Origin of the sequence: Paenibacillus eucommiae (genome assembly GCF_017874215.1) — a bacterium.
In the GTDB taxonomy this organism is placed as follows: Bacteria; Bacillota; Bacilli; order Paenibacillales; family NBRC-103111; genus Paenibacillus_AI; species Paenibacillus_AI eucommiae.
In genome coordinates, this window is record NZ_JAGGLB010000005.1 from 230685 (window position 1) to 346027 (window position 115343).

The 115343-nt window shown below is 45.2% G+C and carries 102 protein-coding genes and 3 pseudogenes (2 of these 105 cut by a window edge); 61 read left to right on the forward strand and 44 right to left on the reverse strand.

Features of this window, described 5'->3' with window-relative positions; genetic code table 11:
- The 10 genes from fdhD to J2Z66_RS10410 form a co-directional block, all read left to right on the forward strand.
- Positions 1-583: the 3' portion of a formate dehydrogenase accessory sulfurtransferase FdhD gene (gene fdhD / locus J2Z66_RS10370; RefSeq protein WP_209971314.1), read on the forward strand. 248 nt of this gene lie to the left of the window's left edge; 583 of the gene's 831 nt are visible here — the last part of the coding sequence; the start codon falls outside the window, past its left edge; its stop codon occupies positions 581-583.
- Between the two features lie 121 nt (positions 584-704).
- Complete coding sequence (locus J2Z66_RS10375; RefSeq protein ID WP_209971315.1) at positions 705-3185, forward strand: S1C family serine protease; 2481 nt, start codon at positions 705-707, stop codon at positions 3183-3185.
- Between the two features lie 599 nt (positions 3186-3784).
- Complete coding sequence (locus J2Z66_RS10380) at positions 3785-3982, forward strand: sporulation protein Cse60 (protein WP_209971316.1); 198 nt, start codon at positions 3785-3787, stop codon at positions 3980-3982.
- Positions 3983-4128: 146 nt separating this feature from the next.
- A complete protein-coding gene (locus tag J2Z66_RS44350) occupies positions 4129-4347 on the forward strand; it encodes a hypothetical protein (protein ID WP_245375430.1) in 219 nt (72 codons plus the stop codon).
- A gap of 3 nt (positions 4348-4350) precedes the next feature.
- Positions 4351-4554, forward strand: a complete 204-nt coding sequence (locus tag J2Z66_RS43400; protein ID WP_209971317.1) for a cold-inducible protein YdjO-related protein — start codon at positions 4351-4353, stop codon at positions 4552-4554.
- A gap of 57 nt (positions 4555-4611) precedes the next feature.
- Positions 4612-4755 (forward strand): hypothetical protein, encoded by a 144-nt coding sequence (locus tag J2Z66_RS10390; RefSeq protein ID WP_209971318.1) that lies wholly within the window; start codon positions 4612-4614, stop codon positions 4753-4755.
- 580 nt (positions 4756-5335) lie between these two features.
- Entirely contained in the window at positions 5336-5626 is a 291-nt protein-coding gene (locus tag J2Z66_RS10395) for a hypothetical protein (RefSeq protein ID WP_209971319.1), read from the forward strand.
- A gap of 110 nt (positions 5627-5736) precedes the next feature.
- A complete protein-coding gene (locus J2Z66_RS10400; protein WP_209971320.1) occupies positions 5737-7518 on the forward strand; it encodes a hypothetical protein in 1782 nt (593 codons plus the stop codon).
- 14 nt (positions 7519-7532) lie between these two features.
- Complete coding sequence (locus J2Z66_RS10405) at positions 7533-10874, forward strand: hypothetical protein (RefSeq protein WP_209971321.1); 3342 nt, start codon at positions 7533-7535, stop codon at positions 10872-10874.
- Between the two features lie 156 nt (positions 10875-11030).
- The gene (locus J2Z66_RS10410; RefSeq protein WP_209971322.1) at positions 11031-12362 is read left to right on the forward strand and encodes a hypothetical protein; all 1332 of its coding nucleotides are present in this window, start codon (positions 11031-11033) and stop codon (positions 12360-12362) included.
- 335 nt (positions 12363-12697) lie between these two features.
- Here J2Z66_RS10410 and J2Z66_RS10415 read toward each other — a convergent pair whose 3' ends face one another.
- The 5 genes from J2Z66_RS10415 to J2Z66_RS10435 form a co-directional block, all read right to left on the reverse strand.
- Positions 12698-13852: a winged helix DNA-binding domain-containing protein gene (locus J2Z66_RS10415; RefSeq protein WP_245375431.1), complete on the reverse strand. Its 1155-nt coding sequence runs from the start codon at positions 13850-13852 to the stop codon at positions 12698-12700.
- Between the two features lie 122 nt (positions 13853-13974).
- The gene (locus tag J2Z66_RS10420; protein ID WP_209971323.1) at positions 13975-14934 is read right to left on the reverse strand and encodes a hypothetical protein; all 960 of its coding nucleotides are present in this window, start codon (positions 14932-14934) and stop codon (positions 13975-13977) included.
- A 19-nt stretch (positions 14935-14953) separates the two neighbouring features.
- On the reverse strand, positions 14954-15499 hold the full coding sequence (locus J2Z66_RS10425) for a hypothetical protein (protein ID WP_209971324.1): 546 nt from the start codon (positions 15497-15499) through the stop codon (positions 14954-14956).
- A gap of 122 nt (positions 15500-15621) precedes the next feature.
- A complete protein-coding gene (locus tag J2Z66_RS10430; RefSeq protein WP_209971325.1) occupies positions 15622-16422 on the reverse strand; it encodes an inositol monophosphatase family protein in 801 nt (266 codons plus the stop codon).
- Between the two features lie 220 nt (positions 16423-16642).
- Positions 16643-16945, reverse strand: a complete 303-nt coding sequence (locus tag J2Z66_RS10435) for an antibiotic biosynthesis monooxygenase family protein (RefSeq protein ID WP_209971326.1) — start codon at positions 16943-16945, stop codon at positions 16643-16645.
- Positions 16946-17104: 159 nt separating this feature from the next.
- On the opposite strand from J2Z66_RS10435, the pseudogene J2Z66_RS10440 reads away from it, so the two are divergent.
- Positions 17105-17582: pseudogene (locus J2Z66_RS10440) on the forward strand (hypothetical protein).
- 139 nt (positions 17583-17721) lie between these two features.
- Here the strand turns inward: J2Z66_RS10440 and J2Z66_RS10445 are convergent.
- Together J2Z66_RS10445 and J2Z66_RS10450 are read right to left on the reverse strand one after the other, a co-directional pair.
- A complete protein-coding gene (locus tag J2Z66_RS10445; protein ID WP_312894483.1) occupies positions 17722-18003 on the reverse strand; it encodes an HIT family protein in 282 nt (93 codons plus the stop codon).
- A 12-nt stretch (positions 18004-18015) separates the two neighbouring features.
- Positions 18016-18636, reverse strand: coding sequence for an FMN-binding negative transcriptional regulator (locus tag J2Z66_RS10450; RefSeq protein WP_209971327.1), 621 nt, complete (start codon positions 18634-18636; stop codon positions 18016-18018).
- Positions 18637-18706: 70 nt separating this feature from the next.
- On the opposite strand from J2Z66_RS10450, the gene J2Z66_RS10455 reads away from it, so the two are divergent.
- Complete coding sequence (locus tag J2Z66_RS10455; protein WP_209971328.1) at positions 18707-19318, forward strand: SGNH/GDSL hydrolase family protein; 612 nt, start codon at positions 18707-18709, stop codon at positions 19316-19318.
- A gap of 74 nt (positions 19319-19392) precedes the next feature.
- Here J2Z66_RS10455 and J2Z66_RS10460 read toward each other — a convergent pair whose 3' ends face one another.
- Both J2Z66_RS10460 and J2Z66_RS10465 read right to left on the reverse strand, forming a co-directional pair.
- A complete protein-coding gene (locus J2Z66_RS10460) occupies positions 19393-19935 on the reverse strand; it encodes an aminoglycoside phosphotransferase family protein (RefSeq protein WP_209971329.1) in 543 nt (180 codons plus the stop codon).
- Positions 19932-20828, reverse strand: a complete 897-nt coding sequence (locus J2Z66_RS10465) for an AraC family transcriptional regulator (RefSeq protein WP_209971330.1) — start codon at positions 20826-20828, stop codon at positions 19932-19934. Before J2Z66_RS10465 ends, J2Z66_RS10460 begins: the two co-directional genes overlap by 4 nt.
- 224 nt (positions 20829-21052) lie before the next feature.
- On the opposite strand from J2Z66_RS10465, the gene J2Z66_RS10470 reads away from it, so the two are divergent.
- Positions 21053-22621 carry an FAD-dependent oxidoreductase gene (locus J2Z66_RS10470; RefSeq protein WP_209971331.1) on the forward strand — a complete coding sequence of 523 codons (1569 nt, stop codon included), beginning with the start codon at positions 21053-21055 and terminating at the stop codon, positions 22619-22621.
- A 63-nt stretch (positions 22622-22684) separates the two neighbouring features.
- Here J2Z66_RS10470 and J2Z66_RS10475 read toward each other — a convergent pair whose 3' ends face one another.
- Together J2Z66_RS10475 and J2Z66_RS10480 are read right to left on the reverse strand one after the other, a co-directional pair.
- On the reverse strand, positions 22685-23671 hold the full coding sequence (locus J2Z66_RS10475; protein WP_209971332.1) for a zinc-dependent alcohol dehydrogenase family protein: 987 nt from the start codon (positions 23669-23671) through the stop codon (positions 22685-22687).
- A 21-nt stretch (positions 23672-23692) separates the two neighbouring features.
- Complete coding sequence (locus J2Z66_RS10480) at positions 23693-24133, reverse strand: hypothetical protein (RefSeq protein WP_209971333.1); 441 nt, start codon at positions 24131-24133, stop codon at positions 23693-23695.
- Between the two features lie 139 nt (positions 24134-24272).
- On the opposite strand from J2Z66_RS10480, the gene J2Z66_RS10485 reads away from it, so the two are divergent.
- Both J2Z66_RS10485 and J2Z66_RS10490 read left to right on the forward strand, forming a co-directional pair.
- Positions 24273-24941: an HAD family hydrolase gene (locus J2Z66_RS10485; RefSeq protein WP_209971334.1), complete on the forward strand. Its 669-nt coding sequence runs from the start codon at positions 24273-24275 to the stop codon at positions 24939-24941.
- 15 nt (positions 24942-24956) lie between these two features.
- The gene (locus tag J2Z66_RS10490) at positions 24957-25388 is read left to right on the forward strand and encodes an MmcQ/YjbR family DNA-binding protein (protein WP_209971335.1); all 432 of its coding nucleotides are present in this window, start codon (positions 24957-24959) and stop codon (positions 25386-25388) included.
- Positions 25389-25494: 106 nt separating this feature from the next.
- On the opposite strand, the gene J2Z66_RS10495 is transcribed toward J2Z66_RS10490, so the two are convergent.
- The 4 genes from J2Z66_RS10495 to J2Z66_RS10510 all read right to left on the reverse strand — a co-directional run bounded on the left by J2Z66_RS10495 (position 25495) and on the right by J2Z66_RS10510 (position 27940).
- Complete coding sequence (locus J2Z66_RS10495; protein WP_209971336.1) at positions 25495-25926, reverse strand: Panacea domain-containing protein; 432 nt, start codon at positions 25924-25926, stop codon at positions 25495-25497.
- Between the two features lie 179 nt (positions 25927-26105).
- Positions 26106-26360 carry a hypothetical protein gene (locus J2Z66_RS10500; RefSeq protein WP_209971337.1) on the reverse strand — a complete coding sequence of 85 codons (255 nt, stop codon included), beginning with the start codon at positions 26358-26360 and terminating at the stop codon, positions 26106-26108.
- A gap of 435 nt (positions 26361-26795) precedes the next feature.
- Positions 26796-27344 (reverse strand): nucleotidyltransferase family protein, encoded by a 549-nt coding sequence (locus tag J2Z66_RS10505; RefSeq protein WP_245375432.1) that lies wholly within the window; start codon positions 27342-27344, stop codon positions 26796-26798.
- 80 nt (positions 27345-27424) lie between these two features.
- Positions 27425-27940 carry a DUF6886 family protein gene (locus J2Z66_RS10510; RefSeq protein ID WP_209971338.1) on the reverse strand — a complete coding sequence of 172 codons (516 nt, stop codon included), beginning with the start codon at positions 27938-27940 and terminating at the stop codon, positions 27425-27427.
- Between the two features lie 107 nt (positions 27941-28047).
- Here J2Z66_RS10510 and J2Z66_RS10515 point away from each other — a divergent pair, with 107 nt between their 5' ends.
- Together J2Z66_RS10515 and J2Z66_RS10520 are read left to right on the forward strand one after the other, a co-directional pair.
- Positions 28048-29436, forward strand: coding sequence for an ABC transporter substrate-binding protein (locus J2Z66_RS10515; protein ID WP_209971339.1), 1389 nt, complete (start codon positions 28048-28050; stop codon positions 29434-29436).
- Positions 29437-29490: 54 nt separating this feature from the next.
- Positions 29491-30849 (forward strand): ABC transporter substrate-binding protein, encoded by a 1359-nt coding sequence (locus J2Z66_RS10520; protein WP_209971340.1) that lies wholly within the window; start codon positions 29491-29493, stop codon positions 30847-30849.
- Here the strand turns inward: J2Z66_RS10520 and J2Z66_RS10525 are convergent.
- Together J2Z66_RS10525 and J2Z66_RS10530 are read right to left on the reverse strand one after the other, a co-directional pair.
- Positions 30846-31412, reverse strand: coding sequence for an NUDIX hydrolase (locus J2Z66_RS10525; RefSeq protein WP_209971341.1), 567 nt, complete (start codon positions 31410-31412; stop codon positions 30846-30848). The genes J2Z66_RS10520 and J2Z66_RS10525 overlap by 4 nt on opposite strands.
- A gap of 55 nt (positions 31413-31467) precedes the next feature.
- Positions 31468-32436, reverse strand: a complete 969-nt coding sequence (locus J2Z66_RS10530; RefSeq protein ID WP_209971434.1) for an MraY family glycosyltransferase — start codon at positions 32434-32436, stop codon at positions 31468-31470.
- Between the two features lie 172 nt (positions 32437-32608).
- Between J2Z66_RS10530 and J2Z66_RS10535 the strand changes: the two genes are divergently transcribed.
- Together J2Z66_RS10535 and J2Z66_RS10540 are read left to right on the forward strand one after the other, a co-directional pair.
- Complete coding sequence (locus tag J2Z66_RS10535; RefSeq protein ID WP_209971342.1) at positions 32609-32845, forward strand: DUF6953 family protein; 237 nt, start codon at positions 32609-32611, stop codon at positions 32843-32845.
- Between the two features lie 34 nt (positions 32846-32879).
- Positions 32880-33128, forward strand: coding sequence for a hypothetical protein (locus tag J2Z66_RS10540; protein ID WP_209971343.1), 249 nt, complete (start codon positions 32880-32882; stop codon positions 33126-33128).
- A 183-nt stretch (positions 33129-33311) separates the two neighbouring features.
- On the opposite strand, the gene J2Z66_RS44035 is transcribed toward J2Z66_RS10540, so the two are convergent.
- The 5 genes and pseudogenes from J2Z66_RS44035 to J2Z66_RS10565 form a co-directional block, all read right to left on the reverse strand.
- Positions 33312-33536 (reverse strand): helix-turn-helix domain-containing protein, encoded by a 225-nt coding sequence (locus J2Z66_RS44035; RefSeq protein ID WP_376774375.1) that lies wholly within the window; start codon positions 33534-33536, stop codon positions 33312-33314.
- Entirely contained in the window at positions 33517-33726 is a 210-nt protein-coding gene (locus J2Z66_RS44040) for a helix-turn-helix transcriptional regulator (protein ID WP_376774376.1), read from the reverse strand. Before J2Z66_RS44040 ends, J2Z66_RS44035 begins: the two co-directional genes overlap by 20 nt.
- 144 nt (positions 33727-33870) lie before the next feature.
- Positions 33871-34095: pseudogene (locus tag J2Z66_RS44045) on the reverse strand (hypothetical protein); the annotation flags it as partial.
- A 425-nt stretch (positions 34096-34520) separates the two neighbouring features.
- On the reverse strand, positions 34521-34748 hold the full coding sequence (locus tag J2Z66_RS10560; RefSeq protein WP_209971346.1) for a hypothetical protein: 228 nt from the start codon (positions 34746-34748) through the stop codon (positions 34521-34523).
- A 279-nt stretch (positions 34749-35027) separates the two neighbouring features.
- Positions 35028-36098 (reverse strand): LacI family DNA-binding transcriptional regulator, encoded by a 1071-nt coding sequence (locus J2Z66_RS10565; RefSeq protein WP_209971347.1) that lies wholly within the window; start codon positions 36096-36098, stop codon positions 35028-35030.
- Positions 36099-36362: 264 nt separating this feature from the next.
- Between J2Z66_RS10565 and J2Z66_RS10570 the strand changes: the two genes are divergently transcribed.
- The gene (locus J2Z66_RS10570; protein ID WP_209971348.1) at positions 36363-37925 is read left to right on the forward strand and encodes an FAD-dependent oxidoreductase; all 1563 of its coding nucleotides are present in this window, start codon (positions 36363-36365) and stop codon (positions 37923-37925) included.
- 279 nt (positions 37926-38204) lie between these two features.
- Here J2Z66_RS10570 and J2Z66_RS10575 read toward each other — a convergent pair whose 3' ends face one another.
- The 3 genes from J2Z66_RS10575 to J2Z66_RS10585 form a co-directional block, all read right to left on the reverse strand.
- Positions 38205-42974, reverse strand: coding sequence for an S-layer homology domain-containing protein (locus J2Z66_RS10575; RefSeq protein WP_209971349.1), 4770 nt, complete (start codon positions 42972-42974; stop codon positions 38205-38207).
- Positions 42975-43074: 100 nt separating this feature from the next.
- Positions 43075-44706 carry a DUF6273 domain-containing protein gene (locus J2Z66_RS10580; protein ID WP_209971350.1) on the reverse strand — a complete coding sequence of 544 codons (1632 nt, stop codon included), beginning with the start codon at positions 44704-44706 and terminating at the stop codon, positions 43075-43077.
- 22 nt (positions 44707-44728) lie between these two features.
- Positions 44729-49429 carry an InlB B-repeat-containing protein gene (locus J2Z66_RS10585; protein ID WP_209971351.1) on the reverse strand — a complete coding sequence of 1567 codons (4701 nt, stop codon included), beginning with the start codon at positions 49427-49429 and terminating at the stop codon, positions 44729-44731.
- Positions 49430-49675: 246 nt separating this feature from the next.
- Here J2Z66_RS10585 and J2Z66_RS10590 point away from each other — a divergent pair, with 246 nt between their 5' ends.
- The 3 genes from J2Z66_RS10590 to J2Z66_RS10600 all read left to right on the forward strand — a co-directional run bounded on the left by J2Z66_RS10590 (position 49676) and on the right by J2Z66_RS10600 (position 52806).
- Positions 49676-50530, forward strand: coding sequence for a helix-turn-helix domain-containing protein (locus J2Z66_RS10590; protein WP_209971352.1), 855 nt, complete (start codon positions 49676-49678; stop codon positions 50528-50530).
- 769 nt (positions 50531-51299) lie between these two features.
- Positions 51300-51536: a DUF6953 family protein gene (locus tag J2Z66_RS10595; protein WP_209971353.1), complete on the forward strand. Its 237-nt coding sequence runs from the start codon at positions 51300-51302 to the stop codon at positions 51534-51536.
- A 34-nt stretch (positions 51537-51570) separates the two neighbouring features.
- The gene (locus J2Z66_RS10600; RefSeq protein WP_209971354.1) at positions 51571-52806 is read left to right on the forward strand and encodes a sn-glycerol-1-phosphate dehydrogenase; all 1236 of its coding nucleotides are present in this window, start codon (positions 51571-51573) and stop codon (positions 52804-52806) included.
- 91 nt (positions 52807-52897) lie between these two features.
- Here the strand turns inward: J2Z66_RS10600 and J2Z66_RS10605 are convergent, their stop codons facing one another.
- From J2Z66_RS10605 to J2Z66_RS42560, 8 genes and pseudogenes are all read right to left on the reverse strand, one after another.
- Positions 52898-53341 (reverse strand): VOC family protein, encoded by a 444-nt coding sequence (locus tag J2Z66_RS10605; protein ID WP_209971355.1) that lies wholly within the window; start codon positions 53339-53341, stop codon positions 52898-52900.
- A 55-nt stretch (positions 53342-53396) separates the two neighbouring features.
- Positions 53397-55139 carry a GrpB family protein gene (locus tag J2Z66_RS10610; RefSeq protein ID WP_245375434.1) on the reverse strand — a complete coding sequence of 581 codons (1743 nt, stop codon included), beginning with the start codon at positions 55137-55139 and terminating at the stop codon, positions 53397-53399.
- Positions 55118-55768 (reverse strand): class I SAM-dependent methyltransferase, encoded by a 651-nt coding sequence (locus tag J2Z66_RS10620; protein WP_209971356.1) that lies wholly within the window; start codon positions 55766-55768, stop codon positions 55118-55120. Before J2Z66_RS10620 ends, J2Z66_RS10610 begins: the two co-directional genes overlap by 22 nt.
- A gap of 53 nt (positions 55769-55821) precedes the next feature.
- Positions 55822-56607 carry a DUF4184 family protein gene (locus J2Z66_RS10625; protein ID WP_245375435.1) on the reverse strand — a complete coding sequence of 262 codons (786 nt, stop codon included), beginning with the start codon at positions 56605-56607 and terminating at the stop codon, positions 55822-55824.
- 513 nt (positions 56608-57120) lie between these two features.
- A complete protein-coding gene (locus J2Z66_RS10630) occupies positions 57121-58287 on the reverse strand; it encodes a bis-aminopropyl spermidine synthase family protein (protein ID WP_209971357.1) in 1167 nt (388 codons plus the stop codon).
- Positions 58288-58702: 415 nt separating this feature from the next.
- On the reverse strand, positions 58703-59302 hold the full coding sequence (locus tag J2Z66_RS10635) for a GNAT family N-acetyltransferase (RefSeq protein WP_209971358.1): 600 nt from the start codon (positions 59300-59302) through the stop codon (positions 58703-58705).
- Positions 59303-59414: 112 nt separating this feature from the next.
- Positions 59415-60239 carry a type II pantothenate kinase gene (coaW, locus tag J2Z66_RS10640; RefSeq protein WP_209971438.1) on the reverse strand — a complete coding sequence of 275 codons (825 nt, stop codon included), beginning with the start codon at positions 60237-60239 and terminating at the stop codon, positions 59415-59417.
- A gap of 57 nt (positions 60240-60296) precedes the next feature.
- Positions 60297-60419: pseudogene (locus J2Z66_RS42560) on the reverse strand (GNAT family N-acetyltransferase); the annotation flags it as partial.
- 75 nt (positions 60420-60494) lie between these two features.
- Here J2Z66_RS42560 and J2Z66_RS10645 point away from each other — a divergent pair.
- From J2Z66_RS10645 to J2Z66_RS10655, 3 genes are all read left to right on the forward strand, one after another.
- Positions 60495-60680, forward strand: a complete 186-nt coding sequence (locus J2Z66_RS10645; protein ID WP_209971359.1) for a hypothetical protein — start codon at positions 60495-60497, stop codon at positions 60678-60680.
- 215 nt (positions 60681-60895) lie between these two features.
- The gene (locus J2Z66_RS10650; RefSeq protein ID WP_209971360.1) at positions 60896-61510 is read left to right on the forward strand and encodes a sigma-70 family RNA polymerase sigma factor; all 615 of its coding nucleotides are present in this window, start codon (positions 60896-60898) and stop codon (positions 61508-61510) included.
- Entirely contained in the window at positions 61464-62216 is a 753-nt protein-coding gene (locus J2Z66_RS10655) for a DUF4179 domain-containing protein (protein WP_209971361.1), read from the forward strand. Before J2Z66_RS10650 ends, J2Z66_RS10655 begins: the two co-directional genes overlap by 47 nt.
- A gap of 216 nt (positions 62217-62432) precedes the next feature.
- Here J2Z66_RS10655 and J2Z66_RS10660 read toward each other — a convergent pair whose 3' ends face one another.
- The 5 genes from J2Z66_RS10660 to J2Z66_RS10680 form a co-directional block, all read right to left on the reverse strand.
- Positions 62433-63332 (reverse strand): aminoglycoside phosphotransferase family protein, encoded by a 900-nt coding sequence (locus J2Z66_RS10660; RefSeq protein WP_209971362.1) that lies wholly within the window; start codon positions 63330-63332, stop codon positions 62433-62435.
- A 39-nt stretch (positions 63333-63371) separates the two neighbouring features.
- Positions 63372-64034 carry an HAD family hydrolase gene (locus J2Z66_RS10665; protein ID WP_209971363.1) on the reverse strand — a complete coding sequence of 221 codons (663 nt, stop codon included), beginning with the start codon at positions 64032-64034 and terminating at the stop codon, positions 63372-63374.
- 46 nt (positions 64035-64080) lie between these two features.
- Complete coding sequence (locus J2Z66_RS10670; RefSeq protein WP_209971364.1) at positions 64081-64452, reverse strand: hypothetical protein; 372 nt, start codon at positions 64450-64452, stop codon at positions 64081-64083.
- A 64-nt stretch (positions 64453-64516) separates the two neighbouring features.
- Complete coding sequence (locus tag J2Z66_RS10675) at positions 64517-64804, reverse strand: hypothetical protein (RefSeq protein WP_209971365.1); 288 nt, start codon at positions 64802-64804, stop codon at positions 64517-64519.
- 52 nt (positions 64805-64856) lie between these two features.
- Positions 64857-65306, reverse strand: coding sequence for an NUDIX hydrolase (locus tag J2Z66_RS10680; protein ID WP_209971366.1), 450 nt, complete (start codon positions 65304-65306; stop codon positions 64857-64859).
- 550 nt (positions 65307-65856) lie between these two features.
- On the opposite strand from J2Z66_RS10680, the gene J2Z66_RS10685 reads away from it, so the two are divergent.
- Together J2Z66_RS10685 and J2Z66_RS10690 are read left to right on the forward strand one after the other, a co-directional pair.
- Positions 65857-66846, forward strand: a complete 990-nt coding sequence (locus J2Z66_RS10685; protein ID WP_376774377.1) for an ATP-binding cassette domain-containing protein — start codon at positions 65857-65859, stop codon at positions 66844-66846.
- Entirely contained in the window at positions 66843-67694 is an 852-nt protein-coding gene (locus J2Z66_RS10690; RefSeq protein ID WP_209971368.1) for an ABC transporter permease, read from the forward strand. The genes J2Z66_RS10685 and J2Z66_RS10690 overlap by 4 nt, the downstream gene beginning before the upstream one ends.
- A 471-nt stretch (positions 67695-68165) precedes the next feature.
- Here the strand turns inward: J2Z66_RS10690 and J2Z66_RS10695 are convergent, their stop codons facing one another.
- Positions 68166-69044 carry a helix-turn-helix domain-containing protein gene (locus J2Z66_RS10695; RefSeq protein ID WP_209971369.1) on the reverse strand — a complete coding sequence of 293 codons (879 nt, stop codon included), beginning with the start codon at positions 69042-69044 and terminating at the stop codon, positions 68166-68168.
- 145 nt (positions 69045-69189) lie between these two features.
- Between J2Z66_RS10695 and J2Z66_RS10700 the strand changes: the two genes are divergently transcribed.
- Together J2Z66_RS10700 and J2Z66_RS10705 are read left to right on the forward strand one after the other, a co-directional pair.
- The gene (locus J2Z66_RS10700) at positions 69190-69978 is read left to right on the forward strand and encodes a phytanoyl-CoA dioxygenase family protein (RefSeq protein ID WP_209971370.1); all 789 of its coding nucleotides are present in this window, start codon (positions 69190-69192) and stop codon (positions 69976-69978) included.
- Positions 69979-70001: 23 nt separating this feature from the next.
- Positions 70002-71117 (forward strand): sialidase family protein, encoded by a 1116-nt coding sequence (locus J2Z66_RS10705; protein ID WP_209971371.1) that lies wholly within the window; start codon positions 70002-70004, stop codon positions 71115-71117.
- A 612-nt stretch (positions 71118-71729) separates the two neighbouring features.
- On the opposite strand, the gene J2Z66_RS10710 is transcribed toward J2Z66_RS10705, so the two are convergent.
- Positions 71730-72191 carry a DIP1984 family protein gene (locus tag J2Z66_RS10710; protein ID WP_209971372.1) on the reverse strand — a complete coding sequence of 154 codons (462 nt, stop codon included), beginning with the start codon at positions 72189-72191 and terminating at the stop codon, positions 71730-71732.
- A gap of 458 nt (positions 72192-72649) precedes the next feature.
- Between J2Z66_RS10710 and J2Z66_RS10715 the strand changes: the two genes are divergently transcribed.
- The 9 genes from J2Z66_RS10715 to J2Z66_RS10755 all read left to right on the forward strand — a co-directional run bounded on the left by J2Z66_RS10715 (position 72650) and on the right by J2Z66_RS10755 (position 86037).
- Positions 72650-73306, forward strand: coding sequence for a DedA family protein (locus tag J2Z66_RS10715; RefSeq protein WP_209971373.1), 657 nt, complete (start codon positions 72650-72652; stop codon positions 73304-73306).
- A 331-nt stretch (positions 73307-73637) separates the two neighbouring features.
- Entirely contained in the window at positions 73638-75800 is a 2163-nt protein-coding gene (locus J2Z66_RS10720; RefSeq protein ID WP_209971374.1) for an ABC transporter transmembrane domain-containing protein, read from the forward strand.
- 147 nt (positions 75801-75947) lie between these two features.
- Entirely contained in the window at positions 75948-76976 is a 1029-nt protein-coding gene (locus J2Z66_RS10725) for an agmatine deiminase family protein (protein WP_209971375.1), read from the forward strand.
- An 82-nt stretch (positions 76977-77058) separates the two neighbouring features.
- A complete protein-coding gene (aguB, locus tag J2Z66_RS10730; protein WP_209971376.1) occupies positions 77059-77934 on the forward strand; it encodes an N-carbamoylputrescine amidase in 876 nt (291 codons plus the stop codon).
- 1081 nt (positions 77935-79015) lie between these two features.
- Positions 79016-81355, forward strand: a complete 2340-nt coding sequence (locus J2Z66_RS10735; protein ID WP_209971377.1) for a helix-turn-helix domain-containing protein — start codon at positions 79016-79018, stop codon at positions 81353-81355.
- 235 nt (positions 81356-81590) lie between these two features.
- Positions 81591-82970, forward strand: coding sequence for an ABC transporter substrate-binding protein (locus J2Z66_RS10740; protein WP_209971378.1), 1380 nt, complete (start codon positions 81591-81593; stop codon positions 82968-82970).
- 209 nt (positions 82971-83179) lie between these two features.
- The gene (locus J2Z66_RS10745) at positions 83180-84127 is read left to right on the forward strand and encodes a carbohydrate ABC transporter permease (protein ID WP_209971379.1); all 948 of its coding nucleotides are present in this window, start codon (positions 83180-83182) and stop codon (positions 84125-84127) included.
- Positions 84124-84954 carry a carbohydrate ABC transporter permease gene (locus J2Z66_RS10750; RefSeq protein WP_312894486.1) on the forward strand — a complete coding sequence of 277 codons (831 nt, stop codon included), beginning with the start codon at positions 84124-84126 and terminating at the stop codon, positions 84952-84954. The genes J2Z66_RS10745 and J2Z66_RS10750 overlap by 4 nt, the downstream gene beginning before the upstream one ends.
- 81 nt (positions 84955-85035) lie before the next feature.
- The gene (locus J2Z66_RS10755; protein WP_209971380.1) at positions 85036-86037 is read left to right on the forward strand and encodes a Gfo/Idh/MocA family protein; all 1002 of its coding nucleotides are present in this window, start codon (positions 85036-85038) and stop codon (positions 86035-86037) included.
- A gap of 926 nt (positions 86038-86963) precedes the next feature.
- On the opposite strand, the gene J2Z66_RS10760 is transcribed toward J2Z66_RS10755, so the two are convergent.
- Complete coding sequence (locus J2Z66_RS10760; RefSeq protein WP_209971381.1) at positions 86964-87839, reverse strand: AraC family transcriptional regulator; 876 nt, start codon at positions 87837-87839, stop codon at positions 86964-86966.
- 142 nt (positions 87840-87981) lie between these two features.
- Here J2Z66_RS10760 and J2Z66_RS10765 point away from each other — a divergent pair, with 142 nt between their 5' ends.
- From J2Z66_RS10765 to J2Z66_RS10810, 10 genes are all read left to right on the forward strand, one after another.
- Positions 87982-89280, forward strand: a complete 1299-nt coding sequence (locus tag J2Z66_RS10765; protein WP_209971382.1) for a Gfo/Idh/MocA family protein — start codon at positions 87982-87984, stop codon at positions 89278-89280.
- 70 nt (positions 89281-89350) lie between these two features.
- Positions 89351-90760: a glucuronate isomerase gene (uxaC, locus tag J2Z66_RS10770; protein WP_209971383.1), complete on the forward strand. Its 1410-nt coding sequence runs from the start codon at positions 89351-89353 to the stop codon at positions 90758-90760.
- A 297-nt stretch (positions 90761-91057) separates the two neighbouring features.
- Positions 91058-93256 carry an ABC transporter ATP-binding protein gene (locus tag J2Z66_RS10775; RefSeq protein WP_209971384.1) on the forward strand — a complete coding sequence of 733 codons (2199 nt, stop codon included), beginning with the start codon at positions 91058-91060 and terminating at the stop codon, positions 93254-93256.
- Entirely contained in the window at positions 93246-93749 is a 504-nt protein-coding gene (locus tag J2Z66_RS10780) for a DUF1854 domain-containing protein (protein ID WP_209971385.1), read from the forward strand. Before J2Z66_RS10775 ends, J2Z66_RS10780 begins: the two co-directional genes overlap by 11 nt.
- 103 nt (positions 93750-93852) lie before the next feature.
- Complete coding sequence (gene lepB / locus J2Z66_RS10785; RefSeq protein WP_209971440.1) at positions 93853-94404, forward strand: signal peptidase I; 552 nt, start codon at positions 93853-93855, stop codon at positions 94402-94404.
- Positions 94405-94422: 18 nt separating this feature from the next.
- Entirely contained in the window at positions 94423-95301 is an 879-nt protein-coding gene (locus J2Z66_RS10790; protein ID WP_209971386.1) for a helix-turn-helix domain-containing protein, read from the forward strand.
- A gap of 95 nt (positions 95302-95396) precedes the next feature.
- Positions 95397-95885: a DinB family protein gene (locus J2Z66_RS10795; protein ID WP_209971387.1), complete on the forward strand. Its 489-nt coding sequence runs from the start codon at positions 95397-95399 to the stop codon at positions 95883-95885.
- A gap of 663 nt (positions 95886-96548) precedes the next feature.
- The gene (locus J2Z66_RS10800; RefSeq protein ID WP_209971388.1) at positions 96549-96920 is read left to right on the forward strand and encodes a GntR family transcriptional regulator; all 372 of its coding nucleotides are present in this window, start codon (positions 96549-96551) and stop codon (positions 96918-96920) included.
- On the forward strand, positions 96917-97813 hold the full coding sequence (locus tag J2Z66_RS10805; protein WP_209971389.1) for an ABC transporter ATP-binding protein: 897 nt from the start codon (positions 96917-96919) through the stop codon (positions 97811-97813). Before J2Z66_RS10800 ends, J2Z66_RS10805 begins: the two co-directional genes overlap by 4 nt.
- Positions 97810-98496 (forward strand): hypothetical protein, encoded by a 687-nt coding sequence (locus tag J2Z66_RS10810; RefSeq protein ID WP_209971390.1) that lies wholly within the window; start codon positions 97810-97812, stop codon positions 98494-98496. The genes J2Z66_RS10805 and J2Z66_RS10810 overlap by 4 nt, the downstream gene beginning before the upstream one ends.
- 727 nt (positions 98497-99223) lie before the next feature.
- Here the strand turns inward: J2Z66_RS10810 and J2Z66_RS10815 are convergent.
- Positions 99224-99544 (reverse strand): hypothetical protein, encoded by a 321-nt coding sequence (locus tag J2Z66_RS10815; protein ID WP_209971391.1) that lies wholly within the window; start codon positions 99542-99544, stop codon positions 99224-99226.
- A gap of 115 nt (positions 99545-99659) precedes the next feature.
- Positions 99660-100874: a trans-sulfuration enzyme family protein gene (locus tag J2Z66_RS10820; RefSeq protein ID WP_209971392.1), complete on the reverse strand. Its 1215-nt coding sequence runs from the start codon at positions 100872-100874 to the stop codon at positions 99660-99662.
- Between the two features lie 140 nt (positions 100875-101014).
- On the opposite strand from J2Z66_RS10820, the gene J2Z66_RS10825 reads away from it, so the two are divergent.
- The 5 genes from J2Z66_RS10825 to J2Z66_RS10845 all read left to right on the forward strand — a co-directional run bounded on the left by J2Z66_RS10825 (position 101015) and on the right by J2Z66_RS10845 (position 106049).
- Complete coding sequence (locus J2Z66_RS10825; protein ID WP_209971393.1) at positions 101015-101977, forward strand: uroporphyrinogen decarboxylase family protein; 963 nt, start codon at positions 101015-101017, stop codon at positions 101975-101977.
- Positions 101978-102046: 69 nt separating this feature from the next.
- A complete protein-coding gene (locus J2Z66_RS10830; protein ID WP_209971394.1) occupies positions 102047-103450 on the forward strand; it encodes an ABC transporter substrate-binding protein in 1404 nt (467 codons plus the stop codon).
- Positions 103451-103552: 102 nt separating this feature from the next.
- Entirely contained in the window at positions 103553-104437 is an 885-nt protein-coding gene (locus J2Z66_RS10835; protein WP_209971395.1) for a carbohydrate ABC transporter permease, read from the forward strand.
- 27 nt (positions 104438-104464) lie between these two features.
- A complete protein-coding gene (locus J2Z66_RS10840; RefSeq protein WP_209971396.1) occupies positions 104465-105307 on the forward strand; it encodes a carbohydrate ABC transporter permease in 843 nt (280 codons plus the stop codon).
- A 97-nt stretch (positions 105308-105404) separates the two neighbouring features.
- Positions 105405-106049 carry a GntR family transcriptional regulator gene (locus J2Z66_RS10845; RefSeq protein ID WP_209971397.1) on the forward strand — a complete coding sequence of 215 codons (645 nt, stop codon included), beginning with the start codon at positions 105405-105407 and terminating at the stop codon, positions 106047-106049.
- Between the two features lie 475 nt (positions 106050-106524).
- On the opposite strand, the gene J2Z66_RS10850 is transcribed toward J2Z66_RS10845, so the two are convergent.
- Positions 106525-107571 (reverse strand): helix-turn-helix transcriptional regulator, encoded by a 1047-nt coding sequence (locus tag J2Z66_RS10850; protein WP_209971398.1) that lies wholly within the window; start codon positions 107569-107571, stop codon positions 106525-106527.
- 134 nt (positions 107572-107705) lie between these two features.
- On the opposite strand from J2Z66_RS10850, the gene J2Z66_RS10855 reads away from it, so the two are divergent.
- The 7 genes from J2Z66_RS10855 to J2Z66_RS10885 form a co-directional block, all read left to right on the forward strand.
- On the forward strand, positions 107706-108593 hold the full coding sequence (locus J2Z66_RS10855; RefSeq protein ID WP_209971399.1) for an SDR family oxidoreductase: 888 nt from the start codon (positions 107706-107708) through the stop codon (positions 108591-108593).
- Between the two features lie 142 nt (positions 108594-108735).
- Positions 108736-110271 (forward strand): N-acyl-D-amino-acid deacylase family protein, encoded by a 1536-nt coding sequence (locus J2Z66_RS10860; protein ID WP_209971400.1) that lies wholly within the window; start codon positions 108736-108738, stop codon positions 110269-110271.
- Between the two features lie 313 nt (positions 110272-110584).
- Positions 110585-110773 carry a hypothetical protein gene (locus J2Z66_RS10865; RefSeq protein WP_209971401.1) on the forward strand — a complete coding sequence of 63 codons (189 nt, stop codon included), beginning with the start codon at positions 110585-110587 and terminating at the stop codon, positions 110771-110773.
- A 358-nt stretch (positions 110774-111131) separates the two neighbouring features.
- Positions 111132-113132: a methyl-accepting chemotaxis protein gene (locus J2Z66_RS10870; RefSeq protein WP_209971402.1), complete on the forward strand. Its 2001-nt coding sequence runs from the start codon at positions 111132-111134 to the stop codon at positions 113130-113132.
- Positions 113133-113454: 322 nt separating this feature from the next.
- Entirely contained in the window at positions 113455-113631 is a 177-nt protein-coding gene (locus tag J2Z66_RS10875; protein ID WP_209971403.1) for a hypothetical protein, read from the forward strand.
- A 578-nt stretch (positions 113632-114209) separates the two neighbouring features.
- On the forward strand, positions 114210-114935 hold the full coding sequence (locus J2Z66_RS10880) for a DsbA family oxidoreductase (RefSeq protein ID WP_209971404.1): 726 nt from the start codon (positions 114210-114212) through the stop codon (positions 114933-114935).
- 139 nt (positions 114936-115074) lie between these two features.
- Positions 115075-115343, forward strand: partial view of a response regulator transcription factor gene (locus J2Z66_RS10885; protein WP_209971405.1) — the beginning only. The gene runs 1273 nt beyond the window's last position; only the first 269 of its 1542 coding nucleotides appear in the window; it begins with the start codon at positions 115075-115077; its stop codon lies beyond the right edge, outside the window.

Below are 115343 nucleotides of genomic sequence, written 5' to 3' on the forward strand. Positions count from 1 at the left end.
GGAACGGGGCTTCGCTGCTGTTAAGCTGCGCAATAAGCATGAGCTCAGTGAAGCGATGGTATCGAAGCGTATTATTGGCTCCTGCTGCGGGATGAGCAGGCAGTTTTATTTTCATAATGATGCCCGTACGGCAAAAACAATTTTGACCAGTCTGCAAATTTCCGTAAATCAGTGCTTTGCTTTGATGAGGGAGCTTCAGCAGCAATCGGACGACTTCCGCCGCACAGGAGGAGTTCACAACGCAGCATTGTGTACGGTAGATGAGCTGATAGTTTCCCGTACCGATATCGGAAGGCATAATGCATTGGACAAAATATATGGACACTGCTTGCGGCAGCGTCTTTCCCTGCGCGATAAGCTGCTGGCTTTCAGCGGAAGAGTATCCTCGGAGGTGGCGCTCAAAGCAGCCAAAATCGGGGTAGGCCTGCTGTTATCCAAGTCGGCCCCGACCGACCTGGCACTGCGTTTGGCCCATGATTTGGGCATAACGATCGTCGGTTTTATCCGCGGCTCCCAGCTTAACGTTTACACGCATCCGAAGCGGATTACAGAATGGACAGACGGCACGATCACGACGCTGTGAATGCAGGGGATTGTCGAAGAATAATGTCGAAAATTTATGATTGTTCCAATTGGTAGAATGTGTTAAGTTTTACTAGTGTCAAGCTGAAGCTGCACATATATACCAAGAGAGGAAGAGCACGATGGGGAAATGGAAAGAACAGCAATTAAAGATAGGTATTGCACTCCTTATTATCATAACGATGATTTCTTGGACAGGCATTACCCCCTCCTACGCAGCAGACAGCTCCGATGTTCCCGGGGTTGTTGAGCGCACGACTGCATCCGTTGTAGCGATTATTGGAAAGCCGTCGGGCACCGATAAAGCTTCAACCAACCGTTTCAATCTGGCTCATGGCACAGGCGTAATCGTTAAATCAGACGGATTTATTATTACCAATGCGCACGTCGTCAAAGATATGAATAATATCGTAGTTGTAACCTCAGATGGCAAATCCTATACCGGTAAGATAACGAATATGGACGAAGAAAGCGATTTGGCTCTGGTCAAAATCGAAGCAACCGGGCTGACTGCAGCCAAGCTTGCCTCTTCATCCGATATCAGGGTGGGGGAGACGGTAGCAGCCATTGGCACGCCGATTTCTTTTTCACTTCGTAACTCGGTAACTTTAGGAATTGTAAGCGGTCTGGAACGCTCCATTAGTTCGGAATATCAGTTGATCCAAACCGACGCAGCCATTAATCCAGGCAACAGCGGCGGGGCTCTTGTGAATATGAAAGGCGAGGTTATCGGTATTAATACACTGAAGTACGCTGAATACGGCGTCGAGAACCTTGGCTTTGCAATAACGATAGATACAGTGAAATATGTGCTGGATCATTTTCAAAAGTATGGCAAGGTAAAGCGCTCCTATGTCGGTATTGAGCTGGAGGAGAGCTGGGAGGCTGTTGTCGGTTTGCCCTCCAAAGATGAGCTTCGGGTCGCCTATGTGGATCCGGATTCTCCGGCCGCGCTGGCGGGTGTAAAGCAGGACGATTTGCTCGTATCCGTTGGTGGAACCACAGTGAAGACGATGGTGGATTACAATCAAGCTTTGAAGAAATATTTGCCGGGTGAGAAGGTCAGCCTTTCTCTGAAGTCCGGTGGACTGGCCATAACCAAGGAGATTACACTTGGCGAGGTACAAGTCTCCGATTCCAAGTGGACGGACACTACCGATGTTACAGGCATTGATACGGATCGCGGCAAGACGCGGATCGGTGACAGTCATTATGGATGGTCAATGAAATACCCGGCAGGTCTGATCAAAGCAGATCAATCGGAAGATGGAGACCGGGTGACGTTTGTAGACGCCAAAGGTGAGTTTTATTTACAAGTAGAAACATCGAACAGTTTGAACGGGCCATTATCGCCATCAGGACTTTTAAACAAAATTTCTGAAGGTAGCGATTCCGACAACATTCTGGAACGAAGGTATATAAAAGGAGAAGGCACTGCCAATTCCTATGCTAAAATGGTTGCCAAATCGGTGGATAAAGACTACGGTCAGATCCGTGCTTATCAACGTGATGGCAAAATTTACATAGTTACCTTGTTCATCAGCAATGTAGAAGCAGAAAAGAAAAAAAGCAGGCTAAACAGCCTTGCTGATTTGCTGGACAGCTTCGAGCTCAATTTTGATGCCAATAATGAAGCTTTGAAGGACATTTCTGTATACTCGGATAAAAGTACAACGTACACGAACAACTACGGGCTTTCTGTAGATCTCCCCAAGGCCTGGAAAAAAAGCGATTACAGCAGCAGCAGCAGCTTTTTTAACGAGGATTATTCACAAGGCATAGCTGTTTATGTTACCTCCGCATCTTCCGGAGATACGCTGAAGGCTTGGGTAGACAGGGAACTGAAGGCATTCACAGATGCTTTTGCTACCAAGTACCGCAAGAACGAGAAGCCTAAGGAAGTTGAGCTCACGGATGTAACAGCGCTGCAAGCAAGCTACTCCTACAAGATGGCAGGAGAGTGGACGAATCAGTACTCTATCTACCTGATCAAGGATAAGTTTAAGTACCAGATTGATTACACCTACCCGGTAGAGGCTGATAAGGATGAAGTGAATGCAGTTATTGAGACCTTGACCGCATCGCTGCATATCGATAAAGAAGCTATGAACCCTGACGTTGGTTTCATTCAAGATATCGACGAGCTCCTTGATCCTAATGCAACAGTCAAATACAGCAATGCCAAGTATAAATATGCATTAGATATCCCGGAAATCTGGTCCAATGATATGTATGAGGATTATAAGGATAGCCCGGATGTTTCCTTCTACTTCTCAGGAGGATTCATGGAGATTAGTGCTAATGCGAGCGAAACCTTTGCTGAAACTGTAAAAAGTGAAGACAAGTACCACAAGAAAAGCAGTGAAGACGATAGTGACTACAAGTACAAAGCAACGGACATCACACTTTTCAAAGGTAACGCTAAGAAATATGTAGCTACCATTGGCGGCGAGAAAGCACCTGCTCTGGAAACTACCTATGTTTTCAGTAAAAACAACATCACTTACAGAGTCACACTAAGCATCGAGGAAGCAGTTCGCACACCAGCGAATGAAGCCCGTCTGAACAAGGCTTTCGAATCGCTGACGTTTTCCGCAAAATAATCTATGCATGAAGGCAGCACCCAGCAGGGTGCTGTTTTTATGTATGTTTTATTAGAAAGTATAGGTTTTGGGTGATGCCTGGAGAGAAAAATTCTCGATTAGGGAACCAGAAAAGAAGCTCAGATTATCCTATCGCCACCCTCCCTTTCCCTCAGGAAAGCAACTTTTACTGGCAGTCTGTTTGAGTGTGGCAGGATCGGCACTTTGAAGCTGAGAGGGAAGGTATGTGGGAGAAGAACGAGAGTAGCGGCCTAGTAACAGCTAGTAGTAGCTTATAGCAGCTTAAGTAGCAGTCCGCCCTCTGCCCTCCGCAGAAATGATCGTGTACTCCACTTAACGATGTTTTTCATCGTTAAAGCATTAGCTCCCCTCAGCTGGGCGGGCTCTGCATCTCCAGCGCACACCCATTCATACAAGGGAAGAATAATAGAATTTTATATAATACCTTCTATTTAATTCCAATATCATACAGAGTTGACAACATGACCCTGACGTGATATGTTAAGTCTATCGAGGCATTCCACTCTATTTAGGGTGGGGTGCCTCCCTGTATATGTGATTATTTTTTACATTAAATGTATAAAGTGAGGGCGCTGACTATGATTCAAATCAAAGAGTTTATTGATTCCGATATTAGCTATGCCGAGAAGAAAGCCAATGAGTTTCTGGCTTCTATTACTGAGGAGCAATTTATAGATGTATGTTACGGAACGATGGTGAAAATGAACCCAAATCAAATGGCTAGCCAGAGGAGTACGATTTTGGTAATCTACAGGACTATCAATGATGGTGGTTAGCGGGTTAGGTAGAATGTCAGGAAGATGGACTGCCTTCAAGTTTCTAAGACGGGCAGGCCTGCCATTGAAAGGGGTTGATGCAATCACGCTTGGGTGAGTCTCTTCGGAGACTATGCTTACAAAATAATCCCAAGAGGTGAGCATCAATGGCAAGTATTAGTCGGGGTAAGGCATTAAACCATTCGCCATCAAGAACGAGAGGCAGCTGTCCTGGCTGTGAAAGAACTCGGATCAAACTTATTTATGAACGCACGCAAGCTGACGGCTCTGTTCTGAAAGTATGTAAAAACTGTCGTGATAAAAAGCAGCTTAAAAGCAGCACAAGCACGCTAGACTTACAAGCGGATGGAACAACAGGGCAATAGAGGATGAGATATTTTCCTAGGCCGAAGAAGGATCCTTCTCTGAATCCGGGCGTGGAAACAACAGTTTGGGCCTGTACGAGCCGAATCTGCAGCTGTTGGATGCGGGTGGAGATGTCTTTTGAGCATGAGCCGGCTTGTCCGTTATGCGGTGAATGGATGACTGCAACCCAAAAGACAGTACCGAAAATCATAAATCCGAGATTCTAAGTAAGGATCTTAGTCAAAGGATCATAGTCGCAAATGTGTACCGCCGGAGGTGTCAAGGTGAGATACCCTTTAAAGAAGGACAGCAAAGATAAGGGCAGCAACGATCATATTTTTGAAAAGTTCTTTTTAGGACTCTCAATTGTTTCCACGGCCGTAATCGTATTGATGATTGTAGGCTATATCGTTTTTATGTTTTTGTGAATTTAGTGTATATTTAATAAGGCATTCCGTTCAAATGAGCGGAGTGTCTTTTTTTTATTCAAAAAGAAGCACAAATTTTCCCTATCGCCACTATCCCTTTCCCTCAGAAAATCTACCTCTGCTGGCAGTCCGTTTGAGCTTGTGTTCGTGCGATTGTATGCGATTGTAGCTAAAGTGGGGGATGGGCAGTAGGTGGAAGTGCGATAGCATTTGCCTTTATAGATTTGTTCCAGCCTCCTCATGCATTCCACTCAAGGGAACAAATCTTTAACAACGGCTGGAGCCCACAGCCATTTCCTCTCGTAACGCTCCCAAGTTTCAATTACGCTCCTCTCGCAACGCTCCCTTTTCTCGAACACGTTCCTCAAAGGACGCCGCAAGGCATTCTTTCTCACTTGAAATCTTGGAAAAATAATGCCCGGCAAGCAGAGCTTTTTATGTCTAAGTAAGCCAGGTCGCTCCATATAAATGATACATAGCTGCTTAATACATACTCTTGGTTCAGGTGTAGAGGCTCGGGTTTAGTGGTTCGGCTTCATACATAGTTATTTTTCAGTAAAAAGTAAGGGGGTAATCGGTAATGCTGGACATTAAAAAGAAAACGGTCATTCTGGAAATGGATCGTAATGATCTCTGGCAGCTTGCTACAGCACTGAAGGATGGAATTATTCATGAGACCAGGCTGAAATGGGTGCGGTATTTTCAAGGTAATGGAGAGCGGGATTTTATTCATTATGTGCGCAGCAATCATCATCTTATTTTTTCATATATAGAGGAAATGTACGCTTTCCTGGAGCGGGACGATATTATGGAAGGGCTGGAGCGTGATTTAATCGTTCTATTGCACAATGACCGCGGCAGCGGGAATTAACGACGATTCATCAGGCAAAGGTCTTAAATTTGATTGAAACAAAGGTTTACAGGTGCAATTTTCCAATGTAAGATATTACTATAAGTGAAATCTCTATCCAGAGGTGTGCGATGGTCGAACTTGCTCATGTTTCTACGCTTATTCCCTTTCACAGCGGGCTTCAGGTCTGTGTTTCGGACAGCAGACCGATACAGGTGCTCCAATGGCAGTGTCAAGGCGAGCCGACCGCCGATCTCGTGAGAGGTGTTTATACTACAAATCCTTTACATATAGACAAAGCAGCAGATTTTATCCGTTTGGCGAAAGAAACCTGTGCAGAGCTGGTTTTGACGCCGGAGTATTCGTTTCCATGTGAAGTGCTGGACATGATTATCGGGGACACCAAGCTTTGGCCGGACAAGGGTTCTTTGTGGTGTCTCGGCATGCAGGGATATGAGCGGCAGGAGTTTGCCGGGAAGCTGGAGTTATGGACAAGCAGCGGCAGGACGCTGGTAGTTAGAGGTGCCTTTGAACGATTGAAGCAGCGCCTCTTTATCGATACGCTAATCTACTTGTTCGTGCTGGATGATGGGCGGCTTTGCATACTTCCGCAGTTTAAAACGATCCCGATGTCGGACAAATGGAATGAATATGAAGGGAAAGGCCTTTGTACGAGTGATTTAATTTATGTTTTTGATTTATGCGGCAGAAGCGAGGATCAGAATCGGTTTTTGTCCATTCTATGCTCGGATGCGCTTGGTGTTCAAGCGCAGGAAGTGCTTGATTTCACGCAAGGCAAGCACCTTACCATTTTCCATGCCCAATTAAATCAAGAGCCTCGGCATGATGATTTTCGGGCTTTTCGCGGTTGTTTACTGGATCGCTATGCGGGTCGGGATATTCGGATTCTTACCTTAAACTGGGCAGCGGGAACGACGATCGAGCATTTACATTTCAGCAAGCCATGGTCTGCCTTTTACAAAAAGACTGCGCGGAGAGAGCTGCCAGAGCAGCGGCACAGAACGTCCAACCACGCCAAAGGCACCTATTTCGCCCTGCATAAATTTACTGAAATTTGGTACTCTCACCGGGAAGAACATTGCAAGCGTTTTGATATTAACAAAGGGTTTCAAATTGGCGCTTCCTATGCTGCAACTACGCATCCGGAGCCGATCACACAGGATTACTTCGTGTTTGATACTGAACAGCAGAGCTGGAATTCCGCTCCTTCTGGAATTCACGGACCTCATGAACCTCATGAACCTAGTGGACCTCATGGAGCTCGCGAACCTAATGGAAATGCTGAACCTTCCGGGTATTCCATGAAGGCTTTTATTGAAAGCCATGGACAGGATTATGATTATCCATTACATGCAGCGCCGCATGATTGTGATGCTTTCTTTGGGCTTTGCTTTGGCCACTTTCTGGAAGGCGAGCTTAGTGCAGCAGATGATGAGCTGGTGAGCAGGATGCTGTTTGGATCGGATGAAGAATCGGATCAGAAGCGCAATGAAAAGGCCCTCCAATATAAAACTTTGATCAAGCTTATAAAAAAACAGGATTTCCCCCTCGAAATGCAGGAGTTAACGGATAATCACGAGCTTTATTTAGACTCTCAAACGGCTGAGGACAAGCTGAAATATGGGAATGTATACCCGAAGAACCTTTCACCGGAGCAGCGGAATCCTTTTCAATCGGCGCTGTTCATGATCTCCGAGCATAAAAGCAGGGAACAGGTTGCGCAGCAGGTGGATGAATTGAGCAGAAAGCTCCACCTTAATTTCCGCAACCGGGTGGTTGTCTATTATTTTTCGGCTGAGTCCAACAAATATGAAAGATTCGATGAGCATCTGCAGCAGAAGAGAATCGATAAAGCGACCTACTCCAAATCTCTGAGTTCCATTAAGGGTTAGCTTAGGAGGAAAGCATGAAACTTAAAGAATTGATAAACAGCCTTCATTTTGCTGAAGATGTCACCAGCGAGCGATTTCGTTTTCGCGACGAGAACTACAAGGTTTTTAGAGCAAAACGCACGGAAGGAACACTTCCTGGTGTTCAATTATCTGAATATTTTTTTGTGGAAGTTTCCGAGACTGCTATGGAGCTGATGACGGGGGAGGATGACCTTTCCTATTTTAGCGATTTCCAGACCAAGCTTTTATCCAAACCGTTTTTTGCTTATAAAAATGATGTGCGCTGGAATCTCTATTTGATCCTGGTCATTGATAGCTATGAAAAGATAAAGGACAGCAGCCGGCTGCACAAAATCGAGAATGATGCTGACTATGCACGCAAATTTGTCGCAACACCCGCTGATGTTTGGAGCTGGCTCGATAAGGAATGGCTGCATACCGCAGCCGAGCAGGCGGAGCAGGCTGATCCTGTGCAGGATTGGAACGATCATTTGGAGCGAGCCCAGTTGACCGGATGCTTAACGCAAACGTTCGCCACAGAGCATGTCAAACAATATTTGCACGGAATCCCCTTTCTCTCCGATGAACCCGCTGCTGCAGGCCGCAGAGTCCACAATGCAGATCAGTATGAACAGCAAATAGAGCAAATTACATCGGTCGCCTTCGATGGGTTTCGTCAGCATTGCTTTGCAGATGTAAATCCGATTCAACCCACTCAGGTCAACCTGCTTCATGGTTCTAATGGTTCAGGTAAAACCTCTGCCATGGAAGCGATTGAGCTCGCATTTACTAATGAAATCAGGCGCAGCGCCGAGTTCGGGGACAAGGTGGAGGCAACGGCTGTGCAATCCAAGGTAGGCTGTCAAACGGAGTCGGGCGGCGAACTTATTTTTCAATCGGGAAAATCATTATCGCTGTATAAGCAATTAGCCAAATCCTGGTATGGTGTCACTTCCGGAAAGCAATCTGTGCTGAACTATTACTTTCACCGCTTTAACTACTTCGATTCTGAGGCGGCTTACCGCTTCGCGCTTAGTGAGAGCGGGCACGGAGAGCACGAGACATTCGATTACTCCGATAGCTTAAGCCAGCTAGTATTTGGCGAAGCTACTTTGGCTACACAAGCCAGATGGCAGCGGTATAAAAAAGAATTCGAGGATCAATCTAAGGTTCTGCACAAACGAAAGAGCGAAATGACTTCGGAAAAGCATACTTTGCTGGAGAAGATTGCTGATCTGAGCAGAGCGGAGCCAAGGAAGCCTATTGAAATCGGTGCTCTATTGTCCTCGATACATTTGCGAAAGCCGCCAACAGAAATTCAGCTGGAGCAGCTCGAGAACCTCAACGTAATATTGCAGTCGGTGGAGCCGCGGCGGAAAGAAATTGTGGAGTTTCCTTTTCCCGGTGTCAGCTTGACGATTGGACATATAGAAACTGAAATCAAGCAAAGTCAGCAGAAGCTAGAGCTATTGATGAAGGAAAAAAACAGCAAGCTTGCTTCCATAGAGCAGCTCAGCCTGGAGCATAACCGTATGGCTGGTGAGCTGCGCAGCGTGGATGAACGAAAGCTTTCTATCAAACAGAACATAGATGTTACCAACGAATATGTGCGGGAATGGCAGGAGCTGCGAAGGATTATTGAACAACCGTCACTAATAGTAGAGCGTCGGGCTTTGGAGCAACGATTGGATCAATTGAATCATAAGCTGGCTGTTCTGCACAAAGTTGAAGGCCGCTTCAAACGGCTCGCATCTATGACTGAGGCTGATTGGTCACTGCTTGCTCCTGAAAGCTATCAGCAGGCTCTTTTGGACCTGGAAGAAACTGAGATGCTTTTAGGACAGGCCAAATCCCGTCTTGAGGGTGCAGAGAAGCTTATGGGCGATCTGGGTACGCTGTTCTCCCGCCTTCAGCATCTAGGAACAAATTTCCTTGATCTCAAAGAGGAAGCAACGGTATGCCCGCTTTGCAAGCACGAGCATGGCAGCAATCAGGCTTTGAGTGATGCGATTCATGCAGCGATGTCTGCTAATGTGCAAGGAGAAAGCAATGCGGATGAGCTGCGGAACAATGTGGAGGCTCTGCAAGAAGAGCGGGAGCAGCTGCGAAGACGGATTGAGCAGCAGACCATCAACAGACAGAATATCGAGCAGCTTGCAGAGGTGTATGAGGAGCTGTTAGCCGATCCTGCTCTTGACCTGGATGCAGCGATGCAAATGCCAAAGGATCAATGGCTGGTCATTCAACAACTGCTTACGGAGACGATGGGCAGATGGCAGGAGCAGCAGGATATAGCACACAAGGAGCTGCAAGCTCTTGATGAAGCAGGATATGGTCAGCAGCCCATCATTCGAGCAGAGCTTTTTCAAAAGGAGAACCCGCTCTACAAGCAGGCGCAGCAAGCTGCCATATCGTTCGACGTGCATGCCGTTTCGAGGCAGCAAGCACTGCAGCAGGAAGCTACGGCCGCCGTACATGAGGAGGAGCTATTGCGCAATCAAATTGCAGACTTGAAGCAGCGCCTTCAGCAGATTTCTTTGGAGGAGCTGCGTACCTCTATAAAAGAAAACGAAACACAGCTCAGGCATTGGAACAGACTCGCAGAGAGTGTAGAGAGCCTGCTGTCTGAATTTGATCTGGACAAGCGTGTAAATTTACGTGTGTGGGCTATTCAATTGGAGAAGACCATGACACAGGTTGGTCTGCTTATAGAAAGACAGCGGAACAAACAGCAGAAGCTGGAGCTGCAAGCTCAGCTGGCTAACGTGGACCGGTCGCTGGAAGTATATCAAGGCATGGAAGCGAGATGTGAGGTGGCTTGCACTACTTTAAATCAATTAGCCGCTCTCAAGGATTATACCGAAGAATTTATTAACAAAAACATTTCAAAAATCGAGCGGTTCTTCAAAATTCTTCATACCCCCAGGGAGTTCGACGCCATTCGTCTTGAGGATGGAGGACTAATGCTGAACCGGAAGTGGGACGGCCAGTCTGTGAAGGCTTATCAAATGTCTTCGGGTCAGCGGGCATCTCTGGCGCTTTCCGTTATGTTCGCCGTGCATCTGGCGGCGCCAAATGCGCCTAAATTTATGATAATGGATGAACCTGTAGCGAATATGGATGATCTGCATTTTATGAATCTACTCGATTTGCTTCGCGATCTTGCCCTGTCAGGCAGGCAAATTTTCTTTACTACAGCCAACCCTGATGTCGCCAATCTGTTCAGGCGGAAATTCAGCTTTTTTGAACAACGATTTACCCACTTTGAATTTACAAGACATTCTGGTGAGTCCGTACAAATTCGCGCTATCAAATATGCACCAGACAAGGAAAGCCCATTATCTCAAATTAGCTAGCCTCTAAGCCTAACCGTGCAGGCAGAGCAGGCAAGGGCTGGCAAGGGCAGGCAAGGGCAGGCAAGGGCAGGCAAGGGCAGGCAAGGGCAGGCAAGGGCAGGCAAGGGCAGGCGAGAGCGGACAAGGACAGGAGAGGGAAGGGAGCTCAATAAGTATATGTCAATGGAATCAAAAACAACGATACATACGCTGTTACTGCAGCATTTCAACAGCGGGGCTGGTGCTGCAGGCTATTTAAGAGGGAAAATTCCCGGCTTATCTCAACAATTGGCCCGTTTTTTTGCCAGCCGCTCGGATATAGACAGATTGCAGCAGGCTGAGCTTTTGAGTGAACGGATTTTAGCTTTGACAGACTTTGCAGATATGATTCCCCTGCGCTCAGCGGTGGCTACACTAGAAATCAAGCGGCTGATTGCCTACAAAAAACAAACCGATCACACGGCACACACGTTGTATTTGTTTTTGCTTGGAATCTGGGTCTATGATCATGTCAGTGAAATACGCCAAGCCGTCGATGCTTCGATTCATAGCAGCAAACCGGTAAAAATGTTTCTTTTTCAATGGACCTTTGCCTCTTTGCTTCATGATGTTGGTTATTTATATTATGATTTCGAGGAAGGTCAGAACGCTTCGTCTTGGAGCTTGTATGATGAGATGCTTTCGATCAATTATTTTCAACGGTATGCTGGTGAGTTAAGTGAAGAGGCTGCAGAAGCGTTACAAGAATCCTGGAAAGTATTTGCCAAACGGTACGAGCTGCCGATACATGGGGAGCAGCAGAGCTCGGGACAGTTGATTAAAGCTTTGGATCACATACCTTGGCTGGCAGAGCTGCTTCCTTCTTATCATACGGGTTTAGAGACTATGAATGTTAGTGGCGGTTTTAGCGGCAATTCGAACAGCAGTTCAGAGAGCGATTCAAAGAGCAATACCGGTAGTCTAGGCTCAGGCTTGCCAGAGTTTGCGTATCAAATGGCTTCGTCGGGCTATGACGGTCATCCTGTCGTTGATCATGGTGTGGCAAGCGGATTGATTTTATTAAAATATACTTCAATCTGGTATTGGCTCAGCAAGCATGCTTCTGAAACGCATCCTCAGTTGCATGAAGAACTGAATGCCCGTTTCCATTACTTCCCTCATGTGCTGGAGAAGCATGTAATTCCCGCCTGCAAAGCTGTAGCCTACCATAATATGCCTGGGGTCAAGTTTCAGCTGGAGCAGGAGCCTTTGCTCTATCTGGCTGTGCTTTGTGACGAGATGCAGATTTGGGACCGCTTCTTGTCGGGATCTGAGCATATCGACAATTGGAGAACGATCAAGCCTTGTATGGCTGAGGACATCGAGGCTGAATTGATCTATGGGGAAACAGGTGCTTCGTTGCTCCATCTTATGGCCTCAGCGGCGCATTACGATAAATTGCTTGGCAATTTGGAGAAGCGGGTAGGGGATTGGAGCCGTTTTGTGCAGCTTTCAAGGCTGGATAGTTGAGAAGGAAGCTTTGTGGCGTTCCTTTGAGGAGCGTGTTCGTGACGTATGTGCGTTACGAGAGGAAATGGCTGTGGACTCCAGCCACTGTTAAAGATTTGTTCCCTTCAATAGAATGGATGAGGAGGTAGGAACGAATCTTTAAAGGCGGGCGCTCACGCTCTTCCACCCACAACCATTTCCTCTTCTCAGCTACAATCGAACGAACACCAAGCTCAAACGGGCAGCCCACAAGGATTTCTCTTAGTTGGAGGAGATTTCCTGACGGGCTCGGGCGTTGTGGATGAACGCTCAATTCGGGGGAGGCGGGCCGCCGCTGCTTGTCCTCCTCTAACCATTCACTTTATCTGGATGTCATGGGTGCTTGCATCATCAGCAGCAAAGTTCAGCAGTCGTGAGCCTTCCTCGGACAGTGCATGGATCTCCTGTTGGGACAAAGGCTCGAAAGGCTCGATGATGAGCGTGGCGCTGCTGCGTTGCCGCTCGATTCTCCAGATTCCTCGGACAAAGCCGTCGACGAGGATGGTCGCCCGGATGATGCCATTTATGGTGAAGACCAGCGGGCGGTAAGCTTCGGCGATGATGCGGGTACGGTCAGCGTATGACAGCAGCATGTTGTCGAATTCGGACAGAAAGCGCGGCGGCGCCGGAGTGTCGGGGTCAGGCAGCGGTGCGTCCGGTAGGTCGAACAGCTCGCTGCCCTGCTCGTCACGGAAGGTGCGCAGGCGCGACCGGAGCCTCTCGGTGACTTCACGCAATCTGGTCAGGCCTGACCAGACCTGCATGTCCTTGACGGTAGCCGGGCCGAACGCGGCCAGATAGCGCAAGATCATCTCATCCGGCGATGAGTCGGATGAGATGGGCTTGCCGAGCCAAGCCTCGGCTGAGGTGTGGCTTGCTTGCCCGCTGCAGCCCCAGAGGCCGCGCGGAGGCACTTGAATGAGCGGTACGAGAGTGCGTACCGCGCCCGCAAGGGCCGCCGGTTCACGGTCGGGCCATTGCTCGCGCAGCAGATTGCCGAGCTCGCTGAACGTGAGCGGCTGCTCCTCCACTAACGCACGGCCAGCGGCTGCGAGTGCCTCTGTGTCTACTTCGGCGAGGCTTTTGCCGAAGCTGCTCTTCAGTCCGCGGTCCAGAACGGACTGAAGGATGGGCCGAAGCGCCAGACTGTCACTGGCGGTGACCAGGTGGATGGTTGAGCGCATTAAGGCGATGCGTACTACCTGCCGGTCTTTGATTAGCTGAGCCAAATCATCATGGTGGAAGCCAGCCAGGCGTGTCCATAAGCCGATATAGGGAGGCGTAGGGGCTTGGGCTTGAAGGCCAACAAGATGGTCGATGGCATTGAGAACTGACATGTTTGAACGGCTAAGCAAAAGCTGCCGCTCTAGTAAAGCGCGTCCCAGAGCTCTAGGTCCAAGCACAATGTCCTTCTGGCCGCAAGCTCCCGCAGAGGTGTCTCCTGAAGGTATCGGTACTCCCATATTGGACATGTTGCAACAGCCTCCTTTTTATAGTTCTTTAACGAAATACACACCGCACTCAGTCCGAGAGCACAGTGCGACGTTGATGTAATACTTGATGTGTAGCATACCCAAGCGGCAGGAAAGCTCGCTTACTGCTTCTTTTGCTTTTTCAAATGGTCGATCTGCCAGGTCAATTCTTTTTTGATGGAGTTGTTTTTGATCGCTTTTTTGCATTTGGTTACAAGCTCGATATCCTGGCAGGCCAGTCCGATATCCAGCAATAATCCGTCCCGCATACGGCAGTCGCCCCACTTGATGGATGGATCGGTCTGGTCGGCCAAATCGAACACTTCCTGGAAAAACAAGGGGTCCCATTTCCGACGCATCTGATGGCAAAAAGCAGCCACGCATAGCTGGGTTCTCACAGGATTTTTTTCTGTCTCCAGATGAGGCTGGTCCAGGAACAACTGCTTCATATCTTCATAGTTCCAGGTTTCAGCTACGGGTAAAAGGGCTGCAATTGTATACTTTTCTCCTATTTTCTTATGTTTACATAAGGTTAAGGCTGCTTCCCAACCGTGCTTTTTGCTCGTTTCGCTGACTAATATTGTTTTGCAGTTCTCAATCTCGTATCTTTCTTTAATAGGTTCTGATTTTTTCAAAATTTCAAGGAAATGTCCGGTATCTGCTTGTTCTGCGTAGTATTTCAATAATACCCGATATCCAGTATATCTGTTGTCTTCTTCTTTGAAAATATGCAGTACCTTTAGCTGCTCGATGTACGCATAGCTTGCCTCTATTTGCTGCTGGGAGATCAATTTCTCAATGACGTAAAGCGCCAAATGATTAAAGATAATGTCGTCTTCGACCTGCTTGACAAGCGGCCAGATGTCGTCCACGGAAGAGGATTCAAACAGCTCGATCAACTTTCTTTCCCAGCTCAAAGAGCTTTCATACTGGTTCTTGGAAATTTTGGATCGATCCTGTGGCATAAAGATGCTTGCGTAAAGTGCTTCTAATCTTCCAATAGCTTGGGGTGATTTGTCGTAGTAACCTTCTTTATGGCAGAGATTGATAGCTTCTATACAGCCAGATAGTTGAGTGTGCATAAGCGAGAAGTCTCCATTTCTAACGGTTTGTATAGACGACTGTACCTGCTCCGGAATAACCTGTTATATCTACTCCTGGCACTGTGCCATGATACTCATTTGAAATTACGTACCAAATCCGATATCCCAGCCCTGTATCCAGAATCGTGGCATTACCGTCCAAATTCCAGTTATTTTTATAGGTGATATAGATTTTTTCGATATCTTGCTGGTTGATGACTCCCCAAAACATATGATAGCCTTTGCCCTCAACACGCATCTTATCCAGATTAACCCAATTGTAGGTTACAGGTTCATCAGCCATTTGTTGCAGCGAAGAACCCGTGATCCATTGCCATCTATCTTTCTTTTCGCGTATGAATCCAGTTCCTATGGGCATGTTCGGATCTTCCGTTAAATAGAAGGTCAAGGCGGCATTTGGAAGTTCAACTTTGGTTAATAACCCCTTGAAGCTGACTCCGGAGTTGTTCAAAGCTTCCTCTGGCGAGCTGTATCCTTCCTTTTTGGCGCAGCCTGTGATGACTATCAGCATGATCAATAATATAAATATAAGTTTGTTTTTCATTGCTGTGTGCTCCTAACGATTGATTCCAATAATTTCTTTCAATTGCTGAGTGGTAGATTCGTTTATTGTATATACGGTGCTGGTACGTCCGGGTTTCATGAGCGTGCTCTTGGAAAAAGTGTTTAGTTTAATCCTTCCTGGACCAAATTCAAGAAATAATCCTTACGGTCAGGATGACAAGCGATCATATAGGGCTCTGAACTCATTCCAGTGAAGGGTCTTCCTTCATAATCTATAACTAGGCCACCGGCTTCCTTAACCATCAGCATTCCGGAGTATAAATCTTCACCTTCAGAGTTATATAAAATAATACCATCCAGATCGCCTTTTGCAAGCATGCACCACTGCAGGGTAGGCGCCCATAAGCGCATCATTCTTTTAGTGTTTAAATCGATATGCTGCCTCAACTTTACTGCGCGTGCTTCATTCTGCACTTTGTGTCCTTGAATCCAGGCCACCGTAGCTTTTTTGAAGTTACGGTTTTTTTCCATGACTATAGGCTTTAGATTGCAGATCGTCCCGGCGTTCAAGCTTGAAACAAACAGGCGATCCACCATTGGTTCGTATATAGCGGCTAATACGGGTTCATTCCTATGCATCAGTGTAACGGAGCAAGAAAAAGCTGGGAATCCAATCGCGAAATTGTTGGTGCCGTCGAGTGGATCTACTAACCAGAGCCAGTCGCTCTGCAGCTGGTTATCTCCCGCTTCTTCAGATCTAATCTGATGGCTGGGGAAGATATGCTTTATTTTATTTAAAATGATTTGTTCCGCCAGATGATCTACCTCTGTGACAATATCACCATAGTCATCTTTCTCTTCATAACTGTCGAGATTATCGAACCGTCCGCGTATGAACCTTCCTGCTTCTAATACGGCTACAATGGAAATTTCCTTAGCTGTTTGGATAACTTTTTCTTCCAAGCGGATGCCCCTTTCCGTAGTTATTTTTCTTAATGTTCAGGGTGAAAAAGCACTAGCAGCAGCCCGCCTTCCCCGAATTGAATGGTTTGCTTCACTTTAACGATGTTTTTCATCGTTAAAAGTGGATAAATGGCCTCTCGAAGAGGTTAGAAGGGGTTTTTAACGATGAAAAACATCGCTAAAGCAGCAGCTCTTCATTCCCAGCGCTTCGCCGCTCTTCTTATATCTGGCTTAGGTTAATATCAATATAATGCTCCACTACAGGGAAGGGGTCATAAAAATGGTGCAGAAGCGCCTTCCACTCCTGGTACTCAGGGGCATTTCTAAACCCGACCAAATGATCTGTGATGGACTGCCATTTCACAAGCAAGAGATATTTGTTTTCTTCTTCCACACACTTTTTTAATTCGTGGCTGATATAGCCCTTCATCTTGATCAGAAGCTTCGAGGCTTGCCGAAAATTGCTTTCAAAATCATTAATGAGACCGGGTTTGATTTGCAAAGTGGCCACTTCAAGGATCATACAGGAGAGCCCCCATTTCTGTTGGTACATATCCTACAGTTTACACTACTTACCAACATTAGGGAATATAATCGATTGCTGCTATAGTGAAAATAAGGTTCGGGGTAAGGTAGTTGAAGAAGCTTCGTAGTAAGGAGGGGAGAAAGGTTGGAAAATGATATTTTTCAATCCTTGTTAGGAGAAATCGTTGAGGAAGTGCACGCACTTGATCCAGGATATTCAGGTCATGCAAGTGACGTTTGGCTTGTGAAGACATCTGCGAACGAAGTGATAGTCCGGTCTTCTAGACTTAAGGAGGAGCCTGATAATGACTTCTGGTGGGGCTGTAAGTTTTTATTTGGAGTAGATCCCAGGAGTGCTATTTACATCGAAAAAGCATCTGGGCTGCTAAATAAGATAGCGACCATACCTGCTCACTGAGGCTTATGTGCTGGCTCCACCAGAATTCGATTTTATTGGACTTGAATATGTTCTTGACGCAGAGTCATCCAAACCATTTATTGAGGGGTATAAAACGGTGCTGACCGTTCCTGATTTATCCTGCGTGAGAAGATCCTATAGATTTTTGTACAGAATTATGGGCGTGCAAGGATCCGTTGATTTAGCGAAGTGGTTTGCTCAGCCTGTGTTATTTTAGGCCTGCTTTCGTATATAATCTAGGGAATTTTTCAAATGGTCACAGGTTTCTTTTAGTAGTGTGCCTGCATCATTTAGGGGTTCTACCCAGCCAAAACCATCATCCTTATATCTGGGGAAAACATGCATGTGATAATGGGTCAAATCATTAAACACACCGCCATTTTGAATGATGCTAATCCCATCGGGTTTAATGCTGATTTCAAGGCTTTACTAAGAAGTACAGACGCTTTGAAAATAGCAGACAAGGTTTCTTCGTCGATTTCTTCCAAGTCCAGATAATGCTGTTTAGGAAGGATAAGCGTGTGCCCCGAGTTAAAAGGTTGTATGTCTAAGACACAGGCGACGTGCTCATCTTCATAAATTAAATGTGCTGCCTCCAACTGATGGGCTATCCTGCAGCCAAGACAATCTATATGCATATAGTCCCTCCGTTATTCATTTGGATTCCTTATCGTATGACTCATAAGTCTGGCTATTTCTTTAGCATCTTGATTTTCTTGTTGATTCAACTGGTCTATCACTTTTTGGCGTCTTTCGATTGGGTGGTGTTGATTTAATTTCCATGCCCCTTCCATTCTGGTAATCTTTATTTCGAAGGCCACGATATGGTTAATGAGGGACTGGTTAAAGGAAGAATTCATAGGGCTTGTCCAAGGCTCGCTGCGGTCTGCTTCATAGTAATCGACAGTTTGCGCCAAGATGTCCTCTATTTCTTCCTGGTTCTCTATCATATTAATTTCTCCGTACACATGCACACTGACATAATTCCAGGTAGGGACTGTGTTTGGCTCCTCGTACCAAGACGGAGAGATATAAGCATGAGGACCGGGGAAAATAACCAATACACGGTTTTGATCAAGTCCATTCCATTGATTGTTGACCTTAGCCATATGGCCTACTAAGCGGTTTGATTGTTCATCATATAAAAAGGGAAGGTGTGTAGCAACAGGTTCGCTATTGTTTATGGAGACCAGCATGCCGAAGCTGTTGCTTTTGATGAAGTCATCCAGCTTTTTTTGATCATCGACTCTAAATTGTTTAGGTATATACAAGTGTTCACGTCCTTTTTCGTTATGGTAAAATAGAGCTTGTTCGACTAACTAACGTTGGAGGTCAAAGTTCATGAGAAGTGTTTTTGTGATAGGAGATAGTATCTCTATTCATTATGGACCCTATCTGCAGCAAGCCATAGCCCCTCAGTTGTCTTACGATCGAAAAAGAGGAACAGAGGACGCGCTAAAAGACTTGAACAACCCAATTGGAGCCAATGGTGGAGACAGCGGCATGGTGCTCGCTTATTTGCAGCAGCAAGAACAAGAGCATATACACTACGATATATTGCTTGTTAACTGTGGGTTGCATGATATTAAAACCGATCCCGCGACCAGGACGAAACAAGTGACACCTGAGCAATATGAAGCTAATTTGCAGCAAATATGCCAGTTGGGTATTTCCATGGCCCGTTCATTTGTGTGGGTCCGCACTACGCCTCTTGTGGACGAAATACATAACCAACTTGCATCCATTTATCGGTTTCACGAGGATCTATTGCAGTATAATTCGATTGCGGACAAAGTTATGGAGCAGAACGATATTCCTGTCATTGATTTATATACGGCCACTCTCGGTATGGGAAAAGATGAAGATGTATATTGTGATCATGTCCATTTCAAAGATGATGTCAGACAGCGGCAGGCTGCATTTATTGCGAAGCAGTTGTTAAGTATTGCTTAACTGCCGTCTACGGCCTATACCAGCTTGGCTTTACCAGCTCAAAATAGTTATGGTCCTCCAAAACAGAATAAAGCTTATCCAACTTGACCTGACTTCATATATTCGTCTACGTATCTCAGATGCTTAGGCGTTTTTCTGTCGTTCCACGGCGCTACATTTGGAGGCGCTTTATATTGATGCATCTTTAGCAGCTCTTTGCCGGCTTCCGCACCTATCTCATGCTGAACGTCTGCTGAATAAGCAGGCAGCTCCTCAGAAGCGTCGTTTCCTTCTATATATGTTACTAGCATATACCCTTTGTCTGAATCGGCATGCACCGTGTTCTTAAGCCCTTTATTGAAAAGCTCCTTGTCCGTAAGTTTTCCGACATCTAAAGGCTTTGAACAGTTAACGCCAAGATCGTCCATGCTTTTTAAGATGTCAAACTCAGCCTGTTTGGATGCATATTGATCCAGATCAAAGGTTCTGAGGAGAAGCTTTCCCTGATTGGAGCTATGCACGATATACTTGGCGTCGGTTGAATACCCTTTATTTATCTTATCGATCCCTACTGCACTTTTGATAAAGGGGATGGATGCTTTTAAGGATTCAAGGTCGATATCAGGGAAAGATGTCATTGCGATTCAACACCTTCTTTCCATATTTGGCTCCGAAACTGACTGGGGACCAGGCTGGTTGAGCGTTTGAACACCCTGCCGAATTGTGCAGCAGAAGAGAAGCCTGCTGCATAAGCGATGTCAGTTAAGGTCATTTCGGGGCTGTCTCGCAGCATACGCTTGCTCTCCAATACTCGCTGCTCCAGGACGTACTGGTAGAACGATAAACCTTTTTCCTGTTTGAATTGTCTGGTCAGGTGTTCCGGACTGATATGGAACATGCGGGCTGTGTTTTGCAGAGAAAGATCTTCGTGCAGATGTTTGCTGATATAGTCGGAGCAGAGTGTAATCGGACTGGTATCGGGCTTGGCTTCAGCATCCTCCATACTACGGCGGATCATCGCTGCCAGGCAGATAAATTGGGAACCTGCGATCTGTCTCCATTCTGACTTCTGCTCCTGTATTTCCTCGGATATACGCGAGAAGATCCACTTGATGTTGGCGAACATAGCCGATTGTAAGCGGATTTGCCAGAAGGCTTGGGTGGATACCTCACGAAAGTTAGGAATAGGCATGAAAGAACATCCCATTTCTTTGTTCCATCCGGTTTCGTCGAAACAAATGACTGTTCTTTTATATTGACAGAGCGGATCGATGTAAACTTGGTGGGGCACGTGTCCAGAGAAGATCAGCAGATGGCCCGGAGACTGCATATAGACTTGTTTATCGATAACGTAAGCGGCTTTCCCTTCCAAAGTTAAATTTATTTCTATTCCCGGTTGGACATGCAGCTTTTGATTGTGAGCCGGAATAAATTCCTGCCTTGCATAGACGGGGAAATTTTTGAATCCATTTTCGACAATGGGGTTAGGGGTAGGTGGTTCATTTATAAGGGTGCGATCTAGTTTCATCATAGACGCTCCTTTCAACGTACAGGCATGAGTTATTAATGGATACCAGTATAGTATAGCTCAAGCACATCCAAAGGAGAATCAATTATTGACCATAAAACAGTCAATAATCTGGAAGACGGTTGAAAAGAAAGTCGTTTACAATGGATTCATGCAAGGAGTGAAGTTCAAGCTATCGAGTTAAATCGCGGATGTGTAAAAATAATAAACTGGAGGGAGCAGATAACATGATCAAGGAACGAGCAGCGGAAGTCGCCATTATAGGTGGTGGCATGGGAGGCTGTGCAGCAGCATTGGCCGCCGCGAGAATGGGAAAAAGCGTTATTATGACGGAAGAAACGGATTGGATCGGTGGCCAGTTGACGAGTCAGGCCGTACCTCCCGACGAGCACCACTGGATTGAGCAATTTGGATGTACGCAGAGCTATCGCCAATTTCGCAATGGCGTGCGAGACTACTATCGGCAATATTTTCCGCTGACTGCTGAGTCGCGAGCAACCGCCAACCTAAACCCAGGCAGCGCGAGCGTCAGCCGGATCGCCCACGAACCGAGAACAGCCCTGGCTGTTCTCCAGCAAATGCTTGCCCCGTATATCCACAGCGGTAAAGTCGTTTTGCTGCTGCGGTGCGTTCCCGAGAAGACAGAAACAGAAGGTGACGACATCCGCTCCGTCACGATACGCAGTCTGGATACCGGGCTGCGTACGGTCATTACAGCTCCCTATTTTCTGGATGCCACTGAATGCGGAGATTTGCTGCCGCTCGCTGGGGTAGAGTATGTCACGGGTTCAGAGTCCAGAGCCGATACAGGGGAAGATCATGCGTTGGAGGGTGAAGCGCAGCCGATGGACATGCAGGCGTTCACCTGCGTCTTTGCCGTTGATTATCTCGAAGGGGAGAATCACACGATCACTAAACCGCAAGACTACTCGTTCTGGCGGGCGTACAAGCCTGATTTTTGGCCGGATCAAATGCTGAGTTGGTCGGGTGTCCACCCAGCTACATTGAAACCGCGGGTTTACGATTTCTTTCGGGAGGACGAGGGATTTAATCTATGGGGTTATCGGCGAATAATCGATAAGAAGCATTTTTCTCCGGGCTCTTTTAATAGTGATATCACCATTGTGAATTGGCCGCAAAACGACTATTTTCTCGGTCCGATTATTGATGTAAGTGAAGAAGAAAAGACGCAGCATTTATGGAACGCCAAGCAGCTTAGCCTTTCCTTTCTGTATTGGATGCAGACGGAAGCGCCACGATCGGATGGCAAGCTTGGTTATCCCGGACTTCGTCTGCGCCATGATGTTGTTGGCACCGAGGATGGCTTGGCCAAGTATCCATATATTCGGGAATCCCGACGGATACGTGCAGAATTTACGATTCTCGAACAGCATGTCAGCAAATCGCGCCAGAGCAGCGGGGTGGGTGAAGTGTTTCCCGATTCGGTTGGTATCGGATATTATCATATCGATTTGCACCCGAGCACTGGAAACCGGCATTATATCGACTTCGCCAGTGTACCGTTTCAAATTCCGTTGGGCAGCTTCATTCCGATTCGCGTAAACAATGTACTGCCAGCAAATAAAAATATCGGGACAACTCACATTACGAACGGCTGTTACCGACTTCATCCCATCGAATGGAGCATTGGAGAAGCCGCTGGATTGCTGGCTGCCTTTTGTGTGGAAAAGCAGGTCACTCCCCGTGCAGTTCATGGTGATCAAGCCTTGCTGGTTGAGTTCCAGCAGCTATTGGTGCAGCAGGGAATTGAACTGATGTGGCCTTTCAAGGTATGAGGTGAGGAAGACTTCCTTGCTTACTTTCAGATAAAATAAATCAGGGAAGAGAAGTGAAATGCGTCAAAATGTAAGCAGTACTTTGCCAGAATTAACAGGCTTTTCGGCAGTTAGTATTGCTTGTTGGATATGCTCTAAATCAAAGTAATGGGCTGCGCTCATAAGCTGTAAGCGGCCGGAGCTTATTTCGTCGAATAGACGATCAAAGGTCTGATGCCACGTATACAGAGGAGCCGTCTGATTCCAGTGCCTAAGATAAAACAACCTCATATGAACCTGATGGAAGGCGGACAGCTTTCCCCAATCGACAGGGATGCCTGAAAGAAGGCCAATACTGACTAACTGCCCATTCACTTTAACGCATTTCATCAATTCTTCTCCAGCAGTGCCCCCTATAGAATCGATAGCCGCGGATGCTCCTAGTCCTCGTGTGAGTTCCATTACAGATTCATGTAATGGTTCTTTTGATGTGTCAATGACTTGTGAAGCTCCAGCTTTATACAAATCTTGCGTATGAATAGAATTTCGAATGACGGCAATGACTTGGGCACCACGCTGGCTCGCTATTTGGGTAATGATCCGCCCGATGGAGGAGCCGCAAGCATTTACCACTACAACAGATTCTGCATGGATGTTCATTATTTCGGTAAGCAGCACCCAGGCAGTGACGGGGTTGATATACATTTGGCTGGCCGCATCATCATCTATGAAGTCAGGTACTCGCACCAGAAAGTCGGAAGAGGCAAGGACAAGCTCCTGCCATGTGCCTTCTCCCCTTAGAGGCAGGACCCTTTTGCTAATAAGATCTGAAGGGGCTTCAGGACCGATTTCTTCAACGATGCCAACTCCCTCATAGCCGGGGATGCCGGGTAACACGGTTCTGTGCTTGTATGCTCCGCGAATTGGAATAAGATCGGAAGGGTTAATGGGAGTTTTTATCATTCGAATGCGGGCTTCTTTGGCTTCCAGCTTGGATTTTTGGCGACTTTGGATTGTAATTACGTCATTCGGTTCACCGAACTGAGAGTAGGATAGGGACTTGTAGTTCAATAGGTTCACTCTTCTCCAGTATTAAAATTCTTTTTCCTGTTCATGCTGGTTAAACTGTTTGATTTGGTTTCTTAATTTGGCTATCGTGACCCCAACGATGGTGCCAAGAGCCAAGCTTAATAAGGAAGCAGGCATACCTATTGTGATCAACGCGAATCCTGCTGCCTTGTTATCATCAACTTCACGGTTTGGATCACCTACTACACTTAAAATCAAGAAATACAGAATAAATAACATTATAAAAGAAACTGCCGAGAAAGGAATTTGTCTCCACTGCCCCTTGGAAAAAATGGAGTTAGTAATAGCATTCGTTATGATTAGTACGACAAATCCAGGGATAATTCTAGATTCTAGAAAATCTAAATTAGAAGCAAGTAAGTAATCCAAGTATAGTACGGTTAGTAGCACATGCACAAATGAGGGGATGGATCTGAGTATGGTTTGTTTCATCAAATTTTTCATGGAATTCCTTTCTAAGACTAAATCTAGTTGATAATCAAGGCAATCATGGTATAGTTATACTATCATATAATAGGAAATAAATGTTAGAATTTAATGTGAATGAGTAGGCAAATGATCCAGCATATATGGGGGGCTACCTATGTATAAAGCCATATTTCTCGATTTCTACGGAACTGTGGTTCATGAAGATGATGATATTATTCCTGTCATATGCCAAGAAATAATGAATAGCACGGAAATTACATGTACGCCTGAGGATGTCGGCAGCTATTGGTGGAAGGCCTTTTTGAGCAGATTTCAAAATAGCTTTGGAGCGACCTATGAGACACAACGAGTTTTAGGGATAAAATCATTGTCTGATACGATTAACTACTTTAAATCAACATGTGAGGCGAGCCAAATAATTCAAAAGCAATTTGAATTTTGGAAGAAGCCCGCCATATTCGCTGACTCGTTATCATTTCTAGAGGAAGTGAAGATGCCCATTTACATCCTGTCTAATATTGATAGTGATGACCTGGCAGCTGCAATGAAGCATCATCATATTCAAGCAGCAGGAATCATTACAAGTGAGGATGTTCAGGCTTACAAACCGAGGCCAGAGATGTTCAAGGAAACGATGAAGAGATTTCATTTAACTAATGATGAAGTCGTACATATAGGAGACTCATTAATAAGTGATGTTCAGGGGGCTCAGGGCGCAGGAATCAAAGCGGTATGGCTGAACAGAAAAAAGAAAGCTGCTCCTGAGCATATAAAGCCTGACTATGTTTTTGGTAATTTGCTTGAAGTGAAAGCCATACTTTGAGGAGGTAGATTGAAAATGAATAGGGAGGAAGAATTGAGGGAGGATTCGCTGATTCATCAAGAACTTTTGGAGCGGATCAGGAGATTATGTCTGTCCTTTCCTGGGACCAGCGAACGTTTGAGTCACGGTGCTCCCACTTTTTTCATCAATGAAAAGAAGTCGTTTGTGCAGCATCATACGAATCATCACGGCGATGGAAAAATCGCCATCTGGTTTGCCGCGCCATCAGGCCTTCAATCCATGCTAGTTGAGTCTGATCCCGAAATTTATTTCGCGCCTGCCTATGTGGCGCATTTGGGCTGGGTAGGCATGCGCCTGGATCGTAACGCTGAATGGGAAGAAATTGCAGGTGTGATTGGTGATGCCTACCTCGCCCGGGCACCTAAGAAGTATAGGGAGATTTTGATGAATACATTTCGCGTAGTTCTTCAGCGTAACGATAACTAATAAGCTGCAAATCTTCTGTTTCTTTCCACCCTAATTCTTCATGGGCATATTGACTGATTCTCTCTGAACCATATTCGATAAAGTAATGTTCAATTTCCTCGAGTGTTTAAATTTCGTCTTCTGTAAACAATGTAGAATCAAAAGGCTCTTTTGCAATAACCGTCATTGTAATCCTATCGTCATATAAGGTTTCATCAACCTCAATGATATTCATGTGCTGTAAGTGTGCCAATGTCATATCATGATCTTTAGGTACAGGACCAAACTTACGTCTGCAATAAGTGGCACCACTTATAGATACTGATTGGCGTTTGAAATACAAGAAATCAGAATACCATAGTAATTTCATAAGTTTGGTTTTTTGCACTCCACGCCTTGTAAAGTAAAGAATCATATGCAGAAATTTATCTAGAGAAAACTCCGAATAACCAGCCATTTCAGTAAAGTCGTGAGGTCGATAGATCGCCTCAATGATTTCTTCATCGCTTTGGTACTTAGAGTCTCCTGCCATCCAGGATTCAATTGCTTTTTTAACCATCGAGTCTTCCCTACTGGTCAATAAATGTACATTTCGTTTGTAGTATTCATAAATCTTTTGAGGTTGCTCTTGGAGTTGTCTGTAGATTTCTAAGTGACTGGCCTGGGGTAGCGTCCCAGACTCATAACGGGTGACGCTTGCTGGTCCAATATTGAGCAGTTTGGCAAAAGGTCTAACTCCTAGTTCGAATTGTTTTCTAACAGCGCGAATTTGTCGACAGTTAGCCCGTATTTCTCAGCATACACGCGAGCTACTGTAACCATCGTCTCGCTGTCTAGCTCATCATCGTAAACTTTGGATTCGCATTCAGTACAAATAACCATCCTTTGGGAGATCTCGATTTTTTGTCCCCTAAATTCATATATAGCTGGTTTCTCAACTATTCTACAAGTCTGCTCTATTCGACATTCTTCGCAATATCGCTTTACACTCACTCATCTTCCCCCCTTAAAGTAGTTATTAAAAACAAAACATAAAACCTCCTGTATAGTGAAAGGAATTAACGTTCCGTTATGTATCATTCTCAGTAACTCAACTTGTATAATAATCGGGGTGGAACGAAATAACGATACAAAGCTGTTCATTAATCGTTAGCTTAATATAAGCGATCTGATCATTAATCTCTTTTTTAAAAAAGTAAACCAGTTTGTTTGAACCATTTCGGTCTAATTCAGGTGGTTTGTCCTCGTCAGATGTTTTAAGCATAAGAATTTCACGCCAAGCTGCTTGTTTGCTCTCTATTCTTAAATCAAACAATGCTTGAATGTAGTTATAGTCTTTCCGAGGTGTAAAGTATGTTCGACGTTGTTGAATAAGCTGTTTGGCTTCCTTTAAAAATTGCGATTTTTAAAGACAAGGTAAACAAGAATTCACATGATTTCGAGTTGAGGCCAAAGCTTTTTCCAATTTTTCTTACTCACTCTAGCTTGATAATAAGCCTCTTTTATAAATAAGGGGCTTCTTCTTACCCGAAACTCGAATAAATCCTCCAGACCATATGGACTGATTAGTGAGATGCTATCATCCTCCTCCAACCTAATCCCTATAGCGGTAACCGTTTCTGGCCAATGACTTATTGCATCTTCAATAGATGTATAGGGTTGATCTCCATTGTTAAGATGCATTCTTGCCTGATTTTTTACTGACCATAATGTGCTTCCAGTTAACTGCTGTAATTGTTGGTCATATTTCTTTTCGACCTCTTCATCTATTTCCTCAGTGTTGTAATAAATAACATCAATATCATTTAATGGTGTTCTGGTTGAATAATGATGCAAAGAATCCCAAATATAATTGCGAACATAACCGGCAGCAATGTACCAATCGGGCAGATGTAGTTCTCTGATGGTTGATAGATCAGCCATAATTTCTTTGTTAGATCTTATCAGTTCGAAAAAAGTATCCTTATAGTCAGTCAAAAAATTGCCTCCTTATTGGTACCGAAGAATATAAATTCCGCGGCTAAGAATCTATTAGACGAAATTGTCTAACAGATTAACTATAGGCTTTTTGCCTGATTAAATCTATGGATTCCAAAATCATTTACAGTTGAGTTCAATATGGCTTCTCTTAACGGGTGTAAGTTCGGGGTGAATCTCACATCTATATTCATATCCATGAGGCGCTCGAGATGGTCGGTAATAGGATCCATTTGCAGGGGTTCAACGGTCTGATAGGAAATATAGTATCCTGCTGTCTCGTCAAATACTTCAAATGTTGTAGAAGGAAGTGTGTACCTATAAAGCGTTGCTTCTTTAATGGCTTCATACCAATTAGTCTCGACGGTAATGACAATATCTGATATAGTAAGTCCAAAAAATTTTTGATAATCCTGCTCATTGATCTCATCTGATTTTTTGTACACAATTCGGGGGCAATTCCTTGGAAAATAAAAGGTGAATGCATGCTCTTGATCAATCGCCCAGACGACAGGAGGCATATCCGTGCGGCTATGTTTCACTCTTGGATGAAATACTTCGATGGTTGGGTCTTCGCTGAAATGGTATAGATGCATAGGGGACCTCCATTATTTTTTGGTTAACAAAAGAAAATATTTAATTATATAGGAAATATTGTATAATAATAGATACCATTATTTTGCGTTAGGATTTGGAGGTAGGGATGAACAAAATAACGATTTTTCTCATTTCATTCATGATCGCCATTATTTTTTCAGGCTGTGAATTCAAATCGGATACCAATGAAGTTCCCAAGCCACTCTCCAAAGATGAGCAGGTGACCTTGAAAATGGCGGTTAATTTCGAATTTCTGGCTCTACAGGATTATATGAATTACTTTTCAACCAAATTTCCTAATCTGGAAATCAAAGTTGTTAGTTGGAAAAATGTCCTTGCGCCTGGGCCTGCATATAACGAGGAGCTCGATGCGTTTATTCGAACGGAACAACCAGATATCATATTATTTGACAATAACACTACCTTTGGGAGATGGGCAAGTGAAGGTTACTTATTTGAACTAGATCCCTTAATTAAAGCCGATAAATTCGACATTGAGAATATGAATTCCAAAGTTATTGATTATATCAAGATCAAGGGCGGTGGAAAGCTTTTTGGGCTTGCCCCGACATTTTCCAGTGAAGCGCTTTTTTATAACAAAGATTTATTTGATACTTACAACATTGAATACCCCCACAATCAAATGAGCTGGGAAGAGGTCATGCAATTAGCCGCCCATTTTCCTACCGAGGGGGATGAGAAATCAAGAATATATGGGTTTGCCCGCAATTCGGATTTCAATGGATTCAGCATGCCTTTTTATATGGTTAAAATGATGGGTGAAGATAGTGGTTTATCTTTTTTTGATTCTACCTATACGAATATGACTATAGATACTCAAGGTTGGAAAAATATATTTGAATTGCTATTGAATGGTGTGAAAAGTGGGTTCATATACGATGAGAATAATTTGAAAGCAACTAATGATACCATACAATATCCGGATGTAATGAGACGAAATATGTTTGCTGTAGGCAGAGCCGCCATGACGGTTGATGATTTTTCTTTTGTTAATGATCGGCTGGAGTATGCTAAGCAACTGGATGGAATTTCTTTCCCTAACTGGGATGTAGTGTCTTCTCCGGTTCAGCCTGCGCTTCCAAACGAAACTAAGCATTTTATTGTAAACGAGCTGTTCGGAATTAGTGCTCAATCAGGAAATTTACGCGCGGCATGGGAATTTATTAAATTTGTGAACAGTGAAGAAGCTGCCAAGCTCCAATCTAAATCGGGTTACAGCCGGAACAGATTACAAACACGAACGGAGTACAGCAAGGAGAGAGATGGACGTGACTTATCTCCCTTCTATATGTTAGAACCATCTTCTACCGATGCTGCCATTATGCCCCCAAAATTGTATATGCCATTGAACCGCTTAATATCGGAAGAAGTGAATTCGTTATTAATAGGGGAAAAAACACTGGATGAAGCTTTAAATGTGTTGCAGCAAAAAGGACAAGAAGAGCTGATCAAAGCAACATTGGCTTCGGAATAAAGAAAGATGCAAGGTACTTTGTAAACCATTACGTCAAGTTCGGGAGGTTGAAGCATGCGGCATATTCGTTATTTGTACTTTGTGTTTTTCCTATTTTCGCTCATCCTTAGCGGATGTGAATCTGTCCCAAAAGGGGGTGGAGACGTTCTTAAACCTTTGGGTAAAAATGAAGAGGGCATCATCAAGGCAGTTGTCTGGAACGAGCAAATGTTCAATCAACGATATGGCAACTTATTTACCATACAATATCCGCAGATCGAGCTCCAGCTTGTATCGGCGGCTGCACTTGGAAGGACAGGGAAGAATTTCAACGAAGAATTCAGCGAACTGATCGATACGGAACAACCTGATATCATCTTGTTTCCTAATGCTGATTTATTCGAAATATGGGCAAGCGAAGGCAAGCTTCAGGAACTTGATCCGCTCATTCAAGCAAGCAAATTTGATGTGGACAGTATGGACCCAAATGCGCTGGATTACTTAAAAGCCAGAGGCAATGGCAGGTTATTTGGGCTTTCTCCTACTTTTAATAGCAAAGTATTGTATTATAATAAAGATTTATTTCAAAAGTACAGTATTGATTTTCCGCGAAATGGAATGAGTTGGGAAGAGGTCATGCAATTGGCCGCCCGTTTTCCAGTCGAGGGGGATGAGCAGACGAGGATTTACGGCTACTATCCTGCTTTGAATTCCGCCTTTGTTGATATGATCAGCAGCGATCAATTGGCTTATCTGGATGCCGAGGGTGTCAACGCAACATTTAACACACCAGAATTGAAGCGCATGTCCGAAATGATTCTTGACGGCTACAGGAACGGTTACCTATACCAGAAGAGTGAAACGTCTGATTCTGCTGGAAGGAGCAGCGGGGATATCTATACAAGCAACCTGTTTACGATGGGTAGGGCTGCCATGAGTATTAGGGATGCCGGCTATATAAACGAGATGAATAGTGCGGGGCAAGTTGCAAAGATAGAGGTGCCGAATTGGGACATTGTTACAATGCCGGTTTCTCCTGCGGCTCCGGAAGAAACGGATGAGTTCATGGTCAATGATGTTTTGACCATCTATGCCGCATCTACGAATCAGCGCGCCGCTTGGCAGTTCATGCAATACATCAACAGTGATGAGGCCGCCAAATCTATTTCTAAATTGGATGAAGGCCTGCTTATGCTTCGTGCCGAGTACAGTCAGGAGCGGGATGGACGGAGTTTGGAGCCTTTTTATATGCTAAAGCCTGCAGCAACAAATTTGTCTAACATTCCCTATACCGTGTACTTGCAGCTTGTTCAGCTAATGGAAAGCGAAATGAATGAGGTGTTAAAAGGCGGTCAGACCTTGGAGCAGGCGCTGGAGCACTTGCAGCAAAAGGGGCAGACGGAGCTTGAAAGACAAGTGCCGTCTAGCACCTAACGATTGAGGAATGCTTGCTCTGATCCCATATTAAATTTAAAATACCGGCTCAAATAATCATCCCTCAAGTTTTCATCATATTCAATCCGCGAATCAACCTTTGTTGAGATTTGAGTGGTCATTTTGCCATTTTCAAATATACTATGATGGTCGTAGTGCTGATCCTCATTTAGTATTTTCTCCAGACAGCTTGGGATATTTGTTGCGATTCCTTGATTTTTGGGGTTCATAATCCATTCAAGTTCTTTCCAATCGAGTATGCCTTCGTTAGTTTTGATTGGAGTCGGATACACCTGCTGCTCCGGAATTTCAGCCAAATAGATGTACATTCCCCCCAGATTAGCTCCATCTGAGCTCCAGGTGATAAGACCTTTAAATGAGATTACATCAGGTTGAAGATTTGTTTCCTCAGCTATTTCCCGGAGCATGGAGGCACGGGGCTGCTCGCCTTGTTCTATTTTTCCGCCAACGCCATTCCAACAGCCCATCCACGCGGGGAACTCCCTATTTAACAGAAGTATTCTTGTCCCTTGTCTAATTAAACAAAAAGTATATGTAATCACATTGAATCTCCTTGGTTTATTATGCTCCGGGATGGGTTCTTGGTTACTCTTCGGGTCAGGTTTGAACTAATAATAAAATGATGGATGATAAGCACAAGCACGTACTAATTAAACATAGAAACAGAACGACTTGTTTATGATTCAGGCCTGCACGAAGCAGCCGGTAATGGACTTGGCTGGCATCTGCCTGATAAATGGATTTACCTTGCAGGAAGCGCCTGACGACTACGAATATATTATCGAAAATAGGCACACCCAGCGCTAGGATAGGGATAAAAAGCGACAATACTGTAGCTTGCTTGAAAGCGCCATCCAGAGCAATCACAGCCAGTATAAATCCTAGAAAGGTTGCACCGGCATCCCCCATGAAAATTTTGGCGGGAGGTTTGTTGTATCGTAAATAGGCTACGGTAACGCCGACGAGAATGATGGCCATGATCGCCGAATTGGACTGTCCTTTTGCAAGTGCGACAACAAATAAGGTAATCCCTGATATTGCAGAAATTCCGCCTGCGAGTCCATCCATGCCGTCTGTGAAATTAATGACCGTAGTGACACCAAAAATCCATAGGATCGTTAGCAGGAATTGAAGAAAAACCGGAAGAAGCACGTATTCTCCAGAGAACGGATTATAAAATCCGGTGAAAGCAATCCCTGAAGCATAGACCAGGATAGCTGCTGACACTTGTACGATCAGTTTGGGGAGGGCCGGAAAGTCTTTACCCTTCGTTTTATACCAGTCGTCCAGGGTGCCAATAATTAATAATAAGACACCACCTGCAAAAATAGCCCCGGTCTGTAAGCTGAGGTCTCTCGTAACTAGTAAATAAGTGATGAAAAAACCAATGAAGATTACATAGCTTGCAGTTAGTGGAATGGGTTCCCTATGTATTTTCCGCTCAACGTCTTTGCGGGGCTTGTCCACAAAATCAAATCGGAAGGCCAACTTACCAAATGGAGGAATCAATAAATAAACAAGCACAAAGGATATTAGAAATGAAAACGCGTATAAAATGATCGTCACCACCGATTTTTATTGTCATAAGAATTATACATCCTAATTGAAATAATGTCGATTAATGGCAGCAGCTTCTACTATTTTTGCCGGTTGCTTTAGCATTGCTTGGTATTAAAATGAAGGGAAATATGCTATATTCAGTTTCATACAAATACGAGCAGGCAAGGAGCGTCTTGAATTGGATCTTACAGCGAATGAAGTTGCAGAATGGATGTTTAATGAAGTAAAGTCAGCCGGGATTTTATATCAAAAGGATGCAGTCAGCTATATTACAGCAAACTTCGGCGAGGCTTTTATTTATATAAGTGAGAATGGCAACCAGACGATCTCCAAAGAAGTGAAGAAAGTGTTCAAAAAACTGCATGGTGGAAGGGCTGCCTGGGAACGAGACGGCTTTTTCTGGGGCTGGCATTAGCAGGTAGTCCCGACTAAGAAGGGATGGGGTCATAATGATGGTTAATAAAGCGTTTGAGGCGGGGGAAGCAGCGTCTTCCGGACTTGTCGTCATTGAAGCTGGCGCACTTCGTAAAGCAGTCTTGTATGTGGAGGAGAAAGGCTATACACGTGTAACGGTTGCAGTTGATGCCAATACTTTCAAGGCTGGAGCCGAGGCTTTCGGCGATGCGTTGACGAAGACAGGCATAGGGGTTCATTATGCAGTAATTACGCCGGATGCTTCTGGAACGAAGCTTGCGTGAAACTCATCGGGTTCGGATGAACAGATATACACTGCTTAGATTCTTAGATTTTATAACGAAACGAATGCTAAGCTTCTTTAAAGAGGCTCTTCTAATTAATAAGGCAGCAACCCACCTTCAGCGGCAATTAAGCTTGGGGTGGGTTTTTACTTTCTGTAACGGCCTTATGCGTGAAGGAGGCCGTTATAGATGGTATAAATACCAATATATGTTAAAAAAGATACTATGCTGCTTAAACCTCGTTGGAGTAAAACCGGTTACTTCCTTGAAATTCCGGCTAAAGTAGTGGATGCTAGTATATCCTAACCGTTCCGCAACCTTCTCGACGGAATCCGCTTCAAGGAGATACAGCTTTGCCTTTCGAATTCGTTCCAAAATTAAATAACGATTAATTAGGGGAATGACCAATTGTTTTTTTGAATATAGCGGTAAAATAAGAAGGATGATATCCGCACAATCTCGCTAGGTCAGCAATTGTCCAAGCTAGATGCGGTTGCCTCCTGATCGCTTCCAAGGCTGGGGCTATTTTTCTCCAATCTGCAGATGAATAATATCCGTTAATTTGATGTCGGACAATAGCTACGATCATTTGTATCATTAAACCTCTGAGACTAGTCGCGTACCCATTCTCTTCAAAGCGGTACTCTCTAAGAACTTAAATAAAATAGCTTTCCAGATTGGTGATCACAAAGTGGTTGGGAAATACAATATCTCCATAGCCATCAACGTCAATTGTATAGGTTTATGCTGGTAAGGTGAGATCATTATCGCTGCAGGTCATTATGTTTTCTATCGGAGAGGCAGGATCCAGGGATTCCTTGTCCCAACTAAAGTGAATACTTGTCAAAGTGCAGGGGTCAATCTCTGAAGAGATAAGCTTATGAGGAGAATTTGAACCATAAAATACACATTCTCCGGCAGCAAGTTGTATTTGTTGATTTCCAAGGGTAAGAATGGCCGAACCTGCTACGACAAAAAGTAATTAACTGTCAGGAATCGTGCGTGGCCCCCATTGCTGTCCAGGAAAAGAAACCGAGTGGTTTGCAAAATTAACAGTTGGTTTCATCTTGATAGAACCCCTGCATGGATTTGGTTCTGATCCATATACTTATCTTTCCCCCTTGTCCCAAAATGATTTCCAGTTAAAAACAAAGGATTTATGATGCGAATAACAGAAATGGAGGTAGAACTGCTTCGAGATTGGTTATGTCTGGGAAGTCGGTTAAAAAGCCTGTTCTTAATCGAAATATGCTGGCAGGCGATTCTGAATATGGAGTATCCATGAATAAAACAAAACGGTTATACAGATTGTGAATATATGGATGGCGAGCGAAGCATATTTAAATCATGCGGCCAATTTGAAAGTTTGCAGTGAAGTGGCAAAATTAAGGCCTATTTATTCAGCCGGCTGATCTCGTCAGCGCTTGGATAGCCCTTGACCCCATGTAACCTCACATTGAAGTGAAACCAGCTTGCCGGATCCAGCTTGCCAATACAGATGCGGTCGCTAGTTGGCTGTCCGTTGCTGTTCCGATATGTTTTTGTACTGGTATGCCCCGCTTTTACGAGGATAATGCCTGATTGGGGTATCCCGACCTTGATCTTGGAATTCAGCGCCATGACATCCTCCTATTGTATGTGTCTATATTAGCACATACAATAGGAGGAAGGTATTTCTGATTCACTTTCAAAAAACACCCCCACGAACATGAAAAATTGGCGCTTTCGAAGGAGAAACAGACGTAAATACAGCTGTTGGTGTATGTGCCTAAAACGACAGGGAATTTAGGATATAATTACGTAAGCCATATCGAACAGACGGCTCGTCATCAACCACCAGAAGCTTATACATGTTGTCAAGACCCCCTTCCAAATTGTGAGAGAAATATGCTTGAATCATTATTTATGGTGTACAGAGCAAGACTTCGGAAGTGACCGAGGCAATACAGTATCTCCATCAAAAAAAGGGCCCTGAAGCAGTGTGCTTTCATACGGTTGTAAAGGATTGGCCAGACGCCACAGCATACGTTCTGCAGCACGGATCCCCGAATCATAGATTAGCAGGATCGGCCTTGTCAAGCTTGGAGCAAGCTCGTTACGCTCGTCTTGAAGACCAATAAGCGAGCAATCTTCCGGGATTCGCAAGCCCGCAGCACTGCAAGCATAATAAATCCACGCCAAATCAAACGGGACTGCAGCTAGAATAGCCGACGGTTTTGTTCTCCTTAGCTTGTCAATGACTTCAGCCCTCCACTTTTCTTTTCCTGATATCTTGCCGATAACATGCTCATCGGGGTCTACTTCCAGACCTGCTTCTGCCATCGCTCCTTGGAATGCTCGCCATCGGATCCCAAAACCTCGGTAGGTGACCGTATCCCCGATATATAAAATGAAACGATGATTCATCGACATCAGGTATCGAACAGATTGGTAGATAGAGCTCTCTACATCCCAGATGACACTATCCACCTTCTCACTCGGTGGTGGAAAGTTAATCATGATTCGGGGGACTTGGAGGGCAAGGAGTCTTCGCTCAAGCTTTTCGTCGATGGCGGGCGGGATGAATATCCCATCCGAGTAGACTACGTTATTTTCCTCCAACCAATCTCCGAATGTCAGAGTATCAATTACATCTGGCAGGATCAGAGTTTCCACGCAATGCCCAAACTCCCCCATCTTGTCCTGCAGGCCCTTCTGAATCAATTGATGCAGAACCGAATATCGCATTTTTTCGATCACGATAAATCGAAATGTCCGTGGCTTTGTAGTAAACTGTGGAATGAGCTCGACAGCTAGGCTCCGCTCTTGCTCTTTGGTCCTATACCCCATGCTTCGGGCCAAATTGAAGACTTCTTTCCTCGTCTCCTCCGACATACCTGGCAAGCCTCTTAACGCCTTTGAAACCGTGTGAACGGACAAATTCAATTGTGATGCAAGATGCTGCAGAGTCACTTTTTTCCTAATTGGCATTTCCTAACCCCCAAGCTTTCATAGCAGAATACAAGTGTAAAACGCCTAGCGCCGTCCTTTGGCTGCGCAAGTTCGTTTTGTTCCGTCTTTCTGAAACTACGCATAGAGTATACCATCGAAAAACGGTATACGGTGAAATATAGGTGAATATAAGGGTGAAATTATAAAATCCTGTATTTTTAAATGAAACAAAAATGTAACTAACAAAATAGCTTCTCTTTAACTATAATTAATGTGATTATACAACACAAAGAGGTGCTGCAAATGATAAATTTTAGTAAAATCAACTACTACAAAGAACCAACTGCATCAAATTCCCCCCCCTCATCCACTCGCTCAGATTTATGCATTTATGGCGCAAGCTCAGCCGGAATGGCAGCAGCCGTTCAGGCCATCCGCATGGGCTTAAAAGTGGTCGTCGCGGAGTTCGGCCAACGTGTGGGCGGTCTTACTACAGGAGGACTGGGAGCTACTGATATCGGGAACAAAGCAGCAATCGGTGGCATCTCTCGTGAGTTTTATAAGGCGATTGGCCAGCATTACGGTATGACTGAGGGAGACGGAACCCAGTGGACATTCGAGCCGCATGTTGCGGAAGCCGTATATCTAGACTGGGTAGAAGAGTACGGCATTGAGATTCATTTTGGACAAAAATTACATTGTGTTGAGAAGAAAAACGGAAAAATTACGAGCCTTGTCATGGAGAATGGAAATGTTTACGAGGCTGACATGTTCATCGATGCAACGTACGAAGGAGATTTACTGGCCGCTGCTGGGGTTTCTTATCACGTCGGCCGAGAAGGGAATTCCGTTTATAGGGAAACATTGAACGGGATACAATTCGGGAGTCCTCATCATCGTTTCAACGCGTTTATCGATCCTTTCATCGTGCCTGGGAAGCCTGACAGTGGCTTGCTCTATGGCGTTTCCGATGCTGCTCCCGGAGTACAAGGGGAAGGGGATCGTTCCGTGCAGGCATACAACTTCAGAATTTGTTTGACAAATGTTCCGGAGAACAGGATTCCGTTTCCAGCACCGCCTAATTATGACCCGGGGAAATTCACTCTTCTAGCGCGCTATATCCAAGCGGGCGTTTGGGATGCGCTTCGACTGCACATAAAAATGCCTAATGGCAAAACTGATCTAAATAATTTCGGAGGATTTTCTACTGATCATATCGGAATGAATTATGATTGGGCAGAAGGAAGCTATGCACGGCGTGAGGAGATATTTCAGGATCACTTGCACTACAATCTGGGCATGCTTTATTTTCTATGTAATGATGATCGTGTACCTGAAGCGATTCGAGAAGAGGTGCGTCAGTGGGGATTGCCTGCAGACGAATACGAGGACTTCGGACATTGGACGCCACAACTCTATATCCGCGAAGCGAGACGAATGGTATCGGATATCGTCATGAACGAGAATCATTGTCGCGGACTTAGCTGCATTTCCGATTCGATCGGACTCGCTGCTTATACGATCGATTCTCACAACTGTCGGCGAATCGTCTTGGGAGGGCAATGCGTGAATGAAGGGAATGTAGAAATCCCACCTACCCGACCATTTCCGATTTCCTACCGCTCCATCGTGCCGAAGGAAGAAGAGTGCGTCAATCTCATTGTGCCCATCTGTCTCTCTTCCTCCCACATCGCTTTTGGTTCAATTCGGATGGAGCCCGTATTTATGATACTGGGTCAATCCGCAGCAACAGCAGCCGCATTAGCGCTCAAAGCTAATGTGTCTGTGCAGAACGTCGATTACGACCAACTCCGCAAACGATTGGTTGAGGACAATCAGATAATGGAATGGTTTGATCTATTGTAAATAACAAGAAGCACCTCCTTCAGTCTGCAGATGATGGAGATAAGAAGGAGGTGCTTTAGGAATATTAGGACAAGTAGTGTGTTCTCAATAAAACGTCAACTAAACTGCCAACAGCTCAAGCTCATACCAGTGGATAAACTCTTTCTTTTCCAGAGCACAAGGGGATAAGTTTGTCCAAATTCCGTCTTACCCACAATCATTGTGATTGCTCACCCTTCATTCATTTTATCAGGAGTAGCATTAAAAGCCTCTTAAGCATTTGACACTCCCCCTCCAACATCACTTATTATACTTCTCTGCAAATTTCTGCATTATTAATGCTATTTCCGCTCTAGTAGCGGTACCCTCCGGATCAAGAATGTTATTGCCTTTTCCGATCAACGTTCCCGAACCAACCATCCACTTCATGGCTTCACTTGCCCAGCCTGAAACCAACCCGGTGTCTGTGAACCTTTCCAATGACGCGGTTTCAAACAGATCATAACCTTTATGCTTGGCATAGTTAAAGAATATAACTGCCATTTGTTCGCGGGTTATATTATTATTCGGTCCAAACCTTTCATTACCATAGCCGTTTACGATTTTATTCTCTGCAGCCCATGCAATAGCATCTGTGTACCATTTCCCGACTTCAACATCCTTAAAGGTGTTTACCGCTGCCTTCGGTCGTTCCTCTAGGGTATACAAAATAGTTACAATCATTCCCCTGCTGGCTTTCTCCAACGGATTGAATTTGTCGATTGAAACACCGTTCATCAGTCCATGATTGTAGACATACTTGACACTATCATAGAACCAGTGACTATTGTTCACATCAGTAAAAGGATTCTCATCATCCGATTTGTTTGGTTTCTCCGATTCTTTCGGCTTTTCCGGTGTTGGTGTCGGGGCTGGCGTCGACTTCGGTATCGGCGTTGGTTCCAACAGTGTTTCCGGCGGTGGAGGCTCCGGATTTGCTGCCTCCAATTCCAAGCCTGTCACAGTAACGATTGCAGCAACCTCACGGTCAAGCGGATTTATCGTAATGGAGTTTGTCGTTTGTCCGCTTGTACCTGTGCCGCTCCATTCGTAGGTATAGAAGTCGGAGCCTTTGCCCACCACGGTGATGACCATTTCCTTGCCTGCGAGAACCACATCACCGCTAGCAATATCGTTTCCGTCATATGTTGCGCTGATGGTAGAACCGTCGAGAGTTTCCCTCTCCAACAAAGCAGTTACGAAAATAATTGAATCTGCAACTTCTTTTCTCCACTTTCCCGCTTCTTGGACGATGTTTGCTTGCTCAATATAATCAGTTATAGACATAGGAAATTCAAGAAGGTTTTTTGCCTTTATAACCTCCTCTTTGTTTTCATTTTCCGGCATTTCCTGCTCTACCCGCTGTAACAATTCCCAAAGCATAAAGCTATAATCATAGTCTTCTATGCCATCCCTAATAACCTCCCAACGAATGGAATTCACCGGACCGTTCTCACTCGGGTAAATTTGAGATTCGGTTCCATTTCTTGATATGAACGGGCCGGTTTCCTCCCACGGATTAGAGCCAACCCAGGTAGACCACGAATAAAGGAAGCCCGTATAGCCTTTCGTTAAAAATCCTTGCCAACTTTGCCAGAATGTCGCTCTCACATCCACTGCAGGCATATCAATTAAGAAATTGGCGTTCGGATGCGGAGGGTCTGTATGATACCACCACAGCTCTTCGCCTCGTTGCAAAACATTTTCTGCCTCTTGAGGATCATCCCGCATGCCAGGCACACTCCATATGTCAACCGTATTTACCAGCGCTTGTGTTGGATAAGTGGTAATCATTATTTTCACATCCGGCACAATGCTTTTCCATTCCTCTGCCATCTGTATCCATGTGGGAAAAGTCTCTTCCGTAGGCTCATCAGTCAAATAAACATAGGTCATATCCAGCCAACCCTTTTCCCTCAAGTGTGCAAAAAGCTTTTGGGCTATATCTGGAGCTAGGTAATTATCTCTATGAACCATAAGAGTATTCAAGCCTTTTTCCAAAAGGCTCTCCATTTTGGCATCGAAATGGATAAAATCAGGGTCCTCCCTTATGCTTTGAGCCGTAACGTAACCCAATGCACTTCTGGGCGTAATCCTATGCTCGAGGAAATTGTCTATATATAAATCAACCTGCTCAGCAGGTACCCCTTTAAAATCCAAAGCGGTTTTAAGCTTAGGCGTTGCAGGCAACGAAAAAGGCCACACATTAATGCTCATCGGGATCGTAATCATTTCCTCAGTGCCGCTTTTTATGATTACATTGCCTTCATAAATACCCGACTCAACCTCGGGCTCAGCGTAAACGGTAATCCAGATTGGCGTATTCTGTCCTCCTTCCACATCAAAATATTCGGTTTCCAATAAGGGATCAGGCCAATAGCCTGTACGTATATTAGAATCGTAACGAGAACCTGATTTAGTGAAAACATAACCAACAGGATTGTACTTCAAACTTCCTTCAGGCAGAATGCTGCCATTTTCATTAATAAATTCACTAAAATAAATAGAAGCATTTAAGTAATCATTACCATCCTTAGGTGAAAGCACGATTTGGACGGCCTCTCGTTCTCTTTTTGCTAAATCAACAGTAAGAGCCGAACTATTTTCACTATTTTCCAAATCTACGATATCATCCAAAAATATTTTTTCTAAACTGGGTACACTCCAAATAACTAGATCTGTTTCTTGTGATAGTATAGCGCCGGAAATTTTCCTTTGCGCGAACTTGCCTCCACCGCTATCTCTAGGCCACGCAGGGAACAAGATTGTATCTTCAGCATATTTGCCTACCACTAGTGGAACCTCAATATCCGGAGTTGGATTTTGCAGAGACTCTCCTAAAGGTTGTTTTATCCCGTCTTTATAAAGACTTGCTTTCAGAAGATAAGTGCCTTCCGAAGGAGGAGTCCACGTCCAATTAATTTTAGCCGGTTCTTCGTTGCTGAGATTCACATTAAATGTATTCGGAGCAGTGAACCTATAATCATCGGACCCTATGATTTCGATTTCTATTTCTGCGTCACCCAGGGCAACAACAGAGCTTAGCTCCATTTCAAGGCTGTTTTCTATCCCCACCTCTAATTCCCGCCATTTCTTTATACCGCCGGTAACCTCCGGAGCTGCATAAGCAAGGGTATATTCGTCATGCAATGGCACGATATTAGTAAAATAAGTGGTGCTCCAGCTTTCACCGGGCTCTAATACTATCGATTCATAGGCCCATTCCAGCGTATTAAAGTGGGGACCTTCCCATTGATAGTCCATTGAAATTTTATTGTAATCCATGATAAAAGAGATACTCACATCTTTTATTATATCTATTGCTCCGACCCAATTACGGCTGGGCTCAATACCTGGAGGCGACTCTGCGGTTATTTTATGCAAGCCTAGATTTTCGGTCGGCATATAATAATTGGCTGTGCGATCCGGGAGAACGTTATTCCAAACCCAGGGCGTGGTACCGATACTTTCATTCCCATTATTGATAATTTCCCAATTGGTCTCTATTGAAGACCTTCCTTTGCGTAAAGTGTAGTATTTCTTTACCTCTACCCCTTGGCTCTGTACGGAAGGGATTAATTGAACCAAAGCCGTAACCCTGTCCTCCGTATTTTCGATTATTTCCGCTTCGTACTCTAGTTCATTCCATAAATCTGCAATCCCCGGGATCCGATCGCGGAATAATCCTCCTTTTTTGTCCGCTCCTACCGAACCTGTTAAGTCAAGCCCATCTGGCTTATAAATAACACTTGAAACAGCTCCGCCCTTGTTACCGGCGGAATCAATTGAAAGCTTCAGATATTCATTCTCCATGAATAGTACACCATCCTCCGGTGCATGCGTTGGAGTTGGAGTTGGAGTTGGTGTTTCTACTGCCATTTTTATTACAACAGGCGCACTGGCATAGTCCGTTTTCTTATCACCGTTGTGCTCCTCGTTGAACAGCTTGATGGTGTAACTGCCGTCCGCCAGATCGCTTGGCACTGTAAAAACAGCTATGCCGCTTGCCGTTTGGGACAGCTTGCCGTAGTGGGTAACTACCCCATAATTGCTCCCGACATTATTGTCCACAATCACGCTGGAAACATATTTGCCCGTACCGATTATTGCATCGCTGTAGGAAATTTCTACCGTACTGCCAGGGGCATAGGTTCTCCCTTCGATTCCATCGATGATTGACTGTGGCACTGTTAGGTTCAGATTGTCTGTATTGCTGTCCACCACCGTCAATTTGACTGCGCCGATCGGCGCCGTTGCAGTTGACAGCTGCTGTCCTATGGATGCCGCTTTACCCCCTTCGGCAGCAGATGCGAAGATGACGGATGCAAGATCCAAGTTAAAAGCAGGACGAATATCAAACTCACTGTATACGACATTGCCGTCCGTTGCTCTGATGCCGCCAATCGTGTTGACGGTCGCCGCATTGTAACCGGGGTTTCCCGGCGAACGGAGCCACCAGTAGGCACCGGTTTTACGCAAATCGGAATTCAACAAATTGGCTTCACGAACGCTCAGCGCCCATAATTGATCCTTTGGCCATTCACCAGTCACCTCATCCAGCGTACGGCTGACCATCACCGACCTCTCTCTTGCATCAATCCCAGTGAATCGCACCCCGTTTGTCAGCTCAGCCCTCAATTGGCTGTGAATGTATTGGCTCCCGTCTTTCACCTCAGGGTTGAAATAATCCTTCGCTCCAATCCCGCCGACGGAAAGAAGTGTCATTGTGCCGGGAACGGACGCAACGCCGCCGCCATTATAACCAACCGTATACCACTTATTGTCCGCAAAATGGACTACAGTGGTATTGGTTTTCGTGCCGTTCACTTTCACCCAAGACCAAGCGTTGGACATGGATGACCAACCGTAGGGGACGACTTGTGTAAGGGCGGTGTTCCCGTCGCCCTCATAGGCAGCGCTGCTTTCCGGCACCGCCGCAACCGGCACCGCCGCAACCGGCACCGCCGCAACCGGCATCAACAATAGTGACAATGCCAATGCCACTATCCGACGTGTTCGTTTTTGTCTCATACACACATTCCCTCACTTCCTCTAAATAATAATTCCTGGCCGGGACACCGACCGTCAGCCAGTCACTTCGACCAGGAATAGTAACCTTGATTTTTATAGCCTACTCTGCATCTATAACTGTGAACTTGACGGTATAATAGTTCAGCGTCTCTGTGCCACCTGTATTGTCAACTGTGAGATTCACCCCGGTGTAGGCTGAGCCTTCGTATATCTTCCATGTGCCGAATGGAACAACTGCCGTTACCGTTCCGCCCGCGCCGATCATGTCTGTTGTTATTGCTTCATCTGTGCTCAGCTTCAGCGTGAACATCTTGCCATGGTCGCTCCATGTTGTGTCGTCCTTCTGGATATTGAGTGTAGCAGTAGCAATGTCGTTCAGCTCGATACCTGTCACCGTGACGGTTTGGTCTTCCGTAATATTGCTGATGGTATACACGCCGTCGATATCAGGTGTAACAGTCGTGTCGTTAGTCTTTACTTCAATCGTTGACTTGCTGTATGCTTCATCCAACTCCACCTTGAAGCTGTAGCCGCCGCCGTGGTTCACAGGGCTGGAACTGCCGTTCTGCGCAATAACAGTGTACCCAGTACCAGCGGGCAGGCTTACCGTGTAGGTTGTTACTACGTTCATGTTGATTTCAACGGGCTCGCTGGCATAGTCAGTGTTCCTATCACCGTTATCCTCCTCGTTGAACAGCTTGATGGTATAACTGCCGTTCGCAAGAGCAGGTACGGTAAACACAGCTGTGCCGCTTTCCGCCCCGGTCAGCTTACCATAATGGATAACGTTACCGTTGTTGTCCGTAATTACGGAGGACACATACTTGTTTGCGGCGATTTTTGCATCGCTGTAGGCAATTGCCACCGTGTCACCGGGAGCATAGGTTATCTCTTCAATCCCATCGATGATTGGCTGTGCCACTGTTAAGCTTAGGTTGTCTATATTGCTGTCGATCACTGTCAATTTCGCCTTTTGAGCCGGTGATGTCACAGCCGACAGAGCTTGCCCTGCGGTTGTCACTTTACCGCCTTCAGCGGCGGATGCGAAGACTACTGATGCCAAATCCAAATGAAATGCGGGACGAACCGCAAAGAGAGACGTTATATAATTGCCGGCCACATTGATGCCGCCCGCAGTGTTGACGGTCGCAGCTTTGTTATTGGCATCTCCCGGCAATCGAAGCCACCAGTAGGCACCGGTTTTGCCCAAGTCAACGTTCAAAGCGTTGGCTTCATCAATACTTAGCGCCCACAATTGATCTTCGGGCGAAGGAATTCCCGCATCCTCTAAGCTGCGGCTGACCATCACCGACCTCTCTCGGGAATCAATCTCGGTGAATCGCACCTCTGTTGTCAGCTCTTTCCTCAAATCACTGTCGATGTAGCTGTTCCCAGCAGCGCCCAGCTTGTTAAATTGAGCCGTTGCTCCAATCCCGCCGACTGAAAACAGTGTCATCGTACCGGGGATGGATGCAACACCTCCAGCGTTGCCGTTATATCCAACCGCGTACCATTCGCTTCCTGCAAAGTGGAACACAGTGGTACTGGCTTTAAGGTCATTCACGGTCATCCAAGACCAATCGTTCTCAATCGCAGAGCCGGAGATTGTCGCTGCAGACCTGCCCGCCAGCGGTCCAGCCGTATTTTGCTCCGCTGAAGCCAGCAGCATGCCCAACAGCAAAAATAGGGATAGCGACAGTACCGATATCCGAAGTGCTAGTTTTTGTTTCATATACCCGTTTCCTCCATTTCTTTTATTTCATAATATTGTACAAAATCTGCACAAATTGTGTTCTGCTTGCAGAATCCTCCGGCAATATATGACCATTGCTTCCGGAGATAATATCGGCATTAACAAACTGTTCAACTGCCTTATTGGCATAATCTGCAACCTTACCTGCATCCTTAAAGCCTGACAGGTCTTTTCCTACGGTTGCGGTTGGTAATTCATCCATGTTATTTAGGGTATTGTATACCAATACAAACAAGTCCTGTCTTGTCACTTGTCTCTCGGGTGCAAACCTATTGTCGCCAACGCCGCTAGTGATTCCAAGCTTCTTTGCCGCTGCAAGGTATCCGGTATAATAGGTATTTCCTGCATCGCTGAAGTTGTTTTCTGCATTATCTTCGGAGCTGACGCCAAATGCCCTCATGATCATGACCAGGGCTTGGGCTCTGGTTACGTCGTCAACCGGACCGAATCTTCCGTTTCCTGTTCCTTCGGTTATTCCCCTTGCTGCCGCAAAGGTTACTGCATTGCTGTACCATGCATTATCCCTCACATCCGCAAAGTCAACCTTGTTATATCCGACGGCATACTTTGAGAAATGCGGTGTCTTGAAGGTTATCTGTTTTGTAGAGGGATCATATTTCCCGTTGGTTACGACTTTGAGCTCACCTTTACTATTAATATAGTAAGCTACTATCGCGTTCGGATCCTCACCCTCTTTTATTTGATAGGGTATGGTTACTGTAGCATTCCTACCAAACTGTGTGACTTCTTTGTCCAAACCGACGATGTCAAAGCTTACGATAGGCCTGTCCCCGACCTTCTCCCGGATTTCCGGTGTCATATCCTCAACCTTTGTCGCAGTTATCGTAACAGTCCCTTCTACCTGCAAAGAGATAGCTGCAACTGCTTCTTTGTCAAAGGTCATGGTTCCGAATGATGTTTGTATCGTCAGAACATCCGCTTTGCCTTCCGAGAATTTCTTTAAAGCCTCCGCTGTTAAATCTACGCCGATTGCCTTGGCATCTGTTGTCGTACTTACTTCAATGTTAACCGTTATCCCTGCCTTTGTTTCCTGCTTTTCCGCTTCGGCAGTAGCCTTAGCGATGGAATCCGCCAGCAGTGTCTCGGATATTGTCGCTACAGCCCTTCCGTTTCCATCCGTAACGGGCTTTACAGTTATGCTCGTTGTTACCTGTCCATCCCCAACCTTTATTTCGGGCACTGGGGTTGGTTCCGGACTTGGTTCCGGACTTGGTCCTGTACTTGGTGCAGGTGATGGCTCCGGTCCTGGTGTTGGTATTGTCTTCCGTGTCCATTTCGCATACAGCGTTATATCAGAAGTTACTTTGTCTGTTACGAAATCCCATGCATGTACGAGCTCTGCGTCCTTGTACCAGCCGTCAAATGTGTACCCTGACTTGATTGGTGCTGCAGGCATTACGATTGCATTGCCGCTTGGAACACTAATAGCAGCTGTATCACTGCCTCCGATGCTGTTAAAAGTGACTTTGTATGTCTCGGTTTCTAATTCCGTCACCGTACAGGTTGCATCAACCATGCGATCAAGAGGATTGATCGTAATGGAATCCGACGTTTGCCCGCTTGTACCTGCACCGCTCCATGCGCAGGTATGGGAGTCTATGTCTATACCCGCAACGGTGATTACCAGCTCTTTGCCTGAGAGAACCACCGCGCCGCTGGCAATACTCACGCCGTCATACGTTGCACTGATGGTAGCACCGACGGGAGCCTCTCCCTCAATCCATTTTGCATATAAAATCATACTACCCGTTACTTTATCTGTTTCAAAATTCCATTTCGTTAACAGTTCGGCTTCCTTGTACCATCCATCAAATATATATCCTGCTTTGGTTGGTGTTTCCGGTGCTGTGATCGCGCTGCCGCCCATAGCATTGGCAGTATTTACAGCGCTGCCTCCGATGCTGTCGAAGGTAACCGCATAGGTATCCCCGTCCAACAAAGCAATAACGAAAATGATTGACTCTGCAACTTCTTTTCTCCACTTTTCCGTTACTTCAACGATGTTTGCTTGCCCTACATAATCAGTTAACGGCGCAGGAAATTCTATTAGATTTTTTGCATATACTACTTCCTTTTGATTTACACTTCCCGGCATTTCCTTCTCTACTCTTTGCAGCAATTCCCATAGCATATAACTATAATCATAGTCTTCTATGCCATCCCTCATAACTTCCCAGCGAATCGAATTCACCGGACCGTCGGAACTTGGGTAAATCTGAGATTCGAGTCCGTTTCTTGACAAGAACGGCCCGGTTTCTGTCCACGGATCGGCACCGGTCCATGTCGACCACGCATAAAGAAATCCCGTATAGCCTTTATCTAAAAAGGCTTGCCAGCTTTGCCAAAATGTCGCTCTAGCATCCACTGCCGGCATATCAATTAAGAAATTAGCACTCGGATGCGGCGGATCTGTATGATACCACCACAGCTCTTCTCCTCGCTCCAAAGCGTTTTTTGCCTCTTGAGGATCATCCCTCATTCCAGGTACAGTCCATATGTCAACCGTACTTACCAGCTTTTCCGTTGGATAAGTTGTAATCATTATCTTTACATCCGGTACAAGCTTTCTCCATTCATCTGCCATTTCAATCCATTTCGGATAGGTCTCTTCAGTAGGTTCATCCGTCAAATAAACATACGCCATATCATCCCAGCCCTTTTCATTGAGATGAGCAAAAATCTTTTTGGCTATGTCCGGAGCTAAATAGGTGTCCCTATGAATAGCAAAGCTCGTCAAGCCTTGCTCTAATAATTTCTCCATGTTGGCATCGAACTTAATAAAATCGGGATCTTGCCTTACGCTTTGGGCCGTAACGTAACCCATTGCCCCTCTGGGAGACATTCTATGCTCGAGAAAATTGTCTATATATAAATCAGCTTGTTTAGGGTCTACATTGCCGCCCGTCCTAAAATCAAGAGCTGTTTTAAGCTTAGACGCTACAGGCAACGAAAAAGGCCACACATTAATGCTCATGGGAATCGTAATAACTTCCTCAGTGCCGCTCTTTATGATCACATTTCCTTTATAAATACCCGACTCAACATTAGGCTCAGCATAAGCCGTAATCCAAATGGGTGTATTCTGTCCCCCTATTGCATCAAAATTTTTGGTTTCCAATAAGGGATCAGGCCAATAGCCTGTACGAATATTTGGGTCAAAACGAGAACCATTTTTCGTGAAAACATAACCTACCGGATTGTATTTCAGACTTCCTTCCGGTAGAGTCTCACCGTCTTCATTCTTAAATTTGCCAAATTCAACCGAGCTATTTAGGATATCTTTACCTTCTCCAGGAGAAAGCACGATCTGAACGGCTTCTCGCTCCCTCTTAGCCAGCTCGATAGTTAAACCCCTTTGTGCCGTGCTATTTTCCAAATCTACGATATCATCCATAAATATTTTTTCTAAGCTGGGTACGCTCCAAACAACCATATCTGCATTATTCGATAAGATGCCGCCGGAAATTTTTCTTTGCTCGAACTCGCCACCGCCATCATCCTTTTGGGGCCATGCAGGGAATATGGTTTCAGTTTCATCATAAGTACCTGCCACCAATGGAATCTCAATATCTGAGGATGGATTTTGCAGCGACTTACCTAACTCTTGCTTTATTCCGTCTTTATATAGACTGGCTTTCAGAAGGTAAGCTCCTTCCGTAGGAGGCGTCCAATCCCACTTAATCTCAGCCTGCTTTGTTATGTTAAGCTTCGCCTTCAATGGCTGTGGCGCAGTGTAAACATAATCATTGGGACCCGTTATTTCGATTATAATTTCCACATCACCTAGGGCCTCAACTGCATTTATTTCCATTGCAAGACTGTTTTTTTCTCCAGCCTTTAAATTCTTCCATTGATTGATGCTGACACTAATTTCAGGTGACGCATAGGCAAGGGTATTGGTTCCCTTCAAAGGCACTACGTTAGTAAAATAGGTAGTGCTCCAAGTTTCACCGGTTGCCAGATTAAACCCATTATAAATCCATTCCAGCGTATTAAAGCCGATTCCTCTCCACTGATATTGCATGGCAAGCTCATTGTAATCCATGATAAAGGATATACTCACATTTTTTGTTTCATCTATTGCTCCAATCCAATTGCGGCTGGGCTCAATACTTGGAGGTGAAGCGTCTGTGATTTTATGCAAGCCCAGATTTTCAGACGGCATATAACTATTCATCACACGTTCCGGGATCACGTTATTCCAGGGAAAATAAAATGTAGAGAGGTTTTCATTTCCATTATTGGTAATTTCCCATTTCGTCTCTATAGAGGAGCTTCCTTTGCGTAAGGTGATGTATTTCTTTATCTCCACATCTTTATTCATTGTAGAAGGTACTAATCTAACCAACGCAGTAACCTTCTCATCCGTATTTTCAAATAGTTCCACTTCACTCTTCGGCTCTTTCCAGAGCTCTACAATTCCTGGCACCCGATCCCGAAATAACCCTCCGCCGGTTGATACGGTCTCACCAGTTAAATCAAGCCATTGAGGCTTATAAATAAGACTTGAAATAGTGCCACCCATGCTGCCATCATCAATTCTAAGTTTTAGATATTCATTCTCCAAAAATATTGTACGATTTTCAGAAGCTGTTGCAGCGAACGCCATTTGTGGTATACAAACCACAAATATTACTAAGCACAGAAATAACGATAGTCTTTTAACAAGTGTTCTTTGCATAACTTTACCTCCTCATATAATAAATAGCCTCTCGGCATTACCTTTTCTCCTTCCTTTTCGTTAGCGTTTTCAAATTAAATAATAATGGAAAGTGGGAGGGAATACCATGCAGGGAATGGACATTATTTGTACATTATTTCACTCATCTATGATAGAATAGCATTAAGAATATTGATAAGGCATTGCGACAAAATAACTACAAATGAGCTTTTATCACAAGCTCTAAGTCTTTGGAGGGGAAACTCAGTGAGTGATTTGGTTGGTCCTTTGGAGTACCCGCTTTACTTATTCGGAAATATGGAGTATTGGGAAGCGAAGAGGAAATTTAAATTTCCCAGCAGCGATTTTTCCGTATGGTCCATGATTGCCGTCAAACAAGGCCGTTTTTCATTTACTGTCGGTTCTGTGTGTGGAGAAGCTGTCAAAGGTGACATCGTACTTATTCCACCGAATATCGAGTTCACACGCAACATTATCGATCCCCTTTCATTTTTTTTGATTTGCTTTACGTATCGTGAAGTCGTAAGTCCTGATGAGGCACACATTATCCGTTTACTGCACGATTGGTTCGGCTATATATTCCGAACTCCAGAACAGGACCGAATACTAAACAACTACCGTCAGTTGCTTAACTTATACGAGCAAAACGACAAGCGCAGCCAGCGATGGGTCACCCATTACGTTTGCGATATTTGGTTATTGTTTTGCAAAGAAGCCGAAATGAGGGATCACGGCGGGAAAGACTCACAAGATTCGTTAATACAGGCGGTGAAAGACTGGATTGATCGAGAGGCTGAAAGCGATATAAAGCTGCAAGATATGGCCCAACATTTTAACTTGCATCCAGTACAACTGACGCGTCGTTTTCAAAAAAACTTCGGCATTTCACCTTCCCGTTATTTATATACCATTCGGATCGAGAAAGCTAAATCCCTCTTGATTGAAACTGATTATACGATTGACCACATCGGGCAATTATGCGGGTATCACAATGGCTTCTATTTCAGCCGAATTTTCACCCAATATACCAAAATGAACCCTTCTGCTTTTCGAAAGATTTACTCTTCTTTTTACGAACAGCATAGACACTCTGGACAGTGAAAAGTTCTCGTCAACAAATCGTCACATAGTAAAATAACCCAATCATGCGAAACCGTGATATCCTAGGGTGGACTAGAAAAACTTATTTTACCATTCCTTTACATATTCTATATATTCCATATATTTACATAATTAGAAACTCTGGAAAGGTGTAAGAAATGTTAGATGATTTCAACATACTTGGTTATCACGGTACGTTTTCTCAAACCGCAGAGAAGATTGTAGAAGAAGGATTTGGCTATGTTCATAGAGATAACTTGAAACAGGTTTTAGTGTTACTCTGAGAGATAATTTATCCGTTGACTCTGCGGATTTTCTTGTTGCATAAATCACTATGGGGTGAGACTCACATGATAGAAGGTGTAATTAGATTCATAGGTTTTAAAGTTGAAAAAATCATTTAAGGGAAGTAGAAGATATAGTTAAGGGTAACTGTGTTTCTCCAGAGTTTATGATATATCTTGTACAGAAATCTGATACAATAGAAGAAGAGAGTTTTTTTAATATCGTATTTGGTGTGCGAATTGGTTTTGACACTGACGAATCTACTCCTTTTTCTTCTGAGGTTGTCTTGCGAGGCTTTTATAAATTCGATCCCAAGTTAGTTAGTGATACTAAATAAAGTGGTGCCATCAGAGCTAATCTCTGGGAGCATCATTTTTTTGTACAAAGAGTTTCTTTCGCTACTCCCAAATGGTAGATTGGTTTTTTTATTTTTATTAGAGGACTTTATGTTATAATTTGGGGAATTCGGGAGGAGCGTCTTGAATTGGATTTTACAGCGAATGAAGTTGCAGAATGGATGTTTAATGAAGTAAAGTCAGCCGGGATTTTATATCAAAAGGATGCGGTCAGCTATATTACAGCAAACTTCGGCGAGGCTTTTATTTATATAAGTGAGAATGGCAACCAGACGATCTCCAAAGAAGTGAAGAAAGTGTTCAAAAAACTGCATGGTGGAAGGGCTGCCTGGGAACGAGACGGCTTTTTCTGGGGCTGGCATTAGCAGGTAGTCCCGACTAAGAAGGGATGGGGTCATAATGATGGTTAACAAAGCGTTTGAGGCGGGGGAAGCAGCGTCTTCCGGACTTGTCGTCATTGAAGCTGGTGCACTTCGTAAAGCAGTCTTGTATGTGGAGGAGAAAGGCTATACACGTGTAACGGTCGCAGTTGATGCCAATACTTTCAAGGCTGGAGCCGAGGCTTTCGGCGATGCATTGACGAAGACAGGCATACGGGTTCATTATGCAGTAATTACGCCGGACGGCCAAGGGGATGTGATCGCAGACGAAGCTTCGGTCATTCAGCTTTTGCTGGAGGCCCAGCATGCTGACGCGGAAGCGATCGTTGCATTTGGTGCAGGGACGCTTCATGATATCGTGAGGTATTCCGCCTATACGCTCGGTATTCCATTCATTTCCGTACCCACAGCGGCATCCGTTGACGGCTTTACTTCGACAGGGGCTCCGCTTATTCTTAGAGGCCATAAACAAACGATACATGCGATTGGACCGGCAGCGATCTTTGCCGATCTTGATGTGTTAATGAAGGCTCCTAAACCGATGGTGGCTGCCGGATTCGGGGATATGCTCGGGAAATATACGTCGCTATTCGATTGGAAATTTGCCCATCTGGCTGCCGGGGAGCCTTATATGCAAGAGGCTGCCGATTTGACAAATCATGCGCTGCAGCGGTGTGTTGACCATGTAGAGGCGATAGCAAGAATGGACGAAGAGGGCATGGCTATTCTGATTCAAGCCTTGATCGAATCAGGGAACGCTATCCAGCTATTCGGACAATCCCATCCGGCTTCGGGATCAGAGCATCATCTGTCCCATTATTGGGAAATGGAGTATCTTCGTCTAGGCCGCAAACAACTGCTGCATGGCGCTAAGGTTGGAGTAGCCTGTATCGAAATATCAAGACTTTACCATCGGCTTGAGAGCGAAGCTTCTATATTAACGGAGCGACCATCTGCAGCGACAGAGGGCTTGAAAGAGGGCTTGAAGGAAGCGGACTCCGTGCAAGCAGCGAGTGCAGCTGTGCTAGAGACCGTTAGCGGGAACTGGACGGAGATATCCGCAGAGATACGGCAAATACCAGATGAGCGAATGCTTACAGATCTGCTGAAACAGGTAGGTGGTCCTACAACTCCAGCCGAGCTGAGGATCGAACCCGATCTTCTGGAACGAAGCTTGCGTGAAGCCCATCAGGTTCGGATGAACAGATATACACTGCTTAGATTTTATAACGAAACGAATGCTAAGCTTCTTTAAAGAGGCCTTAATAAGTCAGCAACCCACCTTCAGCGGCAATTACGCTTGGGGTGGGTTTTTACTTTGTGTTGTAATGCAACTGTCCAGTCAGCTAACTTAAAAACTCATCTTTGATTTCGTCCTGTGGATCCCAGATAGACCAAGCGCCTTCTAACAGATTGCCTTGATTATCTCTGAAGTAAAAATATCTAGCTTCTCCTGCACCAAGTGATGTTAATTCTTTGACGATGTCTACACCGTTATCTTTCAATTTATTGTAGCTATAATCAATATCGGGGCAGTTCATCGCCATAATTGGAAATGCGGCTCCATTGCGATTAATTTCAAGTGGTTTATATTCATTTGTTTCTATAAGCAGAAGAGCGGTCGCATGACTATGGGGATACTGCAGCACAGCAAGTAAAGATCCCCGATCTTCAAATTTGTCGATTAGACGCAGTTCCAAATTTTCCACATACCAGTTAATGGATTCATGGATGTTTGTTGTAGGGACATACGAATAGCCTACTCTTGTAAATAAAAAAGGTTTGCTCATACTTAAAACTCCTTTTGTAGTCAATTGGGACCTATCTAATCTCAAATGGATTTATCTATCCGTGATTTATCAGGCTGTGGATCTGCTGAAAGATCAAGTCATAATATTTAGGGTCGTGCGGGACTATATCCGTTAAAACAACTTCTCTAGTATCTTCATGGATTTTTTCTTGCAGCTCGTCCATGACGACTCCTTTTGCAAGCACGGAATCCCTGCCGCCGCTAATCAGCTGCTTGAAATCATTTAAATCGATCAAAAATAGTCCAGATATTTCGCTAAGCTGAAACTTGTATGCGTGTAAGGGTTGATTGCATTCATAAAGGAACACATGGCAAAATTCCCGGTCCACTAGTTCCTGAGAAATAATATTCTCTTCGGCAACAACTCCGCATGAAAACAGTTCATTATAAGCAACATCGATGCCGAGCTCTTCCTGTAATTCGCGAATCCCATCTTCGGCATTTTCATTTGTTGACAGATGGCCGGCACAAGAAATATCGAGCAGGTTTGGGAAGGTGTCTTTATCCTTTTGACGTAATTGGAAGAGTAGGCTCAAGTCCCCGGTTGATGATGTGTGTATTATCCAGCAATGAAACGTTTGATGCCAAAGACCTTGAGCATGTGCCTCCTGGCGGCTCGCCGTTCCTATCTTTTGCATGTTAGTATTGAAAATATCGAATATTTCGGTGGATGGTAGGGTCATAGAGCTCGATTGATATCGAATAATATGCGCCAGCCTATATAATTCAGCTATATCATATCTGCCGGCTGCTTCAAGGATGCCAACAGCTTCAGTGATATCCACGACTTTCACGACTGCGATCTGCTCGCCATGATCGGGGGTTAGCGGAGGTCTGACCAGCCGCACTTCTCCATAGCCTGCCACCCTAATAAATCTGGGATGTGGAATATGGGCTCGGAATGGTTGTTCGGCGCTGGATTCGCAGTAGAACTGGCCAAAAACTTGATAAGAGAGCAGCTCGCCGCCCAGCTCTTCCATCACCTCGCGCCGCAGCGCATTCCGATAATGCTCCCCAGGCTCCAGGGTGCCTCCAGGCAGCTCCCACATCCCATTCGCCGCTTGGATCACCACATAGTTATCTCCAATACAAGGGACTATACTCACATTACTTACTAGCGCTTCTTCGGTAACTTGATCCGTAAGCTTAAACACAGCTTGCACAGGACCCCAATCTACGGGATAGAATAAAGCGGGAAAATCTTGGCCATTCCATATTTCCCCATTGCTTAGATGGATCTGGTGGCGGCTCGCTTCATGACGATAAATAGTTTTATTCAGAATCGCTGTGACAAACTCAGTTTTATGATCACAATATTGGTCAATATCATGGCGAAACTGGCTGGCTAAATGTAATTTTAATGCGCTGTATGCATCCCGGTCTGCAGGGTGCCCGCGCAGGTAATCCCGGAAGGCGATATGCTCCAAATACCCTTTCCCATCTTTAGGGCAAACATAGAGGTGATATTTCATAAAACCATCATCAAAGGTTCTATTGAAAGCTTCACGCCCCTCGACGCCGAGGTTGCCCTGATATTCATAGCCTGCTTCCTCTAAACGTTCAATAATGCTTGGCAGCAGATCGTAGGAATCCATAACCACATCAAGGTCTATAATCGGTTTGGCACATAATCCTTCAACAGATGTGCTTCCGACATGCTCAATAGTCAGGATCAGGTCACCTATGCAACTGTCTATCTTAGCCTTGATTTTTTCAAATTCCGTTTTCCAGGCAGGGTCATAGGGGACTACTTCAATTACTCTTGTTCCTTCTGCCATTTTGCGCCTCCATCTCCAGCTTTCCTTAAAACAAGTGATTGATAGTCCGTACTCATGCCTTCCATAGGCAAGCTTTCGAAATGAACAAGTTCAAATTCGCTGCTTACAGCTTTCTTCAATTCTTCATCCTCATAAAAGGAGAAAAATCTGTTAGGCGAGTATGGATCATCTTCCCAAATCCCTTCAAAATCGTAACCGCCATAAACCCCTAGGTAAAAGTATCCTCCAGGTTTCAGGAAAGCCTTTATATTACGCAGCACAAGCTCCAGACTACTTTTGGGAACATGGAGCAAACAATTCATTGACCACACAGCATCAAATACTCTTTCCCCGAAATCTAGCGCATAAAGATCCATGACATAGGCTTCCAGTCCTTTTTCTTTACACGCATTCACCATATTAGGAGAAATATCTACACATGCTGCATTCAGTCCTTTTTGTTTGAAATACATGCTGTGCTGTCCCGGTCCTGAGCCTATGTCTAGAAGATTTAAGTGATCCGTTGGCTCTAAGTAGGATAGGAATTTATCCATCTCATTGATTTTCCATAAAGCTAGCTCATCCCTGTCTCTTAATCTGGAGTTGTTGTCATAGCTTTCTACTAAAATGGCTTTAATATGCTTATCCACCTCGGCTGAATCCTCCAATCTATTATCTATTATTGATCATAATGTTTTTTCGTTTAACGGGCTATGCGTCTTTCACTTGTCATTCTATAAATAAAGGATGCGAGGATGATCCCAACAAAAAATCCAGAGATAGGAGAGACCACTAAAATTCCGATAACATTTGTACTGTCAGAAAGCACTATTTTCGAGATAGTGATAGCTGCAGTGATGACTAATACGATAAACCAGTATAATGCCTTTTCTTTGCTTTTAACTTTAACATAATTTCCTTTTAATTGAATATTTTTTAGCATGAAGATAAGAAATAGGGCCTCAAGAGTTAATCCGAGCATAGAAGAGGTGTGCTGGAGCCATTTGTATATCGGGATACCGAGGACATAATCTTGCAAAAGTGCAGATCTGGCAGCAAAAAATCCTGACTTATGTGTGAATGCATCTATAAAAATATGCGAGTAAAATCCGAGAGTTACGGAAGCAAGGAATATTACCCATTGTTGTATGCTGTCTAATTTCCATGGTTGTATCAAGCTTTGGGCTCGTTCATTTAGGCTCAGGTTAAGTAAAGAGGGCAGATTTTGGGCTAAAGGTGCTTTAACTAGTGAGTGGAACAAATACGCGATTAGTATACATAAAGGTATGGCGAGTAAAAACAGCCCTTTCGTTGTATGGCCAATATATTGATAAGGCTCAAGCGCAATAAAATACTCAAAATCAGGAGCCATACTTCCAAGAATAAGGCCTGTTAAGCTTAGATATTTCGGGTTGATAAATTTTAGGGGTGCAGCAAACAAGGGATGAGCAAAAGTAAAGGGCAAGCCGCGCACCATCTTTCTATTCATTTTTTAAATGCCTTATAACTTTAATTCCACAAACAATAAAATATCCCTGCGTCTGTAAAAAAGAGACAGCACTCGTTGAGTAACTGTCCAGTTGGTTTGTTTGATTTAGTTCAATAAAGCACTCCAGTATTACAACGTTATAGCGGTATAGCTTTACCGTATTTGGGAAATAGGGCCATAGGTGAATCTAAGATTTCATTATGATCACTATCCCCTTGACTCAGAAACCCTTAACAAAGCGGCTTTGCCCGCTAGGAAGTTTCCTCCAAACCAACAGAGAAAACCCTTGCTGGCTGTCCGTTTGAGCTTGGTGTTCGTGCGATTGTAGCTAAAGAGAGGTAAGGGGTGTGGGAGGAAGAGCGATAGCGTCCGCCTTTAAAGATTTGTTCCAACCTCTACATCCATTCCATTCAAGGGAACAAATCTTTAACAGCGGCTGGAGCCCACACCCCTTACCTCCCAAGCACTGGCGTCACGAACGTGCTCATCAAAGGACGCCGCAAGGCGTCTTCCTTATATTGTTTTCTTATCAATCAGATCAAACGTATCATTACCGCACAAGGGGCAGCCCTGATTTTTAAGTGCTTCTATAGTGGGGAGAGTCGCTTCAAAACCAACAATAGCAGTCTCGTCGCACTGTTTGCAGCAGTAAGTACGAACGGTTCGTTTCACCTCGCCGGTATAAAGCGCATCTTCGAAGATGGAGGTAATATCCGGAGCTGTTGATTCCGTCGTCCTAAGGATGATCATCTGGCTTCTGTTGCCGATCATTTCGGCACCTTCATACTCATTAAAACGTGGAATTACTTCTCTTGCCATCAGACCCATCCGCACGAACTCGCGCTGCATGGCCAAGGTGAAGTCAGGCGATTTATGGGCAAAAGACAAGAAGATGGGCAATCCCTTTATAGCCTTTAAAGCGCTAATTCCACGCGAGATAAAAAGGCTCATTCCCTGCAAAGTATATGGTGGATCAGTGAAAAAACAATCGTATTGACCATGCATCTTTGCTGGAAGCGGCTGACGAAGATCCAGGCTGTGGCACTCGATTGGCAGCCCTTCCTGATGTGCGATTTCACTAATGCAGTTTAAGAACCTGTCATCGATATCGACAACCTCAATCTTTGTTTTAGGGTGGCTTGCATTCGGGAACAATCGTTTGAGAAGAAAGCCAAGAGACACACTAACTAAGTCATCATCACCAACACATAAGATATGCTTGCCGATTAGGGAATGATCTCTCAAACAAAGAATGGCCCGGGCCAGACTGGTCTCTGCTGTGCATTTGGATTGATCGATCTGTACATTAACTTGCGGACGGGATTGGAATACATCTTCAAGTAATAACAAGATATCTGCCAGCTCGGTTTTCCAAGCCGTTTCATGTCCCATAAGTTTTTGAAATAAAGTCGTATCTAATCCGTCATATCCGCAGTCTTGCTGGATGTATGCATTGCCTTCTTCAGTGCATCGAACGCCACAATTTTGGACTAAAGCGCCTGCTTTAATGAGCTCCTTCTTGATTGCGGTCGCAACGGGAACAGGTAGAAGCGTATTGCGTGCCAGCTCCTTTGTAGATATGCCAGGTCTTAAATAACATTCGATCAAAAGCTGTTCGATCACTCGAGGCCCTTCTTGAAGATTTACATGTGCGCTGGCTTTTTCTATATATGTTTTCAATGTTATCACTCTCTCTAGGATTATTTTTTCCAAATAAAAAAGGGCAGAAAATGAACATAGAGTCCATCTTCTACCCTTTTGGGGGAAATTGACTGACGAGTACCTATCCAGGGATTCAACGGATGTCAAAAAGAAACGAATCCCGGATAAATAAATAAAACCGTGCTTAAGAGCACGGCTTTTTCGCAGTCAAATAGATATACTGGATGGCCTGTCCTTAACTAATATCGGTCACCCCACTCATGTATGAACAAATAAACCACCTAAAAGTGGAATTTTCGTTACAAGTAGAATTGACCTATACAATTGATTAGTTAAGAACGAACGCGGACATCAAGACATCCCCAATCTGTTAAATTATTTTAAGTATACCCAAAAAAAAGTGGGGAATCAAGGGCTATCAGTTGGAGTTGCATCAGAAAAGATCGAGCTCCCACGACAGAGCACCCTTTATTCCATCCCATTCCGCGGCAATAATGCTGTAGTAGATATCATCTCTGCTTTGTCCATCTGCATCCAAATAATTACTTCGAAATAGGCCCTCTTGTTTGGCACCTAAGTTCAGCACTGCCTTTTGGGATCTGATGTTTTCAGCATCTACGCTAAATTGAACCCGCTTAAACTTCATGACTTCAAAAGCATATTTTAGGAGTTCGAATTTACAAGCCTTATTAATCCCTGTCCCTCTAAATGACCTGCCGTACCAAGTCCATCCAATTTCTAATCTCTTATTTTCAAATCCGATATTCCCATATCGCGTTGAACCCGCAACTTCGCCTGTATGCTTGTCAATAACAATAAAGGGGTATGACTGGTTAAGTTGTTTGCTCACTAATACTTTATCGAAATACTGGTTGAAATCAGCCTCGCTTTTAATATGGTTCTTAGTGAACTGAGTGATTTCCTCATCAAAAATAATGCTGCGGAGTCCTTCTTTACTGCTTTCACTGAAAGGAATCAATTGTACCCTTGCGTTTTCGAGAACGATAGGAGTATTGAAAAAATCATTATACATTTCTTTTCCTCCATTCCATTGGTGCACTATGCTTCAAGATTAACTTGAAACATCGTTAGATAGAATGGATTTATACGAAGATTGTTTGTAATATAAGCAATATCTAGATGTTTTACACAGCAGATAATGACATTAAGGCACCAACAGCTCCGCTAAATTCACCATTTTGAACAAATATAGGATTGGCTCCTCTAAAAATAGTATAGGTCGCTACAACCTTCTTAAGAATTTCATTATGGATAAAAGAGGAGCCAATATAAACTACATTAGTGATGGCATGTTGTCCAGCAGCAAGCACGCTTGTAGTTGCCACGGTTTCACCCACTAGCCCCATAACAGACAGCAGCAAATCTTCCTTTTTCCCGGCTGACGATCTCAATTTATGTATATTGCCAAAGTTACTAGCCGTTAAGTTCCCGGAAATTGGCGACTCAGAGCCTTCGTATATATGGCTTACTTTGAGATCAATAGTATTTCTTTCGCCATGCCCGGCCATATGGACAATTTGATCATATTCATCAATGTCTGCTAGCAGTAGCGATAGCCCCATCATAGTACCCCCGCCCACACCAGTTCCTCCAATACGGGAATGTCTGTCTGAGTCTATAAAATGGATTGAAGTACCTGTCCCCACATTGGTCAGTACAAACGAATCCAAATCTACACCCTCTATATTTAAAAGAAACTTTATCCCCTGACAAGTGGCCTCGAATTCAACAAGCGTACAAGCTTTATGCTTAAGCAAGGGTTGTAGAAGAGTGGCTTTACCGCCAGTAACGCAAATAGTAGCATCATAAAAACATTCATTAATCCACGCCGCCGCGGCTTCTATCTGTCGAGAATCAAATTTTCGGAATTGTAGTGTATCCTGGTCATCCATGTAGGCTACTTTAATTAAAGTGCCCCCGGCATCTATACCTATTTTTGTTACATTCAGGGCGTCCCACTCCTATGCGTTTATCCAATATGTGCGAATATGTGCAAAATCTCAAATTCATAATTCTTTTTTATAATAATAATGTTTAAAGCCTCTGGGTGCATCATCAATGACTCCGAATACTTCATATCCATATTTTAAATAAAAGTCGGGAGCTTGAAAACTATCATTTGAACATTGTTAGCCGGCAAAAACCTAATTAAGCAAATGTTGGTATTATTATACTACAGAGAACATTTGAACGGAGTATTTCGTTTGAAATATAAGAATGGTTGTGTGCGCTGGCGGACCGTTCTTCATTCCCAAGCGCCTGCGCCCGCGAGGAAATCTCTTTTAACCAAGAGAAAAACCCTTGCTGGAAGTCCGTTTGAGCTTGTTGTTCGTGTGATTCGTGCGATTGTAGCTGAGAAGAGGGAATGGCTGTGGGTGGAAGAGCGTTAGCGTCCGCCTTTAAAGATTTGTTCCTACCTCCTCATCGATTCCATTCAGGGAACAAATCTTTAACAGCGGCTGGAGCCCACAGCCATTCCCTCCTTCCTTGCACCAACGTCACGAACACGCACATCAAAGGACGCCGAAAGTTTTTCTCAAACGTAGTGAACCTTTTTCATCTATCGGACCAATACATGGTGTATACGAGTTCAGGGGGCCCTCAAATGACAGATGAAGAGTTGAATAAGTGGATCGATCAATTGATCTTGGGGGATCAGTCTGCTTTTGAAGTAATCTATGGTATGACCAGGAAAAAAATATATGGTACTGTAGCTGCGATGGTGGCTAATAAGGAAGATGTCAATGAAATTGTGAACGAGGTTTACTATCAGCTGTGGAGAGCGCTGCCGAGCTATGATCGCAAGCGGCCGTTTCTCTTTTGGTTAAATGGAATAGTCATGAAGCAAGTGAACAATTGGCGCAGACAAATCTGGAGAAGATTTCGATTGCAGGAGAAAAAGACCCGTCTAAGTGAAGAGCCGCAGGTGGAAACGCCAGATGAGCGGATGTTGGAAAGTGAGTCGCACGGGGAAATGAAAGAGCTGATCAATCAAATGCCTTTTAAGCTGCGGATCGTGATTGTATATCGGTTTTACTACGAATTTTCGCATGAAGAGATTGCTGAACTGCTGCAAATTCCTGTGGGTACTGTGAAATCCAGAATGCATCTGGCGTTCAAACACTTACGTAAAAGGCTTGGGACTGAACTTGATGGGGAGGTATTTTCCGATTATGTCTATATCAAAAAAAATGAATCAGGCATTAACCGAACAGTTTGAAGATATTCAGATTCCGGAGGAAGTAGATGAGCGTGTCCGGCAATCCTTTGCGCAATTTCACACAAAAAAGGAGAACAGTAAAATGAAGAAAAAAATAATCGCTTTTTCTATAGCAGCAGCCGTTCTTATACCAACCAGTGCATGGGCACTGAATACATCCTATTTTGCGAAAAATGTGAACCTCAACGGCTTAGTTGACTCTAGTGTCAAACAGGCAGTGTCCAAGGGATTAACGATCCCTATGGATGAAAAAATAACAGATCAAGGCATTACGATCCATTTCAAAGAAATGGTTGTGGAAGAAACCAAAATACTTATTCACTATCGAATCGAAAATCAGGAGGGAGCGCTGGTCCCTTATGAATTTGACACGACGGGTTTGAATATAGTGGGGGATGGAGTGAACAATGGCAAGCAGACAGAAAATCCTACCTATCAGGAAGCAGGCGTAGAGGGCATTAATGTTTTGAGCTTTATTGGAACATCGGAACCAGATTCACTTCCTTTCTATTTGACAGATGCAGCGGGGAATAAAGTAGAAACGGGCATAGCGGAGAAAGATCAGCCAGAAGGGATCATTGCCTTTGTAACCGACGGCTCCCGGCTTCCCCAAGCCATTAACATGAACATTAGTGTTGACCGTATCGGGAAAACGGCGGGAACTTGGAAGGGACAAATTCCTATTGATCAGAGTAAATTGAAGTAACCTGCTGTCTTTCCGTTTGAGCTGTGTGTTCGTGCGATTGTAGCTGGGAGAAGGAAGGACTGTGGGTGGAATAGTGATAGTGTCCGCATTTAAAGATTTGTTCCAACATCCTCATCCATTCCATTCAAGGGAACAAATCTTTAACAGCGGTTGGAGCCTACAGTCCTTCCCTCCCCATGTGCACCCAAGTAAGGAATATGCTCCTCGAAACTCAGACTAAATCTCAATGTTTTGCTCATTCAAATGTACGTTGTTTTTAATGATGTGCTTCACTCGTTTAGCTGTATCAGGTCTTTTAGCTAGCTCGACGGTTCTATCAAGCAGTATCCACCTGATACAAGCTAATGCCTCAAACACTTCTAATTCTTCACTGCTGTAAGGGTTTTCTGATAAATATGCGGCGAGGAATAAGGATGATATTCTTTCAGTAACATAGATATTTAATAAAAAACATGACCAAGCCAGATCATATCTTGGATCCCCTAATTGTCCGTTTGTCCAATCTATTACTGCATACTGGCCGTTATTTTCTAATATGTTCATTAAATTAAAATCGCCATGAATCAGATGGTCTTGTTGTATAGGGGTGATTTTAAGCAGGTGGGTAATGGCTTGATTTAAATCTGGATATGCATGAATTTCAGGGAAAAAGTAGCTGTTAAAATCATGAAGCCGAATCTGCTGATGTTCCAATTTTTCGAGCGGAAGCTTATGTATGTTAGATAAAATGATGGCGATCTCTGCGATTTTTTTTGGATTGACTTTAAGCAGGGGAGTGCCCGCAAAGCTTGTAAGCAGGACGGAATGGGAATCATCATTTACTCCCCAGCCCAATGGCTTCGACACGGGTAATCCGCTATTACTAAGAGCTTGCAGTAGATGAAATTGATAGTTGATGTCGGGTTTAGAGCTTTTGCTCCAGGTTTTTAATACAAAGAATTTGTCGTCTGGACCAGCTAACTCTATACCTATCTCTGTACCAATCTTCAAAACTTCTGCCTCAAGTCCAGACTCCAATGGAAAAGTGAGCAGCGAGCTGCCTAGTTCGGACAAATGGTCTATACTATCGCTTTTTTCCATCCAATTAATTTGGCTTATTAGGTTAGGGGCATCCATGATTACTTTCCTTTCTCGACAAACATAAAATAAGTCAAGTTAATTCCACTGAAGAAGCATGTCTTCTAATTCTAGCAGCTCTCTAATGACACCATCACATTCAAAATTCTGTTCATAGTAAGTGTCTTCTTTCCAAATTCCTTTCATACCCGCATGCTTGCTCGCTAATACATCGTTAGTTGGATGATCGCCTACATAAACACATTGCTCCACACTTGAATTTAACATCTCGGCTGCCCTAAGAAATATGGCTGGATCTGGTTTGCGAAGCTTTTCAAATTCAGAAATTAGAATAACCTCAAAGTAGTCTGCAATTCCTAATGCTGCTATATTACTCGCTTGAAAATCCCCAAATCCATTTGTAATCATGCCAAGTTTGTATCCTTGTTGTTGAAGTATTTCCAGCAATTCAATCGTATTAGGAAAGGGAGTCGCAAAGGAAGAGAAGCCGCTTTTATAGTCCGATAATAAATCATTCCAATCTAATTGCAACTGAAATTCCTCTATAAGTGCCTGGTATACCTTATCTTTCCAGACGTAGCCGCGGCAATCCAGTTCAATAAATCTATGAAGGTATTGCTCTTTATTCACATGCCCGAACTCTTGGATAAGCCTCTCATATTGATCAGTGATAAATTGGATTAATGACTTATTTCGGTCTAATAATGTGCCGTCCAGATCAAAGATTACGGAACGAATCATAGAAAAAGCCCCCTCATCTAGTCGTGCTCCATGCATAGCACTTTCTTTATACCAAGTGGTTTTCTCTATATTTTTGGCAGCCCTTTTCAGTTAACTGCTTAAGCTCTTCAATCAATTCCTCATTTACTTCTTTGAAATTAAAACATGATTTTCCTTGCATACGCTTTTTTAAAGTTTCTGATATATCCTCTAATAATTCTGGAAACACGTAAACTGGCATTAAATGATAGCTTACATAGTTCTTTTTAATCTGCGCTGCAGCAAAGAATATGGGGAGTTTATTTTTAGGATTAATCTTGTGTGTATTTAGATAATAATGATCAGGGGTATCCGTTATTAATTTCTTTTCAGGCTCATAGATTTTCAAGATGCTTTTTAGTTGATTAAACACCTCAAGAAATTTGTCTGCGCTGGACATGGAGTCACTCCTCTGAAAATAATAAATGAAAGCAATATCGCATCGTTATCTGAAGTCCAGTAATCTATACAATAAATTTCAATATCAATAATTTAATAAGCAGCAGCACTATTCCCATCAATGCTCCTACAAATAATAAAAATAGGAATACAGTAACGAGTTTTTTTAAAAAACCTTTTATTGGCTCATCAATTAAAAATGTTAAAACTATTGTAAGAGAGAGAAGTATGGCTGCTTTCAAAATATTTGAAAACCCTGACGCAATAGAAATAGCGTAGATCAAGGATCCCGGGTACATTAGATTTCTTGTCTTTCTTGTCATTTCATTCTTTTTACTGCTTTTGGTTTTCATGATTTGCATGATTTCTCCTACAACAAGAGTTAATAAAGCTTATGGAGCAAGTTTATGTTATGTAATTACTTTTTGATAGTATTTTTCTGGCCATTTCGTTCAGGTTATCGATGGGGGCATCCAATTGGAAAAATTTCAGCTCCAAGCCTTCGTCATCATTGATGCAGGGCTCGCCGGTATAGTCTCTTGTTTCGTAGACAGCAACGACGTTATAGATTTCATCCCCGTGCGGGTACTTATAATACATGTCTGCCCCAGATAAAAGGCAAATGAATTTCAAGTCGTCTGTTTGTAAGCCAGCTTCTTCGTAAAGCTCCCTCACAGCTGCCTGCTCCAGGGATTCTCCTAGCTCTAAAGCGCCCCCGATTACACCCCAATCCCCAGAATCGCTTCTTTTTTGTAAAAGGATCTCATTTTGTTCGTTCAACACAATGATGCTGACGCCGGCCATAATGATCGGTCTGGTTCCTACCAGTTTTCTTATATCCTGAATATAGCCCATTAGATACTCCTTTATTTTATTAGTTTTATATGAATATTACCAAATTTTCATTCCAACATCTATTGTAACAGAATTAAGCTTGGCGTAGCTGCCCGGGTAATGTGCTCTTCTCTGGGGTCTATAATGTAACCGGGCACCGTAGATTAGGGGTGTCAAATGGCTTTTTCTAATCACAAAAGAACCTGTTTCGTCATGCGAAAAGAATTGGATTAGAAATTCAGCGCGTACAACCTGACTACGTCAATCATTGAACTAATGTTTGCATGGATTAAACTTCGCAAAAATAGCAATCGAGAAGAAATGTACTTAATTGTATTATGTTACTATGAACATACTTAATTGTATTATGTTACTATGAACAAACTATTATTGCGCAACCGAGTCTCAACTTTCGAAAAAGTGTCGATAAATATGAAGTAATGACAATGTTTATTGGAAACAAATCCATAATTTCAAGTAATAATTGAATAAACCTTGCAATTTGCATTAATGTTGTAAAATATAAATTGTAAATTCAAAATTCAAAATTCAAAATGAAGGGATGGAAATAATGAATCAATCTGCAAAAGGCAATTCCAATCTTGCCATCGAGGCGTCGGGTCTAGTCAAGACGTTTGGCAAAAACCGAGCCGTAGACGGCGTCAACCTAGCAGTGCCCGCCGGAACGGTCTACGGCTTTCTCGGGCCGAACGGCGCCGGCAAAACGACGACGATCCGCATGCTCGCCACGCTGATCCGACCGGATTCCGGTTCTGCCCGCGTGCTTGGGCACGACATCGTGCGCGAAGCCGACGCGGTGCGCAGCCGCGTAAGCTTGACTGGCCAGTTCGCCTCAGTTGACGAGGAACTGACCGGACTGGAAAACCTGATTATGATCGGCAGGCTGCTGGGCTTTTCCTGGAAAGAGGCAAAATCGCGGGCGAACGAGCTGCTCGACGCCTTCGGCCTCATCGAAGCGGCCAATCGTCAGGTGAAGAAGTTTTCCGGCGGCATGCGGCGCCGCATCGATATTGCCGCGAGCATCGTCGTCACGCCGAACTTGCTGTTCCTCGACGAGCCGACGACCGGCCTCGATCCGCGCAGCCGCAACCAGGTGTGGGACATCGTCCGGGCGCTCGTCGCCGAAGGCACGACGGTGCTGCTCACGACGCAGTACCTTGAGGAAGCCGACCAGTTGGCCGACCGGATTGCCGTCATCGACCACGGCAAAGTAATCGCCGAAGGAACAAGTGGCGAACTGAAGGCTTCGGTTGGATCAGGCTCGTTGAACGTACAGCTCCAAAGCCCCGAAGATCGGCTGGAAGCCGAGCGGATTCTATCGCTGTCGCTTAGCGTGCCCATCCAGCTCGAGTCCGACCCTTCGGCGCTGACGGCCCGAGTTACCGACGCGGGCCTTGTCGCGCAAGCGCTCGGCGAGCTTCATCGGGCCGGCATCGCCGTCTCCGGCTTCTCGCTCGGCCAACCGAGCCTTGACGAAGTATTCCTTGCCCTGACCGGCCACCCGGCCGAAGAAAACACCGCAGAGGAGGTTGCTGTATGAACACTTCCACCGCTACAACCGCTCGCACCCAGTCCGAAGCCGCCAGCCAGAAGCTGCGAGCGACGATTTCCGCCCGTACCCGACCTTCGCGCCCGAGCGCCCTGTCCGCTTCACTTACGTTCGGATGGCGGGCGCTGCTGAAAATCAAACACGTCCCTGAGCAGCTGTTTGACGTGACGATGTTTCCGATCATGTTTACGCTGATGTTCACCTACTTGTTCGGCGGCGCGCTAGCTGGATCGACCGGCGAATATTTGCAATTTCTGCTTCCGGGCATTTTGGTTCAAACGATCGTGATGATTACGATGTATACAGGACTCGCGCTCAACAACGATGTTAGCAAAGGCATTTTCGACCGCTTTCGGACATTGCCGATTTGGCAGCCGTCCGCCATTCTCGGAGCGCTGCTTGGCGACGCCGCGCGTTATACGATGGCATCGACGGTTGTCATCGTGCTCGGCCTCGTGCTCGGCTTCCGCCCCGACGGCGGCGTGGTCGGCGTGCTGCTGGCCGTGCTGCTCCTGATCGTGTTCTCGATCAGCCTGACGTGGATTTGGACCGTGCTCGGATTGATTGCACGGACGCCGAACTCGGTCATGGGCATCAGCATGATGGTGCTGTTCCCGCTCACGTTCGGCAGCAACATCTTCGTCAACCCGGAAACGATGCCGAAGTGGCTGCAGACGCTCGTTGACATCAATCCGATCACCCACCTGGTAAGCGCGGTACGGGGTCTGATGCACGATACGGTGAAAACGGAGCAAATCGTCTGGGTGCTGATCGCCTCCGCCGTGCTGGTTGTCGTATTCGCGCCAATCACGATGTATTTGTATCGCAATAAGCGTTAATTTATAACGCAAAATACCCGGGGCCCGGCTGCGGAGAAACTCTGCCACCAAACAGGTGGTTAGAGAGTCCTTCCATAGCCGGGTCCCGGCGCTTTTAACGCCAAAAAGAGGCTGGAACGCAGCCCTTAAAAGGCGCCATAATCTAGTGTAACGTTTCGTGAATAACGGAACTACCTGACCATACTGAAGCGGATAAGCTGAGTCCTCTAATCGGCATTCCCCATAACCTGCCGTGACAATCAAAAGCGCTGACGTATCGCATATAAGCTCAACCTCGATTGGCTGATTGGGCAAGACCGTCACTTCCTGCACGTCCGCTAACGCATAAATGACCGGCGACATGCAGTCTTTCCTCTACAAGCCCCATGTGCCGCTTTTCCCCTGATCCATCGGTTCTCCTCCCATTCAAAAAAATGAGAATAATTATCATTGTAACGAATACAGGGCATAGCTTACAAGTAGCTTCTTGATTCAAGTACTCATCTTCCTAAATTCAGAAGGAGCGAGAAGGGTCATTTTTTTATAAAATTTGCTGAAGGACTGGCTGCTTTCGAATCCTAGCTCAAGTGCAATTTCCAAAACATTCAGGCTGCTGGTGCTGAGCAGTTTTTTTGCTTTTTCCACCTTGATCATTTGATGGTAGCGGAAGATAGGGTATCCCGTAGCGCCCTTGAAAATTCTGTTGAGATATCGGGGATTGAGCATGTACCTGCTGCCGAGCTCCTGAAGGTCAATATTGACCTCGGTATGTTCCTGGAGGTAAACGATAATATCGGTCACGACTTCGGAGTACTTATTATATTGGTAGGGCGTAATGTTGGAAGCGGAGGACTGGATAACCAGGCAGACCCGGGCGACTTCAATAAAGAGCTGTATCGCGAAAAATTTCAGGTTTAATTCGTAGCCGTAAGGCTTTAAAGATATATCCTTGATGATCTCGGTGTACCTTCTTATCATTCTACCGTGAATTTCTAATTTGATTTTGATCGGCAGCCTTCGAAAAATCTCTTGTATAGTTTCATAGAGTGCTTTCCCGGCAGTAGTTTCCTTCTGTACTGTAAAGCTGAAACTAAAGAGCGTGAAGTTCCCATGTTCACAGCGGTGCCCCTTGTGGTTGTCTACAAAGAACAGATCTCCCGGAATTCCAATGCTTGAATCGCCTGCCAGCTGCAAATTCGTCTGACCTCTCACTACATATTTGATTTCAAAATCCGTTCGTGCGCCTGGCGGCACATTCCATCCGATATCCGTCCACCTAAAAGCGCTGTTGATTTCTATGAGATCCAGATTGCTTTTAAAAGCATGAATCAGGGATTCTATATGGTTTGTAATTTTTTCAAATCTATCCAAAGTATCTCCCCCTATGCTGACTATTTATATCATAAGAAAAATAAATTAACAAGTTACTTTTGAACACTTAATAACTCTGAAAAACGAAATAGAATGGAACTTTCTTTATATTCAAGGAGAGTCAAACAATAAGGAGTGAGAAACCATGACAAGGCAAAGACTTACCCGGGAGCAGCAGGAGTTTTATGAAACGAACGGCTATTTGATTGGTATGCCAGCTATTTTTGATGAACAAGAAGTAGAGCAATTAAATGCAGGTTTCAATAAAACGGTCGGGATGCTGAATGAGGGCGAAGTTCCTTCCGATATCATGGGATGGCATCAGACGAGCCGCTGGCAGTATAATATTTGTGCAAATCCGCAGATTTTGGACTATGTTGAAGGCTTGCTCGGTCCAGATTTTTATCTGTGGGGCAGTGAGTTTATTACAAAAGCTCCGAAAAGTGAAAAAGTTGTCCCTTGGCATCAGGATTCGTATTACTGGCCATTGACTCCACATAATTCTGTAACAGTATGGCTTGCTTTTACCGATGTTGATGAAGGAAATGCAGCGATGAAGGTAATTCCCGGTACCCATAAGGGAGGCTTGGTCCAGCATAAAATCGCCGATGAAGAATCGATTCTCTCTTTTCAACTGTCGGATGGTACATTCCGTGAGGATAGTGCCGTTACGCTATCGATCCCTGCAGGGGGAGTATCTTTGCATGATGATGCCATTGTTCATGGTTCACCTGCAAATGAGTCGGACCGTTGGAGAATAGGGTTTGTCATTCGATATTCCAGTACGGATGTGAAATGCGATCTGGAGAAGAATCCTAATTTCAAAGCGTACCTGATGCGTGGAGAGGATCGTTATCAGCATAATCCTCAGGGAGAAATCCCGACTGTGGACTTTGCCCGTCCTGAATCTTCGAAACGCATACGGAAACGTTAAAAAATGATAAAAGCAGGTGGGAGATGCGTAGAGGGATTGTATATAAAGGGGAACAGCATTCAGAGCAGCAAAGCTGCGCATTCCCTGGCATTTGTGTGCTTCCTAGCGGGCGCTGGATATGCAGCTTTAGGGCTGCACCACAGAAGCTGCAAACCAGGGGACAGCATGTTTTGATTACCTGGTCAGACGATCAAGGAACCACTTGGAGCGAACCTATCAAGCCGTTCGAGCCTCCAGTCCTGGAAGGAAAGCCTGGTTTATTTCGCAGTGCCTATCTGACTTCCTTGGGGGACAATACTTGCATAGCTGCTTTGTGCTGGGTTGATCACACTGACCCGGAGCTTCCTTTTTTCAATGAAGCGACAGAAGGGCTGCTCGACACGAAAATATTTCTGGCCAGATCGGACGATGGAGGAGAGCATTGGACAGCGGCCGAACGGATGGACACCTCGCCTTTTCATATGCCCACGCCGCTTACGGGTCCTATTTTACATTTAACGAATGGGGAATTGGCCTGTCAGTTCGAGCTGAATAAGCATTATGAGGATCCGGAAGTATGGAAGCATTCTTCGGTGCTGATGTTTTCCAAGGATGAAGGTCAAAGCTGGCAGGAGCATGTAATTACAAGCAATGATCCTGCGAATCGTGTGTTTTATTGGGATCAGCGTCCTAATACATTGCTTGATGGAACATTGCTCAACTTCTTCTGGACGTATGATAATGTTTCGGCGGACTATCTTAACATTCATTCGCGTAGCTCTAATAATTATGGACGTACATGGTCTGCATATCGGGATATCGGTGTGCCTGGTCAACCCGCGCCTCCGGTGCTGCTGACAAATGGAAGGATAGCTTTGGTCTATGTGGACCGCACTTCAGCTCCCACGATTAAGCTGCGGATCAGCGGAGACGGGGGTCATACATGGCCGGAACCTACCGAAATCATATTGTACAAGCCAGAGCTTCAGCAGCAGAGCGTAGATAAAATGTCGATGCAGGATGCGTGGTCTGAGATGGGGAATTTTTCGGTGGGACTCCCGACAACCGCACGTTTGGCTGACGGAAGTGTGCTCGTCGTTTATTATGCGGGATCACAAACGGACCATACGGCGATCGAGTGGGTTTGCATTCCTCAGTAAGGTAGGGTGAAAGTTACTTTTGGACATACCATGACTAGTCAGGTAGGAGGCATCCTTAAAGTCTATTGAACTATAGGCTTAGGATGCTTTTTTTATTATTAATAAGAAAATTCAATGCTTTACAGCGATGTAGCGTCAGGGCTTTAAAGTGTATTGAAAAAAGGGACATATTTGAAGCAAAGATCTTTGTATGTTCACTATCCCTTTGCCTCAGGAGGGGGAAAAACCCCGGGAAAAACCCCGGGAAAAACCCCGGGAAAAACCCTTGTTGGCTTATAAATCAGAACAAAGGGTTCCTCTAGATGCATTCCCGTAAGGAATTCCTACATTATAGGCACTTGTAGGGTGTCTCTTTTACTTTTTTTAAGATTACACGCAAGTCCCCTTACCCACCCTCACCCTAATCAATAAATCAACACGTGGTAGTTACATTGAGCTATACTCCCTAATTACATGCTAACGCGCAATCTTGTCACAGTACTGGGCTAATTGATGAGTGTATCAGACATGGCCCTGCATCTGACCTAGGAGGTCCAACATTCCCGCTGGCGGGTTGTGCTCGCTTTTATTGATTAAAGTTACCAACTTGGTCAATCCTCTATAAAATCACTATTAGTCCTCAAGTAATTCAATAGTCCAATTCTTTTCTTGAATTTTAAAATCAAGTTCTCGATATTTTTTAGATAGATCATCTACCTGTCTCTGGATTTCATTGACTTCGATTGTTCTATAGAACTTAACTTCAGACCGGCTGAATCTATCCTGTTTAATCGACGCTGTTTCAAGTAAATCGCTTAAAATATTTCTTGTCTGCATGATTTTATCGCGTTCGGCAAGAGCATCCGAAATACTCATATTTGCATCAAAAGGGGTGAATGAGTTTGTATGATTAATCTTTTTAATCCAGCTAGTCAGCTCTTCCAATGTTCTATTCAATTCTGTAAAGAGCATTGCTGGTTCTTCTGCAGGCTGTTCGCCCTCTTGAACTTTAATGACTCTTTCCAGCCTTTGTTTCAGTTGAGCAACCTTCCGTTGGCAATCTGCCCTTAGAACCAATGCTTCTGCTAGTTTCATAGATTTCCTCCAATTCCGCTTGAACACATAAATATGCTTGTTAGCCCAGCTTCCTGTCCATTGTAACAAATATGCAAGAATTTGGATATGGAGAAAGAGTATAGGCTTTCCGAGATAGACAGTTTTAAATACTTTTCCGTGTGTTTTTCTTGTAAACAGGAAGGGAATTTGCGTCTTGCATGCAGATAAGGTATATATAATTAGAGGCTGTTTGAATTTGTCTATTCAGCTTCTATCATACAGATAAAAGCCCGCTAAGCAACTGGACTATGGTCTAATAAGAACTCGACTTTGGTTTATTTAGAAAAGATGACTCTTCTTGTATGATAAATGGGCACAGGTAAGGGAATGAAAAAGAAGTGCAGAGCAGAGCAAAACAGTGCAGTGCAGGGCAAAGCGAAGCGAAGCAAAGCAATTTCGGGTTGATGAAGCTGTTGGATAATTGAGGAGAGCGTTCCATGAATGTTATGGCATTTATTGAGAGTTTATTTGAACAATATGGATACCTGGTTCTGTTAATTGGGCTGCCTCTGGATTTTATTGCATTACCGATACCAGGACAAACGACATTAACGTATACGGGTTATTTATCTTATAAAGGTGTACTTGAATGGCTGCCTGCGGTGGGGGTGGCTTTTTCAGGTTCGATTATTGGGATTACTACAACTTATTTGATAGGAAGCAAGCTTGGCATGCCGTTTATTGAGCGTTATGGGAAGTGGCTGTTTTTGAAGCCGGCTTACTTGGATAAGACAAGGCATTGGTATGGGAAATATGGAAACAGGATGCTTTTTATCAGTTTTTTTATTCCGGGAGTCAGACAATTTTTTGGCTATTTTGTAGGCATCATTCGGGTTCCTTTTCGCACTTTTGCCTTGTATGCTTACACAGGCGCTGCTTTTTGGGTGCTTGTGTTTGTTGGAATAGGGTATGTCTTTGGTGAGCAGTGGCAGTTTGTTTTTGGACTGGTGGAAGAGTATATAAAGTATATTTTTATTGGCTTGGGCTGTGTACTGGTTACGTTCTTTTTCCTGAGATGGCGAAATCGGTCGAAAATGCGGATATTGAGACTGAGCAAAGAATTGGACAAACGAAAGGAGAAACAGTCAAGCTAAGAGGCGGGAAGCTAAAGTGACGGATGCTAAAGGGAGGAGGCGAAAAGCAGGCAATTGCTCCGACTATTTCTCGGGAAATAATTTGGGGGAAAATGTCATAATTTCAAAGTTGAATACATGAATGCACAGATGAATGCACTAAAACTATGAATACTGTAAACAACTTCAGTTTCTCATGAGATCATGATATACTTTTGCCACACATGCAAGGAATGGTAAACGCTTACACGGATAGCGCGGATAGCAGGGATAGCGCTGATAGAAATGTCCATATCCAACCAAGCGGAACGTCTAAGCGTAATACTTTTAATATTAAAAGGAGTTTATTACGATGGTTCTTACTGTCATCAGGCATTTGCTTAGCTATATGCGGGCATACAAGCCGCTGGCTGCATTCTTTTTTCTGGCTTTACTTCTGGATCTCGCTTTTTTGTCACTTGCTCCTTTAAGCTTTAAAGTGCTCATAGATAAGGCTATTATTCCTCAGGATATCGATTATTTTGTTCTTATTTTATTGGTGGTGGGCATCAGCGGCTTGATTTGTATGAGCGCTGGAGTGGCGAGTGATTATGCGCTTGCCAAGCTGACTGCACGTGTACAGAAGGATTTGCGTCAGCGGCTTTTTGAGCATATGCAGCATGTCAATATCGGTTTTTTTCAGAAAACCCGCTCGAGTGAGCTCCTTTCCTATTTTTCCGTCGACTTGCCGTCCATTGAGAGGGCGATGAACTCGATCCTGACTATCGGCATTCAATCGGTAACCGTCGTAGTTATCAGCACAGCCGTACTATTTTATTTGCAATGGAGCATGGCTGTGGCGATCCTGTTAGGAGCCGTCCTAATTTTCTTGGGGCCCTACCTGCTTGGCCGCCGGGCACAGGCGATGAATGTTTTACATAAAGAACAGCTTGAAATCATGATCGGTGATTTACAGGAGAATATCAAAGCACAGAAGGTAATCAAAGGATTTAATCTGCAGCATGCAATGACCAACAAATTCACTTCCAGGCTGCAAACGATGTTTCTGATCCACTATCGAAAAAATGTAATCAATGCCCAGCTGGAACGCCTTCCAATGGTCAGCCTGCTGCTTGTCAACCTCACTATTATTGGGCTTGGCTCCTATTTGGCTCTCCGCGGCCATATCACGCTGGGAGCTCTGGTCGCCTTTTTCACGATGTATACTTCAATGGGGAATTCAGTATTTAACCTGACTTTCACCATAACTGCCTTTACCGATGTTTCGGTTAGCATCGAACGCATGCAAAAGCTGATGCAAGCACCGCTGGAAGCAGCTGACGGCTCTTATATGGAGCACTTGCAGGAGCAGCTGCCGGAAATCCGTTTTGCCGATGTGTCGTTTAAATATACAGAGGATAGGGATGTTTTGAAAAAAATTGATTTGCATATTCCTCCAGGTTCGACAGCTGCATTTGTAGGTTCAAGTGGTTCGGGAAAAAGTACACTGGTTCAGTTAATACTTGGCTTCTATGAGCCTGGTGAAGGGCATATCGAGATTAATCGGCATCGGCTGGAGACATTGAATCGGGGTTACTTCCGTGAACAGATTGGCGTCGTATTTCAGGAAAATTTCCTGTTTAACGGAACGATCCTGGACAATATCCGTATCAGTAAACCGGAAGCAAGCACGGAGGAAGTCATCGAGGCAGCCAAAAAAGCAGAAATTCACGACTACATCACTAGCCTGCCGGCGCGTTATGAGACAGTAGTGCTAGATGAGGGAGCGAACTTCTCTGGCGGACAGCGTCAGCGGCTGGCAATTGCCCGTGCGATTTTGAGGAATCCCCCTATTTTACTGTTGGATGAAGCTACTTCTGCATTGGACCCTATCTCTGAAGCTTCCATCAATCGCACATTCGAGGAATTATCGAAAAACCGCACGGTCGTCACAGTTACACATCGCTTGTCTTCGATTACTGGAGCGGACAGCATCTTTGTTTTCGATCAAGGCCGGCTGGTAGATAGTGGAACGCATCAGGAAATGCTCCATAATGGTGGTTATTATAAGGAACTGTGGGACAAGCAGAATGGCCTGTCCGTTTCTCTTAGTGGTCAGGAAGCGGAGATTGACGGGGAACGGCTTGCGCGTCTTCCTTTTTTCCGTGGCATTGATATGGACGTGCTTAAAGAAATAAAAGGTCTGTTTAACACCGAGACATTCGCCGCGGGACAACCGGTTATCCATGCAGGTGAACAAGGTGAGAAATTTTACTTAATTGCCCGTGGAAGGGTGGAGATTACTAAACATGATCCTGCTGCTGAAGAAGGGAAGGTCCGGCTCGCTATTCTGGAGGATGGGGACCACTTTGGGGAAATTGCCTTATTGGAAAATATTCCACGCACAGCAGACGTTACAACGATCACACCTTGTGTCTTTCTCACCCTGCAGCGTAAGGTTCTGTATTACGTCCTCTCCAAATACCCGGAGATCGATACCCGTGTTAGGCAGACGTTAAAGGAACGTAAGAATTAATGACTTTAGAACCTTCGTAAAAGTAGAGCAACCGTCGTCCAATTGGGGCAGCGGTTGTTTTTTATTTTGAGTAAAGTTCTATAATATTGTATGATGGATGAGGGCGCTTTTGGCGTTCAAATTCTATGAATAAGGTGAGTCGATCGGATGAATCCAAGAGATCTTCAATATAAAATGCCAGCGGAGTGGGAGGCGCACGAACGCACATTTCTGTCCTGGCCCGTGCAGGATTCCATGTGTTTTCCGCAGGATTATGATACCGTTTGTGCAGGATACGCTGAGTTAATCCGAGCTATTGCCGAGTTCGAGCCCGTGACTGTAGTTGTGAATCCAGCAGATTTGGAGCAGATAAGTGCATTGTTTAACGAGGATAACGTGGAATGTTTGCCGATTCCTCATAATGATGCCTGGCTCAGAGATAATGGGCCGACATTTGTAGTGAATGAGCAGGGTGAGCGGGCAGGAATCAACTGGCGGTTTAATGCTTGGGGCGGCAAGTATGAGCCTTGGGACCTGGATGATGCAGTGGCGCCTAGTATTTTGCAGCAGCTTGAGATGCGCCGGTTCGATGCACCGCTTGTGATGGAAGGCGGCTCGCTGCATGTGGATGGCGAAGGCACGCTCATTACGACAGAGGAATGCCTCTTGAACAAGAACCGCAATCCTGAGCTTGACCGGGAACAGATCGAAGAACTTGTGAAACAGTATGTGAACGTCGAAAACATCATTTGGCTAAAGCGTGGACTGGCTGGCGATGAAACGGACGGGCATGTTGATAATATAGCTTGTTTTGCAGCTCCGGGAACGATAATTGTACAGGTATGCGAGGATCCTGAGGATGAAAATTATGCCATAACCCAGGACAACCTGCGTACGCTGAGTGAGGCCGTTGATGCCCGCGGGAGAAAGCTGGAGCTTATCTTGATTCAACAGCCGCCTGCGGCATTCCATGAAGGAAATCGTCTCACGCTGAGCTATTTGAACTTTTATTTTGTTAACAACGGCATTATTCTGCCAGTGTTTGGCGGAGCGGCCGAGCATACGGACCTGCTTGCTGAGCAGGCGTTGAGCCGGGCTTTCCCCGACCGCCGCGTTCGCACCATCAACGGGATGGCGATTATTCGCGAAGGTGGGAATGTGCACTGCACAACCCAGCAACTGCCAGCAGGGAAGTAGGAAGTAAGCGTTGTTGTTTAAAGCTAACGAAATTAGTGAAAGTTATTGAAGGTTTACAAAAGCTGAGGGAGGTATCGGTATTATGAGAAATGTTAAAGTGGCAGCAACTCAAATGAGCTGCTCTTGGGATATAGATGATAATATTCGTAAAGCCGACGCATTAGTGCGAAAGGCAGCGGCTGAGGGAGCGCAGATCATTTTACTGCAGGAGCTGTTCGAGACCCCTTACTTCTGTCAGAAGGAAAAGTCGGATTACTATCAATATGCAACAGAATTGGAGCATAATAAGGCGGTTAATCACTTCCGCGAGCTGGCTAAAGAGCTCAAGGTTGTGCTGCCAATCAGCTTCTATGAGAAAAAGAACTACGCACGGTATAATTCGCTGGCGGTCATTGATGCGGACGGCGAGGTATTGGGACGCTACCGGAAAAGCCACATTCCTGACGGACCAGGCTATGAAGAAAAGTTTTACTTCAATCCAGGTGACACAGGCTTCAAGGTATGGAACACGCGTTATGCCAAAATTGGCGTCGGCATTTGCTGGGACCAATGGTATCCTGAAGCCGCCCGGTGCATGACACTTATGGGGGCAGAGATTTTATTCTACCCGACAGCCATTGGCTCTGAGCCCCAGGATGGCTCCATCGACTCCAAGGACCACTGGCAGGTCTGCATGCTTGGCCACGCGGGAGCAAACCTGATTCCCGTCGTTGCTTCGAACCGGATCGGCAAGGAAGAGGATGAAGATTCATCCATCTCTTTCTACGGTTCATCGTTTATTGCCGGCCCGCAGGGAAATAAGGTGCAGGAAGCGAATCGCACTGACGAGGGAATACTGGTCGCCGAGTTTGACCTTGATCAGCTGGAGACACAGCGAATCGAATGGGGCATATTCAGGGACCGCCGTCCCGAGCTTTATAAAATCATTGCAACCTACGACGGAGAACAACCCGTTTAGATTCTCAGTAAAGCCTGCTTGAGTGTTTTCTCTTAAGCAGGCTTTTTGTTGTATATACGGATTTTTCTGAGTGGCGTCGGCATTGGTGCTGCTAATTATGACGATGACGATGACGATGGCAGTGGTAGTGTTAGTGGTAGTGATGGTGATGGTGATGGTGATGGTGATGGTGGTGGTGGGTGGACTTGGACTTAACTAGCGGAAAATTTTTTTCTGAGCTATGTGCAATTATCGATTTGACGGGAGCTGCATGATGCCTTGATGGTCGTGGGGTATGATGGGCATGAGTATGGGGGATGGGTATGAGACATAGTAGGAGACTTGGAGTATGGAGTATAAGTATGGGGCATGGGTAGGAGACTTGGAGTATGGAGTATGGAGTATGAGTATGAATATGGAGTATGGAAAAGGGTACGGAGAGTAGAAATGATGCAAGGGATGTATGGGGGAAGTCGTTTTGTATGTAAATCAGAAAAGTGTAAATAGATAGATGAAAAGTGGTTGTGTGATAAATGTATAATATGTTAATTTATGTAAATTAAAAGATTTGCGGCGCTAAAATATAAACGGGGTTACGTTGTTTTTTGGAGAAGAACAATCCTGTTGCGGACCACCTCACCCTACTTGAGCGTGTGTTCAATTAACGATGAAAATCATCGTTAAAGTAAGTGCTTCGAGGTCAACAGTCACTTTAACGATGAATTTCATCGCTAAAAGAGGACGGATGCCCTCTTTGGGTGGCAAAAGGGGACTTTAACGATGTTTTTCATTGTTAAAGTAGGATGTGGGGCCGAGTTGGTGCTTTTAGCGATGAAAAACATCGCTAAAGTAGCAGACCCTCTCCGTTCTTTATCCGAGCGCCTGATAGAGGAATCGTTTGGGCGCAGAGTTACTAGCATAGCACTTGCTGGCGCATTGCGTTGGCATTGTAGTGGCGCTTTGTACTAACATGGAACTGGAACTGGCATTGAACTAGTGTTGCACGAGCATTTGCATTGGCATTGTTGTAGCATCTGATGTCTGATAAAATAAATGACAATCTAACGGGTCGGATTTACGCCGCAGAAATGGGGACTGTTACTTGAACAAGTCATGGTTTTACCGCACACTTTTGTCCTATATTCCTGTATTTTTTATTGTTACGGCTTTTTTGTTTTTTATATTTTTCTATACGTTGAATGACCAGAATAAAAAACAGACCTATCAAGCTAATCAATTTGTTGCTCAGCAGGCGATTCGATTTATTGATACTTCTTTGAAGTCGATTGATGAAAAGCTGACGCTGGAGATTATGCGTAATCAGGACTTTTTGCAGTTTTTTTCTGCTGATCAGGGCTCTGACTTGAACCTCGACGTTAAGGTCATGAATTCGATGCGGGACTTGAAAATTACAAATCCTTTGATCGATTCGATTTATTTGGTGCGGTATAAGGATCAGGTTGTTTTGAGCAACAGCACTTCCTATTCGTTTGAACAGTTTGCTGACTATGCCTTTATTCAAAGTCTTGCTGAGTCGCCGAATCGGAGCTGGTCGGATCAAAGAGCTTTTAGCGAGTTTTCCTCTGAAACCAGCAGGCAGGTAATCACACTCTCCAGGGGTGTGCCTATTTTTGATCCTCAAAAAGGTATTGTTGTTATCAATGTGAAAACAGATTCGTTACAGAATCAGGTCAGTCAGCTGTACAATCCGAAGGTTAGCTTTATGCACTTGTTCGACAGGCAGGGTAAAAATCTGTTTCATGGCGTTGATCAGGATCAAGGGTATGACCAGAACCCGGATCAGGGTCAGGAGCAGGGACTGGGTCTGAGCCAGGATCAGGATCAGAGTCTGGGTCTGGGCCAGACAGAGGCGGAGAGGGAAACGGCTGCAGCCAGCAAGGGGGCTGTCTCGACATATGTGTCGGATTATACGGGATGGACAATTGAGAGTGGAATCAGGCAGACGGGTATTATTGGCTTTATTTTGAGCTTATATAATATTTGGATTGCTGTTGGCATTATTGTGGTGATCGCGGCGATTATATGGATGATTATAGTGACGAAGCGGAATTATAAGCCAATTGAGCTTATTGTTTCGAAGCTGCAGCTACATTCCAAGGACAGGGCCGAGATACCGGCGGATGTGAAGGATTGGAATGAAATGACTTTCATTGAATCAACTTTGGTCAATATGATCAAGGAATCAAATGAATGGGAGCGGCAGTTTGCGGAGGATCTGCATGTGAAAAGAAATTATTTCATGTATGAGCTTCTAGAGGGAACCCGCCAAATTGGGCTGGAGGAGTGGGAACGGCAAGCCCCCAAGTTTGAGCTGCCAGGAACGTTTGGTTTGCAGATGATTTTTATTATGGAGATTGACCGTTATATGGAGTTTTGTGAAGAGTATAATCAGGCTGACCAAAAGCTGTTGAAATTCGTTGTAAGCACGGTGATTAAGGAATCAGCAGCTGCAAATAAGTATAATGTATGGACGCTGTGGACCTCTGCGAATCAATTAACTGGAGTTATCCAGATTCCGCTTAACTCTTCATCTGATCCTTCGCTGGAGCCTTTGGTTAAGCCTTTACAGGTGCTTGAAGAGATAAGGGCATGGATGGAACAAAATTTACATTTCACTGGGACCATTGGCGTGGGTGAAATCGTTGAGCATCCTATGAATGTTCGTGATTCTTTTAAGGAGGCACTGGAAGCCCTTCAGTACAAAATGGTGTATGGGGCGAATCGGGTGATTTCGCATCAAGAGGTTCAAGCCGCGACGGATGTGCATGAGCATTTGCAACTCATTCATACTATCGCCGGGGCTTATCGTGCATCGCAAGGGAAATGGGAAGTGGAGCTGGAACATTTTTTCGAGAAAATCAGCAGTAGTGTGCTAATAAGGGATGATATTATCAGCTTGCTGAATTCTCTGACCTTTTATTTAAATCGCTCCATAGGCAGCTTGGGCAATGAATTTCTTGATTTGTGGAAAGCGTCTGCGCTTCCGAAGCTTCATGATATTTTGGAAACCTTTGAGACCTTGGAGGAAATCCATAAGCAATACCCGATTGTGTTGGAGCAATTTGCGAAGCAAATGGGAGAGCTGCGGGAATCGCGGAATCATCATATGCTGATCAATGAGGTTAAGGGGCATATTCAGAATCATTTTACGAATCCGAACCTGTCGTTGGATTATTTAAGCGATCAATTTGGTATGAATGGTAAGTATTTGAGCAAACTATTCAAGGAAGAGTTCGGCACGAAATTTGTCGATTTCCTGATTGATTTACGGATGCAGCATGCTAAACAATTGCTTACAGAAACCACGCTAACGGTTCAGGAAATTGCGGAAAAGGTCGGGTATGCCAGTCCTATTTCGTTTATTCGTACCTTCAAGAAAGCAACCGGCGTGCCGCCTGGCGACTATCGCAAGGAAAGGTGAAAATTGTTCATCTCAGAAAAAAGTTTATCCATACAAAAGCCGGGATCCCGGTAGGTGATTGCCTTATCAATCGCTTATCGCTGCCGGTCTTTTGCCGCTTTTTCAAAGGTTCCTGACAATAAGTTTATGCGTGAAAATGGTTCATTGAGTAGAAGGGGTCAGCCTGTTTACAATGAGTTCATGGTCACCCGGACGGGGCGATCAAATATAATTTCAATGGGGGCATTAAACGTCTATGGGTACAACTATGAAAAAGAGAATGACCGGATTGATCGCATTCGGCTTAATCGCCAGCACAATTCTGGCAGGCTGCTCAAGCTCCAAAGAGGGCGATACAGGCACGGGTACAGATGGCAAGAAGGAAGAGCAAATTACATTATCTTTTGAAACTTCACTTTACGCAGAAGCACCTCACAAGAAAGCCATCGATTCCTTGATCAGCAAATATAATGAGAAAAATCCCAATGTGAAAATAACGGTTCATGGAGCCGATTATGAGAACTTCTGGGATAAGCTGACCACAGAGGTTATTGCAGGAACGCAAGGAGATATCGTGCAAGTGTATCCGGAGAATATCGCTACCTATAATGCTTTGGTAGATGGCGGGGCTTTTCTTAATCTAGATACTTATCTTAAAGGTAAGGAGCTTGAGACTAAATTAGTTGGTCAAGAGCTTAGCAAGGTGGACGACTCCTATTATGCAGTATCCAATTACGCATGGGGAACCACTGGTATTTTCTACAGGAAGTCACTGTTTGAAAAAGCGAATATCGACCCGGCCACTGTAAAAACGCTGGACGATTTCAAAGCCGCTGCAGCTAAACTGGGCGTAGATACTAATGGCGATGGCAAGCTTGATCAATACGGCTTCGCCAGCGTAGTTGGTTCACACCCTTTCGTAGCATCTGAGTGGTACAGGCTGATTGCCAGACCGGTTTCAGGCGGTATTTATTTCCCTGATGGCGAAGCTGGACCTTATACTGCAGACCGCATTAACGTAAACTCTGACGCGAACGTCTGGGCAGCCAAATGGTGGCAGGATTTCATTAACGATCCGAAAATTACGCCTCCAGGAACAAGAGATAAGAAAGTCGGCCGGGAAATGTTCTGGAATGGCCAAGCGGCTATGAACATGGATGGTCCGTGGTTTATTGGTATGACACAAGAGCGGGATCAGGCGCTTATGGATGATCTGGGATTGCTTCCACAGCCGGCTATTACGTATGAAGGCAAAGAATATAAGCCGAACCCGCATAACAACCCTTCGGTTGCGATGATTTCCAAGAAGAGCAAAAATGCGGATGAAGCCTGGAAATTCCTGGAGTGGATGACGACTCCTGAGGCACAGCAAATTATTGGCGGATCCGGTATGATTCCGAGCAATAAAGATTATGTAGCTACAGAAGAGTACAAGAACAACAATCCATTGGCTGTCCAATTCTTCGAGTTCCAAGAGAATCTTTACGCACCTGCTGTAATGGATCCTCCGATTCCGGAGCAAGGCACGCTGTCACAAATCATGGTCAACACTGCACAGGAAATGTTTATTGGCAAAAAAGACGCCAAGACATCAATGGATGATGCAGCAGGTAAAATGAAGGACGCAATAAAATAAGATCGATGGTTAACATCATAGTGAACATCATAGTGAACGTGATGGGAACATGATAGTGAATGTAATGGTGAACGTGATGGTTAACGTGATGGTGAACACGGTCTGATAGTTGAAGGCAAACGCACCCGTCCTGAAGGTGATGGATCCTGAATGTCCCTGAAGGGCGGGGCTGCGCTTACTGAATTTCCCGATGAAACCAAGGAGGGCACATGAAGCAAGCAGAAGCAAAACCAGTCTACCAAGAACCTTCCTTTTTCAAAAAGGAGTTAAAAAGGCTGAAGGAAAACCGCATCGCGTATTTATTTGTAGCGCCGCTGGTCATCTCTGTCGCATTGGTTTTGTTGTATCCCATCCTCAAAGCTGCGCTGATGAGCTTTCAATATTGGTATGTAGCGAAGCCGATTGCAGGGGGCAAGCATCCTTTCGTCGGAATGGAAAATTACCAGGAGGTAATTGGATCCGATTATTTTTTCAAGTCACTTGGCATCACATTTTTGTACATTGTTGTTACTGTGGCCGCCAGGTATATTCTGGGGTTAGGAACAGCGGTTTTGCTCAATATTAAATTCAAGGGAAGAGCATTTGTCCGGGCTCTGGTTATTATTCCATGGGCAGTGCCTGAGGTTGTAGCCTGTCTCGTCTTTATTTTGATGTATGACTACCAATATGGAGTTATTAATGATGTACTTATCAAAATGCATATTCTCTCCAACCCAATCGCATTTCTCGGAGATTCCAATACCGCACTAGGGGCAGCTATGTTTGTGAATATATGGAAAGGATTTCCATTCGCTGCTATTATGCTTTTAGCCGGTTTGCAAAGTATTCCGAAGGATCTATATGAGGCTGCGACAGTCGATGGAGCTTCTGTATGGCGTCAATTCCGGAGCATAACGCTTCCTATGCTGAAGCCTGTTTCCGTCGTTGTATTTTTGCTGCTAGTTGTATGGACAATCAAAGATTTCGGTATTGTTTACGTACTTACGGGCGGAGGTCCGAGTCGTGTCACAGAAATTTTGACCATCTTCATTTATCGCGCAGGCTTCAAATCGTTTAATTTCGGTATGGCCGCAGCAGGCGGTATGATCCTCCTGGTTATCTCGGTTATTTTCACCATGCTGTATTTAAAAGCGACGAAAGCGGGGGAAAACACGTGAAAAAACAACCACTAGTTTATATATGTGCCGTGCTGATCTCGCTTTTCGCCGTGTCTCCTTTTTTGTGGATGATCATTACATCATTAAAGTCGCAAACCGAAATATATAGCAACCCGGTCAGCTATTTTCCGAAGCAAATAAATTTGGAAGGCTACAAAGGAATGCTGAATCCGAATGCCGACAGCAATTTGAACTTTATGAAATGGTTCTATAATACAACGATTGTTTCCTTGCTAACGACGGTTTTCTCTATCGTTATTTCTGCACTTGGCGGCTATTCGATGTCGAGATTCCGCTATAGGGGCAGGATGGCCATTGGCTATTTGATTCTGATCACACAGATGCTTCCAGGATCTCTCTTGATCATTCCGCTTTACATTATTATGAAGGATTATAATTTGTTGAACTCACATTTTGGCCTGGTTATCGCTTATTCTACGATTGCCATTCCGTTCTGTACCTGGATGCTGAAAGGTTATTTCGACAGTATTTCCTACTCGATTGATGAGGCGGCTATGGTCGATGGAGCCAGCAGATGGATGACGTTTGTGCGGATTTTGCTTCCGCTCACACTGCCAGGGCTTATGGTAACGTCGATTTTCTCGTTTCTCACGAGCTGGAATGAGTTCTTGTTCGCTCAAACCTTCCTCAGCGATTACGATAAATGGACTTTATCCGTAGGGATTGCCAGCTTCCAAGGACAGTATGTAGTCAACTGGGATTATCTGATGGCGGGTTCTGTGATTACGACATTGCCAATCGTCATTGCCTTCTGGGCGCTGCAGAAATATTTGGTCAGTGGCATGACAGCTGGTGCGGTCAAATAGTGTGGTCATATAGTGTAATTTAACCAAGCTGCTTTTATTTTCTCACCCATCATCATCTTACTTATAAGGAGCCAATTATCCATGATTAAATTCGGAATCGTAGGCATGGGAATCAGAGGCAGTCTGTTTGCCGATACCATCGTCCAAAACCCTTACGCAGAAATTACTGCCATTAGCGACTCTTATGAAGAAACTTTGAAGAAAAATATGGAGAAATACGATGTGCCGGGTTATATCAACGTCGAAGATATGATTGAGCGGGAACAGTTGGATGCCATCGTCATCGCTACGCCCGATTTCTTGCATATGCAGCCTGTTATGCTCGCAGCGCGCAAAGGTATTCATATTATGGTCGAAAAACCCTTCTCCACCTTGGTTGAGGAAGCCGAGGAGATGTTTGCCGAGGTTAAAAAAGCGGGAATCAAATGCCTCGTAGCATTCGAAAACCGCTGGAATGCCCCCTTCGTCGCGGTTAAAGAAGCTGTAGATAATGGTGAAATCGGCAAAATCATTACCGTGAATTCACGGCTAAACGACACCATTTTTGTCCCGACCAAAATGCTGAAATGGTCCAAAGGCTCTACCCCAGGCTGGTTTTTATTGCCGCATGCTACTGATATTGCCCTATGGCTTAAAGACAGCAAGCCGATTAAGGTATACGCTGTTGGCACCAAGAAAAAGCTAGTATCCATGGGACTGGACACTTATGATTCCATTCAGGCAGTCGTCACTTTCGATGATGATACACATGCGACCTTTACGACAAGCTGGATACTGCCTGAATCGATGCCGCTTATTTATGATTTCAAATATGAAATTATTGGCGAGCACGGTGCTTTATATGTCGACCTGGCGGATCAAATGGTACGCAGAGCGGGTACGGACTACAAGCATCTGCATACGCTGGGAACACCAATTAACGGAATGCTGACCTCTTCGCCCAGCTATATGCTGAATTCCTTTATCGATAATATTCGACTGGATACCGAGCCAACTAGCGATGCTGCTGCAGGACTCTTGAACACGAGACTGGTGCATGCGATTCACAGATCTATGGAGTCTGGCGCGGTTGAAATGATTTAATTTTTAGGAGTAAAGGAAGCCTGGCTGTTTGTGCGAATATGATTCGCCGACTGCCGGGCTTTTTCTCGTTGAAATGAGCTTGAACAGCAGAACTGATAGAAAGCCGGTGGCCTTTGCCACAGGAAATTTAACTTTTTATCGTATTAGAACGACTCGATACTTTGCAGCGATAAAGCGACTTAGCGTTATGGTGGTAAAATGTTGAGGTGAGGAATTCTATGTGAGGCGCAGATTTGTATATGTTCACTATCCCTTTGGCTCAGGAGGGGAGAAAAAGCTTGGTGGCTGTTGGGTTTCAGTCAGGAGAAAAAGACCTTGCTAGCTCTCCATTTGAGCGTGGCAGGTTCGGAAGTTTGAAGCTGAGAGGGAAGGAATGTGAGAGGAAGAACGATAGTAAGCAGGCCATCTCCCTCGAATTGAAGCGTGTGCTTCACTTAACGATGTTTTTCATCGTTAAAGCAAGGGTTTTCAGATCAATCAACCACTTAATGATGATTTTCATCGCTAAAGTGGAAGGATGGCCTCTTCTAGGGGATAAACGGGATTTTAACGATGTTTTTCATTGTTAAAGTAAGGTTGTGGAGCGGCCCTTATGCTTTTAACGATGAAAATCATCGTTAAAGTAGCAGGGTCTTCTCGGCTGCGAGCGTTCTTCAGTCCCAGCGCCTTTGCCCGCCAGGAAATCTCAGCCAGCAAGTGAATACATCTTGCTGGCTGTTCGTTTGAGCTTGGTGTTCGTACGATTGTAGCTGAGAGAGGGAAGGGCTGTGGGTGGAGGAGCGATAGCGTCCGCATTTAAAGATGTGTTTCTACCTGCATAGTCCAATCAAGGAAACACATCTTTAACAGCGGTTGGAGCCCACAGCCATTCCCTCCCCGAACCACCAACGCCACGTAAATGCACCTCAAAGGACGCCACAAGGCAGTCACTGTGATTTCATCTGCTTGCGATATTGAAGCGGGGAACGGCCGCAAAGTGATTTGAACACGCGTCCGAAATGTGTGCTGCTATCGAAGCCGCTTTCCTCGGCAATTGTGCTTACGGACAGGCGGGTGTTCTTGAGCAGCTTTTGCGCTTCGCGGATTCTGATTTGTTGCACGTATTCTACCAGGGTAAAGCCGGTCACCTTTTTGAAAATATGGCACAAATAGTAGGGGCTGATATGGAAATGCTCAGCGATGGAGGGCAGCCGCAGTTTTTCGCGGTGATGCTCATTAATATGCTTGACGATGTCCGAAACGTTCCGGTGAAGCTCGGTTGGATGCTCCCGTCCAGGATCACGTTCGGAGGTCTTCTGCACCTCCCTATGCATCCATAGCAGGAGCTCGGCCAGCAGCAGCTTGAGATAGCCGTCGGCTCCGGGCTCTTTTCTATGCTGTTCAGTTAGCAGCTTTTCGAAGATTGCCTCCAAGGCCGGGTTCCCTTTGATGTGAGGTCTTATGACCGGGAAGCCTTCGAATGCGGCAAACAGATCGACCCCAATCTGAGCCTGCATGGGAGCAACAAAGCCCGCCTGAAAGTTTATCAGCACACGCTCATGGTTGGGGGAGCTAGCCTCGGTCGTCTTATGCAGCACAAGCGGAGGGATCAGCACCAAATCACCTTGAACGACATGATAGGAGCGATCTTTTATAAAATAAAACCGTTCCCCTGCGCGCATATAATAAATTTCGTAAGTTTCATGAGCATGATTTTGATCCATATTAAAGGATTGTGTCCGAATGGCATGATGGATATAAAAAGGAGCTTCATCTTCCGGCAAAGGCTGGTTCGAGCGCCGGGTAATTTTCGTATCTGTCATCGAAGCTGTCTCCTTTCTACAATAAAAACAGAAAAAAAGAACAATATATATCGAAAAAATAAAAATTAAGCAATTTATGTGCTTTTTTTAAAATTATATTGCTATATACTGCAACTATATCATAGTTTTAGGAGGAGCGACAATGGAGCTTTATGGACCACAACGTACGCGTTATGCATTAGTGGGAACAGGAGGAAGGGCTGTCTTCTTTTATCAGGCGATCGTGAAGGATTTTCGCGAGACATCAGAGCTGGCAGCTTTCTGCGACGTTAATCAAACCCGTATGAATGTAGCGAATAAACGGCTCGCCGCCGAGGGTGTAGGGCCTCTGCCAACCTATAAAGCGGAAGCTTTTGATCAGATGATTCAGGAGGTGAAGCCTGATGTGGTCATTGTAACTTCAGTGGATCGGACGCATCACACCTATATTATCCGTGCAATGGAGTTGGGCTGTGACGTGATTACGGAAAAGCCGATGACGGTTGACGCTGAGAAGTGCCAGGAAATTCTGGATGCAGTAAAGCGCACCGGTAAAAACCTGCGTGTAGCCTTCAATTACCGTTACTCGCCACACAATACAAAAATCCGCGAATTAATTATGGAAGGCACGATTGGGGATGTGCATTCTGTTCATTTCGAATGGCTGCTCAATACGCAGCATGGGGCGGATTATTTCCGCCGGTGGCACCGGGATAAGCGCAATAGCGGGGGGCTGCTCGTGCATAAGTCGACGCATCACTTTGATCTTGTGAATTTTTGGCTCGGGTCGAAGCCGAAAACGGTTTTTGCGATGGGGGATCTACTGTTTTATGGGCGTGAGAATGCTGAGAGGCGCGGTGTGACGGAGTTTTATTCGCGTGCTTATGGCAGTGAAGCGGCAAAGAATGATCCGTTCGCTCTGCACATGGAGGAGCACGAAGGTCTGAAAGAGATGTATCTGGATGCCGAGCATGAGGATGGATATATGCGTGATCAAAGTGTTTTTGGAGATGGAATTAGCATTGAGGATACGATGGGGGTTATGGTTCGCTATGAGAACAGGGCGGTGCTGACTTATTCACTCTACGCCTACTCCCCTTGGGAAGGCTTTCGTGTCTGCTTTAACGGCAGCAAGGGCCGGATCGAGATGAATGTGGTGGAAGCCTCCTATGTGAACTCGGGTGGTGAGCAGGCACTTGAAGGTGCGGTAATTGGCAAAAAAATTATCGTGCACCCGATGTTTGCTTCGCCATATGAAGCTGCGGTAGAGGAAGGAAAGGGCGGTCATGGCGGGGGAGACCCGGTGCTGCTTAACGATTTGTTCGGTACACCTGAGCCGGACCGTTTCAAGAGGGCCGCCTCTCATGAGGACGGGGCGATGTCGATTCTTACGGGTATCGCAGGCAACCGTTCGATGGCGACTGGGCTGCCAGTGGCGATCGCGGACCTGGTGAAATTCTAATTTAGCGGATTTCTAATCTGCTAAGCAAATAAAGGGGTCTTAGCGGGGACATGAGGGGAGTAACGGACCTATGAAATCGTTCATGGATGAGCAGTTTCTGCTTGAAAATCAAACGGCTGTTAAGCTGTATGAGCAATTTGCAAGGGAAATGCCGATCATAGATTACCACTGTCACTTAAGTCCAAAGGAGATTTATGAGAATAAATCGTTCAAGACGATCACGGAAGCTTGGCTGTACGGCGATCATTACAAATGGCGGGTGATGAGAGCTAATGGCGTGGCAGAAAAATATGTGACCGGGGGCGAAGACGTCAGTGATTATGAGCGCTTCCTGGCGTGGGCCAGAACGGTGCCGATGACGATCGGCAATCCGCTTTATCACTGGTCCCATTTGGAGCTGCAGCGATTTTTTGGGGTTTATGATACGATTCATGAGAAGACTGCTCCGTTAATCTGGAAGAAAGTCAATGCTCAGCTGAATAGTGAAGGCTATGGGGCGAGGGATTTTATCGTCAAATCTAATGTGAAAGTCATTTGTACGACGGATGACCCCACAGACACCCTGGAGTATCATTTGAAAATAAAAACGCTTGAAAATTTCGATACCGCGGTGCTTCCTAGCTTTAGACCTGACAAAGGGCTGGAGATCAATCGCCGTGGTTTTGTGGATTGGGTAGCCAAGCTTGAGCAGGTATATGGTCATAAAATTGAAGACTATGATCAGCTATTGGCTGCTCTTGAAGCGCGTGTGCGGTTTTTCCATGCTGTCGGAGGGCGAGTATCGGACCATGCTCTGGATGAGCTGGGTTATGTGGAGTCTACGAAAGAGGAAGCTGCGGCTATTTTTGCAAAGGCCCTAAAGGGCGGTATGATCAGCATAGAAGAAGAGTATGCCTACAAAACATTCACACTCACTTTTCTCGGCAAGCTTTATTCCGAGCTAGGGTGGGTCATGCAGCTGCATATTCACGCTCACAGAAACAATAATTCCCGGATGTTTGGCAAGATTGGTGCAGACACAGGCTATGATTCCATTCAAGACGGTTCCATTGCTAGTCCACTGGTCAGGCTGTTGGATGGATTGGATAGCAGTGGTGAACTGCCCAAAACGATTTTATATTCACTTAATTCGAAGGATAATGAGGTTCTGGGCTCAATTATCGGAAGCTTTCAGGGCGATGGCATTGCTGGTAAAATTCAATTTGGCTCGGCATGGTGGTTTAATGATACGAAGGAAGGCATGCTCGACCAGTTAAAGACACTGGCGAATCTAGGTCTTCTTAGCCGGTTTGTCGGTATGCTCACAGATTCCCGCAGCTTTCTGTCGTACACGAGACATGAGTACTTTAGGAGAATCCTATGCAGCTTGATCGGTGAGTGGGTCGAAAATGGAGAGGCCCCCAATGATATGGAGCTCATGGGAGCGATCGTTCAAGCCATATGTTATGGCAATGCCAAAGCGTATTTCGGATTTAAATGAAAAACGTCAGTTAGAGGGGAAGCCACCATGTTGGTTTCCCCTCATGCACTTCGACCTCTCGCTCACCCCACCTTCCCATTCACGCTCACGCCACCCACGATTTCACCTTCACCGTTAAGGCTTCCTTCGCGCTCTCCTAGGTGTTGTAATGTACTATTACTCAATGTTAAAAAAGTACTTGTTATTAGAAGCGAGAATGATTATAGTTGAAAATTATATGGAATAAATTGCCTCAAATTCATTATGATAGTGTATAGAATTTAGTGTATAGAACTTACCGTCAGGGGGAGAGCCAGGTTGTCTATTTTTGATCGACTTCCAGTGCATCTGCAGGAAACGCTTTCAGAGGAACCGTTATTTACTGCTAAATCTGATCTGCAGGAGGATGGTAAATTTGGCGAGCTGTGGCTGGCTATTACAGAGAAGAAGGTTCTGGTATGGTCGGCAGAGGGCTCGCCGCTGTGTACATTAACCATGGAGGATGTGGTTGATGCCAGGGCAGTAGGCGCTATTGGGGGCGGTTCATTTATCGCTGATACGAAGGCTGGACCCGTTGTGCTTGCGAGATATACGGCAGCACTTTCAGCAATGTTCAGCTTTGCAGCGAAGCTGCTGGCAGCCATAGCGAAGGGGGAGGAACGACCGGCTGCAACGGAAAAAGAGTTTCCACGTTTTTGTCCTTCCTGCAGCATGCAGCTTGCCGAAGGCACACAGTCATGCCCTGTATGCAAGCCCAAAGGTAAAATTATTATCCGGATGCTGAGCTATGCCAAGCCTTACAAGCTGCAGATGGTGGGAGCGGCGCTTATGCTTATAGTCGCCACCTTGATTGAATTGATTCCTCCGTATCTTACGAAGGTTATCGTGGATGAGGTGCTCCAGCCCAAAAATATGGGCGAGTCCCTGATGTGGCTTGTGCTTGGTCTCGCAGCAACTGCGGTCGTACTCTCGATGATGCAAACCATACGCGGTTATATCGGCGTATGGATCGGAGCGAAATTAATGAGTGATATCCGCCGCGACATTTACAATAAGCTAATGGGCTTGTCGCTGGCTTTCTTCGACCGCAGGCAGACCTCGCAGTTTATCGGTCGTGTGAACAGTGATTCGGAATCGATGCGGCAGTTTCTAACTGACGGGATCATTTGGATCACCGGTGAGGTGTTAAAGCTGGTCGCCATTATGATCGTAATGGCTAACATGAATTGGAAGCTGACGCTTCTGGCCATGGTGCCAGTGCCCTTTATGCTCATCCTGTCGATGACCATCTGGCCGATCATCCGTGCACGCTGGTACCGGCAGTGGCGTTCGATTTTTCGCATAAATGTATTAGTGGGTGATTCCTTATCTGGCATTAGGGTCGTCAAAGCGTTCGGTCAGGAATCTTCAGAGAAAAACCGATACTCCGAAGCTAATAAAGAGGTCATGAAGCAGAACATCCGTGTCGACGGTATGTGGCAGGGGATTTTCCCCGTGTTCTCCCTTATTGCTGGAGTAAGCATTTTGTTAGTTTGGTTTTATGGTGGTCAGTCTGTGCTTCAAGGAACGATGACGCTCGGCGTCCTGATGGCACTTATTGCTTATCTGGGTATGTTTCTTGGGCCGCTGCAGTGGTTCAGCCAAGCGATCAACTGGGCTAACAGTGCGCTGTCTTCGGCAGATCGCGTGTTTGAGATTATCGATACCCGGTCGGAAGTGCCGGATTCGCCGAATCCTGTAGAGCTGCCAAGTATTAAAGGTGATGTCGTTTTCGACCAGGTTACTTATGGATATGAGAAGCATCAGCCCGTTCTTAAGAATGTGAACCTTACCGTAGCCGCAGGGGAAATGATCGGTCTGGTCGGGCATTCTGGAGCAGGGAAGTCTACTTTTATTAATATGCTTTGCCGCTTTTATGATCCGAATGAAGGAAGCATTTCGATTGATGGGATCGACTTGCGCAGCATCAGTCAGGAGGATCTTCGCAGTCAGATTGGCGTTGTTCTGCAGGAAACCTTCCTGTTTGATGGGACTGTGGCTGAGAACATTGCATATTCCAAGCCGGATGCGACGCCTCTTGAAATTATGCGTGCGGCGAAAATTGCGAATGCGCATGATTTTATCGTCAGCATGGCGGACGGCTACGATACACGCGTTGGTGAACGTGGTCATCGGCTGTCTGGAGGGGAGAAGCAGCGGATTTCTATTGCACGGGCGATTATCCACGATCCCAGAATTCTAATTCTCGATGAGGCCACTGCCTCAGTCGATACAGAGACAGAGCGGCAAATCCAGGAGGCGATATCGCGTCTTGTCAAAGGGCGCACGACGTTCGCCATAGCCCATAGGCTTTCGACTTTACGCAATGCCGCCCGGCTTATCGTGCTGGAGCGGGGAAAAATCATGGAGATGGGGACACACGAAGAGTTGCTCGGCAAAGAAGGAATCTACTTCAAGCTGGTGGAAGCCCAGAAGCAGCTTTCCGAAATTAGGGGGATACAGGGAAATGAGTGTTAATGATCCGTATGAAATTAATGTCCTGAGTCCAGACCATGTATCGTTTTGCCGGGGAGCGGGAGGCGTCTTTAAAGGAGTTATTGGCAGTACAGCTTACGAGGAGCTGGTCGTCTGCAGGGCGTTCCCTTATACCTATTTGACGAAGTATATTTCTGTGCGGAACTTGAAAGGCGAGGAGTTGGGCGTCATTGTCGAGCAGGAGCAGCTGGATGAAGAAAGCCGCAGCGAGCTGGAGAAGGAGCTGAGCATGCGATATTTTGCCCCGCAGGTTACCCGGGTAGATAGTGTTAAGCAGAAATCCGAGATGTGGGTATGGGAGTTACAGACGAATCTCGGTCCTACCCGGCTAACGATGCGCAATCTTCATGAGCATATGCTTTTTCCTGGTGACAGTCGTGTCATCCTGACGGATATGAACGGGAAGCGCTGCGAGATTCCAAACGTTCGCGCCTTGGATGCTCACAGCCGCAAGCAGCTGAAGGATATCATATAGGCAAGTGGTTGCTGACCCTGGTCAGAAGTTTTAAGTAGGGTTTCGTTTGTGGTACAATTTCATTGTGGAGCTAAAATTTCGAATGTGAGAGGTAACAGCCATGATGAAAACATTTAAAGGAGTAGGAGGCTGGGTGGGTTCGTTTGGAATCGCCTTTGCTATTGCTCTGTTTATTGGGATTTTTATATTCCAGCCCTATAAGGTGGACGGTCACTCTATGGATCCTACCCTGCATGACGAGGAAAGAGTCTATGTGTCGAAGCTTTCGCATACCTTTTCTTATTTGCCGGACTATGGTGATATCGTAATCGTGGACAGTCGTGTTGACAGAGAGCGTACTTTTAAAGACGATTTTATGGAGCATCCCTTATTCCAAATTTTCAAAGATACTAAAGAAGACCGTACTTTTTATGTGAAAAGGGTTATAGGAAAGCCAGGAGATGTTCTGGAGATCAAGGAGCATACGGTTTACCGCAATGGTGAGGCTCTAGAGGAGCCGTATATCAATGAACCTATGCGTGCTGGGCAGGATAACAAATGGACGGTACCCGATAATCATATTTTCGTAATGGGGGATAACCGTAATCATAGCGAGGATAGCCGAGTAATTGGTTTTATTCCGCTTAATCATATTATGGGTAAAAAAATTCTTTAGTTATACCTGGAGGCGCCTATGGATGCGAGATTGAATTCGCTGTTTCGTCCAACACAGGCAAATGGAAGGGTGGCATCTCACAGTTATGCGGAATGGATGCCCACTCCTTTGCTGAAGCCGTATGTCTCCTGCTATTGGACTTCTGAGCCGCGGCATGCTTCTGAGGTCCTTTTCTTTAATGACCATAAGCCGATAGATCGGGTTTTGCCGGATGGATGCAGTGATATTATTTTTGAGCATGATATCATTGCGGATAGGTATCAAGTTCGCTATTGTGGCATGTTTGATCAGCCATTTGCTATAGCTTATGATGAGCAGCGTCCGATTCGCAGGTTTGCTGTCCGGTTTTTCCCAGGTGGAGCTTACTTCTTTCTGCAAACAGCTCTTATCGAATTTACGAACCAGCATCTTGACCTGGAACTGGTTTGGCCGGGAATCGCAGGAGAACTCGGAGAGCAAATTTTCGAAACGAAATCGGTGAGCAGCAAAATTCAAAGCCTGGAGTATTTCTTGCTTTCTATGCTGGATTCGAGCCGGCAGGTCAATGATGATCTGATGAAAAATTTGCTTTACCCGATATTTATGTCGGGTGGAACGTTGAGCGTGCATGAGTTGGCTAAGTCTGAAGGGATTAGCCCCCGTCATATGAATCGGAAGTTTGATCAATGGATTGGTAAGAGTCCCAAGAAGTTTAGTGAAATTGTTCGTTTCCAGACTGCGCTTAGCCAGATTCACTTACGTTTGAGCCAGAAGCTGAATTGGCAGACGCTTGCTCTGGATTGCGGCTTTTTTGACCAAGCCCATTTCATTCGTGAATTTAAAAGGTACTATGGAGATTCACCCCTAGTGGCGGTGGCAGAATATCAGGGGATGTCCGATTTATACAATCCTTTGTAGGATGGAATAAGTTATAATGAAAGCAGCTTAGGCGATAAGGTGAAGGATCATGGTGAAAAGTTCATGGGAAATATGATGAAAAAAGAGGTGGATGTATGAGTGGTGTAATGCAAATTAGGGATCATTTATTGGACGAGCTTGAGCTGGCTGCCCGTACGAGCGGGGCTTTAATAAGCCGGATACAGGCAGCAGAGTGGAACTATCAGCCGCAGGAGGGCATGCGGACTTTGCTGCAGCTGGTTCATCATCTAATTGCGATTCCTGCTTCGGATTTGGCGATTATGCAGGAGAAAACACAGCCTGAGGTCGAACAGGTTGAAAACAGTGCGCAGCATCTAACAGATCCAGAGCAGCTGGTACAGCGGCTTAGGGAAAATGTTGACGCGTTAAAGCAGTATATCCTATCGCTGGATGAAGATGAGCTGCTGAATAAGTCAACAAAGGCGTTCTACCTGGAGCATGGCATGGTGCAAATCAAGTGGCTGATTGAAATCGTCACGCATTCGTTCCATCATCGCTCCCAGCTTTATAATTACATGAAGCAGTTAGGACATGACGTTAACTTCTTTATGCTTTATGGATAAGAGCAACATACATTAAATTATGACTCTCGCCCGTCTTCATTGGGCGGGTTTTTTGTTGTTTTGTTTTGTGTTGTAGGATCTGGAAAGAGGGTAAAAATGTGTGGAGGAAAATGTTAGGATACTTTATTGTGGTAACGCTGCGATGTGATGTTATATTTTGAAAATTCGAATAATGAAGCCTGTAAGGAGGCCCAAATTTTCATTATAGCCACTATCCCTTTTGCTCAGGAACCAATCGGCTGCTACTGATGCTTGCTGGCTATCCGTTTGAGCTTGGTGTTCGTGCGATTGTAGCTAAAGAGAGGGAAGGGATGTGGGAGGAAGAGTGATAGCGTCCGCCTTTAAAGATTTGTTCCAACCTCCACATCCATTCCATTCAGGGAACAAATCTTTAACAGCGGCTGGAGCCCACAGCCATTCCCTCCGTAATGCACCAATGACATGAACACGCACCTCAAAGGACGCCGCAAGGGACTGTTGACAAAAGCCAATTTTACGAAAAAGGACTTTTAGATTCCCAGTGTTTATGCGGGCTCTCAAACGTCAATTTCGTCAAAAAGGTAATTTGTCAACAGTCCCGCAAGGCATTTTTCTTATTGACAAAAATCATCGGAGCTTATATAGTTAGTTACATGAGTAATTAACCAGTTTGGTGGTGAGGTAATGGGGTTCTTGATAGATGACAGTCGTCCGATTTTCTTGCAGATTGCTGAAAGAATAGAAGAGGATATTATGGAAGGCGGACTGCCTGAGGAATCGCAGGTCCCTTCGACAAACCAGTTCGCGGCCTTTTACAAGATCAATCCGGCGACGGCGGCTAAAGGCGTGAACCTGCTTGTAGATCAAGGTATTTTATATAAAAAGCGAGGGATTGGCATGTTTGTGGCTGCAGGAGCGCGTGCGCAATTGGTGGAAAAGCGGAGAGAGCAATTTTTCGAACAGTATGTTGTGACTATGATTCAAGAGGCAGCAAAGCTTGGGATCACAGCTGATCAGTTGACGGATATGATTCGGAGAGGGGATAAATCGAGATGAGCAAAGTCGTAGAAGTCAGTCGGTTGACGAAGTCTTACGGAAACGTAACGGCGATTCATGAGGTAACTTTTTCACTGGAAGCGGACAAAATTTACGGACTTCTTGGAAGAAACGGGGCAGGTAAAACGACAATCATGCACATACTCACGGCACAGCTGTTTGCGACAAGTGGGGAGATGAAGGTGTTCGGCGAAGAGCCCTATGAAAACAACCGTGTGCTGAGTCAAATATGCTTTATCAAGGAAAGCCAGAAGTATCCGGATAATTATCGGATTATTGATGTGCTGAAGGTGGCCGCGATGCTCTTCCCCAATTGGGATGCTGGTTTTGCCAATCTGCTGTTGGAGGATTTCAGGCTCCCGTTGAAGCGGAAAGTAAAAAAGTTATCCAGAGGGATGCTTTCAGCTGTGGGCATTGTTGTCGGCTTAGCTAGTAGAGCTCCGCTTACGATTTTTGATGAGCCTTATTTGGGTCTAGATGCTGTGGCCAGAGGGCTGTTCTACGACCGGTTAATTGAAGATTATGCACTGCATCCACGAACAGTCCTTCTATCTACACACCTTATTGATGAGGTGAGCCGTATTCTGGAGCATGTAATGGTCATCGATAACGGAAAGCTGATTATCAATGAGGATGCTGAGGTGCTGAGGGGCCGGGCATTTACGGTAGTGGGCTTATCGTCTGCAGTTGAGGCTTTTACAGAAGGAAGAACAGTTATTGATCGCGAGTCTTTTGGAGGATTAGTGTCTATAACGGTTATGGGACATTTAGACGCCCGGGACAAGAAGGAAGCTCAGGAGCTCGGATTGGAAATCGCTCCCGTATCCTTGCAGCAGTTAATTGTCCATCTGACAAATGGGAAAGCGGATAGAAAGGCGGTAGATGCCAGATGAACCGTACGATGAGTGTAGTAAGAATGCACACGATAGATAAGTTTAATTGGATGATTCTCCCATGGATCATTATGTTTTCAAGTTTCACTGTGAATTTAATTATAGGGTACTTTCTTGGTGGAGAACAACCGATGTATACCGGAGGGATAATCTCGTTATTTATATTTTTGATGGTTATAGGTATCATTACGCCTGTTCAAATGTTTCCATTTGCTCTCGGGTTTAGTGTGAGGAGAAAGGATTTCTTTTTTGGAGTTACTTTAATTGCCGTCTTGTTTAGCGCGTTTTCGGCGATTGCACTTCTGCTGCTTTCACTTGTGGAAGGATGGACGGGAAGGTGGGGCGTGAATTTACACTTTTTTAGCTTGCCTTATGTGAATGATGGCTCCCGAATTGAGCAGTTTATCCTGTACTTTGCACTTATGCTGTGTTTCTTTTTCACTGGATTTATCATATCAAGCATGTACCGGAGGTTTGGAAAGAGCGGCGTCTTTACTTTCTTCATAGCTATCTTCCTGCTATTAACCATCATTGGGTTTGTTGGTAATTTCTATGGCTGGTGGCTGGAGCTCTTCAATTTTGTTAGCAAGCAGACAGCGTTCCAGCTCTCCTTATGTACGATTCCGGTCACAATTGTATGTGCACTATTGTCTTACTTAATGCTGCGTAAATCGACTATCTAGATGCAAAACCGGTAGGCTTGGAAGTATTCTGATGTTAAACGGTGCGGATCTTTACGGATCTTTACGGACATCAGATCCGTTATTTTAGAAATACAGAGGTTTTTGCGGAGCTTACGGACATGAAAGCCGTTATTAATGCTGAAACCGCACCAAAATCATAGATTTAGAGCAAATAACGGAACCTATGTCCGTAACTCTCGCTAAAAAGAGATAAATGGTAAAATAGCGGAACTCATGTCCGTAACCTTTACGTCCATAAGTGTGCTGGCCCGCATACTGGGCTCCAGCGATGTTATCTAAATGTAACGATGACTAGGAAGGGGAAGACGAAAAACGTAGCGTCCGCCTTCAAGGAACAAGTCTTTGACAACGGCCCTGCTGCACAGTCCTTCATTCACTCCTTCACTCCTTCTATCCATCTATCTATCCATTCCTGCGCCCACGTATGAACAGCACTCAAGCCACGAAACATGCATCTCAAATGACGCCCGCAAGGCGTCTATTTTTTTGTGAAAGTCTAAGTTATTTCCCTCAGGAAAGCCGTTTCTGCTGAGATTCCGTTTGTGTGTGGCATGTTCGTGCGATTGTTGCTGAGAGGGAAAGGTGTGGGATGAGGAACGATAGGAGCAGCTTGTCTACCCCGAATTGAGCGTGCACTTAACGATGTTTTTGATCATTAAAGGAGCGTTTCCAGGGCAAACTGTCACGTTAGTGATGATTTTCATCGTTAAAAGATGACGGATGGCCTCTGTGGGTGGTAAAAAGGTATTTTAACGATGTTTTTCATGGTTAAAGTAAGGTTGTGGAAAAGAGCATGTGCTTTAGCGATGTTTTTCATCGCAAAAGCACATGCTCCTTTCATCTCTTTATCCTTAGCACCTTTGGCCGCTAGAAAATCTCCTCCAATCAGAGAAAACTTTTGTTGGCTGTTCGTTTGAGCTTGGATTTCATGCGACTGGTTTTCGTGCGATTGTAGCTGAGAGAGGGAAGGGCTGTGGGAGGAAGAGCGGTAGCGTCCGCCTTTAAAGATTTGTTCCCACCCCCACATCTAATCCATTCAAGGGAACAAATCTTTAACAGCGGCGGGAGCCCACAGCCTTTCCCTCTGCCACGCACCTAAGCCACGAACATACGCCTCAAAGGAAGCCCCCAAAGGCGTCTTTTTATATGACTCTTGTCTCATTAAGCATTTGCGGTGTAATTGCGCTCAAGCCCTGCGCTAAATCACGAATAATATCGGCAGGGTCTTCAAGCCCTACGGAGAGGCGGATTAATCCGTCGCTAATGCCGAACTTCAGTCTCTCTCCTGCAGGAATGGAAGAATGCGTCATCGAGGCGGGGTGCTGCACCAGCGTTTCGGGATCACCCAGGCTGAACGATATCATGGCCAGCTTCAGCGAGTTGATAAATTGTTTGCCCGCCATGAGCCCGCCTTCGACCTCGAAAGAAACTATGCCGCCCATCGCTTTCATTTGCTTTTTGGCCAGGCTGTGTTGCGGATGAGAAGGAAGCCCCGGATAGTTCACCCGTCGAATAGAGGGCTGGGCATCCAGAAACTCGGCAATTTGCTGCGCACTGCTGCAATGTCTTTGGACGCGGAGCCCCATTGTTTTGAGGCCTCTCAAAATCAGGAATGATTCCCACGCATTCAAGTTTTGGCCCAGATCACCCATTATTTTTTTGCGCATAAAGTCTATTTGATGTTTTTTACCGACTATGATTCCTGCAACCACGTCGCCGTGACCGTTAAGGTATTTGGTAGCGCTATGTACAACTACATCAGCTCCGAGTAGAAGAGGCTGCTGCAAATAAGGCGTCATAAATGTGTTATCAACAATCATGGGTATTTGAAATTGCTTACATATCGTACTGAGCTGTTGAATGTCCAAAACTGTAAGGCATGGATTCGACGGTGTCTCAATATATAGCGCTTTTGTGTTCGCTTTTACGGAAAGCTTTACTTCCTCTAAGTTTGTGCAATCTACAAAATCAAATTCTATGCCAAACCTTGGTGCAAGCGATGTCAGGAAACTGTAGGTTCCCCCATAAACATCCTTGGTCACCAAAACATGATCCCCATGCTTCAAAAACGCTAACAAGGCTATGGATATAGCGGCCATCCCGCTGCTGACTCCCAAAGCATCTTCGCCGCCCTCAAGTTCAGCGACTTTCTGCTCTAATACCCTTAAAGTCGGATTTCCATATCGGCCATAATAGATGCCTTCTTGATCTCCCGCGACCACAGCTGCGGCTGTTTCAGCATTGGGGAACGCATAGGCTACTGCAGGAATTAATGCTTCAGAAATGGCTCCAGTCAAGGGATCGGGTGATTGTGACGAATGAATAATGCGGGTATCCATGCTCCAGTCCGTTCGCATAATCGGTGTCCTTCTTTCCTATTAAATAGCAATGATGACATTCGGATTGTAGATGATCGTATCTGAAGAAAACATATTGACAGGCTGATAATACTACTGATATCATCAACTTGTCAATCATTCGATTCGGGGGTGCTGTTTTGAATAAAAAGGAACGAGTTTTTGCTGCAATAAGAGGAGAGCAAGTGGATCGGGTACCAGTGGGATTCTGGCTGCATTTTCCTAAAGACAGTCATAACGGAGACCAGTCTGTTCAAGCACATGTAGATTTTTTCAAGCAAACGAATACAGACATCGTGAAAATAATGAATGAAAATCTGGTCCCTTGCACACATCAGATTAACAAAGCAACGGATTGGCAATATGTGCGTCCGATTAACATGAAGGACAAATTTGTGCTCGACCAATTGGATATCATCAAGAGAATTATGGATAAGCTTGGCGATGAGGCTGTTGTGATTACGACGATTCACGGGACTGTCGCTTCCGCATTTCATGCAAGGGGAGGCGGAGATGGATACGAAACGCTGCGTACTATGTTGTCCACTCATCTTAGAGAGGAAACGCAGATTGTTTCCGATGCTTTCCGTCATGTATCTGAGGGAGTCGCTGAATTTACCAAAGCTTGTCTGGATGCAGGAGCTCAAGGGATTTATTATGCTGCTCTTGGCGGGGAATCGAGCTTATTTACGGATGAGGAATTCGAAGCGCATATTAAGCCAAACGACCTGATGATTCTAGAAGCTGCACAAAGTGCAAGCGCATTTAATGTATTACATATGTGTAAAGAGCAAATAAATTTCCAAAGATACAAGGATTATAAGCCGGATGTAGTCAACTGGGCCGTGCATGATAATAACCTGACACTGCTAGAAGGTAAAAAGCTGTTTCCAGACAGCGCAGTAATCGGTGGATTGGATGACAGAAGCGGTGTTCTGGTTAATGGAACGGATGAGGAAATCGAACAGGCTGTCTACTCCATCCTCGATCAAATGGGCTCAAAGAAATTTATTTTGGGTGCTGATTGCACGCTGCCAACTGAAATATCTTACGCTAAAATAAAAACTGCTGTGGAAGCTGTAGAAAAATATAATAAAAAATAACATTAATACCGATATATAGGAAGTACGAAACAGTGAACCTGTTTTGATAAAAAAAGGGGAGTGAAATGAATGAGGAAAAAGACGTTATTTATGCTCGGTGTTTGCGCGTTAGCTATGGCCATTCTGATGACAGGCTGTGGCAGTGGAGACAAGAAAACGACCGAGACACCGGCAGGATCACCAGCCGCCGGCGCAACTGATAATGCCAACAAGGCTTTTCCCGCTGGCAAGCTGGTCATTTATGGTTATGGACAGCCGCAATTTCTAGGTGAGTTCTATAACAACTGGCTGGAGCGCAACAAGGAAATTGCCCCGGACGTGAAAATCGAAATTATCCAAACTGAAGGCGAGGCTGATGCCCGTCAGAAGGTAGTAACATCCTATGCTTCAGGTGCTTATGATGATATGCCTGACGTGATTCAAACGGCTCCAGTAAGCATGATCGATATGGCTGAAGGCGGCATTTTGATGGACTTGACCGAATTCCTGCAGCCGCTTGAGGACAAGCTGGTTGATGGGGCTTTGAATCAACTGAAATACAAAGGCAAAATCTACGGATTGCCAGATGCAGTAAGACCGCAGCTTATGTTCTACAACAAAGAAATATTCGATAAATATAACATTGATCCAGCTGAAATGGACACGGTTGAAGGTTATTTGGAAGTTGGACGCAAGCTTAAGGAAGCTAGCGGCGGCAAAGTGTTCCTTACTTATATTGATCCAGGTGCCAACACATGGAGATATTTTGGACGTAGAGGCTTTATGCCTCAAGCTAACGCCAAGATTTGGGACGATGCGGGGAATGTCGTAATCGATACAGACCCGGGTGCCAAGATGGCATTCCAGACCATTGAAACACTGGTTAAAGAGAATCTGGTTCTGAAGAGTGCCATTATGCAGCCGCCACTTTATGATGCAACCCGTAACGGTGAAGTTGCGACCTATGGTATTGGCGCATTCTGGGATGAATTCTTAAGAAAGAATGTATCCGATATGTCAGGAAACTGGAGAGTTATGCCTGCACCTGCTTATAAAGAAATTGGCAAGCGTGGAGCTCCGGTAACTAGCATGTTCAGCTTGATCAATAAGCCGGATGCTAAATATGCCGAGCTGTTCAAGAAGATCTGGTATGATTTCCATTTTGATGCTAAAGAAAGGCAAACATGGACAGAATCCATGGAATCACAGAACGCTCCATATGCAAATCCGATTACAAAGGATCTGCTTGCTGATGCATTCTGGAAACAGCCTTCTCCATTCTATGGCGGTCAATCGTTCAGAGAAATGGAAGGAGCAGGTCTTGCCAATGGCGCGGAAAACCTCCGCATCACGACTTCCGATGCTGAAGCGGACAAGATTATTTCCTCCGAAATCGAGAAATTCGTTGCTGGTGCACAAACGATGGACGAAGCCATCGCCAGTATGGGGAAAAACCTGAAAGCGAAAATCGGAAAAGCGACTCCGAATCAATAATGCAGTAAAACCAAATAAGCTTTGTATGGATGTTTCGATCTGTACAAGGCTTATTGGTTATAGTACGGTTAATGGAATACTTTTGAGTAAGGGTGGGGTATGATGACGGCCAATAAATTCATGAGGGCATTCAAAAAGTATCGGAATCCGTATCTGTTTATATCGCCATTTTTTTTACTATTTATTGTATTTCAGCTGTTTCCGATGGTTTGGTCCTTTTTTATTAGCTTTACGGAATGGAACGGGATGGGAGAAGCCAAGCAGGTCGGAATGAAGAACTACGTTACTTTGTACCATGACTACATGTTTTGGGATGCTGTAAAAAATACGTTTATTTATTGGGTTTCCGCTATCTTGCTGATCATTCCCCTGGCGCTTCTGATTTCTGTACTCTTAAATTATAGAAAGCTGCGGGCCAAAACCTTCTTTAAAAGTGTGACCTTTTTCCCTTATGTATGTGCGGCTGTTGCCATGGGCCTGATTTTCAAAATGATGTTTGATTATAATGCCGGCATTATCAATGAGCTGTTTGGTTTTTTTGGAGCGGCGCCTGTGGAATGGATGACAAGCATATCTTTATCCAAAATTCCGGTCATTGTGCTCAACGTTTGGCGCAACACACCCTGGTTTACGATGATTATTTTATCCGGTCTTCTGAGTATCCCTGAAGATTACTATGAATCTGCAAGAATAGATGGAGCGAATAGCTTGCAGCAGTTTTTCAAAATAACATTGCCGTCTCTCGGCAGCATCTTATTTTTCTGCTTTATCATATTGACGGTAGATTCCTGGAACATTTTCACAGAGCCCTTTATTTTAAAAGGTCCAAGTACTTCCAACATCTCCATGTTTCAATATATGTATGAAAATAGTTTTATTCTTTTTAAATTCGGATACGCCGCTGCAATTGGTTATGTACTGACGATGATCTTGTTCGTACTGTCGATCCTGCAGTTCGTTCTTATGAGAAAACAGGGTGAGGTCTAATACATGTTGACCAGGGGGCGGATGCCAATGATACAAGCCAAACCAAAAATGAAAATCTCCAGTTTATTTGTTTATATAGGGTTAATTGTGATCGCTGTCTTTTCCATTTTTCCGGTTATCTGGATGATGGGTATTTCCTTGAAGCCCGTCACTGAAAGCGTAGCCGGCTTCGGTGCGATGTATACTTCCCATCCAACTTGGCAAAATTTTGCGAGCATTTTCAAGCTTATGCCTTTTTGGCATAATGCCTGGAATAGTGTTTTCACCACATTGGTCGGTATGGTAAGCACGCTGTTCTTCTGTTCGCTTGCCGGCTTTGCTTTTGCTAAATTTCAGTTTCCTGGCAGGAATGTTTTGTTTTACGTAGTTATTGCCACCATGCTAATCCCTTTGGAGGTTGGGATCGTTCCTCTTTTTATCATTATGCGCAAGCTGGAGCTGATCAACAGCCTTTGGTCTCTTATTATTCCTAAAGCGGCCACGGCAGTAGGTATTTTCTATATGAGACAGTACATTATGGCTGTACCGACAGAGATTCTGGAATCTGCGAAGATGGATGGCTGTTCTGATTTCAGGACGTACCGCAGCATCATTTTACCGATTATTAAACCGGCTCTCGCTTCCTGGGCAGCCCTTACGGTGATTGCCAGATGGAATGATTTCTTTTGGCCGCTGATTTTTTTACGCACGAAGGAAAAGTTTACTTTAATGGTTTCGATATCCCTTCTGCCTGTAAGTGAGGGCTTGTCTACACCGTGGCCTGTGATTATGGCTGGTACTTCCATGGCAGTTATTCCTATTATGCTGCTGTATTTCATTTTTCAAAGATATCAGGTTGCAGGACTCTCAAGCGGTGCTGTAAAAGGTTAAGGCATTGATGATGATGTTATAGTATAATGGGGCAAAGCGTTCTTTAATACTCGTATTGAAGCCGAATTACACAAAATAATATAGTGCAGAGGTTATCATGAAAGCAAAAACGTCATTAAAGGATGAAATCCGTAGCAAAATCATTACGGAAATTACAGCAGGGAACTTCTCAGTTGACAGTGTACTTACGGAAAAAAAATTGATCGAAATGTTTAATGTGAGCAAATCGCCGGTTCGAGAGGCTTTGGTGGAGCTTTGTAATGAAAAAGTGCTGGAAAGCATGCCAAGATACGGCTATCGGATCGTGCAGCTGGATGCCAAAAGTATACTGGATGCGATTGAAGTCAGACAATTACTGGAGCTGTCGGCATTTGAGAAGACGATACCACATTTGAACGAAGAGAAAATTGATATCCTTAGAAGACATAACGAGGAGCACGACCGAAGCCGGATATCGGTGGATGTATGGACCCATTGGAACTACAACAATAAATTTCACCTTCTGTTGATCAGCTTTGCCGATAATCCATTGATGTACGAAATGCTTGAGAAAATACTGGGTATGCTATCCAGAGCGTATGCGCAATATTACTGGAATCGTTGGAAAACCATTATTTCCAGCATGGATATTGAGTCCCACTCCTCCATATTAAAAGCTTTGGAGCAGAAAGACTATGCTCTCGCGGCGGAAAAGCTGAAGGCGGACATTTTATTTGTGGGCGAGCAGCTGCGCATCAAATAAGAGTGCAGAGATAAGAGTGCTGCTACACTGAAGATTTTTAAGAAAGCAAGTTGTTGTTACGCTAGGCTGGGCACCCGATGGGTGCTTTTTTTGTTTGAAGTTACTGGAAAGCTATAAAGAAGTCCAAATTTTCATTATTGTCACTATCCCTTTCCCTCAGAAACCAGAGGTCTGGTGGCTGTCTCATCGGACTCCTCCGTTTGGTAGTGTTTGCTTCACTTAACGAAATTTTCATCGTTAAGTTAGTGTTTCCAGGTCAATATGTCACGTTAATGATGTTTTTCATCGCTAAATGAGGATTGAGGGCCTCTCTGGACGGTAAAAAGAGATTTTAACGATGTTTTTCATTGTTAAAATAAGTATTTGGTGCGCCCCCGGAGAGTTAGCGATGAAAAACATCGTTAAAGTTGACGGAAATACGCCTCAATTCCCTTCAACTCTTCACTTGGACAAAAGTGTCAATCTGATAAGAGGCTCAGTTCTCTTTACGATACAAAGCCATAATAGCCCTGGCTTCAGATATAACCCGGTCCCGCAGCTCTGCAGGTGCCAGCGCTTCTGCAAGCGGGCCAAAGCCCAGCAGCATTTCGCAGGCAGATTCCAGCGTATGGAATTCAACTTCGGCTTCAATGAGTCCGTTTTCCGCAGGATAAGTGTGCAGCACCCGGATATAGCGCTCTTGGGCTATGCGCGGCAGAAGCTTCTCACTTAGCCGCAGGTGGGCTGGATAGCGCGGCAGCTTAGATTTGAATTGCTCCGTGGATTGCCCCCAATACTGGGCCAGATCGAAATCAGCAGGAGGGGTGAATGTTTCCTCCAGCATTTGGGCATCAAGCAGACGGGAGATCCGATAGGTGCGCATTTCCTCAATCCCCTCGATCTCCACAACCCCCACAATCCCCTCAATCTTCGCGATTTCTCCGCTTTCCGCGATTTCTCCAATTTCACGGATTTTCCCGTAAACAGCTGCCACTAAATACCAGACGCTGCGTTTGGCCACTAGGCCCAAAGGATGGACAATGCGCTGCACAACAGCTCCATCCCGCTTGTAATGTATGGATAATTTACGCTGCTCCCAGACGGCTTCCTGCACGGCTGCCAAGTGGGGCAGCGATTCGTTTGACTGATGCCAGCCTGCGCCATCGACATGAAGGCGCTGCCTGACATATTCGGCGTCCTTCTGCACGGTGGCAGGCGATGCTGCGAGCAGCTTCTGAAAGGCGGCCTCGAAGTCGGCACCCATGCCCAGATCGCTGAGCAGGCTGGAGGAGCGAATGAGCAGAAGGGCTTGAATTTCTCCGGCCTTCATCCCCGTCAAATCGGTGCGGTAGCCTTCTGTCAAAGCCCAGCCTCCATTTGAGCCGCGCTCGGCATACACCGGAATGCCAGAAGCGCTTAGCGCTTCCATATCTCGATGAATGGTCCTCTCGGAAACCTCTAATTTCTCTGCAAGCTGCCTGGATGACAGGCGCCCGTGATTTTGCAGCAGCAATAATATAGACAGTAAGCGGTCTGCCCGCAAAGGCGATCCCTCCTTGAAGCTGGATTTGAAATGGATGCTTTTAGTTTATCACACTAATATGTCATTAGCTGTCATATATGTTGGGGTAAACTAATATAGACTCATAAATTAATGCTGATAGGAGCGGATATATAATGAAACCATTAGAAGGTAAGGTGGCGTTAGTAGCTGGAGCGACTCGTGGAGCGGGACGGGGAATTGCGGTCATGCTGGGGGAAGCAGGAGCAACCGTATATTGCACAGGCCGCAGCGTGCGTGGCAATCCTTCGAGCATGAACCGGTCAGAGACGATTGATGAGACAGCCGAGATGGTGACAGCGCGTGGCGGCAAGGGGATCTCCATCAGGGTAGATCATAGTGTGGAGGAAGAAGTGAAGGCTTTATTCGAGCGTGTGAAGGAAGAGCAGAACGGGCAACTGGATATTCTCGTCAATGATATATGGGGCGGGGAGTCTCTGACGGAATTCGATAAGCCATTCTGGGAGCATTCACTGGCGAACGGATTGCTGATGCAGGAACGGGCAGTTCATACACATATGATTACTAGTTACTACGGAGCACCGTTGATGGTAGCCCGCAATGAGGGGTTGATCATTGAAATTACCGACGGCTTTGATTATCGCTACCGCGGTTCCCTCTATTATAGTCTTGCCAAAATATCGGTTATTCATCTCGCGGCCGCGATGGCTGCAGATCTTAAACCGCATCGGGTTACAGCGCTGGCTGTGTCCCCCGGGTTCCTGCGCTCTGAGGAGATGCTTGATCATTTTAAGGTGACGGAGGCGAATTGGCGGGATGCGGTTCAAACTGAGCCTCATTATATCGAATCGGAAACGCCATATTTTATAGGGCGGGGTATAGCAGCGTTAGCTGCAGATACGAAGGTGGCGGAGAAATCGGGAAAAACCTTAACAAGCTGGGGATTATCCGACGATTACGGCATTCAGGATGTGGACGGAAGAAAACCACACTGGGGAAATTATGCGGCTCAACATGGTTTCTATGAGGACAAAGAGGAGTGACGGGGCGTTAATTAATCCCCGTTTTCTGCTAAAAAGCTTATAGCGTTCAACTGCCCTATCGTGTACAATTTATAGTGGATAAGAGCTATTCCAATAGCTGGAAGAAACGAAAAATTGCTAGCATCAGAGGAGGGTGGCCTGAATGATGTTTGATATTTTGATTAAAAGCGGATTTGTGATAGATGGAACAGGAGCACCTGGCAGCGTCCAGGATGTGGGTATCATTGGGGACCGGATTGAAGCGATTGGCGACCTGGCGGGAGCGGAAGCCAAGCAAACGATTTTTGCTGCGGGAAAAGTGGTTTGTCCCGGATTCATTGATGTGCACGTCCATTCCGAGCTGACCATGCTTGGGGGCATAGACCGGTTCGCGCCGCTGCAAATGGGAGTGACCACACAGCTCGCCAGTCCGGACGGATTCTCTTGGGCTCCAATGACCGAAGCGAAATTAAAGGAGCAAGCGGCATATCTTCATGTTTTTTATGAGGATGAGGGGATTGAGACGGACGGAGATATGTCTATTGAGAAGCTGCTTTCCCGATACCGCGGCCAGCTGCCGTCGAACTTGGCACTTCAGGTTCCGCATGGCTCGATCCGCGTTGAGGTGATGGGCTGGGAGAACAGAGAAGCAAGTGAGGACGAGCTCGGTCGTATGGAGCTTATGGTCAGGGAATGGATGGAAGCGGGCGCGCTTGCCTTCTGTACCGGACTGGAATACGAGCCGATGCGGCGGGCAAATCTGCATGAGCTTGTACGTCTGTCCAAGGTAACAGCTGAGTATGGCGGTATCTATGTAGCCCATCAGCGGGGTTATGCGGAGAAAGTGGAAATAGGTTGCAGTGAGACGTTTGCGATTGCCGAGCAAGCGAATATTCCAGTACATATTTCCCATTTCACAGTCGATGATGCTGCCGCGGCACAGATCGATTCGGCGCTTACCCGCGACATTCGGGTCACCTTCGATATGTATCCATACCCTGCAGGCTGCACCCACCTGCTTATGGGCTTGCCAGAGGTTTTGCAGTTGGGCTCACCGCAGCATGTCATGGAGCAAATTCGCAAGAAGAGCGTTCGCGAGGCATACGCGGATCAACTGCAGAAGGCTTTTCCTGCTGACCGTGTCCGCTTTGCTGCTGTAGGCTCTGCAGAGCCTACGGGCTGGGAGGGCAAGAGCCTGGCACAAGTTGCAGAAGAAATGAATCTGGACTTGCCTAATGCGATTTGTGAAATATTGCTGCAAACCAACATGCAAGCGCTTATGATTTACCACTGGCCGGAAGAGCGTTATAAATTTGTGGAACAAACATTTAAGCATCCGCTTCACATGATCAGTACGGATGGCATTTACGTCGGCCGCCGCCCGCATCCACGCGGGTATGGCACCTATCCCAAGGTGCTTGGAGAGTTTGTACGCGATAATAAGTGGCTCAGCCTGGAGCAGGCGATTTACAAGATGAGCGGCTTCCCGGCAGCAGCGTTTCATATTAAGGACCGCGGTGTACTGGCTAAAGAAAAGTTTGCTGACATCGTCATTTTTGACCCTGCTGTGGTAGATAGCCCTTCTACTTTTGTGAATCCCCGGCAGGAGCCTGTCGGCATTGACTGTGTGCTGGTTAACGGCCATATTGTGATCCGTGAGGGAGCCGTGCAGCCAGGTCTTCATGGGAGAGTTATATAAAAAAGCAGGCCTGATAAAAAAGGAAAGCATCTTCTCCTCTTTTTTTGTTATCTTTCTTCACTATACAGCAAATTAATTAGACCTAAAAGCCAACATGGTTTTTAGGTCTTTTGTTCTGAACTTACTGGAAAGTATAAGTTTACTTTCAGAAAGGAAGCACAGTTTTTCCCTATCGTCGCTATCCCTTCTTTACTCAGGAAAGCAACCTCTGCTGACTTAACGATGTTTTTGATCGTTAAAAGGAGTGTTTCCAGGTCAATCGGCACGTTAATGATGATTTTCATCGTTAAAAGAGGAGGGATGGCCTCTTTGGGTGGTAAAAGGGGATGCAGAACCTCTTGGTTGTGCCCGCTGGCGGGGCCGATCTTCAGTCCCAGCGGCTTGGTCCGCGGGGAAATCTCCTTCCATCCAGAGAAAAACCCTTGCTGGCTGTCCGTTTGAGCATGGTGTTCGTGCGATTGTAGCTAAAGAGAGGGAATGGCTGTGGGCGGAAGAGCGTTAGCGTCCGCCTTTAAAGATTTGTTCCTACATCTTCATCGATACCATTCAAGGGAACAAATCTTTAACAGCGGCTGGAGCCCACAGCCATTCCCTCTGCAACGCACCCAAGTCACGAATACGCACCTCAAAGGGCGCCGCAAGGTGTTTTTCCTTTAACAGCGGCTGGAGCCCACAGCCATTCCCTCTGCAACGCACCCAAGTCACGAACACGCTCATCAAAGGACGCCATAAGACTTAATATATTTGTTTGAAAATAGGTATTTATACCGATTTTTTTCGCTGATTAGAAGAGGACTTTGGCAGAATATGTCGAAATTTTAGAAGTCAGATTATGATCAGAATTGGAGTGTTCCGTACTTATGCTCTCTCAGTCGATAAAATACAAAATCATTTGGCCTATGGTGGTTACCTTTATCCTGGTTACGGTCGGTATGGCGGCCATTATTTACGATACAGCAGCCCATAGCATCTATAATAAAGGCTACACAACGATGGAAATTGCCAAGCTGGGCATTGAGAACACGATGATTGCCAAACGAACAGCGGAAGAGGTTATGGAGAAGGAAATGTACGGGCAGGCTGTGCTCGTTTCCTATCTCGTTGAGCAGGGCATGAATTACGATATGATCAAAGAGATTGCCGCCAAAGCAGAAATTGATGAAATATGGGTTACGGATGGCAAAGGGAAAGTTGCGCTTACGAATACAGCTCCCCACGTGGATTTTAATTTCAGTGCCGATCTGCAGGGACAAGCTTATGAATTTATGAGCTTGATCGACAAGGCGAAGGACCGGGTAGCGCAGCCAGCAACAGAACGGACGATCGATGGCAAAATATTTAAATATGTCGGAGTCGGCGGCTGGTCATCCTCGCGTATTGTGCAGGTTGGACGGGAAGGACAACGCTTGTCGGAGTTAGAGCAGACCATTGGCTCGGAGTCATTGATTGCAGAGTTAAAAACAAATCTCAGCACGGATGTTCTTTTCTCAGGTGTAACGGACAAGGAAGGCAATCTACTGTATGCCAGCGATGCGTCGATACCTAATCTGAATGCCCAGATTCCAGATATCACTCAGTACCTGCAGCAGGAAAAAACAGCGAGGCTAACCTCTTCGTTCCAAGGGAAAAAAGTGAATTACTACATATCCACCTTATCCAATGGACAAGGCTTTGTCATGGCTCTTTCCACAGATGTATTGAATCGGATCCGCACGATAAGTGTGGTTTCCACAGTATGTGGATTGCTGCTTGTCGGGCTCGTCTTATTTGCAGTAGTTAACCGCCAGTTTAAACGGCTTGCGGGCTTGCACCATGCCATGACTTCAATCAGTGAAGGCAATGGTGATTTGACGCACCGGCTTCCGGCGGGCTCGCAGGATGAAATTGGGCGGCTTTCCTCTGCGGCTAACCGTTTTATTGAGAAAATTCATTCTATCGTTATAGATGTGAAGCGAGCGACAGAATCCAGCAGCAAGGATGCCGGGGAGATCAAAGATACGACGGACCGCACACTTGAGCTGGCCAAAGAGATCAACACAACGGTTCATGAGATGACAATGCTTTCCATCAAGCAGTCGGAAGAGGTAGAGCAGGGGATGGAAGCGGTCCAGAAGCTGGCCTCTTATATTGATGAATCCAAGCAACATACACAGATGCTGTACGATTATAATCATGCCGGACAAGCGAAGCAGGAGCAGGGTCTTGCAGCAATGGAGTCGCTGGCCGATTCTATGAAGCAGAACGTGCAGGTTGTGCAGAACGTCATGGATAGCCTGAACAATCTGAAAACAGATATAGATGCTATTAGTGAAATGGCTGAGGCGATAACCGGTATCTCGAGGCAGACCAGGCTGCTTGCTTTGAACGCTTCTATTGAAGCGGCCAGGGCGGGAGAGCATGGTAAAGGATTTTCGGTAGTCGCCGCCGAGGTAGGCAAGCTGTCTGAGCAGGCGAGTCAGGCTTCGGAGCGAATTCAGGATTTGGTCGAAAATGTACAGGATTCAGCAGAAAGCACATTAAGCTCAATGAACGACGCGGCAGCCATTATCCGGCATCAGGAGTCCTCGGTGGAGCTGACTTCTGAGGCTTCTATAACGATGAAAGAAACGCTAGCTTCAACCCGTGAGCTGATCGCTAGGATTACGGAGTCGATGGAAACTGTAGGCAGCAGCAAAAATCACATTCTGGCTTTTATGGAGTCGACCTCAGCTATGTCTGAGCAAGCGGCTGCCAGTTCGCAGGAGGTTTTGGCTGGTGTTGAATCGCAGGTTGGCATGTTTGCGAATGTTCATTCGCTGGCACAAAGCTTAAACCAATTGATGGTGGAGCTTCAAACGGTTGTTGACCGCTTTAAAGTATAGGGACCTTATTGGGAGGATACGGAAGGAAGTTTCCGAATACCCTGTGCTGAGCTGGCCTCATCCTTTCTTAGCCCCGCTGAGCATGGATGAGGCTTTCTTAGCCAATTGTTCATTAAAAATGATCTTTGTTATACTTAAAAAGTCCCATTCGGAAGCAAAATGGATCGGAAAATGAATGGGGAGCGGATAGGAAACGGATAGAACGGATAGGTAGCGGATAGGTAATTGACAGGAATTGCACAGGAATTGGATAGATAATGGAACTGGAATTGGAACTGGAACAAAAATAACTCGGAATCGAAGTAAGCAGGAGGTTATTAACTTGACTTATGTAAAATTACTAGGACGCCGGAGTGAAATTCTCAAACGTAACATCGGAAATCTGATTAGTAAAGATAATCAGTACGGCTTGAGTGACCAGGAAAATATGTTTTTTAAAAATATGATTAAAGAGCTTCATCAAAATGAATATGAGCTTAATTCCAGTAGAAGAGATTAATTATTGGGAATAATTGTATAATTTGTTTGAATGAGGGACCGCTGCGTGCAGAATGAATCACGCAGCGGTTTTTTTGTGAACTTATTAGAAAGTATAAGTTTTTTGGGTGATGCCTGGAGTGAAAAATTCCCGAATACACAGTGTAGCTTTACAGTGGGAAAGTGGACGGTGTGACTCTTCATCCTGCGAGGGAGTCAGAAAGGAAGCTCAGATTATCCTATCGCCACTATCCCACTCCCTCAGGAAAGTAACTTCTACTGATAGTCCGTTATCCGTTTGATCGTAGTAGTAGCAGCCCACCCTCGCTGAAATGAGCGTGTACGGGTGTGGGAGGAAGAACGATATCGTCCGCCTTTAAAGATTTGTTCCTACCTCCTCATCCATTTCATTCAAGGGAACAAATCTTTAACAGCGGCTGGAGCCCACACCACTTACCTCCGCAACGTTCCTACGTTACGAACATGCACCTCAAAGGACGCCGCAAAGGTGTTTTTCTTATGATACGATAACCGTTGCTCTTGCTTAAAAAGAGAAATAGGCATACAATTTGCTTTAATGATCTGACAGGAGGTTCATATATGAAAGTTGAAATTTGGTCCGATTTTTTATGTCCGTTCTGCTATATTGGCAAGCGGCGCTTTGAGGCAGCGTTAGAGCAATTTGCCCATCGGGATAAAGTTGAGGTTGTTTTTCGGAGCTTTGAGCTCGATCCGAATGCTGACCGGGATCTTAAGGAAGATGTGCACAGCATGCTGTCAGCCAAATACGGTATGAGCCGGGAGCAGGCCAAAGCTGCTAATGATGACTTAACCAAACAGGCAGCAGCCGTGGGCCTCACCTATCATTTTGACACGATGATTCTAACGAACTCGTTTGATGCTCACCGCTTAACGCATTGGGCTGCAACGCATAGCAAGAGAAGTGAAATGACAGAACGTCTGCTTAAAGCCTATTTCACCGATTCCAAGCATATTGGCGACCATGAGACGCTGGCTGCACTGGCAGCAGAAGTAGGTCTTGATCAAGCGGAAGCCGCCGCGGTGCTGGCCAGCAGTCAATTTACGAATGAGGTACGTTCCGATGAGGAAGAGGGCAGCCGGCTTGGAATCCGCGGCGTTCCATTTTTCGTCATTAATCGCAAATATGGGATTTCTGGTGCTCAGCCAAGTCAAGTCTTTATGGAAACTATGCAGAAAGCCTGGGATGAAGACAACACTTTAACGATGGTAGATAACTCAGCCGGCAGTGAAGGGGCAGACGCCCCCAATTGTGAGGGCGGAGCTTGTGACGTCCCATCAAATTGATCCGAGTTCACCTTATTTTATGCACTAACATGTTCTTAAGAGAGCCGCTCTAATCCTGAGTCAGGCTCTTTTATTCTGGTCATTGACAACATTTTGGGGTTTGTTTAAGGTAGGATTACGGATAAGGAGGGGTGAGGCGTTGTATTCAGTTATGCTGGTAGATGATGAGCACGTGCTTAGAGAAGGGATGCGGAAGTTCGTTCCCTGGGAGCCGTATAAAGTGACCACCATTTTTGAAGCATCCTGTGTGTCCGAGGCGTTGGAGGTTCTCAGTCACAATGCGGTCGACTTGATATTTCTGGATATTAAAATGCCCGGTGAATCCGGCCTGGATTTGCTGAAGCATTTGTATGAGCACAAAAGTGAAGCTCACGTTGTGATGATAAGCGGGTATGATACTTTTGATTA

Excerpts from the sequence above, each read along its gene's own strand:
- J2Z66_RS10375 (WP_209971315.1), top strand. The coding sequence starts at position 705 with ATGGGGAAATGGAAAGAACAGCAATTAAAGATAGGTATTGCACTCCTT.
- J2Z66_RS10380 (WP_209971316.1), top strand. The coding sequence starts at position 3,785 with ATGATTCAAATCAAAGAGTTTATTGATTCCGATATTAGCTATGCCGAG.
- J2Z66_RS44350 (WP_245375430.1), top strand. The coding sequence starts at position 4,129 with ATGGCAAGTATTAGTCGGGGTAAGGCATTAAACCATTCGCCATCAAGA.
- J2Z66_RS43400 (WP_209971317.1), top strand. The coding sequence starts at position 4,351 with ATGAGATATTTTCCTAGGCCGAAGAAGGATCCTTCTCTGAATCCGGGC.
- J2Z66_RS10395 (WP_209971319.1), top strand. The coding sequence starts at position 5,336 with ATGCTGGACATTAAAAAGAAAACGGTCATTCTGGAAATGGATCGTAAT.
- J2Z66_RS10400 (WP_209971320.1), top strand. The coding sequence starts at position 5,737 with ATGGTCGAACTTGCTCATGTTTCTACGCTTATTCCCTTTCACAGCGGG.
- J2Z66_RS10405 (WP_209971321.1), top strand. The coding sequence starts at position 7,533 with ATGAAACTTAAAGAATTGATAAACAGCCTTCATTTTGCTGAAGATGTC.
- J2Z66_RS10410 (WP_209971322.1), top strand. The coding sequence starts at position 11,031 with ATGTCAATGGAATCAAAAACAACGATACATACGCTGTTACTGCAGCAT.
- J2Z66_RS10415 (WP_245375431.1), bottom strand. The coding sequence starts at position 13,852 with ATGTCCAATATGGGAGTACCGATACCTTCAGGAGACACCTCTGCGGGA.
- J2Z66_RS10420 (WP_209971323.1), bottom strand. The coding sequence starts at position 14,934 with ATGCACACTCAACTATCTGGCTGTATAGAAGCTATCAATCTCTGCCAT.
- J2Z66_RS10425 (WP_209971324.1), bottom strand. The coding sequence starts at position 15,499 with ATGAAAAACAAACTTATATTTATATTATTGATCATGCTGATAGTCATC.
- J2Z66_RS10435 (WP_209971326.1), bottom strand. The coding sequence starts at position 16,945 with ATGATCCTTGAAGTGGCCACTTTGCAAATCAAACCCGGTCTCATTAAT.
- J2Z66_RS10445 (WP_312894483.1), bottom strand. The coding sequence starts at position 18,003 with ATGCATATAGATTGTCTTGGCTGCAGGATAGCCCATCAGTTGGAGGCA.
- J2Z66_RS10455 (WP_209971328.1), top strand. The coding sequence starts at position 18,707 with ATGAGAAGTGTTTTTGTGATAGGAGATAGTATCTCTATTCATTATGGA.
- J2Z66_RS10460 (WP_209971329.1), bottom strand. The coding sequence starts at position 19,935 with ATGACATCTTTCCCTGATATCGACCTTGAATCCTTAAAAGCATCCATC.
- J2Z66_RS10465 (WP_209971330.1), bottom strand. The coding sequence starts at position 20,828 with ATGATGAAACTAGATCGCACCCTTATAAATGAACCACCTACCCCTAAC.
- J2Z66_RS10470 (WP_209971331.1), top strand. The coding sequence starts at position 21,053 with ATGATCAAGGAACGAGCAGCGGAAGTCGCCATTATAGGTGGTGGCATG.
- J2Z66_RS10480 (WP_209971333.1), bottom strand. The coding sequence starts at position 24,133 with ATGAAAAATTTGATGAAACAAACCATACTCAGATCCATCCCCTCATTT.
- J2Z66_RS10485 (WP_209971334.1), top strand. The coding sequence starts at position 24,273 with ATGTATAAAGCCATATTTCTCGATTTCTACGGAACTGTGGTTCATGAA.
- J2Z66_RS10490 (WP_209971335.1), top strand. The coding sequence starts at position 24,957 with ATGAATAGGGAGGAAGAATTGAGGGAGGATTCGCTGATTCATCAAGAA.
- J2Z66_RS10495 (WP_209971336.1), bottom strand. The coding sequence starts at position 25,926 with ATGGTTAAAAAAGCAATTGAATCCTGGATGGCAGGAGACTCTAAGTAC.
- J2Z66_RS10510 (WP_209971338.1), bottom strand. The coding sequence starts at position 27,940 with ATGCATCTATACCATTTCAGCGAAGACCCAACCATCGAAGTATTTCAT.
- J2Z66_RS10515 (WP_209971339.1), top strand. The coding sequence starts at position 28,048 with ATGAACAAAATAACGATTTTTCTCATTTCATTCATGATCGCCATTATT.
- J2Z66_RS10520 (WP_209971340.1), top strand. The coding sequence starts at position 29,491 with ATGCGGCATATTCGTTATTTGTACTTTGTGTTTTTCCTATTTTCGCTC.
- J2Z66_RS10540 (WP_209971343.1), top strand. The coding sequence starts at position 32,880 with ATGATGGTTAATAAAGCGTTTGAGGCGGGGGAAGCAGCGTCTTCCGGA.
- J2Z66_RS44040 (WP_376774376.1), bottom strand. The coding sequence starts at position 33,726 with ATGATACAAATGATCGTAGCTATTGTCCGACATCAAATTAACGGATAT.
- J2Z66_RS10560 (WP_209971346.1), bottom strand. The coding sequence starts at position 34,748 with ATGGCGCTGAATTCCAAGATCAAGGTCGGGATACCCCAATCAGGCATT.
- J2Z66_RS10565 (WP_209971347.1), bottom strand. The coding sequence starts at position 36,098 with ATGCCAATTAGGAAAAAAGTGACTCTGCAGCATCTTGCATCACAATTG.
- J2Z66_RS10570 (WP_209971348.1), top strand. The coding sequence starts at position 36,363 with ATGATAAATTTTAGTAAAATCAACTACTACAAAGAACCAACTGCATCA.
- J2Z66_RS10575 (WP_209971349.1), bottom strand. The coding sequence starts at position 42,974 with ATGAGACAAAAACGAACACGTCGGATAGTGGCATTGGCATTGTCACTA.
- J2Z66_RS10580 (WP_209971350.1), bottom strand. The coding sequence starts at position 44,706 with ATGAAACAAAAACTAGCACTTCGGATATCGGTACTGTCGCTATCCCTA.
- J2Z66_RS10585 (WP_209971351.1), bottom strand. The coding sequence starts at position 49,429 with ATGCAAAGAACACTTGTTAAAAGACTATCGTTATTTCTGTGCTTAGTA.
- J2Z66_RS10600 (WP_209971354.1), top strand. The coding sequence starts at position 51,571 with ATGATGGTTAACAAAGCGTTTGAGGCGGGGGAAGCAGCGTCTTCCGGA.
- J2Z66_RS10605 (WP_209971355.1), bottom strand. The coding sequence starts at position 53,341 with ATGAGCAAACCTTTTTTATTTACAAGAGTAGGCTATTCGTATGTCCCT.
- J2Z66_RS10610 (WP_245375434.1), bottom strand. The coding sequence starts at position 55,139 with ATGGCAGAAGGAACAAGAGTAATTGAAGTAGTCCCCTATGACCCTGCC.
- J2Z66_RS10625 (WP_245375435.1), bottom strand. The coding sequence starts at position 56,607 with ATGAATAGAAAGATGGTGCGCGGCTTGCCCTTTACTTTTGCTCATCCC.
- J2Z66_RS10635 (WP_209971358.1), bottom strand. The coding sequence starts at position 59,302 with ATGTATAATGATTTTTTCAATACTCCTATCGTTCTCGAAAACGCAAGG.
- J2Z66_RS10650 (WP_209971360.1), top strand. The coding sequence starts at position 60,896 with ATGACAGATGAAGAGTTGAATAAGTGGATCGATCAATTGATCTTGGGG.
- J2Z66_RS10655 (WP_209971361.1), top strand. The coding sequence starts at position 61,464 with ATGTCTATATCAAAAAAAATGAATCAGGCATTAACCGAACAGTTTGAA.
- J2Z66_RS10660 (WP_209971362.1), bottom strand. The coding sequence starts at position 63,332 with ATGGATGCCCCTAACCTAATAAGCCAAATTAATTGGATGGAAAAAAGC.
- J2Z66_RS10665 (WP_209971363.1), bottom strand. The coding sequence starts at position 64,034 with ATGATTCGTTCCGTAATCTTTGATCTGGACGGCACATTATTAGACCGA.
- J2Z66_RS10670 (WP_209971364.1), bottom strand. The coding sequence starts at position 64,452 with ATGTCCAGCGCAGACAAATTTCTTGAGGTGTTTAATCAACTAAAAAGC.
- J2Z66_RS10675 (WP_209971365.1), bottom strand. The coding sequence starts at position 64,804 with ATGAAAACCAAAAGCAGTAAAAAGAATGAAATGACAAGAAAGACAAGA.
- J2Z66_RS10680 (WP_209971366.1), bottom strand. The coding sequence starts at position 65,306 with ATGGGCTATATTCAGGATATAAGAAAACTGGTAGGAACCAGACCGATC.
- J2Z66_RS10685 (WP_376774377.1), top strand. The coding sequence starts at position 65,857 with ATGAATCAATCTGCAAAAGGCAATTCCAATCTTGCCATCGAGGCGTCG.
- J2Z66_RS10690 (WP_209971368.1), top strand. The coding sequence starts at position 66,843 with ATGAACACTTCCACCGCTACAACCGCTCGCACCCAGTCCGAAGCCGCC.
- J2Z66_RS10700 (WP_209971370.1), top strand. The coding sequence starts at position 69,190 with ATGACAAGGCAAAGACTTACCCGGGAGCAGCAGGAGTTTTATGAAACG.
- J2Z66_RS10705 (WP_209971371.1), top strand. The coding sequence starts at position 70,002 with ATGCGTAGAGGGATTGTATATAAAGGGGAACAGCATTCAGAGCAGCAA.
- J2Z66_RS10710 (WP_209971372.1), bottom strand. The coding sequence starts at position 72,191 with ATGAAACTAGCAGAAGCATTGGTTCTAAGGGCAGATTGCCAACGGAAG.
- J2Z66_RS10715 (WP_209971373.1), top strand. The coding sequence starts at position 72,650 with ATGAATGTTATGGCATTTATTGAGAGTTTATTTGAACAATATGGATAC.
- J2Z66_RS10720 (WP_209971374.1), top strand. The coding sequence starts at position 73,638 with ATGGTTCTTACTGTCATCAGGCATTTGCTTAGCTATATGCGGGCATAC.
- J2Z66_RS10725 (WP_209971375.1), top strand. The coding sequence starts at position 75,948 with ATGAATCCAAGAGATCTTCAATATAAAATGCCAGCGGAGTGGGAGGCG.
- aguB (WP_209971376.1), top strand. The coding sequence starts at position 77,059 with ATGAGAAATGTTAAAGTGGCAGCAACTCAAATGAGCTGCTCTTGGGAT.
- J2Z66_RS10740 (WP_209971378.1), top strand. The coding sequence starts at position 81,591 with ATGGGTACAACTATGAAAAAGAGAATGACCGGATTGATCGCATTCGGC.
- J2Z66_RS10745 (WP_209971379.1), top strand. The coding sequence starts at position 83,180 with ATGAAGCAAGCAGAAGCAAAACCAGTCTACCAAGAACCTTCCTTTTTC.
- J2Z66_RS10755 (WP_209971380.1), top strand. The coding sequence starts at position 85,036 with ATGATTAAATTCGGAATCGTAGGCATGGGAATCAGAGGCAGTCTGTTT.
- J2Z66_RS10760 (WP_209971381.1), bottom strand. The coding sequence starts at position 87,839 with ATGACAGATACGAAAATTACCCGGCGCTCGAACCAGCCTTTGCCGGAA.
- J2Z66_RS10765 (WP_209971382.1), top strand. The coding sequence starts at position 87,982 with ATGGAGCTTTATGGACCACAACGTACGCGTTATGCATTAGTGGGAACA.
- uxaC (WP_209971383.1), top strand. The coding sequence starts at position 89,351 with ATGAAATCGTTCATGGATGAGCAGTTTCTGCTTGAAAATCAAACGGCT.
- J2Z66_RS10780 (WP_209971385.1), top strand. The coding sequence starts at position 93,246 with ATGAGTGTTAATGATCCGTATGAAATTAATGTCCTGAGTCCAGACCAT.
- lepB (WP_209971440.1), top strand. The coding sequence starts at position 93,853 with ATGAAAACATTTAAAGGAGTAGGAGGCTGGGTGGGTTCGTTTGGAATC.
- J2Z66_RS10790 (WP_209971386.1), top strand. The coding sequence starts at position 94,423 with ATGGATGCGAGATTGAATTCGCTGTTTCGTCCAACACAGGCAAATGGA.
- J2Z66_RS10795 (WP_209971387.1), top strand. The coding sequence starts at position 95,397 with ATGAGTGGTGTAATGCAAATTAGGGATCATTTATTGGACGAGCTTGAG.
- J2Z66_RS10800 (WP_209971388.1), top strand. The coding sequence starts at position 96,549 with ATGGGGTTCTTGATAGATGACAGTCGTCCGATTTTCTTGCAGATTGCT.
- J2Z66_RS10805 (WP_209971389.1), top strand. The coding sequence starts at position 96,917 with ATGAGCAAAGTCGTAGAAGTCAGTCGGTTGACGAAGTCTTACGGAAAC.
- J2Z66_RS10810 (WP_209971390.1), top strand. The coding sequence starts at position 97,810 with ATGAACCGTACGATGAGTGTAGTAAGAATGCACACGATAGATAAGTTT.
- J2Z66_RS10815 (WP_209971391.1), bottom strand. The coding sequence starts at position 99,544 with ATGTGGGGGTGGGAACAAATCTTTAAAGGCGGACGCTACCGCTCTTCC.
- J2Z66_RS10820 (WP_209971392.1), bottom strand. The coding sequence starts at position 100,874 with ATGCGAACGGACTGGAGCATGGATACCCGCATTATTCATTCGTCACAA.
- J2Z66_RS10830 (WP_209971394.1), top strand. The coding sequence starts at position 102,047 with ATGAGGAAAAAGACGTTATTTATGCTCGGTGTTTGCGCGTTAGCTATG.
- J2Z66_RS10835 (WP_209971395.1), top strand. The coding sequence starts at position 103,553 with ATGACGGCCAATAAATTCATGAGGGCATTCAAAAAGTATCGGAATCCG.
- J2Z66_RS10840 (WP_209971396.1), top strand. The coding sequence starts at position 104,465 with ATGATACAAGCCAAACCAAAAATGAAAATCTCCAGTTTATTTGTTTAT.
- J2Z66_RS10845 (WP_209971397.1), top strand. The coding sequence starts at position 105,405 with ATGAAAGCAAAAACGTCATTAAAGGATGAAATCCGTAGCAAAATCATT.
- J2Z66_RS10855 (WP_209971399.1), top strand. The coding sequence starts at position 107,706 with ATGAAACCATTAGAAGGTAAGGTGGCGTTAGTAGCTGGAGCGACTCGT.
- J2Z66_RS10860 (WP_209971400.1), top strand. The coding sequence starts at position 108,736 with ATGATGTTTGATATTTTGATTAAAAGCGGATTTGTGATAGATGGAACA.
- J2Z66_RS10870 (WP_209971402.1), top strand. The coding sequence starts at position 111,132 with ATGCTCTCTCAGTCGATAAAATACAAAATCATTTGGCCTATGGTGGTT.
- J2Z66_RS10880 (WP_209971404.1), top strand. The coding sequence starts at position 114,210 with ATGAAAGTTGAAATTTGGTCCGATTTTTTATGTCCGTTCTGCTATATT.